The organism is Paenibacillus alba, from assembly GCF_013204855.1.
Taxonomy (GTDB): domain Bacteria; phylum Bacillota; class Bacilli; order Paenibacillales; family NBRC-103111; genus Paenibacillus_E; species Paenibacillus_E alba.
In genome coordinates this window covers 1-115,343 of the sequence record NZ_JABMKZ010000022.1, presented here as the reverse complement: position 1 = coordinate 115,343, position 115,343 = coordinate 1, and the positions used below count along the sequence as shown (strand labels likewise).

102 protein-coding genes, 1 other RNA gene, 1 pseudogene and 3 riboswitches (1 of these 107 running past the window's edge) are annotated in these 115,343 nt (G+C 47.8%); of the genes and pseudogenes, 67 read left to right on the top strand and 37 right to left on the bottom strand.

Annotated elements, in window-relative coordinates; translation table 11 throughout:
- Window positions 1-253, top strand: partial view of a M56 family metallopeptidase gene (locus HQN90_RS24220; protein WP_173223473.1) — the end only. Its footprint begins 590 nt before the window's first position; the window shows 253 of its 843 coding nt (coding positions 591-843); the start codon falls outside the window, past its left edge; its stop codon occupies window positions 251-253.
- Window positions 254-402: 149 nt separating this feature from the next.
- Window positions 403-930, top strand: a complete 528-nt coding sequence (locus tag HQN90_RS24215) for a DUF2231 domain-containing protein (RefSeq protein WP_173223471.1) — start codon at window positions 403-405, stop codon at window positions 928-930.
- Between the two features lie 549 nt (window positions 931-1,479).
- Here the strand turns inward: HQN90_RS24215 and HQN90_RS24210 are convergent.
- A complete protein-coding gene (locus HQN90_RS24210; RefSeq protein ID WP_173223469.1) occupies window positions 1,480-1,662 on the bottom strand; it encodes a hypothetical protein in 183 nt (60 codons plus the stop codon).
- 513 nt (window positions 1,663-2,175) lie between these two features.
- On the opposite strand from HQN90_RS24210, the gene HQN90_RS24205 reads away from it, so the two are divergent.
- The 3 genes from HQN90_RS24205 to HQN90_RS24195 all read left to right on the top strand — a co-directional run bounded on the left by HQN90_RS24205 (window position 2,176) and on the right by HQN90_RS24195 (window position 6,499).
- Window positions 2,176-3,921: an ABC transporter ATP-binding protein gene (locus HQN90_RS24205; RefSeq protein WP_173223467.1), complete on the top strand. Its 1,746-nt coding sequence runs from the start codon at window positions 2,176-2,178 to the stop codon at window positions 3,919-3,921.
- Window positions 3,922-3,960: 39 nt separating this feature from the next.
- On the top strand, window positions 3,961-6,015 hold the full coding sequence (locus tag HQN90_RS24200; protein ID WP_173223465.1) for an ABC transporter ATP-binding protein: 2,055 nt from the start codon (window positions 3,961-3,963) through the stop codon (window positions 6,013-6,015).
- A 172-nt stretch (window positions 6,016-6,187) separates the two neighbouring features.
- The gene (locus tag HQN90_RS24195; protein WP_173223463.1) at window positions 6,188-6,499 is read left to right on the top strand and encodes a hypothetical protein; all 312 of its coding nucleotides are present in this window, start codon (window positions 6,188-6,190) and stop codon (window positions 6,497-6,499) included.
- A gap of 96 nt (window positions 6,500-6,595) precedes the next feature.
- Here HQN90_RS24195 and HQN90_RS24190 read toward each other — a convergent pair whose 3' ends face one another.
- Both HQN90_RS24190 and HQN90_RS24185 read right to left on the bottom strand, forming a co-directional pair.
- Complete coding sequence (locus HQN90_RS24190; RefSeq protein WP_173223462.1) at window positions 6,596-7,216, bottom strand: NAD(P)-dependent oxidoreductase; 621 nt, start codon at window positions 7,214-7,216, stop codon at window positions 6,596-6,598.
- Between the two features lie 160 nt (window positions 7,217-7,376).
- Window positions 7,377-7,706: a hypothetical protein gene (locus HQN90_RS24185; RefSeq protein WP_173223460.1), complete on the bottom strand. Its 330-nt coding sequence runs from the start codon at window positions 7,704-7,706 to the stop codon at window positions 7,377-7,379.
- Between the two features lie 194 nt (window positions 7,707-7,900).
- Here HQN90_RS24185 and rluF point away from each other — a divergent pair, with 194 nt between their 5' ends.
- Window positions 7,901-8,614, top strand: coding sequence for a 23S rRNA pseudouridine(2604) synthase RluF (gene rluF / locus HQN90_RS24180; RefSeq protein ID WP_173223458.1), 714 nt, complete (start codon window positions 7,901-7,903; stop codon window positions 8,612-8,614).
- Between the two features lie 182 nt (window positions 8,615-8,796).
- A complete protein-coding gene (locus HQN90_RS24175) occupies window positions 8,797-11,157 on the top strand; it encodes an S-layer homology domain-containing protein (protein WP_173223456.1) in 2,361 nt (786 codons plus the stop codon).
- A 970-nt stretch (window positions 11,158-12,127) separates the two neighbouring features.
- On the opposite strand, the gene HQN90_RS24170 is transcribed toward HQN90_RS24175, so the two are convergent.
- On the bottom strand, window positions 12,128-12,289 hold the full coding sequence (locus tag HQN90_RS24170) for a hypothetical protein (protein WP_167388041.1): 162 nt from the start codon (window positions 12,287-12,289) through the stop codon (window positions 12,128-12,130).
- Between the two features lie 170 nt (window positions 12,290-12,459).
- Between HQN90_RS24170 and ilvA the strand changes: the two genes are divergently transcribed.
- The 7 genes from ilvA to HQN90_RS24135 all read left to right on the top strand — a co-directional run bounded on the left by ilvA (window position 12,460) and on the right by HQN90_RS24135 (window position 22,879).
- Window positions 12,460-13,716, top strand: a complete 1,257-nt coding sequence (gene ilvA, locus HQN90_RS24165; RefSeq protein WP_173223454.1) for a threonine ammonia-lyase IlvA — start codon at window positions 12,460-12,462, stop codon at window positions 13,714-13,716.
- A gap of 64 nt (window positions 13,717-13,780) precedes the next feature.
- Window positions 13,781-13,869, top strand: a riboswitch (cyclic di-GMP riboswitch).
- 200 nt (window positions 13,870-14,069) lie between these two features.
- Window positions 14,070-15,608: an EAL domain-containing protein gene (locus HQN90_RS24160; RefSeq protein WP_173223452.1), complete on the top strand. Its 1,539-nt coding sequence runs from the start codon at window positions 14,070-14,072 to the stop codon at window positions 15,606-15,608.
- A 258-nt stretch (window positions 15,609-15,866) separates the two neighbouring features.
- Window positions 15,867-16,943: a BMP family lipoprotein gene (locus HQN90_RS24155; protein ID WP_173223450.1), complete on the top strand. Its 1,077-nt coding sequence runs from the start codon at window positions 15,867-15,869 to the stop codon at window positions 16,941-16,943.
- Between the two features lie 133 nt (window positions 16,944-17,076).
- On the top strand, window positions 17,077-18,618 hold the full coding sequence (locus HQN90_RS24150; protein WP_173223448.1) for an ABC transporter ATP-binding protein: 1,542 nt from the start codon (window positions 17,077-17,079) through the stop codon (window positions 18,616-18,618).
- Complete coding sequence (locus tag HQN90_RS24145; protein WP_173223446.1) at window positions 18,611-19,690, top strand: ABC transporter permease; 1,080 nt, start codon at window positions 18,611-18,613, stop codon at window positions 19,688-19,690. Before HQN90_RS24150 ends, HQN90_RS24145 begins: the two co-directional genes overlap by 8 nt.
- A 1-nt stretch (window position 19,691) precedes the next feature.
- Window positions 19,692-20,675, top strand: coding sequence for an ABC transporter permease (locus tag HQN90_RS24140; RefSeq protein ID WP_173223443.1), 984 nt, complete (start codon window positions 19,692-19,694; stop codon window positions 20,673-20,675).
- Window positions 20,676-20,851: 176 nt separating this feature from the next.
- Entirely contained in the window at window positions 20,852-22,879 is a 2,028-nt protein-coding gene (locus HQN90_RS24135; RefSeq protein ID WP_173223441.1) for a methyl-accepting chemotaxis protein, read from the top strand.
- 133 nt (window positions 22,880-23,012) lie between these two features.
- On the opposite strand, the gene HQN90_RS24130 is transcribed toward HQN90_RS24135, so the two are convergent.
- Window positions 23,013-23,870, bottom strand: coding sequence for an AraC family transcriptional regulator (locus tag HQN90_RS24130; RefSeq protein WP_173223439.1), 858 nt, complete (start codon window positions 23,868-23,870; stop codon window positions 23,013-23,015).
- Between the two features lie 199 nt (window positions 23,871-24,069).
- On the opposite strand from HQN90_RS24130, the gene HQN90_RS24125 reads away from it, so the two are divergent.
- From HQN90_RS24125 to HQN90_RS24095, 7 genes are all read left to right on the top strand, one after another.
- Window positions 24,070-25,251 carry a galactokinase gene (locus HQN90_RS24125; RefSeq protein WP_173223437.1) on the top strand — a complete coding sequence of 394 codons (1,182 nt, stop codon included), beginning with the start codon at window positions 24,070-24,072 and terminating at the stop codon, window positions 25,249-25,251.
- A gap of 1 nt (window position 25,252) precedes the next feature.
- Window positions 25,253-26,239 carry a UDP-glucose 4-epimerase GalE gene (gene galE / locus HQN90_RS24120; protein WP_173223435.1) on the top strand — a complete coding sequence of 329 codons (987 nt, stop codon included), beginning with the start codon at window positions 25,253-25,255 and terminating at the stop codon, window positions 26,237-26,239.
- Between the two features lie 86 nt (window positions 26,240-26,325).
- Complete coding sequence (locus HQN90_RS24115; protein WP_173223433.1) at window positions 26,326-27,906, top strand: UDP-glucose--hexose-1-phosphate uridylyltransferase; 1,581 nt, start codon at window positions 26,326-26,328, stop codon at window positions 27,904-27,906.
- A 910-nt stretch (window positions 27,907-28,816) separates the two neighbouring features.
- Complete coding sequence (locus tag HQN90_RS24110; RefSeq protein ID WP_173223431.1) at window positions 28,817-29,806, top strand: acrylyl-CoA reductase family protein; 990 nt, start codon at window positions 28,817-28,819, stop codon at window positions 29,804-29,806.
- A gap of 31 nt (window positions 29,807-29,837) precedes the next feature.
- Entirely contained in the window at window positions 29,838-30,695 is an 858-nt protein-coding gene (locus tag HQN90_RS24105; protein WP_173223429.1) for a carbon-nitrogen hydrolase family protein, read from the top strand.
- Between the two features lie 30 nt (window positions 30,696-30,725).
- Window positions 30,726-31,475: a GNAT family N-acetyltransferase gene (locus tag HQN90_RS24100; RefSeq protein ID WP_173223427.1), complete on the top strand. Its 750-nt coding sequence runs from the start codon at window positions 30,726-30,728 to the stop codon at window positions 31,473-31,475.
- Window positions 31,447-32,118, top strand: coding sequence for a GNAT family N-acetyltransferase (locus HQN90_RS24095; protein WP_173223425.1), 672 nt, complete (start codon window positions 31,447-31,449; stop codon window positions 32,116-32,118). Before HQN90_RS24100 ends, HQN90_RS24095 begins: the two co-directional genes overlap by 29 nt.
- A gap of 49 nt (window positions 32,119-32,167) precedes the next feature.
- Here HQN90_RS24095 and HQN90_RS24090 read toward each other — a convergent pair whose 3' ends face one another.
- The 4 genes from HQN90_RS24090 to sigY all read right to left on the bottom strand — a co-directional run bounded on the left by HQN90_RS24090 (window position 32,168) and on the right by sigY (window position 33,807).
- Entirely contained in the window at window positions 32,168-32,563 is a 396-nt protein-coding gene (locus HQN90_RS24090) for a hypothetical protein (protein ID WP_173223423.1), read from the bottom strand.
- 124 nt (window positions 32,564-32,687) lie between these two features.
- Window positions 32,688-32,909, bottom strand: a complete 222-nt coding sequence (locus tag HQN90_RS24085) for a sigmaY antisigma factor component (RefSeq protein ID WP_173223421.1) — start codon at window positions 32,907-32,909, stop codon at window positions 32,688-32,690.
- The gene (locus HQN90_RS24080; protein ID WP_173223419.1) at window positions 32,896-33,288 is read right to left on the bottom strand and encodes a YxlC family protein; all 393 of its coding nucleotides are present in this window, start codon (window positions 33,286-33,288) and stop codon (window positions 32,896-32,898) included. Before HQN90_RS24080 ends, HQN90_RS24085 begins: the two co-directional genes overlap by 14 nt.
- Window positions 33,289-33,807 carry an RNA polymerase sigma factor SigY gene (gene sigY / locus HQN90_RS24075; RefSeq protein WP_246362807.1) on the bottom strand — a complete coding sequence of 173 codons (519 nt, stop codon included), beginning with the start codon at window positions 33,805-33,807 and terminating at the stop codon, window positions 33,289-33,291.
- A 127-nt stretch (window positions 33,808-33,934) separates the two neighbouring features.
- Here sigY and HQN90_RS24070 point away from each other — a divergent pair, with 127 nt between their 5' ends.
- Window positions 33,935-34,861, top strand: a complete 927-nt coding sequence (locus HQN90_RS24070; protein ID WP_173223414.1) for a GNAT family N-acetyltransferase — start codon at window positions 33,935-33,937, stop codon at window positions 34,859-34,861.
- 66 nt (window positions 34,862-34,927) lie between these two features.
- Here the strand turns inward: HQN90_RS24070 and HQN90_RS24065 are convergent, their stop codons facing one another.
- Entirely contained in the window at window positions 34,928-35,335 is a 408-nt protein-coding gene (locus tag HQN90_RS24065; protein WP_338042373.1) for a winged helix-turn-helix transcriptional regulator, read from the bottom strand.
- Between the two features lie 112 nt (window positions 35,336-35,447).
- On the opposite strand from HQN90_RS24065, the gene HQN90_RS24060 reads away from it, so the two are divergent.
- Complete coding sequence (locus HQN90_RS24060) at window positions 35,448-36,461, top strand: zinc-dependent alcohol dehydrogenase family protein (RefSeq protein WP_173223411.1); 1,014 nt, start codon at window positions 35,448-35,450, stop codon at window positions 36,459-36,461.
- Between the two features lie 72 nt (window positions 36,462-36,533).
- Here HQN90_RS24060 and pyrH read toward each other — a convergent pair whose 3' ends face one another.
- The 3 genes from pyrH to HQN90_RS24045 form a co-directional block, all read right to left on the bottom strand.
- Complete coding sequence (gene pyrH, locus HQN90_RS24055) at window positions 36,534-37,268, bottom strand: UMP kinase (protein WP_173223409.1); 735 nt, start codon at window positions 37,266-37,268, stop codon at window positions 36,534-36,536.
- Between the two features lie 216 nt (window positions 37,269-37,484).
- On the bottom strand, window positions 37,485-38,834 hold the full coding sequence (locus HQN90_RS24050) for an MFS transporter (RefSeq protein WP_173223407.1): 1,350 nt from the start codon (window positions 38,832-38,834) through the stop codon (window positions 37,485-37,487).
- A 105-nt stretch (window positions 38,835-38,939) separates the two neighbouring features.
- Window positions 38,940-41,798 carry an ATP-binding protein gene (locus tag HQN90_RS24045; RefSeq protein ID WP_246362806.1) on the bottom strand — a complete coding sequence of 953 codons (2,859 nt, stop codon included), beginning with the start codon at window positions 41,796-41,798 and terminating at the stop codon, window positions 38,940-38,942.
- 238 nt (window positions 41,799-42,036) lie between these two features.
- Here HQN90_RS24045 and HQN90_RS24040 point away from each other — a divergent pair, with 238 nt between their 5' ends.
- Window positions 42,037-43,224, top strand: a complete 1,188-nt coding sequence (locus tag HQN90_RS24040; RefSeq protein WP_173223403.1) for an EAL domain-containing protein — start codon at window positions 42,037-42,039, stop codon at window positions 43,222-43,224.
- Window positions 43,225-43,786: 562 nt separating this feature from the next.
- Here HQN90_RS24040 and HQN90_RS24035 read toward each other — a convergent pair.
- Both HQN90_RS24035 and HQN90_RS24030 read right to left on the bottom strand, forming a co-directional pair.
- A pseudogene (locus HQN90_RS24035) lies at window positions 43,787-43,969 on the bottom strand (aldo/keto reductase); the annotation flags it as partial.
- Between the two features lie 202 nt (window positions 43,970-44,171).
- On the bottom strand, window positions 44,172-45,068 hold the full coding sequence (locus HQN90_RS24030) for a chitosanase (RefSeq protein WP_173223399.1): 897 nt from the start codon (window positions 45,066-45,068) through the stop codon (window positions 44,172-44,174).
- Between the two features lie 1,005 nt (window positions 45,069-46,073).
- Between HQN90_RS24030 and HQN90_RS24025 the strand changes: the two genes are divergently transcribed.
- The gene (locus HQN90_RS24025) at window positions 46,074-46,478 is read left to right on the top strand and encodes a hypothetical protein (RefSeq protein ID WP_173223397.1); all 405 of its coding nucleotides are present in this window, start codon (window positions 46,074-46,076) and stop codon (window positions 46,476-46,478) included.
- Here the strand turns inward: HQN90_RS24025 and HQN90_RS24020 are convergent, their stop codons facing one another.
- Entirely contained in the window at window positions 46,479-49,352 is a 2,874-nt protein-coding gene (locus tag HQN90_RS24020; protein ID WP_173223395.1) for a DEAD/DEAH box helicase, read from the bottom strand. It abuts the gene before it with no gap.
- Window positions 49,340-50,932 carry an SWIM zinc finger family protein gene (locus HQN90_RS24015; protein ID WP_173223393.1) on the bottom strand — a complete coding sequence of 531 codons (1,593 nt, stop codon included), beginning with the start codon at window positions 50,930-50,932 and terminating at the stop codon, window positions 49,340-49,342. The genes HQN90_RS24020 and HQN90_RS24015 overlap by 13 nt, the downstream gene beginning before the upstream one ends.
- Before the next feature lie 192 nt (window positions 50,933-51,124).
- On the opposite strand from HQN90_RS24015, the gene HQN90_RS24010 reads away from it, so the two are divergent.
- Window positions 51,125-51,418, top strand: a complete 294-nt coding sequence (locus HQN90_RS24010) for a hypothetical protein (protein WP_173223391.1) — start codon at window positions 51,125-51,127, stop codon at window positions 51,416-51,418.
- 39 nt (window positions 51,419-51,457) lie between these two features.
- Window positions 51,458-53,269 carry a DNA helicase RecQ gene (gene recQ / locus HQN90_RS24005; protein ID WP_173223389.1) on the top strand — a complete coding sequence of 604 codons (1,812 nt, stop codon included), beginning with the start codon at window positions 51,458-51,460 and terminating at the stop codon, window positions 53,267-53,269.
- On the opposite strand, the gene HQN90_RS24000 is transcribed toward recQ, so the two are convergent.
- Window positions 53,260-53,787 (bottom strand): GNAT family N-acetyltransferase, encoded by a 528-nt coding sequence (locus tag HQN90_RS24000; protein WP_173223387.1) that lies wholly within the window; start codon window positions 53,785-53,787, stop codon window positions 53,260-53,262. The genes recQ and HQN90_RS24000 overlap by 10 nt on opposite strands.
- A 39-nt stretch (window positions 53,788-53,826) precedes the next feature.
- Here HQN90_RS24000 and HQN90_RS23995 point away from each other — a divergent pair, with 39 nt between their 5' ends.
- The 8 genes from HQN90_RS23995 to HQN90_RS23960 all read left to right on the top strand — a co-directional run bounded on the left by HQN90_RS23995 (window position 53,827) and on the right by HQN90_RS23960 (window position 62,113).
- Window positions 53,827-54,486 carry a hypothetical protein gene (locus tag HQN90_RS23995; RefSeq protein WP_173223385.1) on the top strand — a complete coding sequence of 220 codons (660 nt, stop codon included), beginning with the start codon at window positions 53,827-53,829 and terminating at the stop codon, window positions 54,484-54,486.
- 58 nt (window positions 54,487-54,544) lie between these two features.
- Window positions 54,545-55,018 (top strand): GNAT family N-acetyltransferase, encoded by a 474-nt coding sequence (locus HQN90_RS23990; RefSeq protein WP_173223383.1) that lies wholly within the window; start codon window positions 54,545-54,547, stop codon window positions 55,016-55,018.
- A 30-nt stretch (window positions 55,019-55,048) separates the two neighbouring features.
- On the top strand, window positions 55,049-55,888 hold the full coding sequence (locus tag HQN90_RS23985) for a rhodanese-like domain-containing protein (protein WP_173223381.1): 840 nt from the start codon (window positions 55,049-55,051) through the stop codon (window positions 55,886-55,888).
- 336 nt (window positions 55,889-56,224) lie between these two features.
- Window positions 56,225-57,817, top strand: coding sequence for a spore germination protein (locus HQN90_RS23980; RefSeq protein WP_173223379.1), 1,593 nt, complete (start codon window positions 56,225-56,227; stop codon window positions 57,815-57,817).
- An 18-nt stretch (window positions 57,818-57,835) separates the two neighbouring features.
- Window positions 57,836-59,035, top strand: coding sequence for a Ger(x)C family spore germination protein (locus HQN90_RS23975; protein WP_173223377.1), 1,200 nt, complete (start codon window positions 57,836-57,838; stop codon window positions 59,033-59,035).
- Between the two features lie 5 nt (window positions 59,036-59,040).
- Window positions 59,041-59,277: a hypothetical protein gene (locus tag HQN90_RS23970; protein WP_246362804.1), complete on the top strand. Its 237-nt coding sequence runs from the start codon at window positions 59,041-59,043 to the stop codon at window positions 59,275-59,277.
- Window positions 59,278-59,294: 17 nt separating this feature from the next.
- Entirely contained in the window at window positions 59,295-60,419 is a 1,125-nt protein-coding gene (locus tag HQN90_RS23965; protein WP_173223375.1) for an endospore germination permease, read from the top strand.
- Between the two features lie 122 nt (window positions 60,420-60,541).
- On the top strand, window positions 60,542-62,113 hold the full coding sequence (locus tag HQN90_RS23960) for an ABC-F family ATP-binding cassette domain-containing protein (protein WP_173223373.1): 1,572 nt from the start codon (window positions 60,542-60,544) through the stop codon (window positions 62,111-62,113).
- 305 nt (window positions 62,114-62,418) lie between these two features.
- Here the strand turns inward: HQN90_RS23960 and HQN90_RS23955 are convergent, their stop codons facing one another.
- Window positions 62,419-63,084, bottom strand: a complete 666-nt coding sequence (locus HQN90_RS23955; protein WP_173223371.1) for a hypothetical protein — start codon at window positions 63,082-63,084, stop codon at window positions 62,419-62,421.
- Window positions 63,085-63,506: 422 nt separating this feature from the next.
- On the opposite strand from HQN90_RS23955, the gene HQN90_RS23950 reads away from it, so the two are divergent.
- Window positions 63,507-64,241, top strand: a complete 735-nt coding sequence (locus HQN90_RS23950; RefSeq protein ID WP_173223369.1) for a class I SAM-dependent methyltransferase — start codon at window positions 63,507-63,509, stop codon at window positions 64,239-64,241.
- A gap of 83 nt (window positions 64,242-64,324) precedes the next feature.
- Here the strand turns inward: HQN90_RS23950 and HQN90_RS23945 are convergent, their stop codons facing one another.
- From HQN90_RS23945 to HQN90_RS23925, 5 genes are all read right to left on the bottom strand, one after another.
- Window positions 64,325-65,404, bottom strand: a complete 1,080-nt coding sequence (locus HQN90_RS23945) for a DUF418 domain-containing protein (RefSeq protein ID WP_173223367.1) — start codon at window positions 65,402-65,404, stop codon at window positions 64,325-64,327.
- The gene (locus tag HQN90_RS23940) at window positions 65,404-65,988 is read right to left on the bottom strand and encodes a TetR/AcrR family transcriptional regulator (RefSeq protein WP_173223365.1); all 585 of its coding nucleotides are present in this window, start codon (window positions 65,986-65,988) and stop codon (window positions 65,404-65,406) included. The genes HQN90_RS23945 and HQN90_RS23940 overlap by 1 nt, the downstream gene beginning before the upstream one ends.
- Before the next feature lie 212 nt (window positions 65,989-66,200).
- Window positions 66,201-66,863: a DUF2306 domain-containing protein gene (locus HQN90_RS23935; RefSeq protein ID WP_173223363.1), complete on the bottom strand. Its 663-nt coding sequence runs from the start codon at window positions 66,861-66,863 to the stop codon at window positions 66,201-66,203.
- Window positions 66,864-66,959: 96 nt separating this feature from the next.
- A complete protein-coding gene (locus HQN90_RS23930) occupies window positions 66,960-68,969 on the bottom strand; it encodes a putative bifunctional diguanylate cyclase/phosphodiesterase (RefSeq protein WP_173223361.1) in 2,010 nt (669 codons plus the stop codon).
- Between the two features lie 78 nt (window positions 68,970-69,047).
- Window positions 69,048-69,611 (bottom strand): HD-GYP domain-containing protein, encoded by a 564-nt coding sequence (locus tag HQN90_RS23925; RefSeq protein WP_173223496.1) that lies wholly within the window; start codon window positions 69,609-69,611, stop codon window positions 69,048-69,050.
- Window positions 69,612-69,854: 243 nt separating this feature from the next.
- Here HQN90_RS23925 and HQN90_RS23920 point away from each other — a divergent pair, with 243 nt between their 5' ends.
- Window positions 69,855-70,805 (top strand): tyrosine-type recombinase/integrase, encoded by a 951-nt coding sequence (locus HQN90_RS23920; protein ID WP_173223359.1) that lies wholly within the window; start codon window positions 69,855-69,857, stop codon window positions 70,803-70,805.
- Window positions 70,806-71,130: 325 nt separating this feature from the next.
- On the opposite strand, the gene HQN90_RS23915 is transcribed toward HQN90_RS23920, so the two are convergent.
- Window positions 71,131-71,979: a helix-turn-helix domain-containing protein gene (locus HQN90_RS23915; RefSeq protein WP_173223357.1), complete on the bottom strand. Its 849-nt coding sequence runs from the start codon at window positions 71,977-71,979 to the stop codon at window positions 71,131-71,133.
- A gap of 129 nt (window positions 71,980-72,108) precedes the next feature.
- Between HQN90_RS23915 and HQN90_RS23910 the strand changes: the two genes are divergently transcribed.
- The 3 genes from HQN90_RS23910 to HQN90_RS23900 all read left to right on the top strand — a co-directional run bounded on the left by HQN90_RS23910 (window position 72,109) and on the right by HQN90_RS23900 (window position 74,469).
- A complete protein-coding gene (locus HQN90_RS23910) occupies window positions 72,109-72,561 on the top strand; it encodes an SRPBCC family protein (RefSeq protein WP_173223355.1) in 453 nt (150 codons plus the stop codon).
- A gap of 216 nt (window positions 72,562-72,777) precedes the next feature.
- Window positions 72,778-73,332: a hypothetical protein gene (locus HQN90_RS23905; RefSeq protein WP_173223353.1), complete on the top strand. Its 555-nt coding sequence runs from the start codon at window positions 72,778-72,780 to the stop codon at window positions 73,330-73,332.
- A gap of 3 nt (window positions 73,333-73,335) precedes the next feature.
- Window positions 73,336-74,469: a hypothetical protein gene (locus HQN90_RS23900; RefSeq protein ID WP_216855438.1), complete on the top strand. Its 1,134-nt coding sequence runs from the start codon at window positions 73,336-73,338 to the stop codon at window positions 74,467-74,469.
- A gap of 108 nt (window positions 74,470-74,577) precedes the next feature.
- On the opposite strand, the gene HQN90_RS23895 is transcribed toward HQN90_RS23900, so the two are convergent.
- A complete protein-coding gene (locus HQN90_RS23895; RefSeq protein WP_173223351.1) occupies window positions 74,578-75,339 on the bottom strand; it encodes an exodeoxyribonuclease III in 762 nt (253 codons plus the stop codon).
- A 200-nt stretch (window positions 75,340-75,539) separates the two neighbouring features.
- On the opposite strand from HQN90_RS23895, the gene cysK reads away from it, so the two are divergent.
- Window positions 75,540-76,472, top strand: a complete 933-nt coding sequence (cysK, locus tag HQN90_RS23890) for a cysteine synthase A (protein ID WP_173223349.1) — start codon at window positions 75,540-75,542, stop codon at window positions 76,470-76,472.
- 75 nt (window positions 76,473-76,547) lie between these two features.
- On the opposite strand, the gene HQN90_RS23885 is transcribed toward cysK, so the two are convergent.
- Complete coding sequence (locus HQN90_RS23885) at window positions 76,548-78,077, bottom strand: MDR family MFS transporter (RefSeq protein WP_173223347.1); 1,530 nt, start codon at window positions 78,075-78,077, stop codon at window positions 76,548-76,550.
- A 159-nt stretch (window positions 78,078-78,236) separates the two neighbouring features.
- On the opposite strand from HQN90_RS23885, the gene HQN90_RS23880 reads away from it, so the two are divergent.
- Window positions 78,237-78,695, top strand: a complete 459-nt coding sequence (locus tag HQN90_RS23880; protein ID WP_173223345.1) for an SgcJ/EcaC family oxidoreductase — start codon at window positions 78,237-78,239, stop codon at window positions 78,693-78,695.
- A gap of 18 nt (window positions 78,696-78,713) precedes the next feature.
- Here the strand turns inward: HQN90_RS23880 and HQN90_RS23875 are convergent, their stop codons facing one another.
- The 3 genes from HQN90_RS23875 to HQN90_RS23865 all read right to left on the bottom strand — a co-directional run bounded on the left by HQN90_RS23875 (window position 78,714) and on the right by HQN90_RS23865 (window position 80,667).
- A complete protein-coding gene (locus tag HQN90_RS23875) occupies window positions 78,714-79,241 on the bottom strand; it encodes a hypothetical protein (RefSeq protein ID WP_173223337.1) in 528 nt (175 codons plus the stop codon).
- Window positions 79,242-79,243: 2 nt separating this feature from the next.
- The gene (locus HQN90_RS23870) at window positions 79,244-79,708 is read right to left on the bottom strand and encodes a hypothetical protein (RefSeq protein ID WP_173223335.1); all 465 of its coding nucleotides are present in this window, start codon (window positions 79,706-79,708) and stop codon (window positions 79,244-79,246) included.
- A 173-nt stretch (window positions 79,709-79,881) separates the two neighbouring features.
- Complete coding sequence (locus HQN90_RS23865) at window positions 79,882-80,667, bottom strand: lipase family protein (RefSeq protein ID WP_173223333.1); 786 nt, start codon at window positions 80,665-80,667, stop codon at window positions 79,882-79,884.
- A gap of 115 nt (window positions 80,668-80,782) precedes the next feature.
- On the opposite strand from HQN90_RS23865, the gene HQN90_RS23860 reads away from it, so the two are divergent.
- From HQN90_RS23860 to HQN90_RS23845, 4 genes are all read left to right on the top strand, one after another.
- Window positions 80,783-80,923 (top strand): hypothetical protein, encoded by a 141-nt coding sequence (locus tag HQN90_RS23860; RefSeq protein ID WP_173223331.1) that lies wholly within the window; start codon window positions 80,783-80,785, stop codon window positions 80,921-80,923.
- Window positions 80,924-80,980: 57 nt separating this feature from the next.
- Window positions 80,981-82,696, top strand: coding sequence for an ABC transporter ATP-binding protein (locus tag HQN90_RS23855; protein ID WP_173223329.1), 1,716 nt, complete (start codon window positions 80,981-80,983; stop codon window positions 82,694-82,696).
- A gap of 178 nt (window positions 82,697-82,874) precedes the next feature.
- Window positions 82,875-83,951, top strand: a complete 1,077-nt coding sequence (locus HQN90_RS23850; RefSeq protein WP_173223326.1) for an ABC transporter permease subunit — start codon at window positions 82,875-82,877, stop codon at window positions 83,949-83,951.
- Window positions 83,948-84,907 carry a hypothetical protein gene (locus HQN90_RS23845; protein ID WP_173223324.1) on the top strand — a complete coding sequence of 320 codons (960 nt, stop codon included), beginning with the start codon at window positions 83,948-83,950 and terminating at the stop codon, window positions 84,905-84,907. Before HQN90_RS23850 ends, HQN90_RS23845 begins: the two co-directional genes overlap by 4 nt.
- Before the next feature lie 736 nt (window positions 84,908-85,643).
- Here HQN90_RS23845 and sugE read toward each other — a convergent pair.
- The 5 genes from sugE to HQN90_RS23820 form a co-directional block, all read right to left on the bottom strand.
- Entirely contained in the window at window positions 85,644-85,964 is a 321-nt protein-coding gene (gene sugE / locus HQN90_RS23840) for a quaternary ammonium compound efflux SMR transporter SugE (protein ID WP_173223322.1), read from the bottom strand.
- 87 nt (window positions 85,965-86,051) lie between these two features.
- Window positions 86,052-86,155, bottom strand: a riboswitch (guanidine-I (ykkC/yxkD leader).
- A 72-nt stretch (window positions 86,156-86,227) separates the two neighbouring features.
- Window positions 86,228-87,622 (bottom strand): cryptochrome/photolyase family protein, encoded by a 1,395-nt coding sequence (locus tag HQN90_RS23835; RefSeq protein WP_173223320.1) that lies wholly within the window; start codon window positions 87,620-87,622, stop codon window positions 86,228-86,230.
- Window positions 87,623-87,716: 94 nt separating this feature from the next.
- Window positions 87,717-88,190: a C40 family peptidase gene (locus tag HQN90_RS23830; RefSeq protein WP_079418657.1), complete on the bottom strand. Its 474-nt coding sequence runs from the start codon at window positions 88,188-88,190 to the stop codon at window positions 87,717-87,719.
- Between the two features lie 3 nt (window positions 88,191-88,193).
- Window positions 88,194-88,335, bottom strand: a riboswitch (cyclic di-AMP (ydaO/yuaA leader).
- A gap of 167 nt (window positions 88,336-88,502) precedes the next feature.
- Window positions 88,503-89,321, bottom strand: coding sequence for a hypothetical protein (locus tag HQN90_RS23825; RefSeq protein ID WP_173223318.1), 819 nt, complete (start codon window positions 89,319-89,321; stop codon window positions 88,503-88,505).
- A gap of 30 nt (window positions 89,322-89,351) precedes the next feature.
- Window positions 89,352-91,352: a M1 family metallopeptidase gene (locus HQN90_RS23820; protein WP_173223316.1), complete on the bottom strand. Its 2,001-nt coding sequence runs from the start codon at window positions 91,350-91,352 to the stop codon at window positions 89,352-89,354.
- A gap of 212 nt (window positions 91,353-91,564) precedes the next feature.
- Here HQN90_RS23820 and HQN90_RS23815 point away from each other — a divergent pair, with 212 nt between their 5' ends.
- Entirely contained in the window at window positions 91,565-92,056 is a 492-nt protein-coding gene (locus tag HQN90_RS23815) for a YwhD family protein (RefSeq protein WP_173223314.1), read from the top strand.
- A 172-nt stretch (window positions 92,057-92,228) separates the two neighbouring features.
- Here the strand turns inward: HQN90_RS23815 and HQN90_RS23810 are convergent, their stop codons facing one another.
- Window positions 92,229-94,253, bottom strand: a complete 2,025-nt coding sequence (locus HQN90_RS23810) for a transglycosylase domain-containing protein (protein WP_420851078.1) — start codon at window positions 94,251-94,253, stop codon at window positions 92,229-92,231.
- A gap of 420 nt (window positions 94,254-94,673) precedes the next feature.
- On the opposite strand from HQN90_RS23810, the gene speE reads away from it, so the two are divergent.
- From speE to argS, 3 genes are all read left to right on the top strand, one after another.
- Window positions 94,674-95,501: a polyamine aminopropyltransferase gene (gene speE / locus HQN90_RS23805; RefSeq protein ID WP_173223312.1), complete on the top strand. Its 828-nt coding sequence runs from the start codon at window positions 94,674-94,676 to the stop codon at window positions 95,499-95,501.
- 179 nt (window positions 95,502-95,680) lie between these two features.
- Window positions 95,681-96,094: a YwiB family protein gene (locus HQN90_RS23800; RefSeq protein ID WP_173223310.1), complete on the top strand. Its 414-nt coding sequence runs from the start codon at window positions 95,681-95,683 to the stop codon at window positions 96,092-96,094.
- Window positions 96,095-96,099: 5 nt separating this feature from the next.
- On the top strand, window positions 96,100-97,773 hold the full coding sequence (gene argS / locus HQN90_RS23795) for an arginine--tRNA ligase (protein WP_173223307.1): 1,674 nt from the start codon (window positions 96,100-96,102) through the stop codon (window positions 97,771-97,773).
- 1,014 nt (window positions 97,774-98,787) lie between these two features.
- On the opposite strand, the gene HQN90_RS23790 is transcribed toward argS, so the two are convergent.
- Complete coding sequence (locus HQN90_RS23790; RefSeq protein ID WP_173223305.1) at window positions 98,788-99,948, bottom strand: S8 family peptidase; 1,161 nt, start codon at window positions 99,946-99,948, stop codon at window positions 98,788-98,790.
- A 422-nt stretch (window positions 99,949-100,370) separates the two neighbouring features.
- On the opposite strand from HQN90_RS23790, the gene rpoE reads away from it, so the two are divergent.
- The 17 genes from rpoE to HQN90_RS38355 form a co-directional block, all read left to right on the top strand.
- A complete protein-coding gene (rpoE, locus tag HQN90_RS23785) occupies window positions 100,371-100,946 on the top strand; it encodes a DNA-directed RNA polymerase subunit delta (protein WP_173223303.1) in 576 nt (191 codons plus the stop codon).
- A gap of 363 nt (window positions 100,947-101,309) precedes the next feature.
- Complete coding sequence (locus HQN90_RS23780) at window positions 101,310-102,911, top strand: CTP synthase (RefSeq protein WP_079418637.1); 1,602 nt, start codon at window positions 101,310-101,312, stop codon at window positions 102,909-102,911.
- Between the two features lie 161 nt (window positions 102,912-103,072).
- On the top strand, window positions 103,073-103,465 hold the full coding sequence (locus HQN90_RS23775) for a response regulator (protein WP_079418635.1): 393 nt from the start codon (window positions 103,073-103,075) through the stop codon (window positions 103,463-103,465).
- 129 nt (window positions 103,466-103,594) lie between these two features.
- Window positions 103,595-104,449, top strand: a complete 855-nt coding sequence (gene fba, locus HQN90_RS23770) for a class II fructose-1,6-bisphosphate aldolase (RefSeq protein WP_056831204.1) — start codon at window positions 103,595-103,597, stop codon at window positions 104,447-104,449.
- Window positions 104,450-104,698: 249 nt separating this feature from the next.
- Window positions 104,699-105,958: a UDP-N-acetylglucosamine 1-carboxyvinyltransferase gene (locus tag HQN90_RS23765; protein WP_173223492.1), complete on the top strand. Its 1,260-nt coding sequence runs from the start codon at window positions 104,699-104,701 to the stop codon at window positions 105,956-105,958.
- 62 nt (window positions 105,959-106,020) lie between these two features.
- Window positions 106,021-107,316 carry a transcription termination factor Rho gene (gene rho, locus HQN90_RS23760; RefSeq protein WP_173223301.1) on the top strand — a complete coding sequence of 432 codons (1,296 nt, stop codon included), beginning with the start codon at window positions 106,021-106,023 and terminating at the stop codon, window positions 107,314-107,316.
- A 133-nt stretch (window positions 107,317-107,449) separates the two neighbouring features.
- Window positions 107,450-108,724 (top strand): radical SAM family protein, encoded by a 1,275-nt coding sequence (locus HQN90_RS23755; RefSeq protein WP_173223299.1) that lies wholly within the window; start codon window positions 107,450-107,452, stop codon window positions 108,722-108,724.
- A gap of 119 nt (window positions 108,725-108,843) precedes the next feature.
- Window positions 108,844-109,041, top strand: coding sequence for a 50S ribosomal protein L31 (gene rpmE / locus HQN90_RS23750; RefSeq protein WP_056621960.1), 198 nt, complete (start codon window positions 108,844-108,846; stop codon window positions 109,039-109,041).
- Window positions 109,042-109,132: 91 nt separating this feature from the next.
- Window positions 109,133-109,546 carry a hypothetical protein gene (locus HQN90_RS23745; RefSeq protein WP_173223297.1) on the top strand — a complete coding sequence of 138 codons (414 nt, stop codon included), beginning with the start codon at window positions 109,133-109,135 and terminating at the stop codon, window positions 109,544-109,546.
- A gap of 57 nt (window positions 109,547-109,603) precedes the next feature.
- Window positions 109,604-109,867: signal recognition particle sRNA large type (gene ffs / locus HQN90_RS23740), an RNA gene on the top strand.
- 172 nt (window positions 109,868-110,039) lie between these two features.
- Window positions 110,040-111,476: an ATP-binding protein gene (locus HQN90_RS23735; protein WP_173223295.1), complete on the top strand. Its 1,437-nt coding sequence runs from the start codon at window positions 110,040-110,042 to the stop codon at window positions 111,474-111,476.
- A 78-nt stretch (window positions 111,477-111,554) separates the two neighbouring features.
- Complete coding sequence (dnaX, locus tag HQN90_RS23730; protein ID WP_173223293.1) at window positions 111,555-113,294, top strand: DNA polymerase III subunit gamma/tau; 1,740 nt, start codon at window positions 111,555-111,557, stop codon at window positions 113,292-113,294.
- A 25-nt stretch (window positions 113,295-113,319) separates the two neighbouring features.
- Window positions 113,320-113,631 (top strand): YbaB/EbfC family nucleoid-associated protein, encoded by a 312-nt coding sequence (locus tag HQN90_RS23725; RefSeq protein WP_079418621.1) that lies wholly within the window; start codon window positions 113,320-113,322, stop codon window positions 113,629-113,631.
- Window positions 113,632-113,671: 40 nt separating this feature from the next.
- Window positions 113,672-114,268, top strand: coding sequence for a recombination mediator RecR (recR, locus tag HQN90_RS23720; protein ID WP_079418619.1), 597 nt, complete (start codon window positions 113,672-113,674; stop codon window positions 114,266-114,268).
- A 145-nt stretch (window positions 114,269-114,413) separates the two neighbouring features.
- The gene (locus tag HQN90_RS23715; protein ID WP_326076649.1) at window positions 114,414-114,698 is read left to right on the top strand and encodes a DUF2508 family protein; all 285 of its coding nucleotides are present in this window, start codon (window positions 114,414-114,416) and stop codon (window positions 114,696-114,698) included.
- 3 nt (window positions 114,699-114,701) lie between these two features.
- On the top strand, window positions 114,702-114,971 hold the full coding sequence (locus tag HQN90_RS23710; RefSeq protein ID WP_338042372.1) for a pro-sigmaK processing inhibitor BofA family protein: 270 nt from the start codon (window positions 114,702-114,704) through the stop codon (window positions 114,969-114,971).
- Between the two features lie 190 nt (window positions 114,972-115,161).
- Window positions 115,162-115,343: hypothetical protein (locus HQN90_RS38355; protein ID WP_216855437.1), on the top strand; the 182-nt coding region annotated here is incomplete at its 3' end.

The following is a 115,343-nucleotide window of genomic DNA, read 5'->3' as shown; positions in this document are numbered from 1 at the left end:
GCTTAGAGCGGATAAGTATGCGATTAGCCAGATGAAGCAATCTTTAGATTTAGGCAGCGCCCTTCTCAAGCTGCTCAGACAGGCACCGACACCGCAGATCATCTCCCTATCCCACGCCTCGTTTGCCGAAACGTCTATGAATGTCAGAATTCAGCATATTTTGGACCCTCAAATGAAATTGTCGCTGCATTGGCCGCTTATACGGATGGCCAGCTCCCTGCTTATCGTAATCTTGCTTAATGGACTTATTTAAACAATTGGACCGTAGAACCTAGGGGTCGAAGCCATGTCAGCTAACTTGACGGACTTCGGCCCTATTTAGAGGTAAATATTGACTTCGCAGGCCCTTTACACTACACTATGTAGTGTAAAGGGAATAGATAGATAGAGGAGAGAAACGAAGTGGATTACATTTTGAATAATTTGCATTTCATCGTGACACATGTCCCTATCGCACTTCTTATTTTTAGTTTTGTTTTTGATTTGATCGCTTTGATTTTCAGAAAACGCGACTGGCATTCGGCAGGGATGCTGTGTCTGATCGTTGGCGCCTTAGGTGCCGTCGCGGCCGTTCTTACAGGCCCGTCGCCTTGGCGCAATCCGCTGGTTGTTCCGCATGAGCTGTATGCACGCCTTACCATGTTCCTCGCCGTTGTACTTGCCATCATTCGCGTAGGCTTATTGATTTGGAAAAAGCTCGAATTGGGCCGCAATCCCATTTATTTGATTGGCGCGCTGGCCGCGGTTATTCTCGTTAGCTACACAGGCCACCTTGGAGGTCAAATGGTTCATCGACCTATGACGGGCGCTCCAGGCAGCGGTCCAGGTGCTGGAACCGGTCCAGGACAAGGCGCAGGACAAGGCCCAGGCCCAGGTGCCTCTGGAGTGGGAGCGCCACTGGCAGCCAATGGACAAGCCTCTGCCAAGTAAAGAAAAGGGTGATCTGGAAGCTGAGCAGCTGGCAGATCACCCTTTTCAATAGATCATTTAAATGTTATGAGGAGAGCGAAGCTTGCTATTTGAGGTTGCCGAGGAGGTGAGCCAGCATGGGTTAGTTGAGGGTCTTGCGGCTGACATGATGCCCCGAAGGAAACTACGTTCCCTTATTCAGCGTCCAAACGGTCATTTGGCTGATCAAACGGAACTACGGTACGCTAATTAGTCTAAATTGCTGGAAATTCACCTTATAAAGGTGGAATAAGGGATCATATTTCCCTTTCAGCTGCGAATATCGGATTTTGAAGCAAATAGCGGATCATATTTCCTTTTCGTATAGGTTTTTCTGCAATTTTACAAAATCCTATTGGGACGAACGCGAGTCCGGCCTTATCTTGTATTTGCGAGGGAGAGTATTGCAATCCCAGCATCACGAGGTAGTTTACACCGCTAAAGGAGTAAAATTGCAGCTCTCCCCCTCTGTAGCGTTGAAAAAACGTACTTACAGCAGATTATTGTCATCTCACAACGCCGCAAAGAAGCTCAAACAGGCTCTCGCGGCTGCAACTCCAACTCCTCCAAAGTAAAGCGATGCCCCCATAGAAACTCCATATCGTACTTCGTCGAATCGCGGCTGACGAAGCGGGCGATAGCAGCAATAACGCCTCCAATCACAATTCCAAAGGCCGTAATCCATCCAAGCAAAGCAAATACTTTATCGACCATGGACATTCACTCCCCTATGCGCGATGAATCTATATGTTATGAATATGCCGGGAGATTTTGAAACATGTGTGACATTTTGGCTTTCAGCTAAAGGTGAGTAATACGATCCGAAATTCCTCATTCAGAGAGTTCCGTTATAGTCTTTCTCTCCGATTGACACAGACTTGAGAAGGATGTTAAGATCACCACTGTAAGCTTAAATATACAACTTTTGGGAAAAGGAGGGTTACAAGATGATTGATATGGTTACGAAGCGATTATTCCATCATGGCAAGCCGAATCTAGACCATACAATTTCATATGAAGTAGCCCGCTTATTAGCCTGAACGCACGCCTAATGTCTGTTCAGTCTCTGTTCTCCAACATAAACGCTAATCGAAAGCGCGGGTTACGAAGAAGTTCGTGACGAGCGCTTTTCTGTTTGATAGAAGGCATATCGCGGCGTGCGATGTGCCCTTTTTGCGTGGATAAGTAGGTATTCGTTTGCGCCATTTGAGAGGAGTGAAAAGATAGATGTTTACAGTATTAAAGAAATTAGCTTGGTTCTTTCGAATGAACTGGAAGCGTTACACGATTGCCATTGGGCTGCTGATTATCGTCGGGATTATTGACGTAATCCCTCCGAAGCTGATCGGCTATGCGATTGATGGCATACACATGGGAACTTTGACAGGGAGCAAGCTGGTGCAATTGCTCGCCTTCTGGGGCGCGTTAATCGTCGCGGGGTACGGACTATCTTATGTTTGGCTGTACCAGCTGTTTGGCGGTGCTTTCGTATTAGAGCGTATTCTCCGCTCCCGCTTAATAAGACAGCTGCTCCGCATGACACCAACGTTCTACGAACGAAACCGTACCGGAGATCTGATGGCTAGAGCCACCAATGATTTGCAGGCGGTATCGACGACGGCGGGCTTCGGCATTTTGACATTCGTCGACTCAACCTTGTTCATGCTAACTATTCTGGCGATGATGGGCTTCTTCATTAGCTGGAAGCTGACCTTGGCGGCTATTATTCCGCTGCCCTTCATGGCGATTGCGATTACCGTTTACGGCAGTCGTATTCATGAGAGATTCATACGGGCCCAAGATGCTTTTGGGCAAATGAATGACCGCGTGCTGGAAACGATCGCAGGCGTTCGAGTGATACGCGCTTTTGTGCAAGAGAAAGCGAGTGAACAAAGCTTCAAAACGATGACGGACGATGTATTCCGCAAAAATATCGCGGTTGCCATTATCGACGCTCTTTTTGAACCAACGGTCAAAATCCTGGTCGGTATTTCATATTTGATCGGATTATGCTACGGCGGCTATATGGTTTTCCATAGTGAACTGACGCTCGGCGAGTTGGTTTCCTTCAATACCTTCTTGGGTATGCTGATTTGGCCGATGTTCGCCATCGGTGAGCTGATGAACATCATGCAGCGCGGGAATGCTTCCCTTGATCGGGTAAACGAGACGCTTGGCTATAAGCCGGATGTGAAAGAAGATCCGCAAGCCAAGACGCTTTTGCTGCCGAATACGATCAGCTTCCAAAATGTCACCTTCCGTTATCCGTCCTCTTCGATTGATAATTTAGTTAATATTTCATTTCATTTGCAGCGTGGTCAAACGCTTGGCATTGTGGGCCGTACAGGAAGCGGCAAAACCACGCTGCTCAAGCAGCTTTTAAGAGAATACCCGCCGGGGCAAGGAGCCATCAAGCTGGCGGATACGCCTATTGAGCAGCTGAGCATTGATACGGTCCTCGGATGGATTGGTTATGTGCCGCAGGAGCCGATCCTTTTCTCCAAAACAGTCAGAGAGAACATTATGTTCGGCCAAAGCGGAGGATCGGAAGATCAGCTCCAGCAAGCACTTGAGCTTGCCGCTTTCCGCAAGGACGTTGAGTTTCTGCCGGAAGGTTTGCAGACGTTAGTCGGAGAAAGAGGCGTAGCCTTATCCGGCGGCCAGAAGCAGCGTGTTTCCATTGCGCGGGCGCTTTATGTAGATCCGGAAATCCTTATGCTGGACGACGCACTTTCGGCAGTAGACGCCAAAACAGAAGCAGAGATCATTCGCGGCATTCGCTCGGAACGTGCAGGCAAAACAACGCTCATCACTACACACCGCTTATCTGCTGTTCAGCATGCGGACTGGATTGTCGTATTGGATGAAGGCTATATCGTGGAAGAAGGCACGCATGAGCAGCTTATTGAGCTCGGCGGCTGGTACAAAGAGCAGTATGACCGTCAGCAGCTTGAGGAGAAAACGCAGGCGTAGCAGATGATAGATAAAGCTGAAAAGAAGGTGAGAAACCGAATGAAACAAACAGGTAAACGATTATTTCAATACGCAGCCCTATTCAAAAAGCCGCTGCTTATTGCGCTCCTTTTCTTATCTGTTGCCGTAGCGACCGAACTGGCAGGCCCTTTTATCGCGCGGCAGATGATTGATACGCATATTCTCGGTATCGAGAAGCCGTGGTATGAGACGCAGTCCGCGACGCAAGCCGGCAAGTCCGTTCCTAGAGGCGGCACGTTCTATATGCGTGGCGATAATTTTCCTGAAGGCGAGCCGAAGGGGAAAGAAGTTCGTATTTTGCAGGTGGGAAGCCAATTCGTATGGGTGGATCAGCCCATTGTTTTTGATGGCGTACGCAAGCTTTCAGATACTGGGAAGCTAACTATAACGCAAGGATCAGAGAAGGCAGAGTATGATGTTCAAAAGCTAGGCGTACAAGAACTTTACGCATTCTATAAGCCTGAATTTATTAGCTTAATGAAATTGGCAGGCCTCTATTTCCTATTGATTTTAGTTGGAGCTGCCTTTACTTACGGGCAACGATATTTACTTCAGTCCGCAGCCAATCGGATCATCCAGCGCATGCGAAGCGATGTGTTCGCGCAAATTCAGCGCCTGCCGATCAACTATTTCGATAATCAGCCAGCGGGTAAAATTGTATCCCGAATTACCAATGATACGGAATCTGTCAAAGACCTGTATATCCAGGTGTTGGCTAACTTTTTTACAGGCACGATTTATATCGTTGGCATTATCGCGGCATTATTCATTCTAGATTATAGACTCGCTTTGTTTACACTTCCGGTCATTCCTTTGCTCTATGTCTGGATTGTTGTTTATCGTAAATTTGCTTCTTACTTCAATCATGAGATTCGTGAGCGGATTGGGTCCATCAATGGGATCATTAATGAGTCGATTCAAGGGATGACCATCATTCAGGCTTTTCGCCGACAAAAGGAAACGATTGAGGAATTCGAACAATTGAACGATGAATACACGTCGTATCAAAACAAATTGCTCAGCCTGAACTCGCTAACTTCACATAATCTGATGAACGTAGTTCGGAATTTATTCTTCTTCGGTCTTATCTGGTATGTTGGCGGCAGCAGCTTGAATACGCTGATAACGGTGGGGGTGTTGTACGCTTTCGTTGACTATCTGAACCGGATGTTTCATCCGATGGTGGGCATCGTGAACCAGCTGCCGAACCTGGAGAGGGCGCTTGTTTCCGCGGATCGCGTGTTCGAGCTGCTGGATGAGCAGGGCATTGATGTCGCTGCGGAGAAATCTGATCGTTATAAGGGCAATGTTAAGTTTGAGCATGTGCGTTTCGCTTATAAAGAAGGCGAAGATGTGCTGAAGGATATTTCGTTTGAGGCCAAACAAGGGCAGACGGTCGCGCTGGTGGGGCATACCGGATCAGGCAAAAGCTCGATCTTGAATCTGCTCTTCCGCTTCTACGATGTGAACGATGGCCGGATCACGATCGACGGCCGCGAGGTGCGCGAGATGCCTAAGCAGCTGCTGCGCCAGCATATGGGCATCGTGCTGCAGGACCCGTTCCTGTTCACTGGGACGATTGCATCCAACGTTTCGTTGGATGATCCGTCCATCACCCGGGAACGGGTAGAAGCCGCGCTGCGTGAGGTTGGCGCAGCGGAGATGTTCAAGGGCTTGCCGCACGGCATCGACGAGCCTGTGGTCGAGAAGGGCAGCACGCTGTCAGCCGGGCAGCGGCAGCTGATTTCCTTCGCCCGGGCGCTGGCGTTCGACCCGGCGATCCTGATCCTCGATGAGGCGACGGCCTCCATCGACACGGAGACCGAGGCCGTCATTCAGGCCGCGCTTGAAGTGCTGTCGAAGGGGCGAACCACCTTCATCATTGCCCACCGCCTGTCGACGATCAAAAGCGCCGACCAAATTCTGGTGCTCGACCACGGCGAAATTGTCGAGCGAGGCAATCACGAGGAGCTGATGGGGCTCCTCGGTCGGTACTACCAGATGTACCAGCTGCAGCAGGGACATCCAGAAACAGCAGCGGCCGCTGAAGACGAAGTGCGCAGCGGGTTGTAAGAGAAGCCAACAGACGCGGGGAGTTTTCGCGTCTGTTGGCTTTTTGCGCGTGCGGGCTAACCCGCGGATAGGAAGTTCACAGTAAAGACAAACTAGCCAAAAGTCTGAGGACGGACGAATGAGGCTATGCTACAATATTAATTGGAACTTACGTGAAATGGAGGAACGAACTATGCGTTCTGAAACAGCGCGATTACTGAATTTATTGCAGCTTTTATCCGAGGTGGCCATTGCTGTTGGGTATTTGCTTGGACTTATTCCTTTTGTTTACTTATGGTCGTGTGCATGGGTGATTCCGCTTGTGTTCGTTAATTTAATTTTTGCTATCCTTACAAGCAATGGGACAACAATCAAAACGATTATCAACATTGCCATGTCGTTTCTGAGTTTTATTCCTCTCTTGGGCTATGTGTTCCGTGCTGTTGGTATTGTGATTTCATTGGTCAATATCGCGGCCTTGGCGAAAGAACGAAGCAGAGGCTAGGAAAAAGCTGCATACCGCACAAAAAGGATGGATGCCGTTATATCGGCTTCCATCCTTTTTGTCATGGCGCTATACGCTATCACTTCGCGCAGTCGCTCAATAGGCAAGCCCTACCCGGCATTCGCCATACTCATCCGCGCACGCGACTTGATAGGTGAACGCCGCGGTATCCCCCACAGTGATCGACTTGCCGCCTTCCGGCAAGTAGTCCCGCTCGGCGCGGAAGCTGCCTTGCGGCTCACCGTCCGGCAGGTACGTCGGACAGACAACCGTCCAGCGTAAGCCCGATGCAGCGAGCATTTCCCATGCCCTGCGGTGTTCCTCCGCAGCTCGGGTGGATGAGCGCCGGGTGTCCGGGGCTTCGTAGCGCAGCAAGCCGGTATGTTCCCGGCTTTGCAGGATGCCCGCTGTGCCGACGGTGACAACGCGGTTCACACCGTGAGCTTGCATCGCCCTGATCAGCAGGGGCGTGAATTCAGTCAACACGGTACCTCCATCGGTACCGAGGCAGCTTATGATGATATCTATGCCGCTGACAGCAGCATGGATGTCATCGGCATGACAAGCGTCTCCGCGTAATAAAGTGAGTTGATCGGACGAGAGAGTGACCTTGTCCGGATTGCGAACGAGGGCAGTGACCTCGTGCTTGTCCATCAAGGCTCGTTCCATAATTCGTTGGCCGACTCGGCCAGTGGCTCCCAAGAGCAGAATGCGCATAATGGTCCTCCTGATGCTGCGTATTTTCTCTTAGTATATCAAACATGGTTCAGATAGACAGAAAAGAGGCTTGCAGAACAAAAAACCTTCAAACCATGAAAAGTTGGCTTTGAAGGCTTTGCTGAGGCACTCAGGTTTCATTTGTTAGGCTGCTTCTCCCTTACTGCTTAGCAACAAATGTAAAGGAAATGGCACGAGTGAAAGCGGTAGGATTGAATACGGTTATCACGTAAACAAAATCAGTTTGGTTGTAGAAGCTGGTTGCGTAGGCAGGCAAAGAATTTTGATTAGCGATAAAGAATCCGCCACTAATCGGTTTTAAGCTTCCTCCATTGAAGGTAAAGGTGAAATACGTGTTAGGCGTGATGGTACGGTTAAAAAAGAAACGTTGAAATCCATTGCCTAAATCGGTTTTGCGGTTAGCTTGTTTAGCTGTGGCGACAACTTTTTTGTAAGTCACACGCGGTTTTTTAATAGGTTTCATACTCATTTAGCATCCCTCCTGTTCTAGAATTAGTAGATGCTAGATTCGGAGATTTTGTATGGATGAATCTACTAATTTATCTGCACTATTTTCGTAGAATACACTTCTCAGGCAGGGCTACTTGAACCCAATGCGCGAATCCAGCATAATAAGAGGTACTTGAGTGGTCTGATTACGGCATAGAAGGGAATTTCCCAGGTATGAGAATTAATAAATTTATTAGTGAAACTGGCGTTTGCTCCAGACGCGAAGCGGACAAGTGGGTGGAGGCGAAGCGTGTTACCATTAACGGCGAGCTCGCCGGATTGGGAAGCGTTGTGGGGCCTGACGATGAGGTTCGCATTGACGGACAGGTGATCGGGGAGAAGAAGGAGCATGTCTACATAGCGCTTAATAAGCCAGTAGGGATTACCAGCACGACCGAAGCCCATATCAAAGGCAACATCGTCGACTTCGTTGGGCATTCGGAGCGTATTTTCCCCATAGGCCGATTGGACAAAGATTCGGAAGGACTTATCCTTTTGACCAACAACGGGGATATTGTGAACCAGATTCTGCGAGCGGAAAATAATCACGACAAAGAGTACATTGTAACGGTTAATCGGCCGATAACGCCCATGTTTTTGCAAGGAATGGGAAGCGGCGTTCGTATTCTTGGAACAATGACGAAGCCCTGTGAGATTTATCAAGTTGGCGACCGTGTTTTCCGCATCATTTTGACCCAAGGGCTTAACCGGCAAATTCGCAGGATGTGCGAAGCGTTTGGTTACCGTGTGGTGCGACTTCAGCGCGTACGGATTATGCATATCCATCTAGGGACTCTGAAGGTGGGGAAATGGCGGAATTTGACGCAAGGCGAAATGCAGGACTTAATGCAGACGCTTAGTCAGGAAAGCTCCAAATCGAGTAAATAAGTGCACCTGCCTGAACGCCTTAAGGGTGGCTCGGGCATGTGCTTTTTTGTGTGCGATTGGATAAAAAAATAAATATAAGTCTGTCAGGCAACTTCCAAGCAACATTTTACCAATACGTTACGTTAGGAAATCGTAGATATCTTTTAGGTAAAAGCGTATAAACGCTAAGGAGGAAGATGACATTGAATATTGTCAAACAAGCTGGAACGTTGGTCCTCGCTTCCACATTGCTGCTAACCGCTGCTCCGGGTGTATGGGCGAACGAGGTCGTGGAGGGCAAAGCGATTTCTATGCCGTTAGCACCGGGGGATGGCAAGATGCAGGATGCCAAGATTACGAAAGAGCAAGCATTGGAGCGAGCTAAGACATACATAACGCTGCCGGAAGGATTTGCGTTGCAATCAATCAGCTTAAATGGGTATTACACCATGAATGGTCAGAATTTGCCGACTTGGAACATTTCGTATACACGCAAAGTGAAGGATCAGAACTATGGGTATCTGAGTGTGTCCATTAACGGTATGGACGGCACGCTGATGTCATTCTCGTTGAATGACAATGATCCTGCACATAAACCGAGCTATCCGCCAAAGGTAGATTTCAAAGCAGCCAAAGAGGTGGCTTCCACGTTCATTGCCAAAATCAATCCCGAGAAGCAGAAGGAACTTATCTATAATGATACGGAGGAGAAGGCATTTCGTACGCCTTTGAATGGCAATTATGTTTATAACCTTCGATATGATCGCTCGGTAGGCGGAGTTCCTTTTGGCATGAATGGGATTAATGTCAGCGTTAACGGGGATGGGCAAGTTACGAGCTACAACTACAATTGGCAGGATGATGTCACTTTCCCGGCTCAGATAACTCCGATATCCAAAGAGAAGGCGGCCCAATTGTTCCACGATAAAGCTGAGCTTTCTTTGCAGTATCAGATTCCGTACAGTGCTAGAGGCAAGAAACTTCCGATCATCTCGTATATGTTGAATCCATTTTCGCTGAATGCAGAGACCGGTGAGGTATGGAACCCGATTAAGGCAATGAATGGCCAGCAAGGGGTTAAGTCTTTGACTGATAAGCCTCTCGCAGCTGCGCAGCCGGCTAATTTGGATTTGACGAAGGAAGAGGCTGTGAAGAAAGTAGTCTCCGTATTTAATCTGCCAGCGGATTTCAAGCTCAGAGATGCTTCCTATAATGAAAGTACCGATCCAGAAACAGCAGAAACAAGCTCGAGCTGGAATTTGAGCTGGACGATAGAGGCTGAGAAGGATGCGGTGAGCAAGGTTCCAGGTAGAAGTGCGTGGGCCAATGTGAATAGCAAAACTGGAGAAATTATGAGCTTCAGCAGTTACATCCCTGCTGGTCCGGATGCTCCCAAAGATATTGAAGGCAAAATTGCCTACGCGGATGCGGTCACCAAAGCCGTTGATCTAGTAAAACAACAGCTTCCTGCCTACACAGATCAGTTAGTGCTTCGCGTACAGTCCGAGAAGGATTATACGGCAGAGCAACTGAAACAGCTGCGGAATTGGGATATTCATTTCAATCGCGTCATCGACGGGGTCAGTGCAAACAATGAGGAAGTGTCCGTCAGCATTGATCGGGTCACCGGTCAAATAACGAACTATAATTTCTCCATCAGTTCTTTGCCGTATCCGAAACAGAAGCCGGAAGTGCTGGCTATTAATAAAGCCAAAGATCTCTGGCTCGCACAGTTTGATATACAGCTCAATTATACGCTTGAGGATACTGGATACATTGGCGGCATACCGATTGAGAAGTATCGTGTGATGATTGCAGCCGGAGTAACTCCGCCTTCTTCTGCTTCGACTACGAGTGAGAAAAAGGTAGCTAAGCTTGTCTACTCGCTCATTCCCAAATACAACCGTGATGCTTATCTGTTGGACGCACAAACGGGTGTCTGGCGCAATAGCCAAACGGGCGAGACGATCTCCTTGGATAAAATCGTCGTCAGCGATATCGACAATCATTGGGCTAAGAATGAGCTGCAGCTTATGCTGGATTACCAAGCCTTGGATGTGAAGGACGGCAAGGTGAATCCGGATCAACTGATTAAGCGTGGCGAACTGGTCAAAATGCTCGTCATTGCCATGAATGGCGGAGGTGGCGGCATTTATTACGGAGCGGAACGGAAGGCTTCCTTTGCGGATGTGAGCAACTCTTCGCCGTATTTCGCATACGTCGAAAATGCGGTTGATCGCGGCTTGCTGGACGGCGGCACGGATTTCAACCCAGATGCTACCCTGGACCGCGAAGATATGGCGCAGCTGATTGTGAAGGCGCTGGGCTACAAGGCTTTAACGAAGTTTGATGGTGTCTTTAATCAACAGTTTGCCGATGCTGCCAAGCTCAAACAGGTAGGTGTCGCTGCCATTGTAGTGGGGCTGGATATTATGACGCTGACTAACGGGCAATTCTCACCGCAGCAGGAAGTAACGAAAGCACAAGCAGCTAGCGCGTTCTACCGCTTCCTGCAGAAGCGTTCCGAGCTTCAGGATCAGGATCAGCCGCGAATTTATTACTAAAGCAAGTTGGACATAGGGCTGTCCCTGAGTAGGAAATCTACTTGGGGGCGGCTTTATTTGGCGATACACCCTACCTCTAGCGCGGTCGCTCCTCTATGGCCTCGATAGAGGTTTTCTCATTTTGCGCTTTTGTGATGCCTGGGTGAGTTGGGGGAGCAGAGTGAGCTGAATGAGCAGAGTGAGCAGAGTGAGCTGGGTGGGCTGGAGTGAGTAGAGTGAGTTGGGTGAACTAGGGTGAGTTGGAGTGAACTGTGTGGGCTGGAGTGAGTAGAGTGAGTTGGGTGAACTAGGTGAGTTGAAGTGAGCAGAGTGAACTGGAGTGAGTTGGAGTGTGCTGGGTGGGCTGGAGTGAGTAGAGTAAGTTGGGTGAACTAGGGTGAGTTGAAGCGAGCAGAGTGAACTGGAGTGAGTAGAAGTGAGGTGGATTAGTCCTGCAAGCTGCCGTATGCGCGCCGCATTTCGTCAGAACCGCCTCAGTCGTGCATATTTCGCAGAATTCCTGCGATTATGCATCCTTTTTGCTCTTGGGATAGCCTAAATCAAGGAATTCCTGCAATTATGCATGCTTTTGAAGCCAAATCTGGTTGCGAGGATGAAAAAGTCTAAAAAGCCTGCACAATCGCAGGCTTTTCCGCTTTTCGCACGATTTTCTTGAAAAAGCCTGCACAATTGCAGGCTTTAGAATCCTCCTATGGCAGACGTTCAGAATTCTCCTCCCATCGCAGGCGTTCAGAATCAATGAACCAACTGCCCTGCTCGATGGAACCCAAGTTCCCGATAAACGCGGATGCAGAGAAGGGTGCAGAAGTTTTCGCCCTGCCACCAGCGGCGCCAACGTCTCCCAGCCTAGATTCTGCGAGAAATTCTCTTGATAATTCTGTTAACGATTCTGTTAACGGTTCTGTCAGAAATTTCGTCGGAGATCCAGGTTGTATTCCCGTTTAAGATACATTTGCCCAGACAGTCCTTTTTAGAACATCGGGAAGACATAACGAACCAAGAAGTACAGAATACCGAAAATAATCACAATATAAGCGGCGTATTTGATAAAGGTGGAAGCAACTAAACTTGAATCCGATTTCTTCTCCACATGGCGTTCTTCGATATCAATATTACGTGGTTGTGTTGACATGAGAATCACTCCTTTTTGAAGGTATCTTGCTTACTAATACCCTGTTCATCATGGCGTGAAACACCGTTATCCAAGCATTTCCAGCAACATTTCCTTACAGATGATAGGAGATATGCTACAATAAACTTTAAAACTTTATTCAAGATGTGATGGAAAGGGAGTAGAAGATAATGGTTGTTTCCGGAAAAGTAGGTTTGGAAGATATTATTAGGGCCAATCATGTGCTCAGCAAGGTGATCGAACCATCGCCATTGCAACGCAATGAGCTGCTCTCGAACTTGTATGAATGCAACGTTTATCTCAAACGTGAAGATATGCAAATCGTTCGCTCTTTCAAAATTCGTGGAGCTTACAATGTCATTCAAAGCTTAACGGCGGAGGAGCGCGAAGCTGGTGTTGTATGTGCGAGCGCCGGCAACCACGCGCAGGGTGTAGCTTATTCTTGCAAGCAGCTGGGCATTGAGGGCAAAATTTTTATGCCGACGACGACGCCTAGACAGAAAATTTCCCAAGTGAAGCTCTTCGGCGGTTCTTTTGTTGAGGTTATTCTCACTGGGGATTCTTTCGATGATTCTTCCGCTCAGGCCAAAGCCTATTGCGAACAAGAAAACAAAGTGTTCATCCACCCCTTCGATGATGTGCGGACGATTGCGGGACAAGGCACAGTGGGTCTGGAGATTATGAATCAAATGTCGGAGACCCCTGATTACATATTCGCAACAATCGGCGGCGGAGGTCTTGTAGCGGGCGTAGCTACGTATGTAGACAGCGTGTCGCCTCGCACACGAATCATCGGGGTTGAGCCAGAGGGCGCAGCCAGTATGACAGAATCCTTGCAGCAAGGTAAAGTTGTGACGTTGCCCACGATTGAGAAGTTTGTAGATGGCGCAGCTGTGAAGCAGGTAGGTGAACTTACGTTCGAGATTTGCAAAGATAAGCTGGAGGATATCGTCATTATTCCTTCCGGCAAAGAGTGTACAACCATACTAGAGTTATATAACAATAACGCGATCGTTATTGAGCCTGCTGGAGCACTTCCAGTCGCTGCGCTGGATGCGTATCGGGAGCAGATTCGCGGCAAGAATGTCGTCTGCATCATCAGCGGCGGCAACAATGATATTGACCGCATGCAGCAGATCAAAGAAAGATCTCTGATCTATGAGGGCTTGAAGCACTACTTTATTCTCAATTTCCCGCAGCGGGCGGGCGCATTGCGAGAATTTCTCGAGGAGGTCCTAGGACCGACCGATGATATCACGCGATTTGAATATACCAAAAAGAATAACCGCGACGATGCACCTGCACTCGTTGGCATTGAGCTCAAAAACAAGGATGATTACGAAGGATTAATAGAGCGCCTGTCCCAGAAGGATTATGGCTATATCGAAATCAATAAGGATCCCAAATTATTTAATTTGCTGATCTAAGTTCCATTAGCCAAATTCAGAGCGGATATGGTATAGTTATTTAGTCCCAGTAAAATTACTTATATCGTGTAAAAGGCAAACTTATCGAAAGGTAAGGACGCAAAGTTACAGATCTAATGTTGCTTATGCAATGATGATGGCTGTGCTGCCGACAGGTTGAAGCTTACCTAACAGGTATACCTACGGCTATTCCAATTTGGAATAGCCTTTTTTGACCCACAAATAGAAAGTGTGAGTTATCGGTTCCCGAAAATGTCTTTCTATTTGGCGATACAACCTACCTCTAAACGCGGTCGTTCCTTTTTGAATGGCCTCGATAGAGGTTTTCTCTTATTAGAACGGAGGATTGTTGAGTGAGAAGCTACTTGGACAAGTGGAAACGGCATATGAAAGCGCGCGCATTTGTTTATTTGGGTGTGCTTGGTTTTCTGTTGTTGACGGCTAATTTGCTAGCGGCGGCTTCCTTTGCTTTGGAACCTAGCGTCGTCCTTGGTTTAGTCATCCAAGCGGTTATCGTTTTCTTAATTGCCCTGAGTATCCGGCAGCTGCGGCTGACGAAACGAACGCAGGAGGCCAAGAGTGAACAATTAGAATTTCTGGCCTATCACGATACCTTAACCGGATTGCCCAATCGCCGATTATTCGATGATCGCTTGGAGCGGGCGCTTCTGCATGCACAGCGGAGTGAGCAGCTGACGGCTGTTATGTTCTTGGATATGGACAGGTTCAAGGACATCAACGATTCGCTAGGTCACGCATATGGAGATCGATTGATCCGGCTTGCGGCCCAGCGCTTGCTAGGCTGCTTGCGGGGGGCGGACACGGTGTATAGGCAAGGCGGCGACGAGTTTGCCATTCTACTGGAATCCTTTGCGAAGCCGGAGGATGTGAGAGTTGTCGCGGAGCGCATTCAGATGGCACTCGAAGAGTCTTTTATTTTGGAGGGGAAGCCGGTAACGATAACGGCAAGTATTGGTATTGCCTTATATCCGTTGGATGGATCAACGGCAGAGCAGCTGCTTGACCATGCGGACGAGGCTATGTATGCAGCCAAAAAGAGAGGCAGCAACCAGTTCCGATTCTATGCGCCGGACATTGATGCAATGGTGAAGAGCAAGGCTCTTATGGAATCTGAGCTTCGCCATGCCTTAGAGAATAAGCAATTCGAGCTGCTGTACCAACCGCAATACGAAATTGCAAGTCAGAAGTTAATTGGCATGGAGGCTATTCTGCACTGGAGCAAGGGAGAAACGCTCCTTCAGACGGACGGGGACTGGCGGAAAGCTGCGGAAGAGATGGGCTTCATGGTCCCTATCGGCAAGTGGGCAGTCCAAACAGCGTGCTGGCAGGTGAACAGTTGGCAGGAAGCAGGGTTTTCGGCATTAAGAATGACTATAACCGTTACCGCCTCGCAGTTTAGAGATGAGAGGTTTATTGAAGAAATCGCCCTTGCGCTGAAAGAATCAGCGATTGATCCGGGGCAGATTGAGCTCGATCTGACGGAAAGCATCACCTCTTCGAATGTGCAGGAGGCAAGCGAGAAGCTCATTCTTCTTAAGAAAATGGGTGTGCGTATTGCCTTGGATGACTTGTGTACAGGTTTGTTTACACGAAGCGGGCTCGAGGGCATGCCGCTGGATAGCGTGAAGCTGGACAGCACGCTGGTGCGAGATTTGGTGGATGATGACGAGAACCAGCTACTGGCCGCTGCCATTATTCGCATGGCTCACCGACTGGGCTTAAATCTCATTGCGAAGGGTGTCGATACGAAGGAACAGCTGGAATATTTGAGGTTTCTGCAGTGTACGGAAGTTCAAGGAAAGTTGTTCAGCAGCCCGCTGAATTCCGAGCAATTTCTAAGCCTTTTGAACGATAAAAATATAAATAGGTAATATGGATTTTATTGACCGGCGGTAGTATAATAAATAATTGGGGCTTGGAGCCTAGATTGTCCGTGGGTACAAAAAGGCTATGTCAACTTGTTTGACATCACGAATTATGTTAATTTACTCGTGTATTGCTTTTCAGTTTGTGATCAACATGATACACTCGAGAATAGCCAGTCTTACATAATTCAACTAGTTCTGGTCAACCTATTGGAATGGGATTCCAAGGTGGAAATTAAAATTAATTTTTTGGGGGTAACATTGATGAAAAAAGTACTATCTACAGCACTTATGGCTGTAACAGTTTCCGCGCTTGCTCTATCTGGTTGTGGTGCAAAAAAAGAAGAAACCAAACCAGCCGCATCAGGCACTCCGGCAGCTAGTGCAGCAGCAACAGCGTCCGCAGCACCAAGCAACAACAGTGGTAAAGATGTCAAAATCGGAATGGTTACAGATATTGGCGGCGTCAACGATAAATCATTTAACCAAAGCGCATGGGAAGGCTTGAAAGCTCTTGAGAAGCAAACCGGCGCTAAAGTGAAAAACCTGGAAAGTAAAAGCGATGCAGATTACACGCCTAACTTAAACCAATTCGTGAAAGACGGCTACAACCTGACTTGGGGTATTGGCTTCTTGATGGGCGATGCACTTAAAACGGTAGCTACTCAAAATCCGAATGCTAAATTAGCGATTATTGATAACGTAGTTGAAGCTCCAAACGTAGAATCGGTTACTTTCTCTGAACAAGAGGGATCTTACCTTGTTGGTGTGGTTGCAGGTCTTACAACTAAATCGAACAAAATCGGTTTCGTTGGCGGCGTTGACATCCCGGTTATCAAACGTTTTGAAGCCGGTTTCGTAGCTGGCGTTAAAGCAGTAAACCCGAACGCGACAATCAAAATTAACTATACAGGTGCATTTGATAAGCCTGACCTTGGTAAAGCAGCAGCAGCTACGATCTACAACGACGGCGCTGACATCATTTTCCACGCAGCTGGTTCCACAGGTAACGGTGTGTTCAACGAAGCGAAAGACCGCACGAAAAATGGTAAAAAAGTATGGGTTATCGGCGTAGATAAAGACCAATCCCTTGAGTTCGGCGATGAAGTGACATTGACTTCCATGTTGAAACGTGTTGATAACGCGGTATCCCGTGTTTCCAAAGACGTAATCGACAACAAATTCCAAGGCGGCAAGGTTGTTGTACTTGGTCTGAAAGACGATGGTGTAGGCCTTCCAGAAACATCCAAGAAAAACGTGTCTGCCGAAATCTTGAAAAAAGTAGACGAGTATAAAGCAAAAATCATCAGCGGCGAAATCAAAGTTCCTGAAAAACCTTAATAGGTCAAGAAAAAGTCATGGCATAGCGGTTTCGAGCGATAGATTTACTTTCTGTTCAAACAAGGCTAGTTATCTTAACTAGCCTTGTTCTTTAGTTTTAAGGAAATACAAAATTGATCATTAGGGTGATCTTATGAGTGAAGTAGTGCCTGTTGTTGAGTTAAGCAACATTACGAAGCGATTTCCAGGTATCGTGGCGAATGACGCCATAAGTTTGAAGCTCCAAAAGGGTGAGATTCATGCTCTCCTTGGTGAGAATGGCGCGGGGAAGTCCACGCTGATGAATATTTTGTTCGGTTTATATCAACCGGACGAGGGCTTTATTAAAGTGCAAGGCAAAGAAGTGTTTATTGATAGCCCGAATCGGGCGATTGAGCTGGGCATTGGTATGGTGCATCAGCATTTCAAGCTGGTTCAGCCTTTTACCGTGACGGAAAACATTATTTTGGGCATGGAGCCGAAAAAAGGGTCTGCGATTGACTACAAAACTGCGCAAGATAAAGTTCGCAAGTTATCGGAGCAATATGGTTTGCGTGTTGATCCAAAAGCAAGAATCGAGGATATTTCCGTCGGTATGCAGCAGCGCGTCGAAATATTGAAAACGCTGTATCGCGGTGCCGATATTCTAATTTTTGATGAACCAACAGCTGTACTAACGCCGCAAGAAATTAGTGAATTGATGGTCATTATGCGCAATTTGGTCAATGAGGGCAAATCCATCATTCTCATTACACATAAGCTGAAAGAAATTATGGAGATTGCCGATACCGTGACGATTATTCGCCGTGGGAAGGTCATTGATACCTTGGTCTGCGCACAGGCGAATCCGCAAATTTTGGCGGAGAAGATGGTCGGGCGCGATGTGACCTTCAAAGTGAACAAGGCAGAAGTGAAACTTGGACAGCCTGTTCTGCAGGTACAGGAGTTGGTTGCCCGCAGTCACCAAGGACTTCCCGCTTTGAAGGGACTCAATTTCGAGGTGAAGGCCGGAGAAATTCTGGGCATCGCCGGTGTAGATGGCAATGGACAAAGCGAACTGATCGAGGCTTTAACAGGGCTGCGCGCCGTGGATAGCGGACGTGTGCTGCTGATGGGAAGCGATATCACGAACCATACGCCGCGCGAAATTTCGGAAGCAGGACTATCCCATATTCCGGAAGATCGGCACAAGCACGGACTCGTCCTGGATTTCACAATGAGTGAAAACATGGTCTTGGAAACGTATTTCCACCCTGCTTATAATAAAGCGGGCTTCCTGAATTATGAGGCGATTGATAAACATGCGGAAGCGCTGATCAAGCAGTTCGACGTCAGAACGCCAAGCATCTACAACAAGGCGCGTTCCTTGTCCGGAGGCAATCAGCAGAAAGCGATTATTGCTCGGGAAATATACAAGAATCCGAATCTGTTGATCGCCGCTCAACCTACGAGAGGCTTGGACGTAGGCGCCATTGAATTCGTGCACCGCCAATTGATCGAGCAGCGGAACAAAGGCAAGGCCGTTTTGCTGATTTCTTTTGAACTGGATGAAATTATGAACGTCTCAGATCGGATTGCCGTTATCTACGAAGGACAGATTGTGGGAGAAGTGCTGCCGCAAGAAACGAACGATCAAGAGATTGGTCTGCTCATGGCCGGCAGCAAGCGCACAGAGAAAGGAGCTGCTCATGAATAAGGTTGCTCGCATTTTGACAAGTGAATCAGCGGTGAATCCAATCGTGGCGATTATACTGGGGCTGTTATTCGGAGCACTCGTTATGCTGGTTGGCGGCTACAATCCGATTGCTGCGTATGCCGCGCTATTTTCCCGTATTTTTGGAAACTCGTATGATATCGGTGAATCCATTCGTGCGATTACGCCTTTGATTTTAACGGGATTATCCGTTGCCTTTGCTTTCCGGACAGGCCTGTTTAATATTGGTGCCGAAGGGCAATTTATTATGGGGATGACGGGCGCTACCTTTATCGGGGTTAAAATACATGGACTGCCGTGGATCGTACACGCTCCTTTGGCCGTTATTGTCGGCGCGCTTGTCGGCGGACTCTGGGGAGCGATTGCTGGCTATTTGAAAGCCAAACGCGGAGTGAACGAAGTTATTACAACGATCATGCTGAACTGGATTGCGTTGTTCTTCTCGAACTATATCGTCAATCAATTTCTGCTTGAGCCTAAGCAGCAGCGTTCCTATATGATTCAGGACTCAGCTTCACTGAGCATCACATGGTTATCTGATCTGATGAATCATGCGCGAATTCACTGGGGGACCGTGATCGCGCTGCTTGCCGCAGTTGTGTTCTACATCATCCTCTGGAAAACGAAGCAGGGCTATGAGCTGCGCGCTGTCGGCCATAATTTGGATGCCGCCAAATACGCAGGAATGAATGTGAACCGCAATATTATCAAAGCCATGTTCATTTCCGGGATTTTCGCAGGACTTGGCGGTGTGTTTGAAGTGCTGGGTGTCTTCCACTATCAGGTCGTTGCCGCAGGATCGCCGGGCTATGGGTTTGACGGTATAGCGGTGTCTCTATTAGGGGCGAATAATCCAATCGGGATTGTCCTGGGGGCTGCTTTGTTTGGAGGATTATCCTACGGTTCAGCAGGGATGAGCTTCGGTGCCGATGTGCCGCCGGAAATTATCCGTATCGTCATCGGTTCGGTGATCTTCTTCGTAGCCACGCAAGGCATCGTTAAGTGGGTACTGATTCCATTCTATAGCAAACGCAAGAAAGAGAGGGCTTCGTAATATGGACCTGCTCACGATGCTTAACGCGTTTTTCTCAAAATTTAGTGAACTTATTAATACGACACTGGTCTACTCGACGGCACTTATCTTCGGAGCTTTGGGCGGTATTTTCTCAGAGCGTTCGGGGGTTGTCAATATTGGGATTGAAGGTCTCATGGTTTCCGGTGCTTTCGCTTCGGCCGTGGGCGCCTATTATGCGGAAGAGGCCAATATGGGAATTTGGTCCCCGTGGATTGGCTTGCTCACTGCTATGGTGTTTGCGCTAATTTTCGCGCTTATTCATGCGGTAGCGACGATTACCTTCAAAGCAAACCAAGTCATCAGCGGTGTCGTCATTAACTTTTTGGCTGCAGGTGTAACTTTGTATCTGGTCAAAGTATTGTTCAATGGCGCTGGTCAAACAGAAACATTAAACGATGTTTTTTCCAAATGGGAGATCCCGCTGCTATCTAAAATACCTTACATCGGCCCTGCGTTTTTCAATGCTTACCCGACGACGTATATTGCTTTAATTCTCGTTGCTGTTACCTACTACGTCTTGTTCAAAACCCCATTCGGACTGCGCCTTCGCTCTGTTGGCGAGCACCCAAGCGCCGCGGATACCGTTGGGATCAAAGTGAAACGAATCCGTTATATCGCGGTACTGATTAGCGGGATGCTGGGTGGTCTCGGCGGGGCAACGATTACGTTGACTACGACTAGCGCCTTCTCGCATAACACGATCTCAGGCCAAGGCTTCATCGCGATGGCGGCTATGATCTTCGGCAAGTGGCATCCGGTTGGTGCGCTGGGCGCGGCCGTCTTCTTCGGAATGGCGCAAGCGCTCAACAACTTCATGCGGTTGTTCGACTTCTCCAAAGACATTCCTCAGGAATTTCTCTACATGCTGCCTTACGTCTTGACGATTCTGGTCTTGGCGGGCGCGGTAGGACGGGCCAAAGCGCCTTCGGCGCTCGGTGAGCCTTACGATCCGGGTAAAAGATAATTAAGCTAAGAACACCTTCAAGGGAAGTGACCTTGGAGGTGTTTTTGTGTTTCAACATCGTCCATAGCGAACCTAGCTGCGGTCTTATTTGTTTATATCGTATTTTGCAGGAATTTGTCGAAATTAATAAGAATTTATGAGAGAAATGATTTCAAATTGAAGGGGAGGGAAAGTTAATGCGTTTACAGAAAACGGCTGTTGCAAGTGGTTGGGCAAGATCCGTTTCGTTGAAGTCTTTCAAAGCTAGAATGACAGTCATCTTTCTTATGATCGCGTTGGTTCCGATGTTATTTAGTACGATCTTTTCTTCCTATTATTTGAAAAATGTCGTGACAGATGAAGTTCACTCCAAGGAAGAGAGTGTTCTCAAAGCAGATGCAACGGCAATTGACTATTCAATCCAACGCCAAATTTCGATTCTGAATGAAATACTTAAATTTGATGAGATCAAAAGCGGAAATGAGCAAGAAATCATAAAGACGCTTAAAAAATTTGAACTAGCCAATAAGGACGTGGAGCAGTATATCTATGTCAACAAAGACGATATTGCCTTAACAACTGCAGGGCAAAAAATTCCTGTAGCCGACCGCGACTATATCAAGCAAGCGAGGCAAACCAAAAAACCGGTCAGCTCGGATTTGCTCGTTAGCAAATCAACCGGAAATCATATTGTCGTATTATTTGTCCCGCTGCTGGATGATAAGCAAAATTATATCGGCGGGTTATTCAGTCCAATTACAACGGATAATCTCGCGGTCTACACAAAGACGATTCAGATCGGCAAGTCTGGTTACGGCTATTTGATGTCGCCATCTGGAGCGCTCTTAACGCACCCAGACACAGATAAGATAGGGAAGAACATGGACAGCGTGTTTACGCCAAAGGAAGCTGCCCAATTCAAAGAGACCGTCTTGAAAGAAGAGCGTGGCAGATTTAACTTTACAGGCGAGGATGGGGTTGTCAAAGAGATCACCTTTGAAACAATTCCTTCGACTGGTTGGAAGTTGGTTGCAAATCTGGTCAATGCAGAAGTCTACAGCTCTGTGAAAACGGCGAATCAAGTATCCATATGGCTGGCAGTCCTTACTACTATTCTCGTAGCGGCTATCGCCTTAGCAGTCTCCAACTCTATCACAAAACCGATTCTTGCCATAACGGAAGCTGTTAAGAAGATGGCACAAGGAGACTTAACGCCAAGACTTGCCATCCAGCGAAGTGATGAACTAGGCGAGCTTGCCGGCAACATGAATCAGATGCTGGATTCTTTCGGAGATATTGTTGGCAAAGCCAGTTATACTGCGGAGCAGTTAGGGGCTTCATCGGAAGAGCTGACGGCTGTTGCTGCTGAATCAGTAGGGATCTCTAATCGTATTGCGGAGTCCATCCACGAAGTGTTCAACGCAACTAAAGGGCAGCTGCAAGGAGCGGAGCAAACGTCCACGGCGATGGGGGAAATGGCAATTGGCGTACAGCGTATTGCTGAATCCTCCTCTGTGGTGACGGAAGCCTCGCAGGCTTCTCTGCAAGAAGTACAACAAGGACGTGAGGCCATTCATCAGGCAATCCAACAGATGAAATTCATTCATGAATCGGTAGGGAAATCAGCAGCAGATATGAGGGATCTGGAGCAGTATTCGCATAAAATCGGAGAAATTGTCTCGGTGATCAGCGAAATCACCAGCCAAACGCAGCTCCTTTCACTGAATGCTTCGATCGAAGCAGCACGAGCGGGCGAACAAGGACGAGGGTTCGCGGTGGTGGCGAATGAGGTGAAGAAACTGGCAGAACAGTCCTCTTCCTCAGCTGCCCATATCTCTACGCTGATTCGTGAGGTACAGACATCGACGATGAGAGCCGTACAAGCGATGAACAAAGGTGTTATAGACGTAGGGAAAGGGTCAGAGCTGATTGATACTGCGGGGCAAGTTTTTAATCGCGTTACCGTGGCGTTTCAGGAGATTTCCAATCAAATTCAGGAAGTGTCGGCGGCTTCAGAGGAAATGTCAGCTGGAACGGAAGAGGTCACGGCATCCATGAACGAGATTGTTCATATGACCAAAGCCTCTCATGATCATGGACAGGGCATTTCGGAAGGATCGAAGAAACAGCTTTCTTCCATGGAAGAAATATCTGCTTCGGCGGAGGATTTAAGCACTATGGCACAAGAACTGCAAGAATCGCTGGCGAGATTCAGAACTCGCTAGGCGGGGCTAGGAAATAAGGTCAACCAGTGATGACTGGTTGGCCTTATTTTTGTTCTGTGTGAATGCTGCACTCAAGATCAGCAAAATAATATAAAGTGCCCAGAAGTCTGCGATGGGGCGATGAGCGAGCTTTTCATAATGACTTCATCTGATTGCGGTACTCGCTTGGCGAAACACCATACCAACGCCGGAATTGCTTGGAGAAATAGAGGGGATCATAGAAGCCAACCGAGGATGCAATTTGTTCGATGGTAAGTTCGAGCCGCTCCCGAAGAAGCAGTCGTGCCTTATCGACACGAAGCTGGAGCAGAAAGGTGACAGGCGTTACTTTGGTATGGCGCTTGAACATGCGAGATAAATAGGCGCGATTGTACCCCAAGCTTTCGGCCATCAGCTCAATGGTGATCGGCTCGGCGTATTGGGTGGATAAGTAATGAATCGCTTGCTGCACGATGCGGTCGCTTTCCGCTTCAGAGATAAACCCGACAGCCGTAGAAGCGGATAGGGATTCACAATATTCACCGAGCAAAAGGTGCAGATAGCCAATCGATTTCAGCTGCGCATTTGATTTTTTGGACCTCAGCGCTTGCTGGATCTGGCGAAATAGGACAGGAATATGCCGATTCCGTGTAGTGTGTATAATAGGTACTAGGGGATTTAAGCCTGTGGAGGAAAGGAATGCCGCAGCTTGCGCGCCTGTAAAAGCAATCCAGCAATAATGCCACGGATCGGATTCGTCTGATACATAGCTGATCAACTGCTCGGGCTCAATGACGAAGCTGTCCCCAGCGCTGAGCGCATACTCTTCGCCTTGCGAGGAGAACACGCCTTTCCCTGAAATCACATAGTGGATCAGAAAATAGTCATACACCTTGGGGCCTAATCGGTGCTCGGGCTTCGTTTGACTTTCCCCTGCGAACAGCACGGTTAATGAATGGGCTTCAGCAGGCAGAGGGTTTGAAACGACGTAATAGCTTTCCGGCTTGGTCATGGCGTCTGCACATCTCCGTTCAATGGTTTTCGTCTGATTTGACTTTACCATAAAAGGGGTCAAATAAGAAATTCAAAGATCACATTTTTCCATGTGAAAATAACATGCCTCCATAGCCAATATGAGGTTCTTCTCGTATACTGAGGTTACAAAGTTACTTCTCTTCTTCATTCCAAAAAATCTAAAGGCGGTGCCAATAATGGCAGATCTGCAAGCTTTAAAAGACACGTTTATTGAAATTTACGGGAATTCGGCAGCGGCAATTTCAGCTTTTCATGCTCCAGGACGGGTGAATTTGATCGGTGAGCATACGGATTATAATGGCGGCTATGTTTTTCCGGCAGCTTTAACCTTCGGAACAACGCTCATCATTCGTCCAAGACAAGATCGTGTTATTGGGTTTGCATCGACCAACTTGGCACTTCGCAAACAAATTTCCATAGATGACTTGTCTTACCAGGAAGAGGATGATTGGATCAACTATCCAAAAGGCATCTTCGTTCATTTGGCCAAAGAAGGTTTCCCAGTTACTCAAGGGTATGACCTACTATTCCACGGTGAAATTCCGAATGGCGCAGGGCTTTCCTCATCGGCTTCAATTGAAGTTGTCACAGCTTTCAGCTTGCTTACGCTTGAGAAATATCCCGTCGACACGGTGAAAATTGCCCTGCTCGCACAGAAAACAGAGAACCAGTTCGTTGGCGTTAACTGCGGCATCATGGACCAGTTCGCCGTAGCCAATGGTAAGAAGGATCATGCGATTCTGTTGATGTGTGACACACTCGAATATTGCCATGTTCCTTTCCAAAGCGGCAGCTATAAGCTGGTTATCGGGAATACGAACAAACGCAGGGGTCTCGTAGACTCCGCTTATAACGAGAGACGCAGCCAATGCGAGCAGGCCGTAACTTATCTTCAAAAGCAGTTCCCTTCCATCACGCTGCTGGGACAATTAAATCTAGCTCAATTCAACGAGTTCAAGCACTTGATTCCGGACGAAACGGTTCTTCGCAGAGCGCAGCATGTTGTTGAAGAAATTGACCGTGTTCTTAAATCGATCGAGGTGCTGGAAGCGAACGACCTTGAATCTTTTGGCAAGCTGATGATCGGTTCTCATGATTCCTTGCGTGACCTCTATGAAGTAACAGGCGTGGAGCTGGATACCATGGTAGCGGCGGCGCTCAAAGTTCCCGGTGTGCTTGGCGCACGGATGACAGGCGCTGGCTTCGGCGGATGTACAGTTTCCTTAGTTCATGAAGACAGTGTTCAAACCTTTATCGATCAAGTGGGTAAAGAATATACAGAAATAACAGGCCTGACACCTAGCTTCTACGTGTGCGATATCGGCAATGGTGTTGAGCAAGTCGGGGAGGCGTTGTAAGATGGCTATTCTAGTAACAGGTGGAGCCGGTTATATTGGATCTCATGCCGTGGCTGAACTTTTGGTCAAAGGGGAAGAGGTCGTTATCGTCGATAATTTGCAGCAAGGGCATAGAAATGCCGTGTTGGGTGGCAAACTGTACGTGGGTGATCTGCGTGACAGTGAATTTCTGGATACCGTATTTACAGAAAATAAGATTGATGCCATTATCCATTTTGCAGCGAATTCTTTAGTTGGCGAGAGCATGACGAATCCTGCCAAATATTATCATAATAACGTATATGGAACATTGTGTTTGCTTGAAAAAATGACGCAATACGGAGTGAAGAGAATCGTCTTCTCCTCTACAGCAGCTACGTATGGCGAGCCTGAAAATATTCCGATCCTAGAAAGCGATCGCACATTGCCAACGAATACGTACGGCGAAACGAAGCTCGCTATGGAAAAAATGATGAAATGGTTCGACGTGGCCCATGGCATCAAATATGTATCGCTTCGCTACTTCAATGCAGCTGGTGCACATGCTGGCGGCAAAATTGGAGAAGATCACAGCCCGGAGACACATCTGATTCCGATCATTCTGCAAGTAGCTCTTGGACAGAGAGCGCATATCTCCATCTTCGGGGAAGATTATGCTACGGCTGACGGCACGTGCGTGCGTGATTACATTCATGTAAGCGACTTGGCTAGCGCGCATGTGCTTGCTGTTGAGAAGCTGCGTGGCGGTGCGGAAAGCAACATTTATAACCTAGGAAATGGCACAGGCTTCTCAGTCAAAGAAGTGATCGACATTGCCCGCAAAGTAACGGGTCATGCGATTCCTGCAGTCATCGAGCCTCGCAGATCCGGTGATCCGGCAACGCTTATCGCTTCTTCAGACCGAGCGAGAGCTGAGCTTGGCTGGAAACCAATGCGTGATTCCTTGGAAGCAATTATTGAGAGCGCATGGAACTGGCACCAAAATAACCCGAACGGTTACGAAGCGTAGAATAGAGCAGAACGTATGCAGGCTAGAGCGGCAAGAACAGATAAAGTGGCTTGCTAAGCCTTGTTTTGCGGAGAGGAGTGTGGCACATGGAACGGACAGTTGAAGCTGTACAGCATACTGCATTAACCATAGAAAGACTTCTGCAGTTCGCCCAGCAAAATGGACTTGTTGAGCAGCTTGATGTCTATACATCACGCAATGCTTTACTCGATTTATTCGGGCTTGCTGAGCCTTATCAAGGAGAAGTGCCGACAGAGACATTGAGCAGTCCCGTTGCGCTGCTGGAAGAGCTGCTGGATGATGCCTTTGCAATCGGGCTTTTGGAAGAGAATACGACGACGTACCGTGATTTGTTGGATGCGCGCATTATGGGGCTGGTGATGCCTCGTCCATCCGAGGTCGTTCATCACTTCCGGTATACAGCTAAATCTGCCAGCATTGAAGCGGCAACGAACTATTTCTACAAGCAGTCCATTGATTCCAACTACATTCGGATGGATCGTATTCAAAAGAATGAGTATTGGCTGGCTGCAACGCCCTACGGCAATCTGGAAATTACGATCAACCTCTCCAAGCCGGAGAAAGACCCAAAGGAAATCGCGCTTCTCAAAACGCTGCCGCAAAGCAGCTACCCATTATGTCTTCTGTGCGTAGACAATTTAGGGTATGCAGGTCGTGTGAACCACCCGGCGCGTCAGAACTTACGCGTGATCCCGTTGGAGCTGGATGGGGAGAAATGGTATCTTCAGTACTCTCCTTATGTGTACTATAACGAGCACAGCATTATTTTCCATGAAAAGCACATTCCGATGAAAACAACAGCGAATACGTTCTACCGTTTGCTGGACTTCATCGAACAGTTCCCTCACTACTTCATCGGGTCCAATGCCGATCTGCCGATTGTAGGTGGTTCTATTCTGAACCACGATCATTTTCAAGGCGGGCGTCACCAGTTCCCGATGGAAAAAGCGCCGAGTGAGAAAGCCTTCTCACATGCGGATTTTGAAAGCGTGAAAGCAGCCATCGTCAAGTGGCCGATGTCCGTGCTCCGCCTCAGCAGCCACAGCAAGCAGCAGCTGTACAAGCTGGCCAGCAAGCTGCTCGAAGACTGGCGCGCCTACAGTGATGCGGAAGCGGACGTCCTCGCCTTCAGCGATAAGGACGGACAGCGGACCCCGCATAACACGATCACCCCGATCGCCCGCAACAATGCACGGGGCGAGTACGAGCTTGATCTGGTGCTGCGGAACAACCGTACCAGCCAGGAGCATCCGGATGGGATCTTCCATCCGCACCAGCACTTGCACCACATCAAGAAGGAGAACATCGGCTTGATTGAGGTTATGGGGCTGGCTGTGCTGCCAGGCCGCCTGCAAGAGGAGCTCGCGGATATCGCGAAGATTCTCACCGGCGAAGCCGAGTTCGGCCGCGAGATCCAGAGCGAAGCCAGCCACCCGCTGCATAAGCATGCGGGATGGATCGAAGCGATGCTGCTCGCGAAGCAAGGAGCTTCGCTGACGCAGGCCGAAGCGAATGCGCTGCTGCAGGCCGAGGTCGGCAGCAAGTTCATGGACGTCCTGCTGGATGCAGGCGTCTTCAAGCGAGATGAAGCCGGGCAAGCGGCTTTTGGACGGTTTTTGGCTGCGGTGGGCTTTGCGCAGCAGTAATAGTACTCCCCAGTGTATTGGCGACTGGGGAGTTTTTGTTTGGGCTTGGATGAGCGGGGCGAGTCCAAGGTTGCGTTCGTTCGTCGCGTAGACGGCGGCGCAGGGCTTTAAAGCGGCGCTGACGTCTACGCCGAACGGCCGTTCGTAACTGAAAGGCTGAGGATCAGCCTTTCAGGCGGGGGGGTGCCAGCGGGAGCTGAGCCTTGAATGGCAGCTGAAAGGCCGAAAAACAGCCTTACAGCTGGGGAGATGCCAGCGAGAGCGTCCCGCGCAGGTAGCTAGGGCTGTTTAACAGCCCTAAAGCCGCGGCCGAGCCGCGATTCGGCGTTGAAAGGCCGAAAAACAGCCTTATAGGCAGGCAATTGCGAGCGAGAGCGTCCCGCGCAGGTAGCTAGGGCCCTTTAACAGTCCTAAAGCCGCCGCCGAGCCCCGAATCGGCGCTGAAAGGCCGAAAAACAGCCTTATAGGCAGGCAATTGCGAGCGAGAGCGCCCCGCGCAGGTAGATAGGGCTGTTTTACAGCCCTAAAGCCGCGGCCGAGCCGCGAATCGGCGTTGAAAGGCCGAAAAACAGCCTTACAGGCAGGCAATTGCGAGCGAGAGCGTCTCACGCAGGTAGATAGGGCTGTTTTACAGCCCTAAAGCCGCGGCCGAGCCGTGAATCGGCGCTGAAAGGCTGAAAAACAGCCTTACAGGCAGGCAAGTGCGAGCGGCTGTCACTTTGGTAACTCGGATGTAATCTTAATCTGTACCTTCGCATACTCACACACCGCTTAATTTCCTACTCCAGCTATTCATATGCGCGCATTCTCCACCCTGGCAGTCGGCCTTGAATAAATGGAAACGGACAACAAAATCGAGTAAGATAAAAGCAGCAATGTGAAGTGAATGTTATGGACTTGGAGGCGCGATATGGATAGTTTTCAGGCATGGGTGGTAGACCGTTCGAAAGAGCAATTCTCCAGCGGTATGAAGGAACTGCATATGGAGGACTTACCGGCGGGAGAAGTTACGATTCGCGTTTCCTACTCCGGAATTAATTATAAAGATGCGCTGGCCTGCTCTCCGACGGGGCGCGTTGTGCGAGCTTATCCGATGGTACCTGGTATTGATTTGGCGGGGACGGTGGTCGCCTCGGCTGATGGTCGGTATCGGGAAGGTGACGAGGTGCTTGTGACCAGCTATGAGCTGGGAACGGGGCATTTAGGCGGGTTCAGTTCGTATGCACGGGTGCCGGCTGATTGGGTTGTGCCGCTGCCGAAGGGGCTTACCCATCGCGAGGCAATGATTCTCGGGACAGCCGGTTTTACTGCCGCCCTTTCCATCCTGCGGATGGAGGAGAATGGGCTAAGCCGTGCTAAAGGACCGGTGCTGGTTCGCGGCGCAACCGGCGGTGTGGGCAGCAACAGCGTAGCTATGCTGGCTGGGCTTGGTTATGAAGTTGAGGCGAGCACGGGGAAATCCGCTGATCATGCGTATTTGCTTGAGCTAGGCGCAAGGCGCGTGCTGTCTCGCGAGGAGCTCTCTCCGGCTGAGCAGAAGCCGCTGAATAAGGAGTATTGGGCCGGCGCTGTCGATCCTGTCGGAGGTGATTCGCTCTCCTATGTGCTAAGTCGAATGCAATACGGCGGTTCGGTCGCTCTTAGCGGCTTAACGGGTGGGGGCGAGTTCGCGGCGTCTGTATATCCTTTTATACTGCGAGGCGTGAATATAGTCGGTATTGACTCGGTATACTGTCCGATGCCAACTCGCAGACTGCTCTGGGAGCGCATCGCGGGGGAACTGAAACCGCAGCTGCTAGAGCGGACGGTATATAAAGAGGTGGGCCTGGCGGGCATTGGTGATGCTGCAGGTGAGGTTTTGAACGGAAAAGTCAGAGGAAGAGTACTCGTCCGTTTGTAGATGAATTTCATGGGATAGGGAGAGATTGTTGTTGAAAATGCGAGTTTCAGCGGTGCAGTATCATTTGCACACGATACATAGTTTCGATGAGTTTGCTGCGCAGGTAGAGCATTATGTGAAGATAGCTCAGGAGTTTGAGGCGGATTTTGTCCTGTTTCCGGAGTTGTTTACAACACAACTAATGTCGATTGGTGATGAGAATGGAAAGGCTTTGTCGATTGAGGTACTGCCTTCCTATACAGAGGCTTACCGTTCGCTTTTTCAAGGATTGGCTAAGCAAACGGGTATGCACTTGATCGGTGGCACCCATATTACCTCCGAGGAGGGCAAGCTGTATAATACCGCGCATTTGTTCTATCCGGACGGAAGGGTTGGAGAGCAGAAGAAGCTGCACATCACGCCGCCGGAGATCAAAGAATGGAATATGGGCGCAGGGGATTCCTTGCAGGTTTTTGATACGGATAAAGGCCGAATTGCCATTCTGGTCTGCTATGATGTAGAATTTCCCGAAATCGTGCGGATGGCAAGAGCCCGCGGAGCAGATGTTTTATTTGCCCCTTCATGTACAGATGATCGGCATGGATTCCATCGTGTACGGTATACCTGTCATGCGAGGACGATTGAGAACCAAATCTATGTGGTTACGACGGGGACGGTGGGTTCCTTGCCTACGGTTGATTTCATGAGAGGCAATTTCGGGCAAGCTGCGGTGATTACACCCAATGATGTGCCTTTTCCGCCCAAAGGCATTCTCGTTGAAGGCGAAATTAACGGGGACATGGTGGTCACAGCTGATCTGGATTTGGACCTTCTAACCCTTGTTCGGGAAAAAGGTTCCGTTACCACATGGCGCGATCGCCGAACGGACCTGTATACAGATTGGTCTTAAGGCGGCAAGCCTAGGAGGTAGCTTAGCGTAATGAGGGTAGCATCAGAGCGATTTTATATGAAAAAGATGTACGTGTTCGACGGAGACAAGCCGATGGAGGCTGTCATACGCACATATGGCAGAGAAGACTTTCAAGCGCTCATTCGTGTGCAGCAGGAAAGCTTCCCGCCTCCGTTTCCCTCGGAGCTTTGGTGGAACGAAGAACAGTTGGCTGAACATATCACCCGATTCCCTGAAGGAGCGCTTTGTGTAGAAGTAGCCGGTGAGATTGTTGGGTCCATCACGGGGCTTCGCGTTGATGAGGAAGAAGCCCATGCGGCTGATCATAGCTGGTCTGCCATAACGGACAATGGGTATATCCGTACGCATCGTCCTAATGGCGACACCCTCTACATTGTGGACATCTGTATTCACCCTGCATTCCGCAAGTTTGGGCTTGGCAAGTGGATGATGCAATCGATGTATGAAGTGGTTGTTCATCTTGGCCTTGGAAGGCTGCTCGGTGGCGGGCGGATGCCAGGTTATCATCGGCATTCTGATACGATGCTTGCGGAAGAGTATGTGAGTGCTGTGATGCAGGGTGCGTTGAAGGACCCGGTTATTACTTTTTTGCTGCGCTGCGGGCGGACTCCCGTACAGGTAGTGCCGAACTATTTAGAAGATGAGGAATCGCTGAACTATGCGCTTTTGATGGAATGGCGGAACCCGTTTCGGAGAAATGTTGATCAAATGGAAGGAGTGAACAAGATAAATGGAATACATACGCATAACAAGTATTGATAATCCTTTATTTCGAGCGATGCATGATTTGATGAAGGAGGTGTTTCCTTCGGAAGAGGTATTGGAGTACGCTCTATGGAAAGAGCCGTTGGAGGACCCGGGAATTCGTGTATTCGTAGCCGTGCACGAAGGAAAAGTAGTAGGTGCCACGGAGTATCGTTACTATGACGACCTTCAGGTAGCGATGACAGACTTCACGATTATTGGCCAAGCGGGACTTGGGATTGGCCGCTTCCTGGCACGGAAGCGGTGGGCGGATTTGGAGGCTTTGGCCGTCAAGTCGGGTAAGCCGATGATTGGAATGTTCGCCGAAATTTACGATCCGTATCGGATTGAGGGACATGCTTTTGGCGGTGTGAAGCCGATGGACCCCTATGTGCGACGTGAGGTACTGTCGCATTTGGGATATAAGCGAATTGATTTCCCTTATGTTCATCCGTCTTGGGAGAACAATGGCGAAGCTGTGGAGGAGCTGGATCTCTGCTTCCTGCCAACAGACGAGGATATGACAGCGCTCGACGCGGCAATCGTTGAGAAATTCCTGAAAGGCTACTATGCCATTCTAGCCAATAAGCCGCAGGCTTGGCATGACATGGTGGGAGGGCTGGGGCAGCAAACAGCCTTGGCGCTTTTACCGCTGTAGAAGTTTATCTTTGTCTCAAAAGTAACTATTGTTGAAATGCAAGTCAGTTTCAATCCATAGAAAACGGCATATTAAAAGGAGCTAAGCGGCTTGTACCGCTTAGCTCCTTTTTGGCATTCCACAATATAGGCTCCGATATTGGCGATATTCGACTTCGTAGAAACTCTTGGTTTTCTCCGTGGCTCACCGATTTTGAAATACCTGCATAAGTGCAGGCATTTTCGATCAAATCGTGTGAAAACATCAGAAATCCTGCGATTATGCAGGCTTTGCAAGCTTTTTCATCTTGGAATCGAAAAAAGGTCTCGAAAGGATGCATATTTGCAGGAATTTCACGATTTAGCTTATTTTCATGATGAAAAAGATGCAGAATCGCAGGAATTAGGCGATTTTTACGGACGGGCCTGAGAAAATCTATCAGCGTGAGCAAACTCAAGCGACTCAAGCCAATCCACCTTGAAAGTGTGTATAAACAGAAAGACATGTATAACCTTGCTGCCAACTGTCTTCCTTTGAATTTTTCACTGAGCATGAACATTGGAATCTCACTTAGAGATACGCCAAATGGATTAAGCCTTGCGCAACCAACGACGATGAATCTTGCGCACAGCAAACAGATAGATAATCAGCGGCGTAGGTGCTTGGATGATGCCCCAAATCCCCCAGAACCAGGGATAGCGGGCGCTGCGCTTGCGCGCATCAACGAACAGCCAAGTGCTTTGCACAAGCAGCAGGATGGCTATGCCAATCCAAGCCCATAGGGGCAATGCATCCCAATCAGGATTCTTCATGTAAATCCACCTGCTTTCGTAAAAGTAGCCAAGCTATAGGAACAATAACTGCTGCAGCTTGCAGGGAAAGAAAAGCCAACGGCTGAGAAGTTGCAATAGCATATAAAAGGTATAGAATGGTCAAAGCTCCTAACCATAATGTAAGTAAATCACGAAGCAGCCTTAAACGCTGTTTCTTGTGCGTTTCTGCAATTCGCTGCTCGAACCAAGCGGAACTAGGCGTAGATGGAGAGAATAAACGGTCCATGGTACGAAGACCCTCTTGCAGGGAGTGAATCGTTTGTTCATCATCTTGCTCCATGTGCAGCTTTCCCAGTTGCTCCTCATTCCGTCCTCGCTCCGGCTCACTCCGCCGCGGCGTCTTGTGATTCTCATCCATCTACGCCAGCTCCTTTCGTAAGTGTTTCAATGCATGATGCACCCTGGATTTGGCGGTACCCTCCGCTATGGAGAGGATTTGGCCGATTTCCTCATAGGTGTAGCCGTAATAATGCTTGAGAATGAGCGGGATGCGGCTGTCCTCAGTTAGTTCAGTCAAAGCATTCAGGACATCCGGCCAATCCTCGTGTTGATTTCCGGCCTGCCACTGCATGTGGCGCAAGTTTTGCTGCTGCTCCTGCCAGAGTTTCTCCCGTTTGCGACGCCGACCTTGATCAATGTACAGCCGGGTGGCGATGGTCATGAGCCAGGAAGAAAACTTGGAGGATTTCTCCTGATAAAGCTTTATTTTCTCTATACATTTCATCATGGTTTCCTGGGTGATGTCCTCAGCCATAACGGGATTGAGTGTAATCTTCAGCAAATATTTGTATACAAAGTCATAATGCTGCTGCAGCAGCTGAGACAGAGCAGCATGATCTCCCAGCATGGCCTGACGAATGAGTACGTGCTCTTCCAAGGGTTTGATCATCCTCTCTGTCTGAATTCCTAGATAATACGAATAGGTCTGGCTAATCGTTCACCATGGACGAAAATTTAGATTTAATTATTTATTAGCTTACCACTTTGGAAGGAAGGCATGTATAATGACAGCAGGAAGAACATTGAACAAGTGGAGGGGCAATCTATTGAAACAAGGTATTGTACCAAGAGCCGGTCTTTCGCCGCAGGAGTTGGAGGAAGTTCGGGAGCTTTGGGAGATTTGTAATCGTCAAGAAGGCATCGAGATTAAGCTGAATTGGGGCACATTAACGGATCGTCCAGCTGGCGTGACGAATGATTTTTTATTTTACCAGGATGACCGGATTGTTGGTTTCCTGGCTATATATAGCTTTCTATCGACCGAAGTAGAGCTTAGCGGGATGGTGCATCCAGATGCGCGGCGGCAGGGCATTTTCAGTCAGTTGGTTCAAACAGCGATAGACACGTGTCGACATCGACAGGTACCGAAGTTGATTTTCATCAATGAAAGAAGCTCTGAGAGCGGGAAAAGTTTCCTTGCGAAACTGGGTTCCCAGTATAGCTTCTCTGAATACGTGATGGAGCTCCGGGGCCATGCTGCTGCTGCTCTTCCGGCTTTGGATGAGCAAATTACGATTCGCTTGGCAGATAAGCAGGATGTAGAGCTGCTGGTAAAGCTCAATATGTCGGGGTTCAATATGACAGAGCAGGACACTAGAGATTACGTCAGTCAGACGATCGAAGGCCAGAAAGAACGGACATGGATCGCGGAGCTTGGTGAGCAGAAAGAACCTATTGGGAAGATAGGCGCGATGGTTGAGGCAGAGGGGACTGGATTCATTTATGGCTTTTGTGTAGTGCCGGAGTTTCGGGCTAAAGGCTACGGACGCCATATCCTCCGTCAAACGATTACGGAGCTCCAAAAGATGGATAAGGCGACGTACATTAAGCTGGAGGTATCCGTAGAGAACGAGAAGGCGCTGGGCTTATATGAATCATGTGGATTTACAACCAAGAATGCCAATGACTATTACGAACTGATACTCAATTAGGCTAAAAGCTTTTTCAATAAAAAAGGATAGAACAGCAGCGAATACTGCGTTCTATCCTTTTTGCTGTTACTCATTCTCAGCAAAATCATGAGCTGCAGCCGTTTGATCAAAGCGATCTCTTGCTTGCTCTACGATGGCAAAGTTATCAATCGCCCACTTTTTAAGCTCAAGCATCGGCTTTAACATGCTTTCGCCAAGCGGAGTCAGTGAATAGTCAACGCGAGGCGGAATGGTTGGCGTCAGATGGCGCATGACAAGTCCATCCCGTTCCAATTGACGCAAGGTTTGGGTTAGCATTTTTTTGGAAATGCCTTCAATGCGCCTCCCCATTTCACCGTACCGTGCACTGCCATTCTCCAAGGCATAGAAGACAAGCACGGTCCATTTGCTCGAAATAATCTCAAGCATTTTGCTATAGCCGCAGACTTTTAAGGATATGTCAGGTTGATTTCCTTTGTCGGTTAAGAACATCATTTACCTCCCTATGCACCTTTGGGTGCCCAGTGAACAAATAAGTGCCTACTTACTCAATTTTATGGGATGGACTATTATATGTCTATATTGAGTTATGGAGGAGAGATACAGAATGAAAGTTATACAAATCCAAGGTGGTTATGGTCTTGCACATGTGAAACAAGTAGAACGAGAAATGCCGATCCCAGGGCCAAATGAGGTGTTGATCAAGATTCGTGCCGTGGCTCTGAATTCCCGTGATCTGGGTGTTATTGCTGGCATCTATCAACCCGATCTATCAAACCCGCTGGTTCTGACCTCTGATGCTGTTGGCGAGGTGGTTGCGCTTGGTGCGCAGGCATCCAAATTCGGCGTGGGCGAGCGGGTCAGCGGCATTTTTACGCAAAGCTGGATTGCGGGAGAAGCTTCCCAGGCGAACTGGGGGAGCACGCTTGGCAGTCCGCTGGACGGAATGCTGGCAGAATACGTGGTTCTGCCTGAACAAGGGCTCGTGCAGGTGCCGGACTACCTGACAGATGCGGAGGCGGCGACACTACCGTGTGCGGGAGTAACGGCCTGGCATGCGATTGTCGAAGAAGGCGGCGTCAAAAGCGGGGATACGGTTGTGGTGCAGGGAACAGGCGGTGTTTCTTTATTTGCACTGCAATTCGCCAAGCTCCAAGGAGCGTCGGTTATCGCAACCTCCAGCAGTGATGAGAAGCTGGAGAAAGCGCGTCAGCTGGGTGCGGATTTCGGAATTAATTACAGGGCTCAGCCCGAGTGGGAGAATGAGGTATTGAAGCTGACGGGAGGCCGAGGTGCAGACCATATTGTTGATGTGGGCGGGGCTTCTACGCTTAATCATTCCATCTCAGCGCTTCGTGTAGGGGGTCGAATTAGCATCGTTGGACTTCTCTCCGGCGGCTCAGTGGAAGGCTTCCAGGTGGTGCCTGCCATTGTGCGCAAGGTGCGGCTTCAAGCAATTAATGTGGGGAGCAGAGCGATGTTTGAAGCTATGAATCGTGCGATTACGCAGCATACGCTTCATCCTGCCATTGATCGTGTTTTCTCATTTGAACAGGCAATCGAAGCTTTTGACTATTTGCAAAATGGTTCTTACTTCGGAAAGATTTGCATTACACTTTAACCCAGCGTAACCAATGGTAGGATTTCAGTTTATAAAACAGTAGGGGAAGCCTCGCTTACCCCTACCATGATTTTAATGATAAATAAGTTCAGAAGATCCGCTAATTATTGTACCCGTATTTTGTCCCATACAAATTTCTTTCATAGAGCCAGGCTTGTCGAAGTTGAAAACATGGATAGGAACATGGTAATCACGGGCCAAGATGAAGGCTGACTGATCCATGACCTTCAGATTGTTGTGGATGACATCATTGTAGTGAAGTGATTTGTACTGAACAGCTTCCTTATGGTGTTTGGGATCTTTATCGAACACGCCGTCAACACCTTGCTTCGCGACAAGAATCGCTTCACAGTTGACCTCGATGGCTCGTTGGACCGATGGATAATCGGTGGTGACGAAGGGCTGCCCATTGCCGCCTGCAAAAATAACGATATACCCTTTTTCCAGATGATGAATAGCTCTAAGCCGGATGAAGGGCTCCGCTACGGAAGCAATCGGAATGGCCGTCATAACGCGGACTTCCGCTTGGGTCTTCGCTTTCAGAACGCCGCGCAGCATGAGACTGTTGATGACGGTGGCCAAGGTGCCGATATTATCGGCTTCAGCCTTCTCGATGCCCCAGCTTTCTCCCATATTGCCACGGAAAATATTGCCCCCGCCGATCACGAGACATACCTCTACGCCTAATTGCACAACCGTCATAATCTCATTGGCAATGTGGTCCAGCTGCATCGGATCAAAGCCGAATTCGCTGTCTCCCGCGACAGCTCCGCCACTAAGCTTGATAAGGACTCGTTTATACCGCATATCCATCTCTCCTTCCAATGTGAAAAATTGTGTATCCTATGGTTTCCTGCCTGAAATCAGCTCCGCCCAGAGGGGCTAAAATCTGCGAAAAAAAACACTAAAGCAACGAATGCTTTAGTGTTCCATGGAATGAGAAATAGGAAGAAATCTATGCTCGACAGCAGTCTTCATACTCCTCACTCCTTCCGCTTATGATTAAAAGCTATTGTACCTGAATCAAGAGGAAGAATGCAATTTCTGCGGAACGCGCATGTGAACGAACAAGCCAATAATGACGAGCACTAAGAGGGAGCCTAACGCTGCGCGGCTAGCCAAATTTCCTGAAGAAGCGAGTGCCCACGTAATAGATCCATACAGCGCGGGTCCGACGATAGAGGACACTTTGCCGGAGAAAGCGAATAATCCGAAGAATTGGCCGCGTTTCTCTTCCGGCGTTAATTGTACAATGAGTGTTCGCGATGTTACCCACATAGCGCCCATTGAAACGCCGTACAGGCTGCCGGCTATCCAGAACAAGCTCTGGCTAGTTGCCAGAGAAGCGACCGCAATTGCGACAATGAGGATGAAGGCGACGATGGTCACGGCATGCTTGGGGCCAATACTCCTTGTGACATACCCGAAGAGAAACGAGCCAATGATGCTCGATACCGTCGAGACCAAGTAGAGCAGAATGAATTGCCCTGTGGTGAAGCCCATCACCGTGTTCGCATAAATGGCCATGACGGCAATCGCTGTGGCAATCGCATCATTGAAGAAGAAATAGGCGATCATGAACAGGAAAGCAGCTCGGTACTTCCTAGCTTCTTTGAATGTAGCCCAAATCTCGCGGTACCCGCTGAGCAGTGATTTTTTCTCCTTAACCGCCTGTATAGGCTTCTCTTTGTAGAAAAACATAATCGGCAAAGAGAAGAGCAGGAACATCAATGCACTGGGAATGAACGTATTTTCAAAGTGGTTTCCGTTAATCAGCGGATAGACGATGAGACCAACCAAAGTGCCCACATAGCCTACGGCAACGCCAACGCCGGAAATAATCGGAATTTCGCGCTCGCTGCCCAAATCCGAAATCATGGAATCATAGAAGATCAGGCTGGAATTGTAAAAGAATTTGGCAATCATAAAAAAGAAGATGACGCCAAGCACCGACGTATTGAGTCCGAGCCATTGCTGCTCTGTATCCCAGATGGCGGAAATACCCATGAGCAGTGTAGCAACAATAGCGATTAAGGTAAAAGGAATAAGGTAAGCCTTCTTTTTGCCTGTCCGATCGATCCAGACTCCGAATAGAGGCGATAGCAGCACGAGAAAGAAGCTGGACAAGGCATTGGAATAGGTGATAAAGGTGCTGGCGATTTGATTCAGCTCTTCGCTTTTCCCTAATGTTTCTTTGAGATAAAACGGATAAAAGACAGTTACGATATTGGAGGAGAAAATCGTATTCGCGAAATCGTACATCGCCCAAGCGAAGATGGGCAAGGAGAAGAACAGTGTCCAGACTCCACGTGCTTGTCTTGTGTTGGAAGCGTACTCAAGCTTTGCCAATTGGCTCACACCTTTCCTTCTCATCCCTGACTATTACTTTAGTATATTGGCTGCATAGCAGGGAAATCCCTTTCCCTTTACAATAAATAAAACTCTCCCCCGATGAGCCGGAAGGAGAGTTTGCGGTGACTAGGCGTCTGATTGTGGTTTTTTGATTTCGACCTCGATCATATCCATATTCGATTTCATTTCGATAATATCAATCCCTTTGCGCTGCAGGGTAGTGGAGAGGGAATCTTTGTCCTGCGTATGGAACACATAAGCATTACTTTGCTTCGTTTCGAGCAAATGCTTGGCTACCTGAACGAGACGCTCCATCGAAAACGGTTTTTTGAGATACTTCTGGATATCCTTCTCATGGTAATCGTGCGGCTGATCCAGCGCCGTTGATACGATGACAGGGGTTTGGTAATACACCGGATGATGAGAGAGATCAGCGATGAAATCCCAACCTGTCTTGGCTCCTTCGAGATGAATGTCAACGATGAACAAGACGGGCTCTCCGATGCAGCGGCTTAGCGCGATAATGCCCTCTTCCGCAGAACGAATCTGGATGGAAGGGAGGTTGAACTTGTTCAGAGCGACTTGAATCAGCTTGGCTAAGTCGTCGTCATCTTCGAAAATAACAATTTTATTATCCAACGTAGACAGTTGATATTGATCCAAAACAACGCGGAATGTGGTGCCTTTCCCCATCTCTGAGGTGTAGGAGATCTGTCCATGATGTCCTTCTACAATTTCTTTGACGATGGCCAGACCTAAGCCTGTACCGCCAATTTGCCGGCGGTCTGAATTATCGACCCGGAAGAATTTTGAGAACATCTGAGCATGCGCTTCCTCGGGGATGCCCAGCCCATAATCTTGAATAGTTACGATAATTTTACCTTGATCAGCGCTCAAATGGATATCAATGCGGTCCGAACCAGGTGAATACTTAATCGCATTGCTGATGAGGTTATGGAACACTTGACGCATCCGATCTGCATCCGCGCGTACCCAGAGCTCTTCATCCTGCTGATGGATGATAATGTGATGATTTTGTTTATCCTGCCACTGTTCAGCAATCTCTTGCGCTGTACTTATTAAATTGATCGGTGAGAAATGATACAGTTGGCGTCCTGACTCCATACGCTGTAAATCCAAGAAATCGTTGATTAGATTCGATAGGCGATGCGCTTCTTTATAGATGGTTTCCATGTATTTCTTCTGCTTGTCCTTCGAAAGCTCGCGATGCAGCAAAATCTCGATGAATCCCAGCACGCTGGCAAGCGGTGTCCGCAATTCATGGGAGACGATGCTGATGAATTCATTTTTCATTTCATCAACGCGTTCTTCCTCCGTTCGGTCACGGAATACGAATAAATAGCCCTTCTGTTCCGTATCTGCACTGACGACAGTTGCATATAATTCGGCATATTGCGGCTGATCCTCGAATACGAAGCTAAAGCGCTGCGTGAGATGAGAATTCGAACCTTCGATTAACGCTTCAATGGAGGTAGCTACACCGATAAAGCTGGCGGTTTCCGTAGAAATGTCGTGACAGCATGCGATTAAGTTCTCCCCTATCCGTTCATGCAGATTGAAGTAGCGGTTCATCCGATGATTGGAGAAGAGAATCGTACCGTGCGAATCACACATCATCATTCCTTCGTGAGCCGATTCCAAAATATTTTGGATCAAATCACGCTGGCCTTCAATAAGCTGCTTTTCAGCGATGAGCTGATCATTAAGCTTAGCGAGATTAGCCGCTTGGCGAAGCCTCTCGTCATTCATAACCTGAGAGTAGAACGCTAAACCGAACTGACGAACTAACCCTTTGGTTAACCGCTGATTAGTTTCATGAAGGAGAGAACTTTGATAGCTGGTTAGTAGCAAGAAGCCAATGACTTTCTGTTTATCATCGAATAGAGGGATATACTGATCGCAAGCCTGAAGCATGCCGCCATGAATCCCTTGTTCATGTCCGTGCACATCCCGCATGTGGTAGATCGGCGTCCCCTCATCGAAAACGCGTTTGGCAGGGCCAAACAGCTCTTGCTGATGTTGACTGATATGATTTTTGGGATATCCAATGGAATGTATAACATCATAAGATAAGTTGTTGCCATCCGCGGAAGAGGGGCGCTCTATGACAACTAGAGCAGCATCCTGGGCTAATGAGTTCAATAGGGCAGGCAGTGTATGCTTTAAGAAATCCTTTAATTCCACATACCCTGTCAGTTTCTCCTGATAGGAAGAGATAAGCTCCAAGTCCCGTTCCCGTTCGGACAGCTTGGCCAGAGTCACCTGCTGCTCTTCCTGCTGGGCAATGATTTCCTCGTTCTGTGTCTCTAGGCTTTCAGCCATATAGCGATAGGTTTCTTCGCTTTTGCGAAGTTCTTCCTCAGCTTGGTTCGCGCGGAGAGAAATGAAGATGGATAGACCGCCGGCGATTAAAGCGATAATGCCTCCAACCATCGTAATCATACGGGAGGTTTGACCAGCTTTGAGCGAAGCGGTGTAAGCATCTGCTGTAATTTGTTCGATGGCTTTTTCAATACTGGTGTGAATGATCCGATAACGGTCCATCATCGTTTTACCTGAGGCCAAGCGGGCTTTGGCTTCGTCCGTTTTCCCTGCCCTCACCAACTCTAATTGCGAATCATAGAATTTCTGTAAATTGGTAATGGCCGGTATGGCTTGTGTATCCATAATGAGCTGTAATGTCGGATACTTCTTGTCATACTTGCGAATCTTGTCCAAATCTTCCTCGAGCTGCTTTCGGCCAGCTGTATAGGGATCCAGATATTGCTCGATGGTGGTTAGCTCGAAGCCCCGAATGGCTGTTTCTTGATTAATTAAATCCGTTAGCAGGCTGTTCGTCGTTGTCGCAATGGGGATTGAGTCCTTCACAATCGCATTGCTTTCACTTTCCATATTCCTTGAAGCGATGTAGTTGGATACACTTACAAAAGCCAGTAAGACGACGATTAAAATAACGTATAGCATTGAGATCCGAGACCTCGTAAATGCCTTCATAGCGAACTGTCACCTAACTTCTAATTAGAATGTGAATGATATGCTAAAAATTCGACACCGACCAACAAATTCCTTTAAAAAATGATAATGTCATGTTTTCTTCCATCAATCCATTGCAAGAAAGGTCGATGTCGTTTACAATACTATTCATTAGACAACTAATGTTATATTTAAGTACATTGATTACAGCTTGAGGAGGGCGCACACCGTGCAGGTTAATGACAGCAGGATTCCGCCGAAGCAGGAAGTACGTCCATTTTTCCAACCCATTCTGTCTCTGCAAAGCCAAGAGATCATCGGTTACGAAACCTTGGGCAGAAGGGTGCGGCAAGGCCATGTTGAGAGTCTGGGACCTTTTTTCAAGGATCCTGACATTTCTGAAGAGGATCATTTGTCGATTGATCGTTATTTAAGAGAACTGGCTATTGAACGGATTACAACTGTAGAAGACGAGAGTGCATTGTTCATTAATTTAAAGCCATCCTGGATCTATCAAACATATAAGCGGACGGGCATGCTGCCTACCATTGAGTTGTTGAGAAAATACCAGATCAATCCAGCGCGTATCGTTATTGAAGTGACCGAGGAGGAATTTACGGGAAAGCTTCAGGAGCTGACGCGCATTGTAGAAATCTATCGAGAGTTCGGTTGTACGATTGCGATTGATGATGTGGGCAGCGGCTTCAGCAATTTCGACCGGATCGCCAGTCTCCAACCGAAAATTTTGAAAATTGACCTGAATCTTCTGAAAAAAAGCGTCATCCACGCGGGCTACAAGGCCTTGATGCAGTCGTTCTCCATTTTAGCTGCTCAAATGGGTGCTTCCCTGCTGGTCGAAGGCGTGGAAACGAAGCAAGAACTCCACAGCGCGCTGCAAGTTGGGGCCAGGTATGTTCAGGGCTATCTCTTCTCCAAAGCGGAGCCTGAGCTCCAGAAGAAGGACGCTTTCAAAGCGATGCTGAAAGAAGAAATGAACATCTTCGGTCAAAGTGAATTTCAACGCTACAGCCGAATCCTCACCATACATCAAAGCCTCGATTCTCTGCTTCGCGGTTCGGTCCGAATATCCACATCCGATAATGCGGATTCCATGATCGAGAATATGCTGAACAGCGTTTCCGATAATTGCATGCGGATCTACATCTGTCTTGGAGATGGCTATCAAATCTCATCCAACTACTCGCGCAAAGACGAAGCCTGGAGCAAAGATGACAGCTATCGCGGAGCGAACTGGACATGGAGGCCCTATTTTATCTCGAACATTCTCATGATGAATCTGCAGGACCAAGGTATTCTTTCCCAGGCTTATACGGACTTGGATACGTCCCATCAGATCCAAACCTACTCCTGCGCGTTGGGAGAAGGGTATTATCTATTTTTGGATTTAGTGATTTGATCAATAGGTACATAGAGTCTTTCTATGGCTCATTTTGCGCGGCAGTGGAACTGCTTTATGTTAACTTGCTTCATTCGCATATCCCGTATGCGGACATGGGGGATGGATGGACTTCAAAATGCCTTGTTCCACACTTGAGGAGTGGCTTTGAGGCGTTGTTCCTGTTATTTGGGCCCCGTTCCGTTCATACACGCCCTTTGTGGGACGGCCCTCATCATCCTGAAATTGATGAAATTCATTTTCTTCGCCTATTCCTGCGAATATGCATCCTTTTCCTCAGGGAAAGGCGCAAAAAGGTAAAAAGCCTGCAATTATGCATCCTTTGGAGGCCTTTTTTCGATTCCAGGAGGGAAAAGCTAAGAAAGCCTGCATAATCGCAGGCTTTCTCATTTTTCACACGATTTTAGCGAAAAAGCCTGCACAATTTGCAGGCTTTTCAAAATCGGGGAGCCACGGACCTGGCTCAGCCCATTCAATTCGAAGCCTTGCTTTTTTCGCAAATAGAAGTCTCTTCCCCAAAAGGGAGATGAATCTTCAGGACAACCACTTTTTTGGTATATCTTTACTCAGCTTTCAAGATTTCATCAATGAGCTTCAATTCGCTCTCAGTAAACGCCAAGTTATTGAGCGCCGCAACGTTGTCCACAATCTGGCTAACTCGGCTAGCGCCAACAAGTGCTGACGTAACATGATTGCCACGGAGTACCCATGCGATGGCCATTTGAGCCGAAGATTGCTCTCTGGCCCGCTTATTCGCCAGGATTGGTTGGATAAATTGGGCTTGCCGCTTCCGGAAACGATTGGTGATTGGCATAATGTGCTCAAAGCGTTTGCATTAAGGAGATAAAGCTTTAACCGATCGACCTATGTGGATGAAATGCTTAGCTAGTTTGTGGCTGGTCAAGAGCCGCTTAGCAAATTTCAAAAGGACCAAATCAAGATGCGCCTTACTTCATTTCCCAGTTTGTCACTTGAACAATGGCGGCATCCGCGTTCTTCAGATCGGTTTCTCCATTTTTCAGAAGCGTGCTCCACTGCTTCACACGGTTCTTGCCGTTGGGCGGCTGGTTATAGTCGTTGGTATCAACGATTAAGGTGCGCTTCGCGTAGAAACTAGTCATGAATGTCTTCTCATCTTTGCTCGTGCCAGATCGTGAGAGAACCCCCTCAAGACTGCCTGAATCGCCAGTGGAGCCTTGATTCAGTGCCGTATCCACAAAAGAGCCGATGGTTAAGGCCGAACTGAAACCGCGCTGACGTGCTTGCTGTACACTATATTTGATATATACATCGTAGAAAGTGCTCCAGATGGCATCTCTCCATTTGCTATTGTTCTGCAAGGCGTTAATTTTGCCGCAGAAAACACTCCCGCTATCCGTAATTTCCAGAATGGAGCCTTTCATAGTCCCATGGACGCCAATACGTGCCAGTCCGCCTTGAATCGAAGGGTTGCTGGCTCCGCTAACCTCGTCATATTTCTTGAATAAAGTGGGACCATCAGGATTGGGGTCATTGGCACCGCCTGTCGTAGCGCCGAAAATGCCCATCGTGTATCCGCGTTTATCGGGAAGCTTTTCACAATAGCCATAAAACTTCGTCCAATCGAGCGAATCTTGCTCAGGTTTGTTGACGAGTTTCATAATATTATCCCATTGCTCACCATCGAGGCCTGTATTTGTCTTCAGGAACTGCAGCGTTGCTGGTGAGAAATTAGCGTCAGGGTTGCCTGCAGCGTGCGATTGTTGAGCGGGAGCGGCAACGAGCAGAGTCGCTGCAATTGCGGAGCTAAGCAGAATGGAAAAAAGTGATTTTCTTTTAATTTTGGAATTTGTAGTTGTTGTCATGTAACATCCTCCTAAAATTATAAAATAATTAAAGTTTAAGCGCTTTCTTTTTGGGTGAATAAAATGCCTCCTTGCTTGAGAAAAACCAAGTTATCCAATCAACTGCCTTACTCCTTTCTGCGTTATATGTTTAAACGCTTAAACTTTCAGGTTAAAAGAAATGTGATCTATGTAAAAAATGACCCGTGCCGCAAGCGACATTGCAATCACTTTTAACCCCTGACCATTGGAAGATTCTTATGTACACCCTTAATTTACCATAAGTGTTTCCGCGTGGGAAGTGTTATTTTAACTTGGCAAAGAAAGAAACCGAACGCCAGACAAATGGCTGCCCATCTGTCTGGTGTTTGCGTGATAAATAAGGCTTAATGCATGGTCCAGTTCGTCACTTGAATAAGGGCATCGTCCGCATTTTTCAAGCTGAATACTCCGTCGTTCATCACTAGCTCACTTCTTTCACTAAAGTTTAAACGGTTAAACTTTAAGGTGAAAAAGAGAAGCCATTTTCTAGAGAATGACGCATTCACCAAGTACACGGAAGTACTTGTGTACTCTCCAACTATGGATGACTAATGGAACAACCTTAATCTACCATATAAGTTCATCTGTGGGAAGAGGGATTTTATTTAGATAAAAAGGTTGAAATGCCCGGAGTAAATTGAACAATTTTGTCGATAAATGAATAACGATCCGGAGGATTTAATTGGTGGGGGAAGTAATAGTATGGTTTTGCAGGTCTGTGGCTTACTGATTTTGAAAAGCCTGCTAAAGTGCAGGCTTTATCGATCAAATCGTGTGAAAAATAGCAAAAACCTGCGATTATGCAGGCTTTCTGAGCTTTTGCACCCTAGAATTGAAAAAAAGCTTCAAAAGGATGCATAATAGCAGGCTTTTTACAATTTTGCTTATTCTCAGAAGGAAAAGGATGCATTTTCGCAGGAATATGGAAATATACGAAAAACGCCTAGTTTCAGAATGAAGAGAGGCTGTTCCACGAAGGTTCCCATGTATGAACGAGTCCCAAGTAACAGGAAAAAACCACCCAAACCATCCAAATCACTCAAAGTACTCAAAGTACTCAAAGTACTCAAAGCACTCAAAGTACTCAAAGTACTCAAAGCACTCAAAGTACTCAAAGTACTCAAAGTACCCAAAGCACCCAAAGCAGCCAAAGCACTCAAAGCACTCAAAGTACTCAAAGTACTCAAAGTATTCAAAGTACTCAAAGCACTCAAAGTACTCAAAGTACTCAAAGTACTCAAAGTACTCAAAGTACTCAAAAGTACCCAAAGCACCCAAAGCATCAAAACCACCCAAACAACCAAAATTACCCAAATAGCCAAAACCATCAAAACCATCAAAAAACCTCCACATCCACTGTTCAAGTGGGTGTGGAGGCTTTCTGTATAACTAATCTTCAACCCACTCGCGGCGCAGCGAGAACAGGTCGCGCAGCTCATCGGTCGACAGCTCGGTGATCCAGTTCTCGCCGGAGCCGACGATCTGCTGGCTCAGGCCGAGCTTACGCTCGATCATCTCGTCGATGCGCTCTTCGAGGGTGCCAAGCGTGACGAACTTGTGCACCTGCACATGCCGTGTTTGCCCGATCCGGAAGGCACGGTCCGTCGCTTGGTTCTCGACGGCGGGGTTCCACCAGCGATCGTAGTGGAACACATGATTCGCCGCCGTCAGGTTGAGCCCGATGCCGCCGGCCTTCAGCGAAAGAATGAACACATTGCGCTGCTCTTCAGCCGGCAGGCTGGCGTCCTGGAAGTGCGCGATCATGGCATCGCGCCCCGCTTTGGGTGTTCCGCCGTGGAGGAACAGCACATTCTCGCCAAGCTCCTGCTGCAGCACATGCTGAAGCAGGTTGCCAGTCTCCACAAACTGCGTGAAAATCAAGCATTTGTCGCCTTCCTGGCGCAGCTCATGTACCATCTCGAGCAGGCGCTCGAGCTTGTTAGAGCGTCCGCTCCAAGGGGCGCCCAGCCCTTCCTTGAGCAGCAAAGCAGGGTGGTTGCATACCTGCTTGAGCTTCGTGAGCGCGGCGAGAATAAGGCCGCGCCGCTCCATGGCTGAGAGCTTATCCAGCCTATCGAACATGTCTTGGATGTAGTTCTCGTACAGCGAGCCCTGCTCGGCTGTTAGCGAGATGAACGTTTTGGACTCGTTCTTTTCCGGCAAATCCAGCTGAATGGCAGGATCTTTCTTCTCGCGGCGGAGCAGAAACGGGCGGATCAGCTTCTGCACCTTGCCGATCGTCTCACTATCGCGCGTCTTCTCGATCGCGTTCACATAGCGGTGCGTGAATTCACGTACCGTGCCGAGATAGCCAGGGTTCGCGAAATCGAAGATCGACCACAGCTCGGTAAGCCGATTCTCGATCGGCGTTCCCGTTAGAGCAATGCGGTGAAAGCCGTCCAAACGGCGGATAGCCGAGGCTTGCTTTGTATAAGCATTCTTGATATTTTGAGCTTCGTCCAAACAGATGGAGTTCCAGGCAACAGAGCCCAGTTCACTTTCATCGAGATGGGAAAGCGTATAGGAAGTCAGAACCAAATCAACTTTGCCCACGATCTGCCCCTGAAAGTCAGGTCCCTTCAAACGCTGGGGACCATAATGCAAATGAACCTTCAGCGAGGGTGCAAAGCGTTTAAGCTCCATTTGCCAGTTGCCCAGAACCGAGGTCGGGCAAATTAACAAAGATGGCGTATCTGGCTGTTCCGTTTCTTTCACTGTGAGCAAATAGGTAATCCATTGGATCGTTTTCCCAAGACCCATGTCATCGGCCAAACAGCCGCCGAGGCCAAAACGGCGCAGGAACAACAGCCAAGAGATGCCATCCACCTGATAGTGACGCAGCGAGCCTTGAAAGCTCGGCGGCGGTTGAATTGTCGGAATAGCTGACGTCTGTGTCAGCTGATCGACCATATGGCGCAGCTGCTCGTTCAGCTCGACCTCCATGTCGATGTAGCGCATCTCATCGGGATCGTCCTCAGCAGGCAGCAGTCCTGCGGCATCTCCGGCGAAGTGCAGTTCAAGCACATCGCGGAAGGAAAGGCCCTGCTTCTTCTGCACCTGCTTCATAATCTGCTCGACCTGCGCCATGAACAGCGGATCGAGCTGTATCCAGTTGCCGCGAATCTGGATCAGCTTGCGCTTCTCTTCGAGAAGCTGACGGAATTCTTCCTCCGTCAGCTCCAGATCCCCGACAGCCAGCTTCCAGTCGAACTGCATCAGCTGGCTGAGCCCGAACATCGTCTCCCGGCCGGAGCCGACGGAAGACTTGATCTTCGCGCGCAGCTTCGGCTTCAGCTTGCGGATGCGTTCCCACCAGGCCGGGAGGAATACACTCGTCCCGGCTTCTACAAGCCGCACGCTTCCCTCTGCGAGGAAGCGCCAAGCCTCTTCCTCCGTCAACGTTTGACGGAGCTCGCCTTCGCCCGCATCCAGCCAGGGCAGGATGCGAACCCATTTGGCCGCGTCACGTGCAACGCGGCCAAGTTCGGGCAGCCACGCCTCGGGCAGCGGCTGTTCGCCAAGCGCCGGCTCGCCGCCGGGCGTCACGGCGCGCAGCACCTCCGGCGCAAGCCGGTCCTGCAGCAGCACGCGCAGCTGCCAGCCCGGGCCATGCGCCAGGTCCGGCTCCATGAGCTGCAAGCAAGTACGCATCGGTGTCCGATCCTGACGCCAGCCAATGGCGACGAGCCAATCTTCCTCGTCGAGCCACAGGTCTGCGCCAATCTCTCCGCGGCGCATCAACGGATACGCCGCTTCAAGCTTGCGCAGATTGTCTTTCATAATGCCGTCGGCGTCCACCCACTCGGGGATCAGGGCATGAATCCAGCGCGTGACCGCCTGCGATTCCAAGGCCTGAAGCTCCTCAGGCAGCTGGAGCTTCCAGCCGATTTCACCGGCTTTCCATTTCTCATAATCCGGCATGAAGCTGCCGGATGCCAGCGCCTCTCGAACAGCCGGCGCCAAGCGAATCAAATCCGCACAGTCTTGCTGCCAGCTTAAGCGCAGATGCTGCACAGGCTGCGGATCGCTGAAATAATCGAGCGCCTCCAGCGGACCCAGCTCAATGCCTTCACGATTCTGCCACTCGCTGGGCTCCATGAACGTGCCGAAAAAGGAGGCGCGATGCCAGGCAAACAGCATATTTTTCAAATCAAGAGCATCCCAAATGCCGCCGTTCTCACGGGTACCCCATAGAAATAAAGAACCGTTAGGTAGGGAGCTAACGTGAACAGTTAGCGCGCTGGTTTCGATCATCGAATCCATTTTCCTTTCTTGAGCTCTTCTTGGAAAGCACGCAAGCGCGAGAATTTATCCGCTAAGCGATACACATAGTGCTCCCAGCGATCATCCTGGCCTAATTGTTTATAAATACCGTGAAGCTTCTTCAGAAGGCGTACAGCCGTCTTATAGGAAGCTCTGTTTTTCTCCAAAACTGCCCGTTCAGCCGCTTGATGATAAAGCGGGAGCAGCAGCGCGGAATCATGCTCTTCAATCGCTTTAAGCTCCATGCCATATAGACTAAGCGGCGAAATTCGGTTCGCTAGCTGCAAGTCGACCCATTGCCGATACCGCTTCGTTTGCAATAAATAAGCCGTGTAATAATAGTAGGAGCGAGGCAGAAGGGACTCCATCACTTGAACCCATTCGCTGTCAGATTCCAAATGCTTGGTCGTATCGAGCCAGAATTGGCAGAAGGTGCGGAAGTCATCGTGATGAGCATTCGCAATGGATTTGAACAGCCAACGCAGCCAGATGACCATAAGGTTCCACTGCTTTTCGTTGTAATAATGGTTCAGATAGAGAAAATAGTCTTTGGCATTTGGCTGAGCCAGCTGTGCCAGACGTTCGAAGGCGCTGTCTGTATCCTCTTGGATAATATCGAAATGAGCTCTGGCCGCAATCAGGGTATCCTTCTTCCGAGCAAGAAGCTCCTTCTTCGCAAGAAGCACCTCGAGTCGCTGGATTTCCTCTTTCTGTGCCTGCGTTTGGTCAGCTAGCTTCCACCAGATGAAACGGTATACGAACAGCCAATCAATCGGGCTATCCTTGCCTTGCAGGGCGAATTCTCCGAGCATTTTGAGCGTGGCTAGCCAGAGTTTGGGTTCCGCTTTGAAAGAGGCATTGATTTGTATCCGCTCCACAAACTCCACCAGCTTATCCTCACAATTTTTGGCGGCAATTTTGCATCCATTTTCGTGATAATAGGATAAGTAGGAGCTTTTGGTTTCTTGATAAAACTGCTCGATCTTCCGCATCATGAAAAGCACGATATGACACAGGTAAATCTCGCGGGTGGTGCTTTTCCAATTCGCAGCGAATGGCGGCAAAGACTCCAGCGCAGAATCATAGAACGTCTCAATGGAATGTTGATGGGAAATGGAGAACCCATGAAACTTCCCTTCAAAGAAACGATGCCAGTCGATAGGCATAGCTTCTTCCATAGGCACGTTGGCCTGCGCGGCAGCTTTCCGTTCCTGAGCCAGCGCCGCTCCGCGAATTGGCTTCTTGCGCGTATGTATTTGTTGTTTTAACTGTTGAAGCACCAATTCCGGACGGCCATAAGGGGCATAAAGACTAAAAAACGTCGCTCCTATATGCTTGCAAAAGCCATCATAAGAACAACTGCATTCGCTAGTCGAGAAGTTTTCTAAATTCAACGTCGTGGTATTGACCTTTTTGCCAGCTACCGTTGCCTGAATGCTAGTGCCCTTCAGGTCTACTTCGGTCACACGACCTTTATGATAATACTCCCAGCCCTGCTCCAGAACGACAGCGTCGAAATGCAGCGGGATTTGCTTGATTAGGTAGTTCATTCGATTTTTGGGAATCTGCAGTTTCAGCATGTGTGCTTTCCTACCCTCCGAGCGGTACATTCCTTCTTCCATAGTAACAGATTTTTTCCGAAATTGCCCATTTCCATAGTTTATGCCAAAGGGTAATTTTTTAATCAGGGCAAAAGGGGTTAACCCTGCATTTGGACCTATAATATGATAAAGTAAAGGGATAAGGAAAGTTGCTGAAGGGAGACTGTGCGCATGGGTGTTAAGTTTGGCAGAGAGTATAAGGACATTGTCACAGATTTCGTACGTGGGATTGAGATGGTGAACGGATTTTATGAATTTCTGGAAATGGATGCGGACGATTGGCAAGCTCTTGATAAGGATGAACAAGAAGAATGCCTGCGCACGCTGGCTGACGATATCTTCTATGCCTTAGGCAGCACTCCGGTTATACAGGTGGGAGCGGGCTCTGTGCGCCATGATGCCAGCAATCACGTACTCAAGGTGCATGACGGTGAGAAGCTGGTTTCCGTTATTTATTTGGTCTAAAACACGCAGAAGTGTGATATAGAAAGGTGTAAAGAAGCTATGCTGGATGGAGCAAGAAAGGTATTACAGCAGGTCTATGGGTATCCGGAATTTCGGGAAGGTCAGAAAAATATCATTACCAACTTGCTGGGCGGCCAAGATACATTAGGCATCATGCCGACCGGTGGCGGTAAATCAATCTGTTACCAGGTTCCTGCCATGCTGATGGAAGGCGTGACGTTGGTCATTTCGCCGCTCATTTCCTTGATGAAGGATCAGGTTGATGCGCTGAATGTGCTTGGCGTTCCTGCGACTTTCATCAACAGCACACTGGAAGCCAGAGAAGTTGAACAACGGATGCAGGGTGCGATGCAGGGCAAATACAAGCTGCTGTATATTGCACCTGAGCGGCTCGAATCGGAGCGTTTCCGGGCGCGGATGGCGGCGCTTAATTTGCCGCTTGTTGCGATTGATGAGGCACACTGTGTCTCTCAGTGGGGGCATGATTTCCGCCCGAGCTATGTGAGCATTGCTCCGTTTATCAGAGAGCTGCCGAATCGTCCGATCGTGGCGGCATTTACGGCAACGGCTACGGCCGAGGTTACGGCTGATATTGCGAGGCTGCTCGATCTGAATGAAGCGGGCATTTTTATCAATGGTTTTTCTCGGGATAATCTGGAGCTGACGATTCTTCGCGGGGAAAATAAGCGGGATTACATTCAGAACTATGTGAAGGAACATACGCATCAACCCGGTATTATTTATGCCGCAACCCGCAAGGATGTAGAAGAACTTTATGAGCTGTTACGCAAAAAAGGCTACGCCGCAGGCAAGTATCACGCCGGTCTTACCGATGATGAGCGCTCCTATATGCAGGAGGCGTTCCTCTATGATGATATTCGTGTGATGATTGCGACGAACGCATTCGGAATGGGCATCGACAAGTCCAATGTCCGCTATGTCATTCATTACAATATGCCAAAAAATATGGAAGCTTATTACCAGGAAGCTGGTCGTGCCGGTCGTGACGGGGAACCGAGTGAATGCATTCTGCTGTTCAGCGCGCAGGATATTATGACGCAGAAGTTCCTGATCGAGCAGAACCAACTCTCGCCTGAGCGCAAAGCGAACGAATACAAGAAGCTGCAGACGATGATCGACTATTGCTATTCGCCGCGCTGCTTGCGTAATGTTATTCTGCACTATTTTGATGAGACGAATATCAAGGATACCTGCGGCAATTGCAGCTCTTGCAAAGATGATCGCGATACGGTGGACATTACAGTGGAAGCGCAGAAAATTTTCTCCTGCATTCGCCGCATGGGAGAGCGTTTCGGGATCTCGATGGTCGCTTCTGTGCTCAAAGGCTCCAAAGCGAAAAAGATTCTCGACTATCGCTTCGATCGTTTGCCGACCCACGGCATTATGCGGGATCTCGCTGAGAAGGAAATCTCGGATCTGATCAATGTATTGATCTCTGAGGGATTCATGCAGCTGTCCGATGGGCAGTATCCGGTTGTGAAGCTGATGCAGCCGGCAGCCGAAGTGCTGCAAGGGAAGCTGCAAGTCAACCAGAAGGTGCGCAGGCAGCCAGTTCGCGCTGCTGCGGCTATCGACAATACGCTATTCGAACAGCTTCGCCTTCTGCGCCGGGAAATGGCTGCACGCGAGAAAGTGCCGCCTTATATTATTTTCTCCGACAGCACCCTGCGTGAGATGAGTGAAATTTGCCCCACAACCGAGACGGCTATGCTGCGCATTAAAGGTGTCGGTGAAGTGAAATACCGAAACTACGGGAAGCCGTTCCTGGACCTCCTTCGAACGTATGCAGGAGAGAGTGATGTCGGCGCTGTTGCTTATGATTATGAATAAGCTTGATTTCCAGACCTATACACCATGCAGTGAAAGGCAGATACCCCTGTCGGTGTCCACTTGTCATACGTATCTGTCAGCATAAATCCGGCACGCTGATAGGTCTGGATAGCGCGTTCGTTCCAGACGAGCACCTCCAGATCGATTTCCTGCTTTGGCGCACGACGCTGCGCTTCTTGAATCAGCAGTTGTACAAACTGGGTGCCTAGGCCAGCTCCTTTGCCGCAAAGATCAGGGCGAAGGCCTAAACCTATTCTTGTGACACCAACAATAGGGAAGAACTGGGCAAAGCCTGTTAAGGTACCCTCTTCATCAATAACGCCTCGGTATTGCTCGGCTCGAATCAGCAGATCAGCAAACTCCGATTGTTCCTGCTGCATGGTGTCCCAGGATGGCCAATTGTAGAGTTCGTAGGGAGCGGGATATTGCCAAGTACATAGCTCTTTGCAGTGGTCATCTGTTAAGGGTACGATGCTCCAGGGTAAGCGGTTTATGCTTGCAGGTGTAGGACTCCCCATTTTTACTATCACCCTTTCTATCGTTGGTCGGAGGTCTAGATGGTGTGGCATTATTATGTTCTCATTGGTACCTATACGTTATTTTCCATGATGTTCTTAGGATTGTCTTTATTTCGAGTTTCCATGAAATTGAAATGGGCGCAAGTACTGCTAATTTCACTGTTTGTTTCTAGTTTATTTAGTATGATTACCATGCTATTCCAAACAGAACAATGGAATACGCTGCTTATTATTTTAACGGAAGCGGGCTTGATTCACTATCTATTTCGCTTAAGGAAGCTCCATTCGCTTCTAATCGTATTTTTAGGCTCGCTTGGTTACACGATTTACTTGGCTGTTGTTGTATTCTTCGCGTGGAGTATTACATTTGTGCCTGTTGATGTTTATTTTGAAGGCATGGATACGACTTATTGTTACTTTAAACTAGCAGCTGCCACATTAGCATGTCTAACAGCCGGGCTGTTGATTAAGAGAAGATTAGGATTTACCGTTCGTTTGGAAATGCATTTCTCGAAGTTCACGCGCCCTCAGAATCCTATGCTTTTCCACGTGTTTCTATTTGCATTTATTTTATTCTCGACGGCCTATTATACGATTCATTTAAAATTCACAACTGTTTTCTATTTTGTAACCTGTTTCTGTATTTTGCTGGGCTGGATCCTCTATCTTTTGTATCGAAAGGAAATGGAGGACATTTAGTTAGCCGGATCTGGGGTACAATGAATACATACACAATGAGGAAGCGGAGGCCAACGTTATGACCCAAGTAACAATTCGTGAAGCAGTGATGCAAGACATTCCGCAGTTAAAAGCGTTAATGCTTGCTTATATTGTAGATTTCTATCAGTATCGCCAACCCGAAGATGACAAGCTGAACGGTTTAATCCATACGCTGCTTGAGCAGAAGGAAGGCATTCAATTCGTAGCCGAGACGGAAGATGGCACTGTGGTCGGCTTTGCGACGCTATATTTCACATTCAGTACCTTGCGTGCTTCCAAAATTGCCGTGATGAATGATCTTTATGTTGTGGAGGCTGAGCGCGGACAAGGCGCGGCGGCGAAGCTGTTTGCAGCTTGCAAAGGATATGCGGCAAGGAATGGCTATGCGAATTTAACATGGACAACAGCCAAGGATAACTTCCGTGCGCAAGGCTTTTACGATAAAATAGGTGGAGATCGGAGCGACTGGCTCACGTATTCCGTTAATCCGACAAGTGGGATAGGCGATTAATCGAGGGACGAAGAAAGGTGGCATGTACCAGTGGAAAATATCGTAAGTCAGGCTTGGCTGCTTGGACAGCTAGGCGAAGCAAATATCGTAATCGCGGATTGCCGCTTTGCGCTAGGACAACCAGATTCAGGCAGACAGCTTTATGAGAAAGAGCATATAGCAGGCGCTGTGTATGTAGATTTGGAAAAAGATCTATCCGGTGCCAAAATGGCGCACGGCGGCCGTCATCCGCTCCCGGATCTGGGTGCGTTCTCGATCCTCGTGGGCAACCTCGGTATCGACGGTACGAAGACGGTCGTTGCTTACGATGATCAAGGCGGCGCCATGGCTTCACGACTCTGGTGGATGCTGAAATTTCTCGGCCATTCCGAGGTCTATGTGCTGGATCAAGGGTACACCGCTTGGAAAACGGCTGGTTATCCAGTGACGGACGAAGAGCCCGCAGTGTTCCCGCGAACCTTTTCACCTAAGGTGCAGCGTTCTATGCTCGCCAGCATGGATGAGGTCAAAGACAAGCTCGGCCGCCCTGGCACCGTGCTTGTTGACTCGCGTGAAGAGCGCCGCTACCTCGGCTTGGAAGAGCCGATCGATGCGGTGGCTGGACACATCCCCGGAGCTCGCAACTATTTCTGGAAAGGCGTACTCGGTGAGAACGGCGCTTGGTTATCCGCCGCGGAGCAGGAGCAGCACTTTGCGGCTTTGCGCGATGCTGAAGACATCATCGTTTACTGCGGCTCGGGCGTGACGGCTTGCCCGAATGTGCTGGGACTTAGCGAAGCGGGCTTTGATAATGTGAAGCTGTATAGTGGAAGCTGGAGCGACTGGATCTCGTATGAGGATAATCCGATTGCGACAGGAAAAGACGAATAATACCCCAAACCGCCTCCTCCGGGAGCTTGGCGTACAGAGTTCTTGCCTCTGTACGCCGTTTTTACGATGGTTCCATTTCGAGGTCGTCCTCACGCTTTGGCTCTACCTCACTCAAATTCAGATATTCAATTTAAGCGCCCTTCAGCCATTGGCTGAAGGTTTTTTTTGCGCGACAAGGGGAGATCTCCACGTAAACTCTATGACTCTGCGGTATGGTTCTATCAAACTATGGAAATACTAAATCTAATAGGTTTGTATAATTGCTATTCGTCCGTCGATTCTACGATAAATTGAGAGGCAAGGAATGACATTCGGATACAGAAAGGGGGAGACGAAGTGAACTTCTTCAAAAAGCTATTGTCGCAACGCCGTTGGGATAGCGCGGAAGCCGATGTAAGCGGCCAGCAGAAGGTCAGGGAGCCTTTGACAACTAATTTGCAGCTTAATTTGAATAAAATTAGGGGGATTATTGGAAATAGCGGTGATCTGGCGATTAAACAATTTCGAATTGGGGATGGTTCCATTCATATGGCGGTTGTCTACGCAGATGGCTTGGCGGACAAGAAACTGCTGGATAGCTTTGTTCTAGACCCGTTGATGACGGAAATCAAGCATTCTGCCGAACTCAGCACAAAGCTGTTGACCCATCCTGATCCGATGAGCTTGCTGAAGGAAACGGTACTTACGATCGAGGACCTTGTCGATGTCACGGATTTCGAGACCTTGCTATTGGCCGTGCTGTCCGGGGATAGTGTGATCTTAATGGAAAACAGTGATCGAGCCATGGTTGCTGGCACCAGAGGCTGGGAGCACCGGAATGTGGAGGAGCCATCTGCGCAATCGCTCATCCGAGGCCCGCGCGAGGGTTTCACGGAATCGCTGCGAATTAATACAGCCATGATCAGGCGTAAGATCAAAGATCCTAGGCTATGGCTGGAATCTAGAGAGATCGGTAGGGTAACAAGAACTGGGGTAGCGGTTATGTACCTCAAAGGAATAGCGGATGACAGCGTCGTTGAAGAAATAAGACAGCGATTAGATCGGATTGAGATCGACGGCATACTGGAAAGCGGTTATATCGAGGAATACATTCAAGATGAAACATGGTCCCCTTTCCCGACATTGGCAAACACAGAACGCCCTGATGTAATTGCGGCAGGCCTCTTGGAGGGACGCGTAGCGATTCTGGTCGACGGGACCCCATTCGTTCTGATAGCACCAGCGCTGTTTGTTCAATACTTTCAATCGGCTGAGGATTACTACCAACGCTGGGACATTAGCACAATGATTCGTATGATTCGATATTTATGTTTCTTTATCGCATTGAGCGCTCCTTCCCTGTATGTTGCGATTACAACGTTCCATCAAGAGATGCTGCCGACCAACTTGCTGATTAGTTTGGTAGCCCAGCGGGAAGGCGTACCGTTTCCGGCCTTTCTAGAGGCATTAATGATGGAAGTTACCTTCGAAATCTTGCGGGAGGCTGGTGTTCGAATGCCCAGAGCTGTAGGCTCTGCTATTTCTATCGTCGGTACGCTGGTAATCGGACAAGCGGCGGTTGAGGCGGGCATTGTTTCTGCAGCCATGGTTATTGTCGTATCCATAACAGCAATGGCGAGTTTTGTACTGCCTGCGTACAATATGTCCATCTCCATTCGCATGCTGCGTTTTCCTTTGATGGCGCTTGGGGCGTCGTTCGGATTATTCGGTATTATCATCGGACTGATTGCGATCGTACTTCATTTGTGCAGTATAAGGTCATTCGGTGTTCCCTATATGAGTTCCATTGCTCCCTTTCATCTTTCGGAGCAGAAAGATACGTTATTTAGGCTTCCGCGCTGGGTAATGACTTCTCGGCCGTATTCGGTGAACCGTAAACGCAGCATGGCCGAACAACAAGATTCACAGACAATGAAAAACCTTCATTAGAGAAGGGAGAATTCCAGCTTGAACAGAAAGTTGTTAGGCTTACTGCTGCCTATCCTGCTGCCTATCCTATTAACCGGTTGCTGGAATAGCCGGGAATTAAACAGTCTTGCCATTGCGGTCGGCTTAGGCATTGATAAAGTAGGAGATCAATACTTGGTGTCTGCACAAGTTGTTGTTCCGAACAATGTGGCGAGCAATAAAAAGGCAGATGGCGGCGTTGCCGTCACGCTGTACAAATCAGAGGGGAAGACGGTATTTGAGGCGCTCCGGCGAATGACGACAGCTTCCCCGCGTAAAATATATTTGGCCCATTTGCGCGTGCTGGTATTGGGAGAGGAATTGGCGAAAGAGGGAATCGCCAACCCCCTCGAATTCCTTTCCAGGGATCATGAGCCCCGGACCGATTTCTTTATCGTAGTTGCCAAGCATTTACCGGCGGAGAATGTGTTGAAGGTCATGACCCCGCTCGAAAAAATTCCGGCAAACAGAATGTTTACTTCCTTGTTTACTTCCGAGCGTGTGTGGGCGCCAACCAATGTAGTGACTTTGGATGAGGTGATTCAAGATCTGGTTACGGAAGGGAAAAGTCCTATATTATCCGCAATCGAAGTGACCGGACCGGAAGAGATCGTTGAGAATAAAGCGAACACCGAGTACATTGATCCGCCTTCAAAATTAAAGTACACGGGCTTGGCTTATTTCCGTAAAGATAAATTGCTCGGTTGGTTGAACGAGGAAGATAGCAAAGTGTACAACTACATGATTAATAACGTAAGAAACACAGTTGGCGTTATAGGCTGCTCTGGAGGGGGACAGCTATCGCTGGAAGTTATCCGGACCAAAACGGAGCTGCATGGGAAAGTCATTCATGGAAAACCGCAAGTCAATGCGGAGATCCATACCGAAGCGATGGTTGGAGCAGTAGAGTGTGATGTTGATCTATTGAACCCTGCAACGATAGACAAGTTTGAAAAGGCAGCGGACGAGCAATTGGAAGATTTGATTATGAATTCGATTCACAAGGCGCAGAAGCAAATCAAGTTTGACTTATACGGGTTTGGCGATCTGATTCACCGAGATGATCCGACGGGCTGGAAAGAGATAAAAGATGATTGGGAAACTTATTTTGTAGATCTCGATGTGAACGTAAAGGCCGATATTAAAATTAGGCGCTTTGGCACAACAGGTAATGCTTTCCTAGAAGATATTAAGGAGTAATGGGTATGTGGTGGGGAGCATTAGCTGTATTTGTCGTATCGATATGTATATTTATATTGGAATTCCGGCCGCTATGGCGGAAACGGATACGGAAGGAGATCTGGAGCTTCAGTATCTTGCTTTTCCTTGGAGCGGGACTGAATATCGCGCATATCCTACGCATTGAAATTCCTAATCCGCTGCAAGTCATGGTTGTCATCTACAAGCCTATTAGCGACGCCATGGTCAGTTTCTTGAAATAAAGAGGGAGGGGACGACAGTGCCACAGTTGGATAAAGGAATTATCGGCATTCGCCAATTCACAGTTATCGTTATTCTTCTTACGCTTGGCGATTCCATCCTGATTTTACCTTCCGGCATTGCTGGAAGCAGTCATCAAGATGCTTGGATAGCAGGAATTTTGGGACTCGTGTTTGGCCTGGTGGCTGTATGGATTTTTTCTGTGATGGGAGGATTCTATCCTGGATTATCTCTCATTCAGTATACGCCGCTTATTGCGGGAAAATGGCTTGGCATAGTTCTTAATCTATCCTTTCTGATCTATTTCGGGTTTATCGTTGTGTCTGTCTCTTGGGAAATAGGCGATTTCATAACAAGCGTTGTCATGCCGGAAACTCCGATTGAGGTGATCGAATTGCTTTTCTACGGGATGATGGTTTTTGCTGCAAGGCTTGGCATTGGGCCAATCATCCGGGCTTCGGAAATTTTTTTTCCTTGGGTTATGTTAACGTTGTTCGTGTTGATTGTTATGCTTATTCCTCAGATGCAACTGAATCAGATTCAGCCGATATTGGAAAAAGGAATAAAACCCATTCTGCTAGGAACGCTGCATGCAGGCAGCTTCCCGTACATGGAAATTTTCGCTGTGCTTATTATTCTGCCTCATATTAAGCAGAGTCAGGAAATAAGAAAAAACTTCCTGATAGGAGCTCTACTTGGAGGCATTGCCTTAAATATGGTCTTGGCGCAAAGTATTTTTGTACTTGGTGAATATTTGACAGCACACAGGTTTTATTCAAGCTTTGCCTTAGCTCAAAGAATAAATATTGCAAATTTTTTTCAACGATTAGAAACTATTATTGCTTTTTTGTGGATTATCACCACGTACGTCAAGACAACTCTTTACTTTTATGTATTGAATGTAGGACTGGCCCAGTTTTTGAAATTGAAGGAATATAAAATGCTGACGGTTCCCACTTCTATGATTTGTTATGCCCTTATTTTCATTTCAATTCCCAATGCGTCCTTTTTTAATGCTGTTCTTGCAAAAGTGTGGGCTTTTTATAATATAACGATCTGTATGATCATTCCTTTGTTATTAGTAGGAATCTATTTCATTCGCAATAACAAATTGAAACGTAGTGGCGGTAAGACTCAGGGATGATGGCAATGCTCTAATTCTGAAGATTGCGGAATGTATCAACCAATTGATGAACAAGCAACTTCCTTCGTACAAGTGTTATAATCAGGGGTAGACTGATGCAGTTAGAAGGGTGATAGATAGTTATGAGTGTAATTCGGTTGGAGAACGTTACTAAGAAATATGAAGACTCCATGATCTTTCGCGATATTTATTTTCGTGTAACGCAAGGCGAGCGGATTGGCCTCATCGGGCGGAACGGTGCCGGCAAGTCGACGGTTTTCAAGTTGATTATGGGAAAAGAAGAGCCAACGTCCGGCAAGGTGGAAATTGATCCCCAGGTGAATATAGGATATTTCTCGCAATTCTCAGAACTGCACGGAAGCTTGTCTGTTCAACAGGAGCTGGAAATGTGTTTCCAGCAGGTTGCTCTTATTGAGCGAGAGCTGCAAGAGGTTGGAGAGAAGCTGGGTTTGATCACGGATGATGATGAAATGGATCGCCTGCTGACGCGGCAAGCGGAGCTATTCGAACAAATGGAACATTTGGATGGCTGGAATGTACCTGTTGAGATCAACACGGTTCTTACGAAGCTGGGGTTCAACGAGGTGATGCGCAATCAACCCGTTGATGAGTTGTCCGGAGGCTGGAGGAACCGTGCTGCACTTGCCAAGATGCTTATTGAGCTGCCGGATGTCGTTCTGCTGGATGAGCCGACGAATTACTTGGATATGGAAGGAATCGCGTGGCTGGAGCAGTGGCTGCATCGGTTTAATGGCGCTATGATCCTCGTATCCCATGACCGGCAATTTATCGACAAAGTGGTTACGCGTACGATTGAGATCGAGAACTATCATTTTCAGGAATACGATGGGAATTACACGGACTACATCCGCAAAAAGAAGATGCGCAAGAAGGAGCTGGACCGTCAATTCGAGTGGGAGGAAGAGCTTCTTCTTATGGAATCGGAAGCCATTGACAGCCGTGCCAGCAGGAAATCCTCTAAGGACCGTTTATCCCGCCAATTGGCAGATAACAAAAAGCGGATAGAACCACACCCCGTCAATGTGCTAATCACGGATATTTACGAGAGACTGCGATTCCCAGACAAGCTGTGTGAGGTTAAGAAAATCGGTCAGACCTACGATGGTCGGCCAATTTTTCAGGACGTGAGCTTCGATATTCAGAAGGAAGATCGCTTAGTCATCGTAGGCCCTAATGGAAGCGGGAAGTCTACGCTCATTAAGGCACTGACGGGGCAGGAGAAGCCTGAGTCCGGCGAGGTGATCTGGGAGAAAGGCGTCAGCTATGCGTATTTTAACCGGATGTGGGAAGAGCTTAATCCGAAGGATACCGTTAGTCACGCCGTGAATACCTACGGATTGGGACTGGACGCTCCTAGGAAAAAGGTGAACAAATTTCTAGCCATGCTGCAATTCTCCGAGATGGATTTGAGCAAGTTCATTGGCAACTTATCAGGCGGACAGAAGGCTCGCGTAGCGCTAGCAAAATGCCTGCTATCCGGTGCAGCGGTTATCATTTTGGATGAGCCAACCAACCATTTGGATTTAACGAGCATTCAGGTCATGGAGCAGGCGTTGATCCATTTTCCTGGTGCCGTCATCACAGTGAGCCATGATCGGTTCTTTATTGATAAAATCGGGACCAAGATGCTGGTCTTTGATCCTGTTTTGGGCATAAGTGAGCAGGCCCTCTAGACATTGTTTGAGTGTTGGGTTGGGGCAGGTTAGGGTACGTTAACTGACCTGCCTCAACCCTATTTACGTTCCTTTGATAAAACAAGTTGAAGGGATGCTCCATTGGAAAATGTACAGTAGAATTCCCCCATTAGCCCAATAACGCTGCTTTACATTGGAAAACATCCAGTCAAATAGCCACCTGAACGGAACAATATCCGTTTTAAGAAGATTTCACTGTAGAAATTCCAGTGCAGCCGCTCCGCTTTACTCATACCTCATGTTTCACTGTACCAAATCCATTGGGCGCACGCAGGCTGCCACACTTACATGATGTGCTCCAGTGTTCCTTCCTTCAACTTGTAATAGCGGACGTCATCGCCTTTGGCGATAGGCTCCAGCCATCCCTTTTCGACTAAGGTACGCAGCCATTTGCGAGCCGTTCGGAAGTCGACCTCCAGATGGTCAGACACGTCCTTCGGTCGTATCCATCTTCCGAGGCTCCAAGCTAAACGAAGCACTTCTTTCTCCACCAATACAGCAGGGCGAATAGATTGGTTTCGAATCAGATAAGGACTCATAACCAGTTGTAGAAGCATTCGACAAACCTCTGGGCGATTCTGCACATCATCATATGAAAAATGGATCATTTTCCACCCGATTCCCGGTAGAAAGGTATCTCGATTCAAGGCGTAGCTGAATTTCTCGCGATCCATATCTTTCACATGGCTTTGGAAGCCATCGCACTCAATCCCGAAACGACCATATGGAGGAAGGAAAGCGAAGTCGAGAAATTGGGATTTGCGATTCCAGTCGTAGACTTCATATTCGGGATGCAAATGTTCCAGTGACCCAAACAAGGGCCACCATACATGTTGAAGCAGCAGTTTCTCGGCATGCCGATGCCCTCTGAGCAATCGTCCTTTTCTTTCTCCGATTCTGTGAGACAAATGATGCTCCATAAATTCCTTGTGCACTTTTTCAAATTCCACGGGCCGTGTTCCTCCTCCACAAATGAAAAAAAGAACGTCCTTATTGCCGGAAGCGGCTGAAGGACGTTCTTCGTCTAGAGATTATTATACCATTTAGATCGCTCCCGATCCAACGGCAATAAAAGTGAAATTTGCGGAAGGGAGCCGACAGTTGACTCGTGCGGACCATAGCTGGGGGTTCTCTCAAACCGACCACCCTTTCTATTTGGTTGATGGTGATATGTTCCCATCTTAACGGTTAAGGGAAGTACCGCCTACTTGTATAAACAATGAAATCTGATACAAATCAATGAAACGCATAATTGATTAAAATCAAATTATCATTAGATACTAATCATGGTTTAGAGGTAAAGTATAGATGGGTACGAATGGCATCATGCACATTGTGAAAGACGAGATTTAAACTAGGAGGCTTCTAGGAAATGAAACAGAACAAATATGATGAATCAGGGTTCTTCGCGAATTATAGCCAAATGCCTCGTTCAATCGGCGGATTGGATGCGGCCGGGGAGTGGACGGCTTTTCGAGCCTTGCTTCCGGAACTGAAAGATAAAAGGGTGCTTGATCTTGGCTGCGGTTTTGGCTGGCATTGCCGTTATGCGCGTGAGAAGCAGGCGCGCTCTGTGGTAGGGGTAGACCTGTCGGAGAATATGCTGGAGCGGGCCAGAGCTATGACCAACGATCTACAGATTGAATATCGACGTCTGGCGATTGAAGATATCGACTTTACGGAAGGGGAATTCGACGTAGTAATAAGCTCTCTTGCACTCCACTATGTGGAGCATTTCGATAGTATCTGCCGTCAAATCTACGGCTATCTTGCACCTGGCGGCACCTTCGTACTGTCCGTTGAACATCCGATCTTTACCGCGCTTGCGGCACAAGACTGGCATTACGATTCGCAAGGGGCCAAGCTGCATTGGCCTGTCGACAACTACCATCTTGAAGGCCCTCGTCAGGCAAGATTTCTGGACAATGATGTCATCAAATACCATCGGAATGTTTCGAGCTATGTGAATGCATTAATTGAATCCGGTTTTAGCCTAACGAAAATGTCCGAACTTCAACCGACAGATGATATGCTGGCAAGCAATCCAGCTTGGGAAGAAGAAACGCGCCGCCCGATGTTCTTGCTGCTTGCAGCGGTTAAACAGTAGCTGCATATTGCCTATATGACAACCGTCTAAGCCCAGACAAAGCGGGTTTAGACGGTTGTTTGCGTTTGATGAAAGGCTGCTCATCAAGTGATCTTTCTCATGAGCAGCTCGACGGGTCCCCGTTGCATCCATGTTCTCCAAACATAAGAGAAGAGGATTGCGGCTGCGAAATAAACACAGGCATAGGTGACTGCAAATGCGAGATTGCCATTTTCCAAAAAGCCCAGTGCCTCAAGAAATCCCAGGCCGATGATAACATGTCCGATATAATGTGATAAAGACAGCTGTCCGGTTCGGATAATCGCCTTGGTTAGGAGGGAATCCCTGAATGTATGGACCACCAATAGACTGATGGCAATGATGGATAACGATGAGCAGGTGCTGGAGAGGACGTATAATAAGGTCGGCGGCATGGGCTTCGTCGAAAATAGAAAACTTGCGGAGTCTTTGTCGAGCACAGCTGAGGTTAAATGGATCAATAAGTAGGACAGCACCTCCAAGATCACCGTTCCTGATAGGGCGTAGAGCAGCAGCTTTGACTGGTTTTCTCTGTTCATCCAACGCTTCCGACCTATCCACATCCCGATGAGGAAGAAGCATGCCCAAGGAAAGATAGGATGGAATCCATTTAAAGTAAGATTTCGAATGAAGCCATGGATCGTCCAAAAGTCCAGATACGTATGGAAACTCGAATCCCAGCCTTTGCTGTAATCAAAGACAAGCAGAAATATCTGTGATAGGAGCAGAGTGCCTGCGCATAGACCAAGTATTTTGTTATCAGATACGGTAATCAGCGCCGAAGCGATCAGCATGAACACCGCGTAATAGTGTAAAATATCAGCAGTCCATCCCAGCAGCAGCAAAAGCAGGCCGGTTGCCAGCAGGAAAGCAGAACGACGAAGCAGGCTGTTGCGATTGCGACGAATAAGTTCCTTGTCCATCGAAGTTCTTGCTTTGGCGCACATAAGGGACACGCCGATACCTGCCAGTATGACAAATAGAGCAGAAGCCCGTCCTTCAAACAGGCCTGCGATTGCTCTCAACCAAGCTGCCCCATCGTTCTCTGCCTGCATCGCAAGTTTATAGTTAACGATCATCATCCCGAAAATCGCCCAGGCTCTGGCGTAATCAAGAGCAGTTATTCGCTCAGTCGATTGACTCATTAGGCGGACTCTCCCTTGATAAGGGACTTAACAGCTGTAGTCCATATGTTTTCATAGCTATACGTTAAGCCGTAGCTCATGAAATTATCCATACTGTCAATAATCATGGTTAGCATTTGCGCCTTAGTAAGCACATCTAGAGCCGCGATAGCCCCGATGGAAACTCCATGAGCCAACAACTCAGCAAAGCCTGCTGTAAATCCTTCTAAGATTTGAACTAGCTTTAGGGAATACGCTGGATCTCGATAACCTAGTGCTTGATACTGATTTAAAATACGTGAATAATACATGTCGGTCTGCTGCTTATGAATGATTTGGAGTCCATCAGCAATGAATGTTTCTTCAAAATTATCTTTGGTATATGCCTCAATACGAAAAAAGCTGCTAAACCCGATGCTCTTGCATAGCTCCTCAAAGAGCGTCGTAATAATGGCTTCCTTGGACAAAAAGTGATAGTACAATGCGGGCTTGGACAGCCCAACCTCTTTGGCGATCATGGTCATGCTTGTTTTGTCAAAGCCGTGCTCAGCAAATAAGCGATAACTGGTTTCAAGTATTGTCGAATAGGTGGAAATTGCATTCATGACTTCACATCCTTTTCCATATATTTTACTTACCGTTCGGTAAGTAAAATATATAAGGCTTTTAGTACGATGTCAAGTATGAGAATATGAATGTATATCCGCAGAGCTGCAGATTTCCTTGGAAGCAGGGGCGGGAACCGTCATCTTTCCGTCCGTCCCCCGCCAGCTGATTCCGCTATAGCAAGATCTTGTCCCTTATGCCAAACGGCTGTCTATAACTGTCTGCGAACTGTTGATTTATAAAGGTTGCGCGATTTCTTTAGATTAATGAGTCGCTGAGCAAACAGAAGATTGGGGATCCATGCCAGCCAAGCAATCACGATGAAGGAATCGTTCGTACCCAGCCCGAAGAGTACGGCTGCCAACGGGGTATAGATACGGAGGGTAATCGCCGCGCAGGTGAGGGCGTAGTTGCGCAGCATCCATTGCCCATGCTCGGTGGGATTACGGTCGACGATGATGCTCCTGAGACTGCGATAGAGAGTGAACAGCCACATTAGCGAGAGTGTGCCAAAGCCGATTCGGCCGAACCATCCCCCAGAGGCATAGAAAGCGAGATATAAGCCTGTGACGCCTGCAACTGCAATCATAATGGCATATAAATAGCCGATGGTGCGGTGAACATTGGGCATACTTCGGCGAAGCAGCTGGATGAACTGGATCCATCCGATCGCGAGCGCGATTCCGGCGGATACGGCATGCGCCCATAATACGCTGTACCATAGTTCGGGAAGTGTGCCTTTACTCGTTACGAACATTTGCTTTCGAAGCCCCTCAGGAAGCCCGTATAACGCTAAGGCATAAATCCCGATGGCGACTGCCAAGAAAGCTAAAATACCAAAAGACCACTTTTGCGCCGCGCTTCTGTCCTTCATGATCGATCCTCCCTCAAGTGGCAAATCTTTGTAATATCAAGCTTAACATTACCAAGATTTCTCTTAAACCGACCTTTGATGGGGGATGACTCCGACTTAAGACTGAGATAGCGAAGTTTGGTATTGCAAGGAAAGCAATTGCAGCATTTCGCCTGGAGGGACAGGTTTGCTAAAATAATAGCCCTGATAAAAGTCGCATTTTAATTCCTTAATGATATCCAGCTGCTCCTTTTGCTCCACACCTTCAATGACGATAGCAATGCCCAATGTTTTCGCCATGGTGACGATAGAATGCAGAATAATGCGATTTTTCATGTCATAGGTAAGACTCTCCGTGAAGGTTTTATCGAGCTTCACTTCATCCACATTTAACCGCGAAAAGTAGTGAATAGATGAATAACCTACGCCGAAATCATCCAGTGAAAAAGAGAATCCTTGATCTTTCAGGAGTTGAATCGTTTCATTAACGCGTTCGATATGGCTGATGAATGTCGATTCGGTAATCTCAAACGTGATAGAAGAAGGATGGATATCATAGTGCCTAGTAATCTTCAGAACGTTATCTACAAAATCAGGCTCCATCAGCTGAGAAGGCGACAAATTAATCGAGATGACCAAGGATCTGCTCTCTGTTAACTGAACCTGCTTAAGGAAAGAAAAAGCCGTTCTAATGACGTGATAGCCTATCTCTTGGATAAGCCCCATCTGTTCCGCCATGGGTATGAAGACTTCCGGGGAAATATAAGTGCCGTGGCGGTTCCAACGCAACAGGGCTTCAGCTCCCACAATCCTATCGTTGCCTAAGGAGAGTTTAGGCTGATAAACAACCTCCCATGCGTGCACTTCGGAAGCCGTGCGCAAATCTTGTTCCATCGACAGCTGCTGCACAAGCACTTGGAACATTTCATCACAGTAATAACAAAAAAACTTCTTTTCAATAAAGGCTGTTTGGGAAGCTAATTCCATTTCCTTAATGAGCATATCTAACGTTTTCGGGGAGGTGGAGCCTTCTGTTGCTCCGAGATAGGCCTCGAAGTTTCGCCCGTAAAAAAGGCTGTCCCTAAACATATCCTGAATGTTAGAGATTAATTGCTGGCACGTCTCCCGATCGCCAAAGTGTACAAGGATGAACTGATCGTAGTTGAATCTGAAAATTTCATCTTGGTCTTTGCATAAGTTCTGAAGTCGAAAGGCAATTTCAAATAAGGTCGTATTCCCCTTTTTATACCCGACCCAGTTGCTGAAATTTTTAAAGTTGTGTACATTAATTAAAATAAATTGGATCTGCTGAGAGGGGCTTGCAAGCCGCCTGGAATGAAATAAAGGAAGATCCTCTTGGAGTTGATAAACATTTTTGAGCTTCGTGATGGGATCAGAGTAGGCCAATTGTTTGATTCGTTGTTCTGCTTCCAATAATCGTTCGTTTTTTTGTTGGATGTTTCGTATATGATCCAGAATATTTATGGAATAGAGTTCACAGTAATGAATAAAGAAACCGATCATTAACAGCATAGAAAAGGCAAGATCTAACGTAAGCATGAGATGAAAGCTCAGTCTGACATGTGCGTTATTTATAACAATAATGATGATGCTCCCACTGAATAAGTACAGGAGTCCTACGCGAGCGACATACTTATTCTTTTGAAAAGCGGCGATACCAAACAGAAGGGACATGATCGATAATAATCCCGAGGATAGATTAAGCAACGTATGAAACGATAGTTGAAACCAATAACAGAAGATAACGGCTAAAGTCAGAATCGTGCTCACGGTAAAAAGGGGGCGAAACTGAATCCTTTTCTTGTGGAATAAATCGAGGGCACCCCACACGACAATGAAGGCAACGGTTGCTGCTATCATCATGATTTCCAACAAAGCATTACTGCGCTCTGCTTGATTGTAGTATAGGAAGGAAAGCACGATCACGATGCATTCAATAATCCAAAGCATGGAAAAAGCAATAATGTTATCAATGAAATTCTTTTGTTCTTTGTGTTGCTCATACTTAATTTCATAAAAAGCGAAAAATACGTACATAGCGAGCGATGTAAGAATTAATATAACAATAAGTGTTTCAATGTGATCGAAGGTTTCTGACATAGACATGATAGCTAGCCTCACAAATTCATAATGTTACAAATAATTCTGCAAACTAATTTCGATGCTATTTCATTTAACGCCATCTTATTCGTGAAGCTCCTGCGAGAGAGGGTTCACACCTACCGTATGGAACAAGTTTAGAAATAAGTCAACATAATAAGAGTCAAATTGCGTGCCGCTATGGCGTAAAAGCTCCTGCTCCGCCTCTTCGAAGGATAAGCCTCTGCGATACGGACGATCTGAAACCATTGAATCGTAGGTATCGATAATCGCACAAATTCGCGCGAATACCGGAATTTCATATCCTTTTAAGCCGTGGGGGTAGCCCTCACCATTCCAACGCTCATGATGAAATTGAATGATTTCAATAATTTCTTTATCCACATCTCCGTGCTCCAGCATGATCGTGGTACCCACTTCGGGATGTTGTCGAATGAAAGCCCAATCCCGGGGAGTCAGAGGTGAGGTTTTATTTAGGATGCCGTCGGGGATACCTACTTTTCCAATATCATGAAGGCACCCTCCTTGCACCAATTGGCTGGTTTGCTGTTCATCCAAATGCAAATAAGCGGCCATTCGTTTGCAGAGTCCTCCAACCCTTAAGCTATGCTGGTATGTGGGCAAATCCTTTTCTGCTAACAGACGCATTTTCCCCAAAAACAATAGGTTATCTACGGTAAGCACCTCTTTTGATCCTATACAGCTTGAATAGGAATGCTTTTGAACTATACAATTAACTGTGGGATGATTACTTTTAGCTAATTTCTAAGGACATAACAGAAGGAGATCATCGATGAACAAGCCCGATAATTACCCCTTCTTTTGTTTCCCACACATAGGCTTCGCACAATAATAGTTGTTCGAATGAGAAAAGGAGGAAAAAAAGTACTTATGGCAACACCATCTGGTTTATTTCAAGTCGCTGTCCTGACAGAAAATAATCAAGTGTATTCTGACGATCAAATCGTAAAACTGTTTTTTGCCACTTGTCAGTGGTCTAAATACACGGTAAGAAATTATCGAAGTGCAATTAATAAATTTCGGGATTTTTTAGGGGATAAATCATTAAAAGAGGTTACGTGGAAAGAGATTGAAGTATACAGGATTTGCCTAGTAGAAGGCCTTTTCTCAGAGCAAGATAAACCCAAGGCACCTGCTACGATTGCTATTCACTTAGCACCGCTTCGTTTTCTTTACAAATGGGGAAGCGACCCGAACATTAATATTTTCAAAAATAATCCTACGACACGCATGAAAGCTCCAAAAATTCCAATTAATAGTAAAAATAACTATCTAACAAAAAGGGAGGTGGCTTGTCTTTTAGCACAACTTAAACGTCAAGGCCCTCGAGATTATTTGATTGGGGCAACGCTTGTTCTGCTTGGTTTGCGGGTGTCTGAGCTTGTTTCAATTGAGAAGGGGAATTTCCATACCGATCCTGAGGAAACCTCTATTTGGCTGACGATTAACGGAAAAGGGGGAAAAGAACGCGAGGTGAAGATTCCACAAACGCTGTGGAATTTATTTAATGAGTATTTTGCTTATCTTTCGGATACCAGTATGCTTTCAAGCCAAAAAGTATTTCCTATATCAGTTAGACTTGTGGAAAGAATCATAAAAACAGCCCGTGAACACAGCAATTTAGGGAAGAAAGTAACGCCACATTGGCTTCGACATACGAACGCTACTTTAGCCTTGCTTCGCGGAGCTACCCTGCAACAAGTGCAGGAATCACTGGGGCATACGCACATTAATACGACTCAACGTTATCTGCACACCGTGCAGCAAATATCTAAAGCAGCTCCAGACTTCGTAGCAGACTTCCTAAACGACAGTCTATAGGAAAATTCTCCTAGGACTCTTGTATTATTAAGCGCTATTTACTATAATACTCGAGAATACATATATTGTAGAAATAATAGAATTAAAGTAAGAATTAGACGAATCTTGTCGAACAACTATTATTGTGCGAAACCTATGTTTTGCGGATTCTATCAGCAACGATGAGAATAGTATTTCCCAAACTATGTTATTTTAACATTTTTCTTAGATGAATAACTAACACCTTCTGTATAAATGTCATCCTTGAGATATAATGAAAAAAGCAGCCCTGGCACGCGTTGGAGGGGGCTGCTTTTCTATGTGTATGGGATCATTTAAGCTATAATCAAGGTTCATTGTTGTTGCGCTTTGCACTGGAATTCTCGATGCTTTTCACATATTCCTCGGGGGATTTGCCAATCATGGCTTTGAAGGTTTTGATGAAGTGGGCTTGGTCGTAATAACCCAAATCTTGAGATAATTTAGACCAGTTCGGTAGACCGCCTTTCTCAATCAGCTCGGCAGCCTCTTGAAGCCGGTATCGCCCTATGACCCATTTCGGACTAACGCCAACATAACGGTTGAAGAGCCGTTGCAGCGTTCGTTTATTCATAGAGAATTCTTGCACGATGTCCTCTACCTGCAGGATCTCCCGGTTGTTGATGGCGGATTGTACGATTCGATTGATTCGGGCAACCTGTTCATCGGGCTCTGGAAGGAGATTTCGCAAAAATTGTTCCACGAGCGGGACCATTATTTCGCCATGTTCCAACTGGAGCATGGTCTTCGCCATATCTGTCACCTCAATGCCAAAAGCATCATGGATGCTTAGCGTTTGACCAGTAAGAAGAGATACAGGCTTGTTCCAAAATGGGTAGAAGCCAGCGGGGAGAAATTTGACCCCAAAGACGATGCCTTCGTCTTGCAAAAGGCGAGTGTACGTTGTTTTGGGAACGCCGTAAACACCGGCAAAGAGGCCGCTGCTTTCTCGTTCAAAGGCTATATTCACATTGGGATAGGAAAGGATAACCTGGCGGAATGGAGCCTGTCCCCTTAAATCCCACCGGACCACCCAGTACTGCTCGATAAATAAGGCCAAATCTTCAGAAGGCTGGTAGCGCATAAGTGAAAATTTCTGTCTCCCGGCCTCCGCATGCAGAATGCCTTTATCGGTTTGCTGTACGTTGGATTTCATCTATTTCCTCCCCAGACGGATTGCGCTTGTCGCGTTTTTACAATACATGAAAGCGGGAATACTCTACTATTGAGACTAGCAGTTTAGCATGATGAAAGCAATGAAAGACACATGAATGGAGGCAGGAATATGTTAGATCTTAAATATGAATTCTATATCAATGCAAAGCCAGAGCAGGTTTGGGAGGTGTTCATTTCGCCGGAAGGGACGAAGGCTATATTTTTTGGTTGTGTACTGAACTCAACCTTTGAAATAGGTTCGCCTTATGCTTATGTGGGGCCCGGCAGTGAAGGCGATGAAACCGTTCACGTTTATGGCGAAGTGCTGGAATTTGAGCCGAATGTTAAGATGAGCTACACCGAGCATCCAGGGCCCTCCTTTCGGGAGAATCATGCAGAATTAGAGACGAGGGTTACCCTTACACTGGATGTCGTTGGCAATTGCACGAAACTGACATTGGTTAATGATCAATGGCCGGAGAATCACCCTTCCTATGAGTCCACCCAATCCAGTTGGCCGATGATCTTAAGCAATATCAAGAGTTATGTAGAGACAGGAAAAACACTGGATTTCGGCTGGTAAGAGATAGGCAATGGCCCGCGATCTACGAAGGATTAGAATCAGGTTGTAACAGCTTGCCTTTTGGGGCAGGCTGTTGCAGCCCTTTTTGACGTTCCTTTGCCTATCAGTTGCACTTGGTTTACTGCAAAAATTTTGTGGAATTTTGATCTTTCCTGTTGAGGAATATGCTAGAATAAGACACATTAGTGGAAATTATAGACAGAGGTGTGTCGTATCATGCGGAATAAGAACAGCATTTTTGTTATCGGTTGTTTAGGTTTTATTGGCGTAATTCTCGTTATAGCGATTATTAGCGCGGCTATGTTGTGGGGTCATCGCAATACAGCGATTGCTTTGGATGAGAAAATTAAAGCACAGCATGTCTCCAACAAATCCAATTACGATAATATGTGGAAACGATTTAAAGAAATGGCGCAAGTGACGGATATGCAAGCAGATGATATCAAAAAAGTGTATACCGATCTGATTGCCGGTCGCTACAACGATACAGGGGCTCTTTTCAAAATCGTCCAAGAGCAGAATCCTCAAATGAATAAGGATTTGTATGCGAAGCTCCAGAATGAAATCTCCGCCGGGCGCACGGAGTTTGACCGTAATCAGAAGAAAATTGCCGATCTGGTGCGGGAATATAATACGCATATTCGCAAGCATGTCTTGATGAATAGCATTTTCCATTTTGAAACGATGGACGCGAATAAGTTTATCATTACGTCGGATCGCACGAGCGATGCGTATCAAACGGGCAAAGATAATGAAGTGAAGCTGAGGTAGCAGATGGCATATTGGGCAGCGTTTTTTCTTGTTCTGATTGTCGGGTTTGCGATTGAGCTTTTTCTGGGCAGAAGATGGTGGCGCTTCATGTGGGTCACCGTGCTGTCTGCGATCCTCTTTGGCGGTGTCATTGCAGCAGACTACTACTGGCGAACGTTAGATAAAGAGGTCTGGTCAGGATCGATTTCGGCTTGGGAACATCAAGAGGAATGGGATGAATGGATTCCCGGCAAAGAAGAATGCGAGACGGACAGCCATGGCCGTAAAAGCTGTACCAAAGACCGGGGACATTGGGAGCATCACGAGGCCAAGAACAAAATTAAAACGACGGATAACGGCTGGATGACGGTGAAGGAATCCTTGGACGGGAAAACGGACTTCAATGATCGGTATCCGAATTCGACTGCGGAGCTTGCCAAATTTTTCCCGCTGGGGATGCCGTCAGCTTCTAAGCATACGTACACTAATAAGGTGAAAGGCTCTTATAGCCTTTTTAGGCATGGGGAGCTCGATCCTAAAGATTATCCTGGTCTACCCTCATATCCTGATTATGTCAGGGACTTGATCAAAGTGGATCGGATTGTGGGTGATGTCCCAGGCAAAGCCAAGGCATTAGATAGGCTGGGTGCCTGGAATACGAAGCTGAATCAAGAGATACCGGATCCGGACAAACCAGGAAAAACGAGGTCATGGAAGCAGGTTAATGTGATCTTCGTTAACGTCGGGGACGACAAGCCCAGAGAGTATGGGTATGCGCTGCAAGACCGATGGCAGAACGGCAACAAAAATGACTTCATTGTTAGCTTCAGCCCCGCGCCAGATGGAACGATGAAATGGGTGTATGCTTTCTCCTGGAGTGAGGTTGATATTCTGAAGCTTGAAGTTCAGGATTATATGAGCGAGCAGGGCTTTGGGAAGGACTTTTCTCCGATTGTCGATCATGTCGCACAGATGGTGGCCGATAAATTCGAGAGAAAGCAGTTCGCTGAATTCAACTATTTGCAAATCGAACCGAGCGATATTTCGACTATGATCATATGGGGACTCGAACTTACGCTGCTAGGCTTCTATGGCTATAAAGCGGTTAGAGGGTATTTGCGGCGCCGGACTTCGTACGGTAGAGGTTTTGAATATTAGGAACGGAGACATCTGAGTCTCCTGAACCCACAAGAACCCCCTCTCACAATTGTGACAGGGGGTTCTGCTATTTAGGGCTGATTAGGCGATAATCCTGCCATAATCATGTTATTGTGCGAAATCCAGCTCCAGCACAACAGGGCAATGGTCGCTGCCCAGAATGTCGCAATCAATGGAGGCATCTATGACGAAGGAGCGCAATCGCTCGGAAGCAAGGAAATAGTCGATGCGCCATCCTACATTTCGGGCCCGAACGCCAGGCATGTTGGACCACCACGAATACATGTCGGTTCGATCTGGGTACAGCTCACGAAACGTATCGATGAAGCCGGCTTCTAAGAGCTCCGTCATTTTTCCGCGTTCTTCTAAAGTAAAGCCCGAATTATTATGATTTCCCTTCGCATTCTTCAGATCAATCTCGTTATGCGCCACGTTAAGATCTCCACAGACCACAACAGGCTTAAGCGTATCCAATTGCAAAAGGTAGGTGCGAAAACGATCTTCCCACTCGATTCGATAGTCTAGCCTAGATAGATCACGTTTAGCATTGGGCGTATACACCGTCACCAAATAGAATTGTTCAAATTCCAGCGTGATAATCCGCCCTTCAGGCTCTTCGTCAAGCTCGATACCGTAACGAACGGAGAGCGGCTTTTCTTTGGTAAAAACAGCTGTGCCGGAATACCCTTTCTTAATCGCGTAATTCCAATATTGCTGATAGGACTCACCGAGCTCCAGGTTAATCTGTCCTTCTTGCAATTTAGTCTCCTGCAGACAGATGATATCGGCATCTTTCTGCTGGACATAATCCATGAACCCCTTATTCACACAGGCTCTCAAACCATTTACATTCCACGATACTAGCTTCATATTCATAGATTCCCCTTGCGGCTCTCGATAGTTTCTTATCCCAGTGTACCATAAGTAGGTACGATTAAAACAAACACCTATATATAAGAAAATAGCGTACACTTTCATCAACATTTCTGATTTATTTTATGAAGGGCATACATGTTATACTGGTCTTATCCGACTAAGTTCATGGGTTTAATATCCGAGGAGGTACATGTATGACCAACATTTATAATAACTTAACGGAGCTAATCGGCAATACGCCGCTGCTTGAGCTCTGGAACTATAACCATAAGCATCGTCTCGAGGCAAAGATCCTCGCCAAATTAGAATATTTCAACCCGGCAGGCAGTGTCAAAGACCGAATCGGTTTTGCCATGATCAAAGAAGCAGAAGCCTCGGGCAAATTGAATAAAGAGACCGTCATTATTGAGCCGACCAGCGGGAATACAGGAATCGGTCTGGCTTTTGCCGCCGCAGCGCTGGGATATCGGTTGATCATCATTTTGCCGGATTCTTTCAGCGTGGAACGAAGGAAATTGTTGAAGGCACTTGGTGCCGAGCTTGTGTTGACACCCGCATCCGAAGGCATGCTTGGCGCGATAAGGAAGGCGGAGGAGCTGTCGTCAGAGATGCCGAACTCCTTCATTCCGCAGCAATTCAGCAACCCGGCGAATCCCGAGATTCACAGGAAGACGACAGCTGAAGAAATTTGGCGGGATACGGAGGGGAACGTTGATATTTTCGTTGCCGGAGTGGGCTCAGGCGGAACGATTACAGGTGTAGGTGAGCTGCTGAAAGCGAGAAACCCGTCTGCTCAGATTATTGCTGTGGAGCCGGAAGACTCACCCGTTCTATCTGGAGGCAAGCGGGGCGTGCATCAGATTCAAGGAATTGGCGCCGGGTTCGTGCCGGATAACTTCCGTAGAGAAGTCGTAGACGAGATTGTTACGGTGAGCAATGAGGATGCCATACAAACGGCCCGCGAATTGGCCAAATCCGAAGGATTGCTTGTTGGGATCTCATCCGGTGCTGCGGCTTTCGCAGCGACGGAAGTCGCCAAGCGTCCCGAGAATAAAGGGAAGACCATCGTCGTTGTGCTGCCGGATACGGGTGAGCGGTATTTGTCTACAGCGCTTTTTGAAGAGTGAGAGGCGCGGTCGCCTGAGCTCTAGTATAGAAAAAAGACCAGAACCCTTGATGAGGGGTGCTGGTCTTATCTCATTTTAATGAGAAGCAGCGAACTTCTCTGTCTCCGCTTCCAGAACAAAGCGTTCTTTGCTCATCGCAAAAGCAGCGGCCAAAGCAAGTGCGGCAGGGATGATTCCCCAGGCAAAAGTAAGTACGATGGACGAGGACAGTCCTTCTGAAATTTGAGCTAAAATTTTCTCCGGAATTTGGGAGCGGGTTGCCGGGTCTAAGAGCGCATGTGGATCTTTGAAGTCTAGGCCTTGCGGCAGCCCTGTTGGTCCATTCCCCGAGAAAGCATCCGACAAATGCCGGGTAAGCGAATGGCTTTGGATAATGCCGAAGATCGTGATGCCGATCGTCATGCCAAGGGAGCGAAGGAAATTCAGCGTTGAGCTTGCAGCACCGCGTTGGCTGACGGCTACTGAATGAATAGCGGCATTACTCAGCACGGAGAAGGAAGCGCCGATGCCTAAACCAATCAGGATCATATAGAGTGTGATAACCAGACGTGAAGATTGTGGTGTTAACGTCATGAGAAGTGCCATGCCAGCGACCAGTAGAAGCAATGTCGAAATCAGAATGGCACGATAAGAAAACTTGCTGGTCAGCATGCCGCCGGCCGTTGCGGTCACAACCGTTCCCAGCATCATCGGCAGCAGCACTAAACCGGAATTCGTTGCGCTGCCGCCGAGAACACCTTGGATGAAGATGGGAATATATACGGAAGCCGTAATGAAGGCCGCGCCGCTTAACATAGCGATGGCATTGCTGGCGGAGTAGAGGCGGTCTTTGAACATTTTAAAAGAGATAATCGGTTCTTCGGCTTTCGTCTCAGCGTAGAGGAAACAGCCGGTAAGGACCGCGAATCCAGTAAATAATCCGAGGATTTGGGCAGAATTCCATGCGAATTGTTTACCGCCCAGCTCCAAAGCGAACATGAGGCACACAATTGCGCCAACAAGCGTTAAAGCACCGGTCCAATCAATACGTTGCTTAGCATGCTGAAGAGATTCTTTATAGAAGAAAGCCACCAATCCGAAAGCAAGAAGTCCAAGCGGAAGATTAATGTAGAATATCCATTCCCACTTGATATAGTCGGTCATATAGGCCCCAAGCAAGGGGCCGAAGATGCTGGACATGCCGAACACCGCTCCGAACAGACCCATTAGCTTCCCGCGATTCTCAGGTTTGACGGTGTCGAACATAATGGTGAAGGTAATCGGTACCAAAGCCCCGCCGCCGATGCCTTGAATGGCGCGATATAAGCTCAGCTGAACGATGGAAGTGGCTGTACCGCATAAAGCAGATCCAAGCATAAAGACGAGGATGCCGAAGATGAAGAAACGCTTGCGCCCATACATATCCGATAGCTTGCCGAAGATGGGCATGCCTGCCATTTCAGCAACCATGTAGGCGGATGTGACCCACACGAATTTATCGAGTCCTCCGAGATCGGCGATAATCGAGCCCATGGCTGTGGCAACGATGGTATTATCCATCGAAGCCATAAGAATGGCTAGTAGCAGTCCGGCTAATACAAAGCCTGTTTTATTTTTTACTTTCATGTTTGATCAAATCCCTTCATTCATCGTATTTATATACTTGATTATAAACACACAACCCTGACAACTTATTGTCAGGGTTGTAGGAGGGATTTTAAGAAATATAAGATTTTTTTTCTAACATGATATACTAATCTCACTACTGCATAAGGAGGAATTAGGATGAGCACACCAACAGTATCCACGGAAGAAGCATCTGTTCAAGCCCTATATCAACGCCTTTTAACGACGTGGAATGAACGTAAAGCTGCGGATATGGCGGCTGTTTTTGCAGAGGAAGGGGAATTGATCGGATTTGACGGCAGTGTGGTCCAAGGGCGGGCGCTAATTCTAGAACACTTGGCTCCTATATTTGCGAATCATCCGACGCCGCCTTATTACGGAAAAGTGAAATCTGTTTACTTTCTGGCTGAGGGAGTTGCTGTCCTGCGAGCCATTGCGGGAATGGTCCCTCAAGGGAAGTCCGATTTGGCTCCGGAGCTTCATACGCATCACACGATGATTGCGGTAAGGAAGGACCAGATCTGGCAAATTGTACTTCACCAGAATACACCAGCGCAATTCCACGGCAGGCCAGAGCTAGTAGAAGCCATGACGAAGGAACTGAAAGAGCTGCTTTAGAGAAATGAATGCCAATGACTAGATTGGCTTTTTGACTGTTTTTTTAATCGTAGGTGACTCAGGGAAAAGTACGGAATAGATGAGTAAGTGAACTGATTGCAAAAACAAATAGATAGGTATCGAGAAATAGAGCCGATAGCCATGCTTGTAATGAAAAACGCCAACAAGAACTCCTAACCACTCGATACCTATGCTTAAGACGGTCCAAGCTAATATATAGGGGATCGTGTAGAAGCCATGCACGCCTAATCTTTTATAAAAGTAGATATATAGATAGCCAAATGGCGCATACATGCCGTAAGAGAGGAAATCCCAAACTTCATACGAGGAATTGTCACCGATATCATAGAGATCAAATGGTGGAATGGCAATCGTGTGATCGAACATGAGACCAAAAACAATGCCAATTAACAAGGTATACAAGGTCTGTGTGAATGTGAATATGTTGGGCAATACCCAAATGAGGAGAAAAGCCGTCACGATGATGGCTATCACATACCATTCATTTCCGTTAAAACCTTGATCATAAACAACGACCTCTTCCATACCTACACCTCCTTCTGTTTGATAGCAAGCAGCCACCGTCCCATCCCATAAACCAAAACATGCAGGAGAAGAATCAGAAGACACTCATAGAAAATATTCCATTTCACATAAGTAATAGCGCCTGTCCACCGAAGCCATTGACCACTCCCCACAAGAAAGGCATAGCTGTAAAGCGAAATCCCTATTTTGGTTAGGCTTTTGGGTGTTGTGAGATAAACATTCGCGAAGGTCAGCAGGGTCAGAGAAAAAGTGAGATCCCGGTGCACGATAACGGATAGAAACTTTGGGATTTGTGTGCTTAGTTGAAAAAAGTGAAGGACATGACTCAACAGGGTTAATTTATTGATGTCTACAATGGCTAAGATCATATAAAGCAGAACATTGGTAGTAATCGACAGTTTGTTCGGCAGAGCGGCGAAGACAAAGATGCTAAACCAGGCAAAAATCAAACAAAGAACGAGACTCAAGTTGGCAATTCTCCTTTATGCAGAGAAATAAGGATCAGTTCCTATCCTTGCCTTTATGTAGGGGTTTAAATCATTGGCACATAAAAAATGCCCCCTTTCCGGTCTTCGGTTCCGGTGGATGGCAGTTTCATAACGACACAGGCACGGCAGGCCGCGGTCTCTTCTTCATCTGACTAGACATCCGGGCAAAATCCCGGATTCTGCTTATTTAACCGCTGTGCATAACGAGGATCCAGCTTGGAGAGCTCTTTAAAATAATTGTCCATAGCATGATTAGCCGAAACAGAGCCTGCTTGAAAGGTAAGCTCTATGCCCCTTTTTACATGAAGGTAGTGGTAGACCAGATTGGTTCGGGGGGACTTATAAAGGAAAGGCGGCAATTCAGGGACGATATCATTCTTATTATAAATGCGGTAGTGAGGTCCGGTTCGTTGGTTAAAAAGGCTGGCGAATTCCGGATTCCCAACGCGCGGTGAGGCATAGGTATACACAGAAGGCATCTTAAACCGAGTGTTGGTCGCTAAATCAGCGGCACATAAGACGGCGAGAGAACCGCCAAGACTGTGTCCTGTGATGTACAGCGTTTTGCGGGCTGAAAGCTTGCGAAGCGAGGCCAATATTTGCTTGCGGGCAGAGTTGTAGATATCAATGAAGCCTTTGTGCACGAGTCCCTCCTCTGAGGTATAAGGGAAAGCCGTCTGTCTGGCAATGATATCGGAGATCCAATCCGATGTCGTGGAGGTGCCTCGAAATACGATGACGATCTGTCCGTCCGATTCCGCGATAAAGCCGAACGGTTCTCTTACGCCGAAGATAGAAGTCGCTGTAAAGGGAGACACCATGCGATAAGATTGCGGCAAAATAACGCTATCGGGACCATTTGCAAGCTGCTGATAGCTTTGATTGCACATGGCTGCAAGAAAAATAGCCGTTCGCGTGTCTAACGAATTGCTTAGCATAGGTGAATTCCTCCACACACAGGATGCCGTTCACCTATATATATGAAAATAGTGGACATATGTCCTCCGACAAAGGCCTATTTACTTAGAGACTTTCGGCCTACCCATGTGTAAGATGGAAAGAAAAGCGTCGGAAGGCAGCGCATTCCGCAGCCATGAACAAGCGTCAGCTACGAATCAGATGGCGGCTGCCACCAGCCTGATGACAGAGCTGGCTGCAAGACTTTCAGATATTGCTGCTTCCATGAAGTCCTAAATAGGGCTTCTTTTCATTTTTTTATAAGGTATAATAAGCGATGGGAGGTGGGGACACGTGTTAAAACGCTTTTTTTCCTATTATAGACCCTACAAACACTTATTTATTTTGGATTTTACCTGCGCGGTTGTAGCTGGGCTGCTCGAGCTCGGGTTCCCGCTTGCTGTGAATCAAGTTGTGGATAAACTGCTTCCTGCGGGCAATTGGACTTGGATTCTATGGGCTTGCGTAGGCTTGCTTGCTGTCTATGGACTCAACACCGTGCTGAATTTCATCGTTACGTACTGGGGACATAAGCTGGGGATTAATATTGAGACGGATATGCGCAAAAAGATGTTCGATCATCTGCAGAAGCTCTCCTTCCGGTTTTATGACAATAATAAGACAGGCCAATTGATGTCGCGAATGTCCAATGACCTGCTGGAGATTGGGGAAGTCGCGCATCATGGTCCAGAGGATCTGTTCATCGCGGTGATGACCTTGATCGGTGCGCTGCTGCTTATGCTCAGCATTAATGTGAAGCTGGCGTTGTTAACGTTCGTTATTGTGCCGTTCCTGCTGTGGATTGCGGTCTACTTTAATCAGAAAATGACGAAAACCTTCCGCCGCATGATGGGAGACCTCGCGGATATTAACGCAAGAGTCGAGGACAATATCGGAGGGATTCGCGTAGTTCAAGCGTTTGCGAATGAGTCCTACGAGAAGAAGCTGTTCGAGGATAACAATGGACGTTTCCGATTGACCAAGCTGCTGTCCTATAAAATCATGGCGTGGAATGTATCGCTTAGTTACATATTAATGCGGATGGTGACGGTGTTCGTCTTGATTTGCGGTACGTGGTTCGTTATTGACAAGCAAATCAGCTATGGTGAGTTTATTGCTTTCGTGCTTTTGACGAACGTCTTTCTTGGGCCGATCCAGAAGATTAACAACGTGATTGAAAGCTATCCGAAAGGGATTGCCGGTTTCAAACGATACGTCGAAGTGATTGATACCGAGCCGGAGGTAGCCAATTCTCCGAATGCCGTCAAGGTTGAGCATCTGGACGGACAAATCACATTCGATTCGGTGTCGTTTGGCTACGGAGACGAAGCGCGGGTTTTGAATGATATCAGCTTAACCATTCGTGCGGGAGAAACCGTCGCTTTCGTTGGCCCGTCCGGCGCCGGAAAGACGACGATCTGCAGCTTGCTGCCTCGATTCTACGATGTCAGCGAGGGCAGCATTTCCATCGATGACCGCGATATTCGCAGCATCGAGCTGGAGTCGCTGCGCCGCCAAATCGGCATCGTGCAGCAGGACGTGTTCCTGTTCTCCGGCACATTGCGGGAGAACATTGCCTACGGCAAGCTGGGCGCGACGGATGCCGAGATCTGGGAAGCTGCGCGTCGCGCGCAGCTGGAAGGCTACATCCACTCCCAGCCGAAGGGGCTGGATACGATCGTAGGCGAGCGCGGCGTCAAGCTGTCGGGCGGACAGAAGCAGCGGCTCGCCATCGCTCGGATGTTCTTGAAGAATCCGCCGATTCTCATCCTCGATGAGGCGACATCGGCGCTCGACACGGAAACCGAGGCGGCGATTCAGCAGTCGCTCGCCGAGCTGTCGCAAGGGCGCACGACGTTAGTCATCGCCCACCGACTGGCGACAATCAAGAATGCGGATCGCATCGTCGTCGTGACGGAGCATGGCATTACCGAGCAAGGCGGGCACGAGGAGCTTATCGCAGTAGGCGGTGTCTACAGCCGCTTGCATCAGGCGCAGTTTAGCTCATAATACAGGCTGTAGTAAGTTGGCTTAGGCTGGCTTGCTGCAGCTTTTTTTGGCATGGTTGGGCACATCGTCTTATGCGCTATACAAATTCCAAAAAGTGGATAGAACTCCTAAATAATTCGTGGTACACTATGAAAATAGTTATCTACCACTGGTGAATTATAGGACGGGGTGACGATGGTTGAAGTCAACTTTGCGGTGGGTATTGCTTGGATTGTTGACGCTCGTGTGCATCTTCTTTCTGAGCAATATCCGCAATGCGTTCATATCTACACAACCGGATCAGATTAAGATCATGGTCGGTTCAGGTGCCACCTTGCAAACAATAAGTGAAAAGCTGCCCGGCAGCCAGGTCTTGGATGAGAAAGCTGGGCTGCTCACCGTTCCCTATGGAAAGGTATGGGATTATTTGGGGGAAATCATGTCGATAAAAGGTGTTTTCCGTGCCGCGGCCGTTCCTCTAGATCATCCGACCATATCATGGCGTTACTATGGCTATTCGATCAAAGAACAGCTTCAAGGCTTTCTGCATGGCGATTTCGGGAAATTCCGCAGCCCTTTTAATCGCACAGAGGTGAGTGTCGTTCAAGAGCTGCCGACAATGCTGCTGCGAACATGCACATACTTCATTCCTGGGTTGTTGATGGCTGTTGGTGTCAGCCTGCTCATGGCGATGCTCGCAGCAAAGTGGCGGCGAATCGGTGTTTTCATGGATGGCGTTCATGCTTTGCTCGTTGGATTGCCTGATTTCTTCTTGATTGTGCTTATTCAATTAGGAGCGATTTATGCAACGAAATTTCTTGGGCATTATGTGCTTCTGATTGTGCAAGTGGGGAATAAGACACCGTTCCTCATTCCGTTTCTGACGATTGCGCTCATTCCTTCGGTGACCATATATGGCACGATGCGCGTTGCTATCTCGCGTGAGCTGGGTCAGGACTACGTGGTTACCGCACAAGCCAAGGGGCTAACCCGCAGCGAAGTGCTCATTTCCCATGTGCTGCGCAACGTCATGCAGGATTTGCTAGCCATCTTGCCCAAAGCGACTACATTGGCGCTGGCCAGTATGGCTGTCGCTGAAGCAATCTGCGGGATATTCGGCCTTGGCGGCTTCATCACCTCGCCGACAGTTCAAAGCGTCTCATCGATGTCCGTCATTTGCATGACGCTCGCATTAGTCGCCATGGCCTTTCATGTGCTGTACGCTCTGCTGCGCAGAAGGTTCGTCATCCGCACAGGGGAGGCAGTCTCCCAATGAAGATGACACGCTCATCCACAGCTTACTACTGCTCGATTGCTCTTGTTGTTGTAATTTTGCTGGTCATGATTTTCGGCACGTGGCTTAAGCCGCATGGCATCACGCCAACGGATAAAATTAATATGATTCAGTATCAAGAAGATGGCAAAACCAGATACAGCATCCCACCATACGCGCCGAACAGCACGTTCCTGCTCGGTACGGATCATCGGGGCTTTGACATCCTCAGCTTATTGCTAAATGGCTTGAAATACACGCTGGGCACCGCGTTGATCCTGACTTTATCCCGCTTTCTGTTCGCACTGCCCTGGGGGTTGTGGAGCGGAACTACCGGCAAAGGATGGGGAATACTTAAAGCGATGCAGTGGGTAGTGGCATCTGTCCCCGCATTTATATTTTTATTTCCGCCTCTGGCCGGCATGTATTTTGGCTTAAGGCTGGATCAATGGACAAAGGCCGATCCACATTATCAGATTCTTTTTTCCGCTACGTTTGTTATTTTGGTCACGTTTATTGGTGTATTTCCGCTGGCACATCAGGTGGCTGAACGAACACGCTATTATAATGATAAATTATTTATTGAAGCCTCACGTCTGATGGGGGGCTCCGTCATTCATCGGACCCTTCGGCACTTGGTTCCTTGTATGCGCAATGAAATACTGTTCATTTTCCTCAGTGAATTTATGCAGGTACTTTTCCTGCTTGGGCAGCTCGCTGTCTTCAACATCGTGCTTGGCGGGACAGAGGCCATCGGCGACGCAGATGCCGGCTACTCGATCACCATCACGACATCTGGAGAGTGGCTGTCCATGATCGCGTACGGTTCAAGGTACATCAGGCTGCATCCTTGGATCATTTTGAGCGTCGGTACGAGTTTCGCTATCTTGTTCTTGTCCTTGCAGTTCTTCTTGAGCCAGCTCAAACGCCGCTATGGCACTGATCGTCAATTGATGTGAAACAGTCGGGAAACGCCATCTCATGGATGGCATCCCGACTTTTTTTAAATTTGGCCATGTGAGGCGGTATGAGAGGGAGGGAGTATAGACCGGCGATGGTCTCTTTTTTCGGCGTTTTGAGCTGCTGCAAAGGCTGGCAGTAGAGCTGAAAAACAGCCTTAACGAGCTAAAGTTGGCTCCGAGCGAGCTAGTTTGTTGGCGATAGGGCTGTTTTTCGGCGTCTCAAGTGTGAGTTTGCTGCAAAGGCCTGCTGTAAGGCTGAAAAACAGCCTTAACGAGCCGAAGTTGGTTCCGAGAGAGCTAGTTTGTTGGCGATAGGGCTGTTTTTCGGCGTCTCAAGTGTGAATTTGCTGCAAAGGCCTGCTGTAAGGCTGAAAAACAGCCTTAACGAGCCGAAGTTGGCTCCGAGAGAGCTAGTTTGTTAGCGATAAGGCTGTTTTTCGGCGTCTCAAGTGTGAATTCGCTGAAGAGCCCTGCTGTAAGGCTGAAAAACAGCCTTAACGAGCTAGAGTCGGCTCAGAGAGAGCTAGTTTGTTAGCGATAAGGCTGTTTTTCGGCGTCTCAGATGTGAATTTGCTGCAAAGGTCTGCTGTAAGGCTGAAAAACAGCCTTAACGAGCTAGAGTAGGCTCAGAGAGAGCTAGTTTGTTGGCGATAGGGCTGTTTTTCGGCGTCTCAAGTGTCGAGTTGCTGCTGTAAGGCTAGCATGTTAGCTGCACAATCGATTTAGAAGTCGATTAATGTCCAGAAGTAAATTTAAGTCCAAGGACGCCTACTAAGATTAGGACCATAAACAAGATCCGCGTCACACTGATAGGTTCGTCGAGAAAAAGTGTGCCGATAATTATGGCGCCAACAGCGCCAATTCCGGTCCAAGCCGCGTAGGCGGTGCCAATCGGAAGAGTTTTCGTTGCGACCGCTAGGAAATAGAAGCTAACCGCCATCCCTGCGAAGGTAATGGCAGAAGGAACCAGTCGTGTGAAACCATTGGAAAACTTCAAGGAGATGGCCCAAACCACCTCGAAAACACCTGCAATAACGAGATACAACCATGCCATGATGAATCACTCCTTTTATTAGTGCTGTAGACGCCTTTTTGGCCGCGGCAAAACAGAAAAAGCCCGGAAGTCATCGCTTAGCGATTAGACTCCCGGGCTTTTCCCCCTCCGTGACCACAGCGTATTCGCTGTGTGTTTTCTCTTGGACCAGACCGGCAGTCGAACGCCGCGGAACCCTAGAAAACGACATGCCGCTATTATAGAACGGCTTACATGCGATGTCAAGTTACAGCTTTTGGCTGCTGCTGAGGAAGGTATGTGTTCTATGATTCATTTCTTTGCAGCGAGCCATCAGGCCCATCGATCTGTTTGCTTCTTATGATATGCTTATAAACCTCAATAGCAGCAGCTCTGGATGCTTTGATATCCACAATCGCGTGCGCTTGCGGCAAGTGAATCAGCTTGTCGCTTTGATCCATCAGCTGTGGCAGCCATCTGCGCAGATATTGCCCGCTTGGATCATGCGTGATCGACTGGGTCACCGGGTTCATAATGCGGAAATAGGGAGAAGCGTCGAAACCAAGTGACGCGCTCCACAGCCAACCGCCGCGATTCAGGATGTTATCGTAATCATGGAGCTTATCGCGGAAATACTGTTCACCTAAGGGAAAAGGACAAAGCAAGTTTTTCGTGAGAAACATGGCCGTAATCATACGCAGCCGGTTGGGCATTCTCCCTGTTTCATTCAGCTCTGTCATAGCCGCATCAATAATCGGCACGCCTGTCTGGCCGCTGCACCACCGCTCGAAGTGCCGGTCGCTCAGAGCAGATAAATCAAAGGATTTCTCATAGCTGAAAAAGTTGTCGTCATAGATGGCTTGGTACATATAGAAATCCCGCCATATCAATTGTCGCACCCATGCGGCAGCCTGTTCCTGATCCATCACAGCTTCATAAACCTTGCGGATCGAAATCGCGCCTGCATTTATAGCTGCACTCAACGAGCTGGTGCCGTCATAAGCGTAATGATCGCGCCGCTCGGTATAAGAAGGGAGATGATCCTCCAAGAAATCATCCAACTGCTCCGCAGGATCTTCAGCTTGAGGGGAATCCTCCAAGGAAAAAGGCGGAGCAAAGCTCTGCAGGAGCTCTAATAAGCGATGCCCGCCTTCCCAATGAGCGAGATTTACGGTTGATAAATCGCTCAAATGAATCGGTGACGAAGGACGATAAAATGTTTGCAAATAGGTGTTTAACTTTCTATAGAAGGGGGTAAATACTTTGTAAGGGCCGCTTTTGCCTGACGTATTCTGAAAATCGGCCAAATCCGCAAGGGTATGATCGATGAATGCCGTGAACGATACACCTAGTTCGCGGGCGACATCCCGCAGCTTATGATCACGTGATTTCGCATAAGGCGTGAAATCGCTATGCAGGACAACCTCATCAATAGGGGTATTTTGCAGCAACAGTTCAAGGACCACTTCGGGCTCTCCATACACCACATATAAGTTTGTACCATATCGCTGATAAAGGTTCATTAATCTTTTCACATATCGCAGAAATTGTTTGCCGCTATGAGCCTCATGCCTGGAGTGACCCAGCAGAGAGGGATCTAGAATGAGCATATGCAAACTAGGCGCACCGCTTTCCAATAAATAATTGAAGGCAGCTAGATCTTCTACCCTCAAATCCTTCCGATGTATAAACACTTTCATCCTATTCAATAGGCCTCCCAAAAGAATAAAAGCCCAGAAAGCTGCTCTTGAGAGCTAGGCTTGTCCAGGCTTTATTCATGGTATTGCAGGAAAATTACTTGGATTCAGCAGTTAGCTGATTGTAGATATCATCCCACAGAACACGTCTGGCGGATACATACCTCTTGGCATAGTACGATTCGCTTAGCTTGTTTTTCACGATACCTTCATCGGACGCGGAATGAATAAATTCACCGTTACCCAAGTAGATACCAACGTGAGAAATGCCTTTGCCGCCTGTGTTGAAGAACACAAGATCGCCTTTGCGAAGATCACTTTTGTCAACCCAGAAGCCCTCTTTATCTTGAGCAGATGAACTATGAGGAAGGTCAATACCGAACTGGTCGAAAACGTATCTGGTAAATCCAGAGCAATCAAAGCCCTTTGTTGTCGTTCCCGCATCTTTGTACGGAATTCCGAGCAATCCATCAACCGTTTCATCCAACTTAGCTTGTGACGCAGACACACTTCCTAAAGCCACACTCAAAAACAAAACAAGACTAAAAACAAGAGCAACAATCTTTTTCAACTGCTTGTCTCCTTCCGGTGCCTACGAGGTTAGCTGGAGGGTTCGGTTGAAGGTTCCCTATGATCCCTGTCTTGCAAGATCAATTCACCCGGGTAGTGGTTCCCCCGTTTCCCCAAAGAAATGAGGAATTCGGCATGAAATATTTGGTTTTTTGATGCTAGTCTTTGTAATTCGTCATAAAGATTGAAATTCCTCCTTTTCCAAGCGCTTCCTTCTATAAAAAAGTGAAAAATATCGCAAATCGGACGAAAAAATGCCCCATTCACAAGTGAATGAGGCATTTTAAGTCAATTTAAGCTGTTTTCATTGATTTTAACCATTCAATTTGGCAGAGAGCAGTTTGAATTGTGACGTGATCGCCCAAATTTGCAGGAATATGTGGAATAGTGGGAAGAGCTGATAAATGATTAGCGCTACCAGACCTGCCCATAAGTAGGTCGCTGTGAAGGTAATCCCTGCCAATAGTCCCGAGCTGCATAGGAGAATAAGTGCTATACCCATGATGGGAAGCGAGAAGCGAATGAATGTGATGACTGTTGATAGGACACCAAGGTTCCCAGCAAGCGCAAACTGTATGTACATGAATATGAGGTGCAAGAGAAAGCCATATACCAGCATGCCTGCAAGCCAAGGCAGCAATTGGAGCGCGGCCTCCTCGAACGATGTGCTGTGCGTAAACAAAGATTGCGCTTTGGGCAGCAGCCAAATGAGCGGCACCGCGGTGAGTGCGATCCGGGTTATATAAGCAAGGAGAAAGGGCAGCATAAGCTCCTTGATTCCGCGGAAGAAGCGATAACCTGCATTTTGCTCAGAATGGGTAAGCGAGTAATAAACACCGCTGTTCAGCAAAGGCGTTAGCAGCATGCGGAGCATGAGCAGCGCAGCTAGCCACCAGAGATAGGGATAGATAAGATCGGTTTTCATAATTTGAAACTGGCTTTCAGCCAGAAACAGCTGTAGGGCCTCCTTCGGCTGGTCGGCGCCGGGAAAGCGGTGCATGAGAGGGACGAGCACCCCCTGGACCAGCTTATACAGCAGGATGCCCCAGCCCATTTGGTACACGAACAGAATTATCGTGGCAAAAGGCTGCGCTAAAGCTGCCAGGAAGCCGGATTTAATATAGGATGTCATGAAAGTCCCTCCTTCGAGTTTTGCTTAACCCTACCAGGAAACCCAGCCGAATATCGTTTGCAGGAATTGAATAATACCGAGATTCCAGCGAATTTTCCACTTCGTGCTCACTTCGGTTTGCATATAATTGTTAATGTGTTTGTTTTCCAAGATGAGCGAGTAATTGGGATCAATGCGAACCCAGTCTATCGGTGTCGTGTGGGTGAATTTAAATTCGATCCGGCTTTCTTTGCCGTCCCATGTTTTATCCAGTGCTGTGCCGTCTGCGAAATGGAAATGAATCGGCACCTCCGGCGAATTGCCGCCTTTTTTGGAGATGAGGACGGTGCTCTCATAGGAAACGGCTTCTTTCGTACCTACCGATTTCACGCGGATGCCCTCGACGGTGTAATCCATCATCATGGCGCCGTAGACATATTCGTTGAAGAAATCATCCCACTTCGCCTTGGTTATTTCTTCCACGACATTCTGAAAGTCCTTCGTCGCAGGGTGCTTGAATTCCCATTTCTGGAAGTAGGCTCGCATGATGCGATCCATCGTTTTGGCGCCGACTTGCTTCTCGATGGCTTTGAGCACAAGTTTGGCTCGTGTATAGACATTCTCCGCATATTGGTCATGTCCGGTATAATCCCACGCGTTCTGTTTCAGTGCATTAGGCGATGTAATATAGCTGGATTCCACTGGCAAGTTGGGAGACACGCCATAATCAGCTTCCATGACTTTATCTTCGATATAAGAAGTGAAGCCTTCGTCCAGCCATGCCTCTTCGAACTCGTTGCTGGCGACGAGACCATAGAAGAATTGGTGTCCAATTTCATGGACAACGACGCGTTCCAGCTCCAGATCCGGCGTTTTGTCAGCAGCTCCCCATGCGGTAACCAAAGTCGGGTATTCCATGCCGCCGGCGCCGTTGCCGCCCGGAGGCGGGACAACAATAGACAAAGTGGAGTAAGGATACGATCCATACCACTGGCTGTAGCGGGACAGGGCTTTTTTGGCAGCGGCCATATAACGATCTTTCAAATCTTGATGGTTAGGATCGAGATAGAGTTTAATCTTCACTCCCGGGATCTGCGGGGTAGAGAAAGGCTCTTCGACATACACGAAGTGAGGCGAAGCCGACCAAGCGAAATCATGGACATCATCCGCATAGAACTGATACGTCTTGATGCCGTTATCCGTCACGGCTGGTTTAACGGGGAAACCGGTTGCTGCCACCGTGTAGTTCGAAGGGACTTGGATTTTCACGTCATACATGCCAAAATCCGCATAAAATTCGGAGTTTCCATGATATTGGTGGAGATTCCACCCAGGCTCTGTGCGTCCCCTCGTGCCTGCCCGCTCATACGCCGCTACTTTAGGGAACCATTGCCCAGCCATGACGAAGTCATCTACGTACCCCATTCTCGCGAAAGCGGCAGGCAGCTTGACCAGAAATTCTGTCTTGATCGTGACTTGCTCACCGGCTCCCACAGGCTTAGGCAGCGGAATTTTCAGCAAGGTATGATCATCCTTGTTGCCGTCATCTGGCTGCACAAACGTCATTCGAGTGCTGAGGTCCTCACCGTCAATTGTTTTCACAGATAGCAAGTCCATACTGCCGGTACTGCCTATCCGGGCTTCATCTTGACGCAGCTTCCCGCCGGATTCGCGCATAAACGTCGTTTTTTTGGACGCGAAAGCATTCGGATAGAGATGAAGGTAAAGCTCTTGTACAGGAACGGATCCCGGATTTTCCCACGTCACGGTTTGCTGCCCTTGAAGCTGCTGCGTCTCAGGTGTATAGGCAACGTTCATGTGATACTCGGCAATGCGATAGCTTAGCGGTGCCTGTGTTTGCTTATCCGGCGCTTTGCCGTTGTCTGCAGGCTGCATGTCCGGCGCCGGAGCAGACGATTCATCCTTAGAGACGACCGGAATCGTCAGTCTATTTGCGGATGGGAGCAAAGCTTCAGACAGCAAGACCGTGCCTGCTGCAAGGAGCATGACAACGAACCATTGTACCTTGCGGTTTTTGAATACAACACTCATGAAATTCACCCCGCCTAACAAGCATCTACAGCATGTATATGTAGACAACCTAGGGAATATTTCTGCGAGTGGAAAAGAATTGCAGGACAGGGTATCGAAAGGAGCAATTCAAGTGATGCTTTCGATCCTGCCCTTGTTCTGGAGGTGGACTTTCGCTACAATAACAATAACGAAGAAGTGTCATTTTATTACGAAGAGTGGAAGGTGCCCTTATGGAAGCGGATAAAAAGAAGCTGGCCTTAAATATAGTAAGCTCCAAAGTGAATCATAAAGGCTTTGGTGCCGGAGCGATCGATCTGAGCAATGTGTCGGGTGTCATTATTGATGGGGACGAGGCTTACTTGGATGAAGGTACCCTTCATGCGAAGAGCAAAATCGAAAAAGGGATCAAGTTCTCGACGAACAAGGAAGATGTACCGAATGGCCGTAAGGCCTGGATCGTGTGGGTTGCGGTGGATCGCACAGAAGAAGGAGCCTACTATGCGGGAATGGCTGCTTGCGAGATGTTGGTGGATACAGAAGCACGCCGCGGCTGGAAAATCCTAGCCGATCATGTGAACAAAATGGACGGTGCCATGAAACGCAAATTCATTCTTGACGGTCTGGCTGACGGGGAGAAGGCAGCACTGAAAAAACAACTCATCGCCCACAATGAAGAATGGTGGAATCGCTCGGACCAGTCCCTGAAAGACAGCCTTTCTTGATCACACAAAAGCCTTATTTGAGAATATGAACATTATGTGTCATCCATTGTTACGCAATGGTGAACCGAGTATACTAGACCCTAGTGTATGTTACCTCATATACTAGGACAGCAAAAAGGCAGACTAAGACGCGCTTAGTTCTGCCTTTTTGTGTTTAATTCGAGTCGGCGGATCAGTCGTTCCACCATCGTTTGAGATCATTCCACCAGGAGCTGTTTTGGCCTTTTGGCGTATTTTTATTGTCATTTTTGGACGCTGGCTTTGCAGGCTTTCCAGTACAATAGGTAGTTGGCTCAGTACCGGCAAGGAAAGCTTCCAGATGAGAATTGGGGCAATCTTCATTCGACAGCTTGCCGCTCACTGGATCAATATAGACGCTATTCACGCCTTCTGGGACAGGGAACAGCTTCGGTGGAATTGCGTCCAATGTTTGTTCCGTGAATTCAGCGAAAATCGGAGAGGCGAGATGGGATTCCACAGTAGAGATATCCCGGTCCTTGTCATAACCGACCCACACCGCCGTCGTAAGCTCTGGCGTGAAGCCGACCAGCCAAGCATCCGTGTCGGTCGTGCCGGTTTTGCCGGCAATCGGCCGCTTAATCGTACTGGCAACCCGATTCCCTGTTCCGCCCTCCTCGAATACGCTCTCCATTAAATTCGTCATCACATACGCGACAGCAGGGTCCAGCACATGCTCGGCTTGCGGCTTCGCTTCATATAAGACCTTCCCGTTCGCATCCTCAATTCGTACGATGGCTGTTGCCTCTTGATGTACGCCCTGATTCGCAATGGTACTGAAGGCGGACGCCATTTCCAGCGGGCTTACGGGGAACGAGCCCAGCGCCAGCGAAGGCAATGGCTTCATCGGAGAAGCAATCCCTAATTTGCGGGCTAGGTCGATGACCTTCGCTGGTCCAACATCCAATATCGTATGCACCGCATAGATGTTGTCTGATTTGGAAATCGCCTGACGCATATCAATATTCGCGTTAACGTACTGATCATTGAAGTTCCTTGGCGTATACTTCTGGCGGCCTTCATCATAGGTGAACACAGTTGGCTCACTTTTGACCTGTGTGACAGGCGTATAGCCGTTTTGGAGTGCAACCATGTAGACGATAGGTTTAAAAGCGGAACCTGGCTGTCTTGTATTCGAGAGGGCCCGATTGAACTGATTCTCCGAATAGTCGCGACCCCCGACCATGGCCTTTATTTCCCCGGATCGCGGATCAATGGCGACGAGCGCAGCTTGCAGATCCGGCTTATCAGCGAGCTGCTTGGTGACGGTACTCTCGGCAATCGCTTGCGCTTTTTTATCCAATGTTGTGTAAATGCGAATGCCGCCCTCGTCAAATTGTTCTTCCGATATGCCCAATTTCTCTGTGGCCAGAGACCGCACATAATCACGGAAATAAGGTGCCGCAGCGGGCTTCTTTTTCGTAAGCGGTTGAATGTTCAGCTTTTCCTTGCCTGCGGCGTCGGCTGCTGCTTGCGTGATGAACCCGCTGCGCACCATCGTTTGCAGCACAATTTTTTGGCGATCCATCGCATTTTTCAAATCATAATAGGGGGAATAATAGCGAGGACCTTTCGGAACCCCGGCGATCATGGCGCTTTCGGCCAAGGTCAATTCACTGGCATGTTTGCCGAAAAAGAGCTCTGAAGCTGTTTCAATCCCGTAGGTAGAATGACCGTAATAGATCTGATTTAAATAATTGGCGAGAATTTCATCCTTGCTTAACTGCATTTCCATATGAACCGCGTAGACGGTTTCTTTGATTTTGCGGGACCACGTTCGATCATGATTTAAATATAAATTCCGTGCCAATTGCTGAGTAATCGTGCCTGCCCCCTGGACTTTCGCCATCGCTTGGACATTGACAACAGCTGCACGGGCGACCGCTTTCACATCCACGCCGAAGTGTTCGTAGAAATGCTGATCCTCCACAGCAAGTGTCGCGTTAATGAGATAGGGAGAAATTTCTTTGAGAGAAACGACCTGCCGATTTTGCCCGGAATAGAAGGTGTCAATCAGCTCGCCATGGGTATCATACATTTGGGAGGTTTGCAGCATTTTGGTAACAGGCAGCGTCTGGGTGCGTAAATAAACGAAGAAGCCGGCCGCTAGGATGAGCATAATAATGCAGGAAGTAAAGAAGAAGGAAAACAGCTTCTTGATACGCCGCATCCAGCGCATCGACGCAGGAATCTCTTTATTTTTAGGTTTTTGTGGCGTGCCTGAAGAAGGCGGATGATTGTTTTCGTTTTCGGACATCATGCTTACCCCCTTTCTGCGTGCCCAAAGGCTTTACTATCCAGTATGGAAAAGCATGGCAGTCCGTATTCAACAAATTGTAAATATTTTTTATGAAATGTGTAAAAAGCCTAGGAAAATATTGCATTTTGGGGGTAATGAACTATAATACAATTTGTGCGTTGAAGAACCTTGATAAACGTACTCGTCCAAATGGGCGGTGTAAGTCGTTATCCTTGGTACAAAGGGACAGGAAATGTTAGCTCCCATCGCATGACTTTTCCAACTGGTGGCACACTGTTAGAGATAACGAATATCAGTATTTATTCATCCCAATATAGCCTCGCGAAAGAAGGTATGAACATGGATTTGTGGTACACAGAGAAACAAACGGATAGCTTCGGCATCACGGCAAAAGTAAAAGAAACGTATGTAAGAGAACAAACAGATTTCCAAGATCTTTCAATGATCGAAACCGAAGAATGGGGAACAATGCTGACCCTGGACGGCATGGTCATGACAACGGTAAGAGACGAATTCGTTTATCATGAAATGGTTGCCCACCCTGCGCTTGTGACTCACCCGAACCCAGAGTCCGTACTTGTTGTTGGCGGCGGTGACGGTGGTGTTATCCGTGAAATCATGAAGCACCCGAAAGTGAAAAAGGCTGTTCTGGTTGATATTGACGGTAAAGTTATCGAGTATTCCAAAAAGTATTTGCCAACAATTGCCGGCGAATTGGACAACCCTCGCGTAGAAGTTATCGTTAACGACGGCTACATGCACATTCACGATCACAAAAACACATACGACGTTATCATGGTCGATTCCACTGAGCCGGTAGGTCCTGCTGTCGAACTATTCTCCAAAGGCTTCTACCAAGGCATCTATGAAGCGTTAAAAGAAGACGGGATCTTCGTTGCCCAAACGGACAACCCTTGGTTCAAAGCTGACTTGATCCAAACAGTAAACCGTGATGTGAAAGAAATCTTCCCGATCGTGCGCGTGTACAGTGCGAACATCCCTACATACCCAAGCGGTCTTTGGACGTTCACAATGGGCAGCAAAAAACACGATCCACTTCAAGTCGAAGAATCAGCGATTCCGGAATTCCCCACGAAGTACTATACACCACGTCTACACAAAGCGGCATTCGTATTGCCGAAATTTGTTGAAGATTTGATTAAGTAACAAAAGAGGATAGAGCCGCCAGCCCATCTGTGTTTGCCACGGAATGCGCTGGCGGCTTTTTGCTTATCTCTTCTTGCCATCATTGAATTCATCGACCTTATCATATAAACTAATACCTAACTTGCCTTATCTTGACATAAGGTGCAAAGAGGATCTGCAGAAGAGGAGAATGACGGACCATGACGGCTAAAGCGCGTGTGCGCATTCGAATTGAGAGTCGGAGCGGGAGTGAGACAACGGTGCAGAAAGCCCGAGGGGATCTCTACCGCAAAGGCAATCACACGTATATCCGCTATGAAGAAGAGCCGAACGAGCTTGGAAGAACGGTGACACTGATCAAGCTGGAAGAGAATCTGATACGCATCGTTCGCCAAGGAGATGTACAAGCCGAGCAAACGTTTGTGGCTGGTGAGAAGCGGATCGGCTATTATCAAACCCCACAAGGACGTTTGGAACTCGAAATTGAGACACATGAGCTGAAATCGGACGAAGCTGAGCAAGGCATCGGCATCACGAGATGGAGCTATGATTTATATGCATCAGGCGCTCATGCGGGGGCATACAGGATTAAGTTGTTAATTCAGGAGGAGTAAGACGAATGGATGTACTAAACGAAGTTAAGGCTATCGTAAAAGAAGCGATTGTAGAAGCTATTCTAGCAGCAGGTATCGTAGAAGCAGATCAACTGCCGGAAATCATTCTTGAAGTACCGAAAGAAAAAACGCACGGTGATTTTGCTACGAATGTTGCCATGCAGTTGACGCGTATTGCCAAACAAAACCCGAGACAGATTGCTGAGAAGATCATCGCGGGCCTGCAAAAGGACAAAGCGAATATTGCAGAAGCCGAAATTGCCGGACCTGGTTTTATTAATTTTAAAATGAACAAAGTGTACTTGTACCCGGTTATCGCGAATGTTCTTGAGATGGGAGAGCGCTACGGGGCATCGAACGTTGGTCAAGGACTGAAAGTGCAGGTCGAATTCGTGAGTGCGAATCCAACGGGTTCCTTGCATCTAGGACATGCGCGTGGCGCCGCTGTTGGCGATGTGCTCTGCAATGTGCTTGATCTGGCTGGATACGAGGTTTCCCGCGAGTATTATATCAACGATGCGGGCAACCAAGTCGTGAACTTGGCGAAATCGATTGAAGCGCGTTATTTGCAGGCGCTTGGACAAGAAGCGGAGATGCCGGAAGATGGTTACTTCGGAGAAGACATCAAAGGCTTTGCCGCTGATCTTGCTGCTGAAGAAGGGGATCGCCTTCTTAGCTTGCCGGACGATGAGCGTCGCGCGTACTTCCGTACCTATGGCTTGAACAAAGAACTCGACAAAATCAAACGCGACTTGGGCCGGTTCGGTGTACATTTCGACAACTGGTTCTCCGAGACGTCGATTTATGAAGATAATCTCATTCCTCCTGTGCTCCAAGAGCTGCGGGATAATGGACACATCTATGAAGAAGAAGGCGCAACTTGGCTGAACACCACACCGCTTGGTGATGACAAGAATCGCGTGTTAATTAAAAATGACGGCTCCTTCACCTATCTCACTCCGGATATCGCCTACCACCGCAACAAATTTGGTCGCGGCTTCGAGCGCTTAATTAATATTTGGGGCGCAGATCACCATGGCTACATCCCGCGGATGAAGGCAGCCATGACAGCGCTTGGCTTTGAATCTGATCGTCTGGTTGTGCTGATTGCGCAAATGGTGAGCTTGTTCCAGAATGGGGAAAAGGTGAAAATGTCCAAGCGTACCGGCAAAGCGGTTACGATGGAAGACCTCATGGACGAAGTTGGCGTGGATCCGATTCGTTATTTCTTCGCGATGCGCAGCATGGATTCGCATTTGGATTTTGACATGGACTTAGCAGTTGCTCAGTCCAATGAGAACCCTGTCTTCTATGTGCAGTATGCCCATGCACGGATTTGCAGCATCTTCCGCCAAGCGGAAGAACAGAACATTCAGGTGCTGCCTCTGGAGCAAGTAGATCTTACCCAGCTCACATCGGAAGCTGAGTTCGACTTGCTGCGCAAGATTGGCGAGCTTCCGGAAGAAATCGCCATCGCAGCGGAACAGTATGCGCCGCACCGGCTCATTCGTTATGTCTATGAACTGGCGAGCCAGTTCCATAGCTACTACAGAGGCCACTACGTCATCAGCGATGATGTGGCCTTGACGCAAGCGCGCTTCGCGCTGCTCGGCGCGCTGCGCACGACTTTGGCTAACACGCTTCGCGTGGTGGGCGTGTCGGCTCCGGAGCGGATGTAGCTCCCTGTTCTTAGAAAAACACCTCCAAACACTGGAAATAGTGTTTGGAGGTGTTTTTTGTTGTCCGCGGTATATGTCAGGACGTATATGCCACTTACTTCCAGCGCCTCCATTGTCGAACTTATGCGGGATAAGTGACTTTGTGGCAGAGGAAAACCTGCAATTGTGCATCCTTTTGCGCATGAAATGCCCTTTTGTTGGCAAATTCCTGTGATTATGCAGGTATTTGCGCTGCTTTTTTGATTGTTGGGTAAAAAAGCGGATAAAGCCTGCATAATCGCAGGCTTTACCTTTAAGGAAGCCGCTAGTACTGGCTGACCCGTACACAGCTCCCGAAGGGGTGTTTCAAAAGCTGCCCCCCGAAAGGGATGTCTGAGGAATAAAAGAACCTCCTCCCCCGCGATGAACGCGGAGCAGGAGGTGATGATAGCCTAATTCACGGCTGAAGGGGAAAGCAGTAGCGAAGTTAACTCTGTTTCCAATGTTTGGAGGTGTTTTTTGTCTGCGGCATATGTCAGGACATATATGCCACTTACTTCCAGCGCGTCCATTGTCGAACTATGCGGGTTAAGTGACTTTGGGGCAGAGGAAAACCTGCAATTGTGCATCCTTTTGCTCCTGAAATGCCCTTTTGTTGGCAAATTCTTGCGATTGTGCAGGCATTTGCGCTGCTTTTTTGATTGTTGGGTAAAAAAGCGGATAAAGCCTGCATAATCGCAGGTTTTACCTTTATTTACATGATTTTGTTTGAAAAAGCCTGCATTTTTGCAGGCTTTAGGGAAGCCGCAAGTACTGGCCGACCCGTACACAGCTCCCGAAGGGGGGTCTCAAAAGCTGGACCCCCGAAGGGGAAAGGCTTGTAGCGGTGGCTAACCGGCGTGGCGTGCAGAGACTTCGCTGACGCTCGGCTCTGCGCGCCAAGGGTTGCCGCGCGCTCTGGCCTTCTCCCACGCCCACGCCCGCGCCCCGCGCACACGCCCGCGCCCCACGCTCACGCCCGCGCCCGCGCCCCGCCTAGCTCTGCCGCGCCGCCCGAATCGCCCGGCGGGCGTTCAAATGCCCAGGCTGCCAGCGCGTGCTTTCGCGCTTGCTCAAGCCGACCGAGCAGCGGCGCAGCGCGTTCTTGATCTGCAGCGGCGACATCGGCTTGATGGAGAGCATCAACGCGACAACGCCGCTGACATGAGCGGTAGCCATCGAAGTGCCGCTGAGCTCATTGTATTTGCCGTGTAGCCACGACGAATAGACGCGTTCGCCCGGTGCGTAAATATCGATTTGCTTCCCGCGGTTGCTGAAGGGAGCAATTCGGCCTAATCGCGTGGTCGCGCCAACGGAGACAACCTGCGGGAAACGGGCAGGGTAATCGACCGTTTTCTTTTTGCCGTCATTGCCTGATGAGGCGATGATGATTTTCCCTCTGTAGTAGGCGTTCATCACGGCTTGCTCGAGAGAACGATTGTATGACTTCATGCCGAAACTCATGTTGATGATGTCGAGATCGTTATGAACACACCAATCAATACCTGCAATGATGTCCGAGACATAAGCGCTTCCACTGTGGTCAAAAGATTTTACAGGATGGATAATCGCTCGGGGAGCGACGCCGATAATGCCGGAAAGGCGGCCAGTTGCCGCGATCGTTCCGGCGATATGCGTGCCATGCCCATTATCGTCAAAGGGAAGCATGCTGCGGTTTAACAAATTAATACCGCGTGAAATGGAATGGCGCAAGTCAGGGTGATTGTAGTCAATGCCCGTATCAATGACGCCAATACGAATATTCTGGCCCGTCGATTTGCTCCACACTTCAGGTGCGCCAACTTGATCGACGCCCCATGGAATCGTTTGGGAGCCAGCTAAGGTACTTGCACGTTTTGTAACAATCTTGTTGCTCACCATTTGATGAACCGTAATTTTCGTGTCTTCCTCAATGATGGGAGCACCCGTTAAGCCTCTAAGCTTGGAGTCAGGACGGAGCATGCAGGAGAAAGCGTGAATGATGTCTAAATGGCGGACTTTGGTGAGGTTGTGGAGCTTAGACTTCATTCGTTTCAGCTCAGCTTTGCAGGCGTAGTAGTCCTTAGCTGACGAGAAATGGATAATATGTTTTTTGCCGGAACGTTTGGTGAGGCCGATTTCCTCGTGAAGCAAATGAAGAAAGGTGGCTATATCCATCGTGCCATCCCCCCATGACAGCTTAGAATCGAATCTCCCCTATCCTATGTACAGGTCACCCCTTCTGACCGTGTCATCGCCTTTGTTGAAATAAATGGGTGCGAAGCCGTGTCAGATGCGTAGATTTTACATAGGATAGATAGAGAGGCGCGAGCAGGAGTGTCTCTTTCTCAGGTACTGGAAACGGCTGTGACTCGTTCGCAGACGCTTTCCTTAGGATACAGTCGCAAGCGGAGGGGGACCTTCGCTTGTATTCATTTTAGGGGTTCGCTTTCTTTGCTCGGAAGGCTTGAATCGTCTAAGGTTTTTGTGGATTCTAAGGGGTAGTTGCATTTTTAGAAAAAATAGGTTTTACTTAATGAAGATATTGGATAAGGTAGATAGAAGAAGCGAAGAAGACGATCGAAAGGGATGTGCCTTAGATGAGTAGCGAATACACACTCAAAATCACCACAGAGCAAGCACGCGAAATGCCCATGGTGGATTTGGCGTTTGAATTACTGAAGTCGGCGAATACGCCGTTTTATTACCGTGACCTGATGGCGGAAATTGCAAAAATAAAAGGGTTGTCTGAGCAGAATGTCATGCAAGTGATTGCCCAACTATATACGGAGATCAACATCGATGGACGTTTTGCTTGCGTAGGTACGAACCTATGGGGCCTAAAACGTTGGTATCCTGTCGAGAAATCAGATGATGCGGTTGGTAACGCGAAGCGTCCTAGAATCATCAACGATGAAGACGACGATCTCGATGAAGACATCTACGCGGAAGAAGAAGATACATACGCAGAGGAAGACGAATACGATACATTTGGTACCGAAACCGAAGAGGAAGAAGCGGAAGAGGATACTGAATTCTTCGAAGACGAAGAAATCGAAGAGGATCTTGGCGAAGCGGGTATCGAAGAGACCGATGAGGATGACGATTTGGATGAGGATTCCGAAGGTGAAGATGAGGACGAAGAACTGGACGACGAGGATGACGACGACAAATAACTTGTCTTGACAGCCCCTAGCTGTTCAGAGTAAACTATTGCATGGGCTTTAAAAGAATCTTAACAATTTGCGCTAGCATTCAAAAAGTGCCCCGTCACTACGGGTGTCACTTTTTTTGTTTTTTTTGGTGTTTTTTCACCACATTTTCATGAAAACCATCATTTAGTAGACACTAAATAAGGGTTGAAACAACGAGAGCGAAAGCTTACGCCGTAAGCTATTTGCATACAAAAGGGAATTCATTTTTACAAATTGTGGTGTAAGGTAAGCTACATGCTTGCGAGGCAATTTTTTTTATACCAAAAAACCAAGTGATGCTCACGATGCCAGTTTTCTGGCTAAAACTTTAAGGAGGCGTACATAGTGACAAAATACATTTTCGTTACGGGAGGCGTAGTTTCTTCCCTTGGCAAAGGAATTACAGCAGCTTCCTTGGGAAGATTGCTTAAGAACAGAGGTCTAAAAGTTACGATTCAGAAGTTCGACCCTTACATCAACATTGACCCGGGAACCATGAGTCCTTACCAGCATGGCGAAGTATTCGTAACCGACGATGGGGCAGAAACGGATTTGGATTTAGGTCATTATGAGCGTTTTATTGATATTAATCTTTCCAAAAGCTCCAACGTAACTTCCGGTAAAGTGTACTCTTCCGTTATTACCAAAGAGCGTAGAGGCGAATACTTGGGCGGTACGGTACAAGTGATCCCTCATATTACGAACGAAATCAAAGATCGCGTTATTCGTGCTGGCCGTGAAGCTGGGTCCGATGTTGTTATTACGGAAATTGGCGGTACGGTAGGCGATATCGAGAGCTTGCCGTTCTTAGAAGCAATTCGTCAAATGAAAAATGATATCGGCCGCGAGAATGTCATGTATATTCACGTTACGCTGATTCCTTATATTAAAGCGGCTGGTGAAGTGAAAACCAAACCAACCCAGCATAGTGTCAAAGAACTGCGCGGATTAGGCATTCAACCACACGTGATTGTTTGTCGTACCGAGCATCCTTTAACGGAAGACATGAAGCGTAAATTAGCTTTGTTCTGTGATATTGATCCAACGGCAGTTATCGAGTGTAGAGATGCTGAAACGCTGTATGAAGTACCGATGATGCTTCGTGAGCAAGGCATGGACGACTATGTCGTTAATCACCTGAAGCTCAAAACGAACGAGCCGAACATGACAGAGTGGGAAAGTTTGGTTCGCAAAGTCAAATCATTAACTAAAAAGACAGAAATTGCTATCGTTGGGAAATACGTTGCGCTGCATGACGCTTACCTCAGTATTGTGGAAGCTCTAGGCCATGCAGGCATTGACAACGATTCCGAAATTGATATCCGTTGGGTAAACGCTGAGGATATTTTTGATCATAACGTACATTCCCTGCTTTCCGGCGTACAAGGCATTCTTGTACCGGGTGGATTCGGTGATCGCGGTATTGAAGGCAAAGTTTCCGCTATTCGTTATGCCCGTGAGAAAGAAATTCCATTCTTTGGTATTTGCTTGGGCATGCAGGTGGCTGTTATTGAATATGCACGTTCTGTTTCAGGTTTGGACGGTGCGAATAGCTCTGAGATTAACCCGACAACGGCTTATCCTGTTATTGATTTGCTGCCGGAGCAGAAGGATATTGAGAATTTAGGCGGTACGATGCGTCTGGGTCTATACCCGTGCAAGATTGTTCCGGGCTCCCTTGCTGAGCAATGCTACAACGATGAGCTTGTGTACGAGAGACATCGTCACCGGTATGAATTTAACAATGAATACCGCGAAATGATCGAATCCGCAGGCTTGCGTATTTCTGGTACATCCCCAGATGGCCGATTGGTGGAGATGGTGGAGCTTCCGGGTCACCCGTGGTTCCTGGCGGTGCAATTCCATCCGGAATTCACTTCGCGTCCGAACCGTCCGCAGCCGCTTTTCCGCGAATTCGTGAAAGCTGCTCAATTGATTTCCCGATAATTCGGCTGATTGCGCCGTACCTCCTGTAAAACAACTTTTTTGTAAAAGTTTTCAATTAACCCTCTTTCTCAGAAGGAAAACGAAAATGAATAGCGAATACCTTACGTTACAATCGGTAGATGTTGGGAATCGTTATTCGTTTTCGGGAGGGAATTAGGCTTATGAAGAAAAAAGTATTGATTGTCGATGATCAAAATGGAATTCGCGTATTGCTCATGGAAGTATTCAGCAACGAAGGATACGACACCTATCAAGCCTCGAACGGTAAACTGGCTCTGGAAATCGTCAAAAACTCTTCGCCTGATCTGTTGCTATTGGATATGAAAATTCCTGGCATGGACGGTTTGGATATTCTGAAACACGTGAAAGCCATCGATGCTTCGATCAAAGTCATCATGATGACAGCTTATGGTGAACTTGATATGATCAAGGAAGCAACTGATCTGGGCGCCATCATGCATTTCACGAAGCCATTTGATATTGATGAATTGCGAATGGCGGTTAATATGCAGCTTAATAATGAATCAAGCAGCGGTTTTGCCGTAGGATCCTAGTCATAGGGTCTTTTTTTGTGCGTGAAATCGGGGGCTTGGTTATCATTTGAAAATTTATGTGCTATAATAACTCAGGTATGACAAAGAGCGGTATACGCAACTACTACAGGTTCTAGGAGGAAGAGAAACATGGCATTGGTTTCAATGAATGAGTTTTTACCTAAAGCAAAAGCGAACAAATTCGCGGTGGGTCAATTTAACATGAACAACCTTGAATTTGCTCAAGCGATTGTGGAAGCAGCAATCGAACTTAAGTCCCCGTTCATTTATGGTGTTAGCGAAGGCGCACTGAAATATATGGGTATCGAATTTACAGTAGCTATTGCGGAAGCAGCAGCGAAAAAATCCGGTTTGCCGATTGCTTTGCACTTAGATCATGGTAGTTCCTTTGAAGTAGCAATGAAATGTATCCGTGCAGGATTCAGCTCCGTTATGTTTGACGGTTCCCACTATTCTTTCGAAGAAAACATTCGTTTGACGAAAGAAGTTGTTAAAGCTGCTCGTGCAATGGGCGTATCCGTTGAGGGTGAGCTTGGAACAATCGGTGGTGTTGAGGATGACATCTCGGTAGACGAAGAGCACGCTAACCTTGCAAAACCAGAAGAAGCAATCCGTTTCTACGAAGAAACAGGTGTTGACTGTCTGGCTATCGCTGTAGGTACTGCACATGGCATGTACGCAGGCGAGCCTAACATCCACTTTGACATTATCGAAGCTGTTTCCAAAGCGATTCCAGTTCCGGTTGTATTGCATGGCGGATCCGGCGTACCTGACGAAATGATTCGTAAATCCATCGCAGCTGGCGTTGGCAAAATCAATGTAAACACAGAGAACCAAGTGGCATGTACAGAAAACATCCGCGCAGCTCTGAACAAAGATGCTAAAATTTATGATCCTCGTAAATATCTCACCCCAGCTCGCAATGCTATGATCGAAGTCGTAAAATCCAAAATTCAATTGTTCGGAAGCAGCAACCAAGCTTAATTCCAATTGTATAGATAGGATAGGAAATGCAGTGAGACGCATACGGAAGACAGGTTAATAAATGTCGAACGTATGCGTTCTTACGAGCGTTTCCTTCTTCTATTTTTGTCTTATGTTCTCTCTTAGAATTTAGTAGTTTATTTGTCATGGCACTTTTTATTTTTTTGGTAAATTTGGCTTGGGAATTTCAGGCGTTTGGGACATTTGGTTGGCTTTGGTTAGGCACCTGGATTTAGGGGGAGAAACATGTTGGAGAAATTAATGGTGGTCGGGGGACGTCCACTACGGGGAACCGTTCAAATTAGCGGAGCGAAGAATAGTGCAGTTGCGCTCATTCCAGCGGCCATTCTTGCAGAAACATCAGTAACTTTGGATAATCTGCCTCATCTGAGCGATGTGGCTATATATACAGAAATTTTAACGGATTTAGGCGCTACCATTGACTGGAACGAAGATCGCATGACCATTGATCCGAGTCGGATGAAATCACTGCCGATGCCCAATGGCAAGGTGAAGAAGCTTAGAGCCTCCTATTATTTGATGGGAGCACTGCTTGGTAGATTCGGAGAGGCGACGATTGGTTTGCCAGGCGGCTGCAACTTTGAACCTCGTCCGATTGATCTGCATATTAAAGGTTTCGAAGCTTTGGGAGCCGAGGTTAGCAATGAGAACGGCGCACTAAAGATACGGGCCAAGGAACTCCGCGGCGCGAAGATTTACTTGGACATGGCAAGTGTTGGAGCAACCATCAACATTATGCTGGCAGCCTCACGAGCTAAGGGTGTTACCACTATTGAAAATGCGGCGAAAGAGCCTGAAATCATAGATGTTGCTACGCTTTTGAACTCCATGGGCGCGAAAATTAAGGGCGCTGGGACAGAGACCATTCGAATCGAAGGGGTAACCGAGATGCATGGCTGCCGCCACTCGATTATTCCAGATCGCATCCAAGCAGGTACCTACATGATTGCTGCTGCAGCAACGCGCGGGGATGTTACCGTGGATAATGTGATTCCGAAACATATGGAGGCCTTGACGGCTAAGCTGCAGGAAATGGGTGTACATATCTACGAAATGGATGAATCCATTCGTGTTGTGGGTCAGCCTGAATACGAAAGCGTTGATGTGAAAGCGTTGATTTACCCTGGCTTTGCGACAGATTTGCAATCTCCGATGGCAAGCCTTCTTTGTCAGGCCAGAGGCGTGAGCATACTGACGGATCATGTGTACAGCAACCGGTTTAAGCACATCCCTGAGCTGGTGCGCATGGGCGCCAAGATGAAAGTAGAAGGACGTTCCGCTATTATCGAAGGTTCACAGCTTAGTTCAGCTAAAGTAAGAGCTACGGATTTACGGGCTGGAGCCTCTCTTGTGCTTGCAGGCCTGAGTGTTAGAACAGGTGGTATTACCGAGGTGTCTGGCGTCGAATTTATTGACCGCGGGTATGAGAACTTAGTTTTCAATCTATCCTCTCTGGGCGCTGAGGTTTGGCGCGAGAGCGAGGAATAAAGTTCCAAACAACAGGCAATGCTAGAATCCAATTGAAAATTTAATAGTTTGGTGGTTGAAATATGAGCATGCAGCTTGCTGAGCTTGAAGTACTCAAGCTTACTGAATTATATAAACTAGCTAAGAAACATCAGATCCCATATTACGGTACGCTTAAGAAAAAAGAACTCATTTTTGCAATTTTACGTGCACAAGCTGCTGAAAGTGGTCTAATGTTCATGCAAGGTGTCCTCGAAATCCTTCAAGAGGGCTTCGGCTTCTTGCGTCCAATTAATTACCTTCCAAGCTCTGAGGATATTTATATCTCGGCTTCCCAAATCCGCAAATTTGATTTGCGTTCCGGAGATATCGTTTCAGGCAAATGCCGTCCTCCTAAGGAGAACGAGCGTTATTTCGGACTTCTTCAGGTCGAAGCGGTGAATGGCGAGAAACCGGAGACAGCTGCAGAGCGGCTTCATTTCCCGGCATTGACGCCTCTTTATCCAGACACGCGGGTCACACTCGAAACAGAGCCTAACAAGATTTCCATGCGGATTATGGACTTGCTTGCCCCTGTTGGATTAGGTCAACGCGGCTTGATTGTAGCTCCGCCCAAAGCTGGGAAAACGTTGCTGCTAAAAGAAATCGCGAATAGCATTTCTACGAATTATCCCGAAATCGAACTCTTCGTTCTGCTCATTGATGAGCGTCCGGAGGAAGTGACAGATATGCAGCGTTCCGTCAAAGGGGAAGTTGTTGCTTCTACCTTCGATGAGCTTCCTGAGAATCATATCAAGGTGGCTGAACTCGTACTCGAACGCGCTATGCGTTTAGTTGAACATAAGAAAGATGTTGTCATTCTGCTGGACAGTATTACTCGTCTGGCTAGGGCTTACAACCTCGTGGTTCCTCCGACTGGCCGGACTTTATCTGGTGGTATTGATCCAGCAGCATTTCATCGTCCGAAGCGTTTCTTCGGTGCAGCCCGTAACATTGAAGAGGGCGGCAGTTTAACCATCCTCGCTACGGCGCTTGTAGAAACAGGCTCCCGAATGGATGATGTGATCTACGAGGAGTTCAAGGGTACAGGAAATCTGGAGCTTCATCTGGATCGTAAAATGGCTGAGCGCCGCATCTTCCCTGCGATCGACATTCGCAGATCCGGCACGCGCCGCGAAGAGGCCTTGCTGGGCAAGGACGAGCTCGAGAAGGTATGGGCGCTTCGCAAAGGCATGAACGATTCGCATGAATATACAGAACAATTCATCAAAAAGCTCGCTGACACGAAAACCAATCAGGAATTCTTGGATTCCCTGGCATCCCCTTCAGCTGGCAACACGGCGAATAACAAAAGTAAAGTAAAGAACTCTGCATCCTAAGCTTTCAAAATATACCTAGCTGACAGAACCTAAACGTTCTGCCACACAACTTGCATCAACTTTGACAAACGCAGTCGTCCTTCCTGGACGACTTAAGTCGTTTATCCTTGATGCACAAAGAGGAGTACCTGTTATGAATTTAGTTTATTCCGACTCACAAGGAAACGTCTTCGACCATCCCGACTTCTTGGCGCTTGGCCGAAACGCGGAAATGATCACTGAAATCTTAGATGACGAGTTGATTCCTCTTCCAGAGGGTTCGACGCTCGTCAGCCTTCCTTTTACGCGGCCAGTCGGTATCGACGCGGCGACTGGCGACATGAAGCTGGTCGAAGGCGATTATCATGCCGTTGGGGCTTTGCTTCCGCAAGGCTTTACTCGGCTGCTGCTTCCCGGTTATGTCAAATCAGACAAAACCAAGGCACTGCCCTTGTTCGGTTATACGGCAGTCGTGTGGAAAGAAGATGGCTTCTATGTCGCTGCTCGTTTAACGGATAACCCGTATTATTGGAATCCGGTTCACTGTGACCCGACGGAGCTTGAAGTCGAGGTTAAACGGCTGGTCGCCAAGTACCCAGAGAACCGCTTATATGCACATTTGTCCAACTGTGCGCTTGGCTATGAGTGCCTAACCGCTTCAAATACGTTCCTCCAGCGCTGGGAGGGGGCTGTTCCGGTCTCCTATTCCTGCAATGCAGGCTGTTTCGGCTGTATTTCCGAACAACCGGATGAAAGTGGGTTCGTGGCCCCGCAGACGCGTATGAACTTCAAGCCTAAGGTGGAAGAGATCACGCAGATTATGCTGGAACATCTTCGTACGCCGGAGAGTATCATTTCTTTCGGTCAGGGCTGTGAAGGCGAGCCTAGCACACAAGCTGTGATTATCATTGAAGCTATCAAGCAAGTGCGTGAGCAAACGAAGATGGGCTATATCAATATTAATACCAATGCAGGACTCACGGACCATATCCGCGGTATTGTAGACGCCGGACTTGATCTTATGCGGGTCAGCACGATTAGCGCGTTAGATGACCATTACAACGCGTATTATAAGCCGCGAGCTTATACGCTCAAAAATGTTGAGAAGTCTCTTCGCTACGCCACGGATAAAGGGGTCATCACCTCGATTAACTATCTCGTATTCCCAGGGGTAACCGATCGGGAAGAAGAGATCGAGGCAATGATCGAATTCGTGCGAAGAACGGGATTGAAATTGATTCAATTGCGCAACCTGAATATTGACCCCGAAAGCTATCTTGGGATTATTCCCAAGGCACGAGGCGAGCTGCTGGGAATGAAGCAAATGATCGAAATTTTCCAAGAGGAATTGCCTGATGTTATCTTGGGCTCTTACTCCCATACACCGAAGTTTTATACGAGTGACCGGACGGCTTCAATGGTGCTATAAGGAAGAGATTTTCTTTCGTCTTCTCATTGCATTTATGCCTCTGATTATGCTAAAATGCAAAGGTACGTCCATTAACTCTGTTTCAGCAAATGATTCAGGGCGGAAAGAGGTGACCCAACATGAAAGCAGGTATTCATCCTACTTATCATGCAACCACAGTGACTTGCGCTTGTGGTAATGTGTTCGAAACGGGATCAATCAAGCCAAATCTGCGTGTTGAGATTTGCTCCAATTGCCATCCTTTCTACACTGGTAAACAAAAGTTTATCGATGTAGGCGGCCGTGTCGACAAGTTCAAAAAGAAATACGGAATCTAATTGGCATCAATTGCTTTGCTGCCAATCAGCATAAGACAACCTCCCTTGGTCATCCTAAGCTTAGGCTTAGAGTCCAATGGGAGGTGTTTTTATGTTTAGGGATATGCTTAGGTGTGCGGGAGCGATCCTGCTCATGATGAGCTTAGCTGGCTGCGGGATTAGCTCGGGCAACAAGAATCCCCCGCAGACTGACGATGCACAGTATAAAGCGCAGCATTACAAGCAGGACGGCATGCTGGGGATAACGAGCGTCAATCCCAATGATCCGCTCAATCCGACCTATCATCACTATGAGGATGATACCAATTTAATGAAAGCGGTGCTTGCTCAGCTGCAAGGCATTGAGAAGTCCAATATTTCGATTAATGGGCCGAAAGCCAAGGTGAAAATTACGCCAAAAGCTTCTTTGACGCCTGCCCAAGTGGATGAACTTCGTTCACAGGCCCAAATGGCCTTGAATACGAACATGCCGCGCTACAAAGTTACCGTGAAAATGACTCGTTAAAAGACAGATTTTACCCTCTGTTGCTATTTGCATTTGAATCGGCTATACTTATTTTTACCGTGCTAGATGGGGAGGTAGCGGTGCCCTGTAACTCGCAATCCGCTGTAGCGAGGTTGAATTCCTGTTAGCGGTACTGTGATGTGAGGTCTGGCTTTTACACGTGGTGTTGAGAGTCGGGTCCTTCGCAATGGATGCTCATGAACCCGGTCAGGTCTGGAAGGAAGCAGCCGTAAGTGAGATGTTTCATGTGCCGAAGGGTTGCCTAATTTGAGCTAACGATAAGAGTACGCTTGTATCCCTTTATCAATAACAGGTGCACGGTTTTATACCTAACTTCATGAATGAACGAAACAAACGCCCTTGAACGGGGCGTTTTTCTTTTGGTTCAAGAAGGAAAAAATTTGCTTTGCAGAGAATTTATATACCATCGGATTGTTCATGTAAACGGGATACCTTGTCGCCATTGAATAGAGAAAGTGAAGGAGCTGCTGATATGTCCATTCATGATCCTCAAGATTACTCGGTTTCCATCGAAGAAATGCGCAAGATTTTCAACCTGAATGTTCATGTAGGTATGCTCATTGTTGATGAGGATGAGAACATTACGTTAGCAACCGATCAAATTTTGAAAAACTCCGGCTATTCAGCAGAAGAAATAACCCAAACCACGTTCCCTCAACTTTTTAAAGTGAGGGCTAATTTGCGTGAATTATATGAATTTTATTTTGGCAGCGAGATGAGCTTAATGGAATGGCCTCACGGTATTCTCATCAGCAAATGCGGAGAGACCTACTTTTTTCAATTTTCAATAGCGAAGCTTAAGTATGGCCCGAAGGTGATGTATCTGCTGACGATGCGGGATCGTGAGGATGGGCCCCAGTTAAATTTGCTGCAGCGGTTTTCGGACGCATTTTTGAAGGATATCAATTTAGGCGTTTTGTTGATCAGTATGGATTTTACGCTGGCAGATGTCAGTGATCGGGCAACGCAGATTCTAGGCATGGATCGTGAGCATATCTTGAATAAATCGCTGGATGAGATTTTTGCAACCGTGCCGAGCCAGCACAAGCTTGTGCAAAGAACGGTTCTCCACGGCGCTGTTGTGCGCAACCATGCGGTCTCCTGGACCAATAATATGGAGCGATTTGAACTATTGCTGGATTCCAACGTGTTGAAAGATAGTCAAGGCAACATTGTCGGTGCCTATGTTATTTTCAAAGATGTCACCAATATGCGGTCATTGGAAGAAATGGTACAAAGAAGCGATAGATTGGCTATGATCGGACAAATTGCTGCCGGCACGGCACATGAGATTCGCAACCCGCTGACGTCCATCAAAGGCTTTCTGCAAGTGCTGCGCCGCACCTTCGAAGTGCAAGGGATGAATAAAGAGCAGAGCTATACTGAAGTTATGTTGGAAGAAATCAACCGAATTAATGAGCTCGTCAATGAATTCCTGCTGCTCAGCAAGCCGAAACATGTCTCTTATGAGCGCATAGATGTGACGGAAGTACTCCGAGGGATTTTGCCGATCATCAATAATGAGGCCATTCTCTACAACGTTCATCTCCAGTATGAGGCGTCCTATCATCTGCCCGAAGTGATTGCCGATCGAGAGCTTCTTAAGCAAGTATTTTTGAACATTTGTAAAAATGGGATAGAAGCCATGTCGGATGGAGGGATGCTAACTATTACGGAGAAGGTAGAAACCGTGGACCGGAACGTCTGTATTGATATCCATGACACAGGCTCAGGCATCCCGATGTTCGTCATTGATAAAATTTTCGATCCCTTCTTCACAACCAAGGATACCGGTACAGGGTTAGGCCTTTCCGTCTGCCAACGAATTATTCATGATATGGGCGGGACGATCCGGGTATCCTCCAAAGGCTTCGGAACGACGTTTACGATATCCATCCCCTATGCTTGATCCTCTATTTCATCCCTAGGTGGGTTATAGTATAATGGATTCAGTCATTCCATACAGGGATTATTGGAGAGGAACACTATGGCACATATTGCTCTGTATCGAACGTGGAGGTCTCAGACGTTTCGTGATGTTGTCGGTCAGAAGCATATCACGCAGACGCTGCAGAATTCTTTGCGAGAGAATCGTCTTACCCACGCTTATTTGTTTAATGGTCCTCGGGGAACGGGGAAAACCAGTACAGCCAAAATTTTGGCCAAAGCAGTGAACTGCTTGCATGGCCCTGCCGAAGAACCGTGCAATGCCTGCTCGGCCTGTGAAAGAATCACCGAAGGCGCCGTGATGGACGTTGTCGAAATCGATGCGGCCTCGAATCGCGGTGTGGAAGAAATCAGGGATATTCGGGATAAAGTGAAGTATGCCCCAACAGAAGTTAGACAAAAGGTCTATATCATAGATGAAGTACACATGCTCACGACCGAAGCGTTTAATGCCCTGCTCAAGACGTTGGAAGAGCCTCCGGCTCATGTTATGTTCATCTTGGCGACCACGGAACCGCATAAGATTCCTGCTACGATTATTTCGCGGTGTCAGCGTTTTGACTTTCGCCGTGTTTCGATGGATGATCAAGTAATGCGGCTCAAGTATATTTGTGAGCAAGAGCAGATAGCGATTAACGAAGAAGCTCTCCACTATATCGCGAGATTATCCGATGGTGGGATGCGGGATGCCCTCAGCCTTTTGGATCAAGCGACCTCATTTGCCACAGGCGAAGTGCAGCTCGCGGATATTCTGTCCATTACTGGCGGTGTGGCTTCGGATCAGTTCAAGAAACTCGTGCTTTTCATCAAAGAGAAGAACCTTGGCGCCGCGCTGGAGCTGATCGATACTTTCATGCAAGAAGGCAAGAGTGCTGACAAATGTATTGAAAATTTGATCAACTACTTCCGCGATTTGCTTATGGTTCGCATGGTGCCGAATTCGCCCGTGATTACGGAACGCGTTTTTGATATGGGCGAGCTGCGAGACATTGCCAGTCACTTCTCAGCCGGTGAAATGATGGCCATGATCGAGACGCTGAATCATTATCAAAGCGAAATGAAGTACTCGGTACAGCCGCAGACCTTGCTTGAAATTTCGATTATGAAAATGTGCGGCGGTCATAGCGGAGCCGAAAGCGGCACATCAGCAGGTCTTGCTGAAGTCGGAAGTCGCGCGCCGCAAGGTGATCTTTTGGCGCAAATGACCAAAAAGCTGCAACAACTTGAAGATCAGGTAGCTGGACTGGTAAAATCGGGAGTAGCGGGTGCCTCTGCGGATGCACAAGCGAAACCGGCGGCCAAGGTGCCAGTGGCCTCAGCGCCATCGAAGAAATCCGGCATCAAGCTGGATGGCTACTTGAAAGCTGCAGAGGGCGCGGAGACTAAGTCTGCTTTGATGAAGTGGAGCCAAGTGTTAGGTGATGTCAAAGAAAAGAAAATTACGGTTCACGCTTGGTTCGTAAATGGTGACCTCGTATCCATGCTGGATGATGTCGTTCTGGTCGCTTTCAAAAATGACATGCACCGCAACACTACCGAGAAACCCGAAAACAAAGTCATCATTGAGCAGGTTCTGGCTGCCGTACTCGGCAAGCCGATGCGCTTGCTCACCATCATGCGCAAAGAGTGGGACGATGCGCGAAATGACGCCGTCAGCTCAGCTCCGGAAGTGATGGAGTTAGAATCGCAAGACGTGAATGGCGCACCAGTGAAGGAAGAATGGATTTCAGAAGCAATCCAGTTGTTTGGCGAGAATCTAGTGACGATTAAAGAAGACTAGACTAAATATAAGGGAGCTACCTGCGATGAATAACATGAACCAAATGATGAAGCAAGTGAAGAAAATGCAAGAACAAATGATGAAAGCACAAGAAGAGCTAGGCACAAAAATGATCGAAGGTACAGCAGGCGGCGGTGTCGTCACGGTGATGATCAACGGTCACAAGAAAGTTCAAAGTATTATCATCAAGCCAGAGGCAGTAGACCCGGAAGATGTTGAAATGCTGCAAGATCTAGTCCTTACAGCTGTAAACGACGCAATGACCAAAGCCGAAGAGATCGCAAACAAAGATATGGGCAAATTTACAGGTGGCATGAACATCCCTGGTTTGTTCTAACATCAAGAGCAACGATTCTGATCAATGAAGGAGAACTCCTTTGTATTACCCCGAACCGATATCCAAGTTAATTGATGCTTTCTCCCGCCTGCCGGGAGTTGGCCCTAAGACTGCGGGGCGCCTTGCGTTTCATGTTCTTCGTATGAAAGAAGAAGACGTGATTGATTTCGCGAAGGCCCTCGTCAATGTCAAAAGGAACCTTCACTATTGTTCAGTCTGCTGCAACATCACAGACGTTGATCCATGCCGCATCTGTCAAGACAAAAGCAGGGATGGATCGGTCATTTGTGTGGTGCAGGAGCCTAAGGACTTGGTCGCATTGGAACGGACCAAAGAATTCGAAGGATACTATCACGTGCTTCATGGTGCAATCTCGCCAATGGAGGGAATCGGACCGGATCAGATTCATATTGCCGAATTGCTCAAGCGATTGGGTGATGAAACGGTGCAAGAATTGATTTTGGCTACGAATCCTAATATTGAGGGTGAAGCGACAGCCATGTATTTGTCCAGATTGATCAAGCCTTTCGGGCTCAAAGTGACGCGTATTGCGCATGGATTGCCTGTAGGCGGAGATTTGGAATATGCGGATGAAGTGACGCTGACCAAAGCCATGGAAGGCCGCCGAGAAATATAAGCAAGTCAACTGTACGAGAAGAGGGAGCTGCCGAGCTCTCTTTTTTTTATGCCATAAACGAAGATTGCATGGTTCTAAAGGCTCCATTCCCTCCATATGGATAAGGATAGATCACCCCGCTATGGGAGGAATGGAGGTTTTGCAGGTGAGACCAGCCTTATTAGGGAAGTATGGTTTGAAGAGTCCTCAGGCGAAGCAGTTAAAAGAAGAACAAATAAAGGACAAGCAGATGCTGATTCTAGAGATTCGGGATGCTCATCAGACATGGGTTGCCGCACAAGCTCACTTTGAATTTGCTCTGGACAAGGATCAGATCGACTATGCCATCTATGCAATGGAAGCTGCTGAGAAAAGATTTGAAATGCTCATCAAGCAAGCCAAAAAGCTAGGCGTCAGTCTGATCGACAGTGATCGCTTAATGGAGGTGTAGAACGTGTATCTCAAATATGTGGTGTGGGGGCTGCTTCTCTTCTCATCATTGATGCTGGTGTTGGTTGTATTTCGCAATCGCAGCGTAGGCAGAGTTCTGTCAGCTCTTGGTTTGAATATTGTAGTGGCTGCGTTCCTCTTATATGCGCTTAATTTACTTAGTGCTTATACACAGTTTGAAATTCCCATTAATACAGCAACCTTAGGGACGGTTACGGTTCTTGGCATACCAGGGGTATTGCTGCTTGCTGGACTGAAATTGACTTTGCTCTAGTGGAATTAAAAACGTGTGAATTCGTTGTTGACTCGCTTAACCTATCTGTGGTATCTTATAAAAGTTGCCGCTGAGACATGCGGGGATAAAGAAGCAGCTTAAGAAAAACAAGTTGCATTCGAATAATTAGTATGGTATATTGATCTTCCGGCTTTCGAAAGAGAGCGGGTTGAGCAAGAAACATTGATCTTTGAAAACTGAACAACGAGTGAGTAAGCACGAACGAGCAATCGTTCAAAAAAAGAGATTGCAAAATCTCGCTAGCAAGTCAATTGAGCATTTCAGCTTTCAAATATACGGACAAGTAATTGTTCGGTACAATGGAGAGTTTGATCCTGGCTCAGGACGAACGCTGGCGGCGTGCCTAATACA

Coding starts and splice junctions, on each gene's coding strand:
- HQN90_RS24210 (WP_173223469.1), bottom strand. CDS start 1,662: ATGGTCGATAAAGTATTTGCTTTGCTTGGATGGATTACGGCCTTTGGA.
- HQN90_RS24205 (WP_173223467.1), top strand. CDS start 2,176: ATGTTTACAGTATTAAAGAAATTAGCTTGGTTCTTTCGAATGAACTGG.
- HQN90_RS24200 (WP_173223465.1), top strand. CDS start 3,961: ATGAAACAAACAGGTAAACGATTATTTCAATACGCAGCCCTATTCAAA.
- HQN90_RS24195 (WP_173223463.1), top strand. CDS start 6,188: ATGCGTTCTGAAACAGCGCGATTACTGAATTTATTGCAGCTTTTATCC.
- HQN90_RS24190 (WP_173223462.1), bottom strand. CDS start 7,216: ATGCGCATTCTGCTCTTGGGAGCCACTGGCCGAGTCGGCCAACGAATT.
- HQN90_RS24185 (WP_173223460.1), bottom strand. CDS start 7,706: ATGAGTATGAAACCTATTAAAAAACCGCGTGTGACTTACAAAAAAGTT.
- rluF (WP_173223458.1), top strand. CDS start 7,901: ATGAGAATTAATAAATTTATTAGTGAAACTGGCGTTTGCTCCAGACGC.
- HQN90_RS24170 (WP_167388041.1), bottom strand. CDS start 12,289: ATGTCAACACAACCACGTAATATTGATATCGAAGAACGCCATGTGGAG.
- ilvA (WP_173223454.1), top strand. CDS start 12,460: ATGGTTGTTTCCGGAAAAGTAGGTTTGGAAGATATTATTAGGGCCAAT.
- HQN90_RS24155 (WP_173223450.1), top strand. CDS start 15,867: ATGAAAAAAGTACTATCTACAGCACTTATGGCTGTAACAGTTTCCGCG.
- HQN90_RS24150 (WP_173223448.1), top strand. CDS start 17,077: ATGAGTGAAGTAGTGCCTGTTGTTGAGTTAAGCAACATTACGAAGCGA.
- HQN90_RS24145 (WP_173223446.1), top strand. CDS start 18,611: ATGAATAAGGTTGCTCGCATTTTGACAAGTGAATCAGCGGTGAATCCA.
- HQN90_RS24140 (WP_173223443.1), top strand. CDS start 19,692: ATGGACCTGCTCACGATGCTTAACGCGTTTTTCTCAAAATTTAGTGAA.
- HQN90_RS24135 (WP_173223441.1), top strand. CDS start 20,852: ATGCGTTTACAGAAAACGGCTGTTGCAAGTGGTTGGGCAAGATCCGTT.
- HQN90_RS24130 (WP_173223439.1), bottom strand. CDS start 23,870: ATGACCAAGCCGGAAAGCTATTACGTCGTTTCAAACCCTCTGCCTGCT.
- HQN90_RS24125 (WP_173223437.1), top strand. CDS start 24,070: ATGGCAGATCTGCAAGCTTTAAAAGACACGTTTATTGAAATTTACGGG.
- galE (WP_173223435.1), top strand. CDS start 25,253: ATGGCTATTCTAGTAACAGGTGGAGCCGGTTATATTGGATCTCATGCC.
- HQN90_RS24115 (WP_173223433.1), top strand. CDS start 26,326: ATGGAACGGACAGTTGAAGCTGTACAGCATACTGCATTAACCATAGAA.
- HQN90_RS24110 (WP_173223431.1), top strand. CDS start 28,817: ATGGATAGTTTTCAGGCATGGGTGGTAGACCGTTCGAAAGAGCAATTC.
- HQN90_RS24100 (WP_173223427.1), top strand. CDS start 30,726: ATGAGGGTAGCATCAGAGCGATTTTATATGAAAAAGATGTACGTGTTC.
- HQN90_RS24095 (WP_173223425.1), top strand. CDS start 31,447: ATGGAATACATACGCATAACAAGTATTGATAATCCTTTATTTCGAGCG.
- HQN90_RS24085 (WP_173223421.1), bottom strand. CDS start 32,909: ATGAAGAATCCTGATTGGGATGCATTGCCCCTATGGGCTTGGATTGGC.
- HQN90_RS24080 (WP_173223419.1), bottom strand. CDS start 33,288: ATGGATGAGAATCACAAGACGCCGCGGCGGAGTGAGCCGGAGCGAGGA.
- HQN90_RS24070 (WP_173223414.1), top strand. CDS start 33,935: ATGACAGCAGGAAGAACATTGAACAAGTGGAGGGGCAATCTATTGAAA.
- HQN90_RS24065 (WP_338042373.1), bottom strand. CDS start 35,335: ATGATGTTCTTAACCGACAAAGGAAATCAACCTGACATATCCTTAAAA.
- HQN90_RS24060 (WP_173223411.1), top strand. CDS start 35,448: ATGAAAGTTATACAAATCCAAGGTGGTTATGGTCTTGCACATGTGAAA.
- pyrH (WP_173223409.1), bottom strand. CDS start 37,268: ATGCGGTATAAACGAGTCCTTATCAAGCTTAGTGGCGGAGCTGTCGCG.
- HQN90_RS24050 (WP_173223407.1), bottom strand. CDS start 38,834: ATGAGAAGGAAAGGTGTGAGCCAATTGGCAAAGCTTGAGTACGCTTCC.
- HQN90_RS24045 (WP_246362806.1), bottom strand. CDS start 41,798: ATGCTATACGTTATTTTAATCGTCGTCTTACTGGCTTTTGTAAGTGTA.
- HQN90_RS24030 (WP_173223399.1), bottom strand. CDS start 45,068: ATGACAACAACTACAAATTCCAAAATTAAAAGAAAATCACTTTTTTCC.
- HQN90_RS24025 (WP_173223397.1), top strand. CDS start 46,074: ATGTATGAACGAGTCCCAAGTAACAGGAAAAAACCACCCAAACCATCC.
- HQN90_RS24020 (WP_173223395.1), bottom strand. CDS start 49,352: ATGGATTCGATGATCGAAACCAGCGCGCTAACTGTTCACGTTAGCTCC.
- HQN90_RS24015 (WP_173223393.1), bottom strand. CDS start 50,932: ATGCTGAAACTGCAGATTCCCAAAAATCGAATGAACTACCTAATCAAG.
- HQN90_RS24010 (WP_173223391.1), top strand. CDS start 51,125: ATGGGTGTTAAGTTTGGCAGAGAGTATAAGGACATTGTCACAGATTTC.
- recQ (WP_173223389.1), top strand. CDS start 51,458: ATGCTGGATGGAGCAAGAAAGGTATTACAGCAGGTCTATGGGTATCCG.
- HQN90_RS24000 (WP_173223387.1), bottom strand. CDS start 53,787: ATGGGGAGTCCTACACCTGCAAGCATAAACCGCTTACCCTGGAGCATC.
- HQN90_RS23995 (WP_173223385.1), top strand. CDS start 53,827: ATGGTGTGGCATTATTATGTTCTCATTGGTACCTATACGTTATTTTCC.
- HQN90_RS23990 (WP_173223383.1), top strand. CDS start 54,545: ATGACCCAAGTAACAATTCGTGAAGCAGTGATGCAAGACATTCCGCAG.
- HQN90_RS23970 (WP_246362804.1), top strand. CDS start 59,041: ATGTGGTGGGGAGCATTAGCTGTATTTGTCGTATCGATATGTATATTT.
- HQN90_RS23960 (WP_173223373.1), top strand. CDS start 60,542: ATGAGTGTAATTCGGTTGGAGAACGTTACTAAGAAATATGAAGACTCC.
- HQN90_RS23950 (WP_173223369.1), top strand. CDS start 63,507: ATGAAACAGAACAAATATGATGAATCAGGGTTCTTCGCGAATTATAGC.
- HQN90_RS23945 (WP_173223367.1), bottom strand. CDS start 65,404: ATGAGTCAATCGACTGAGCGAATAACTGCTCTTGATTACGCCAGAGCC.
- HQN90_RS23940 (WP_173223365.1), bottom strand. CDS start 65,988: ATGAATGCAATTTCCACCTATTCGACAATACTTGAAACCAGTTATCGC.
- HQN90_RS23935 (WP_173223363.1), bottom strand. CDS start 66,863: ATGAAGGACAGAAGCGCGGCGCAAAAGTGGTCTTTTGGTATTTTAGCT.
- HQN90_RS23930 (WP_173223361.1), bottom strand. CDS start 68,969: ATGTCTATGTCAGAAACCTTCGATCACATTGAAACACTTATTGTTATA.
- HQN90_RS23925 (WP_173223496.1), bottom strand. CDS start 69,611: ATGCGTCTGTTAGCAGAAAAGGATTTGCCCACATACCAGCATAGCTTA.
- HQN90_RS23920 (WP_173223359.1), top strand. CDS start 69,855: ATGGCAACACCATCTGGTTTATTTCAAGTCGCTGTCCTGACAGAAAAT.
- HQN90_RS23915 (WP_173223357.1), bottom strand. CDS start 71,979: ATGAAATCCAACGTACAGCAAACCGATAAAGGCATTCTGCATGCGGAG.
- HQN90_RS23910 (WP_173223355.1), top strand. CDS start 72,109: ATGTTAGATCTTAAATATGAATTCTATATCAATGCAAAGCCAGAGCAG.
- HQN90_RS23905 (WP_173223353.1), top strand. CDS start 72,778: ATGCGGAATAAGAACAGCATTTTTGTTATCGGTTGTTTAGGTTTTATT.
- HQN90_RS23900 (WP_216855438.1), top strand. CDS start 73,336: ATGGCATATTGGGCAGCGTTTTTTCTTGTTCTGATTGTCGGGTTTGCG.
- HQN90_RS23895 (WP_173223351.1), bottom strand. CDS start 75,339: ATGAAGCTAGTATCGTGGAATGTAAATGGTTTGAGAGCCTGTGTGAAT.
- cysK (WP_173223349.1), top strand. CDS start 75,540: ATGACCAACATTTATAATAACTTAACGGAGCTAATCGGCAATACGCCG.
- HQN90_RS23885 (WP_173223347.1), bottom strand. CDS start 78,077: ATGAAAGTAAAAAATAAAACAGGCTTTGTATTAGCCGGACTGCTACTA.
- HQN90_RS23880 (WP_173223345.1), top strand. CDS start 78,237: ATGAGCACACCAACAGTATCCACGGAAGAAGCATCTGTTCAAGCCCTA.
- HQN90_RS23875 (WP_173223337.1), bottom strand. CDS start 79,241: ATGGAAGAGGTCGTTGTTTATGATCAAGGTTTTAACGGAAATGAATGG.
- HQN90_RS23865 (WP_173223333.1), bottom strand. CDS start 80,667: ATGCTAAGCAATTCGTTAGACACGCGAACGGCTATTTTTCTTGCAGCC.
- HQN90_RS23860 (WP_173223331.1), top strand. CDS start 80,783: ATGGAAAGAAAAGCGTCGGAAGGCAGCGCATTCCGCAGCCATGAACAA.
- HQN90_RS23845 (WP_173223324.1), top strand. CDS start 83,948: ATGAAGATGACACGCTCATCCACAGCTTACTACTGCTCGATTGCTCTT.
- sugE (WP_173223322.1), bottom strand. CDS start 85,964: ATGGCATGGTTGTATCTCGTTATTGCAGGTGTTTTCGAGGTGGTTTGG.
- HQN90_RS23835 (WP_173223320.1), bottom strand. CDS start 87,622: ATGAAAGTGTTTATACATCGGAAGGATTTGAGGGTAGAAGATCTAGCT.
- HQN90_RS23825 (WP_173223318.1), bottom strand. CDS start 89,321: ATGACATCCTATATTAAATCCGGCTTCCTGGCAGCTTTAGCGCAGCCT.
- HQN90_RS23820 (WP_173223316.1), bottom strand. CDS start 91,352: ATGAGTGTTGTATTCAAAAACCGCAAGGTACAATGGTTCGTTGTCATG.
- HQN90_RS23815 (WP_173223314.1), top strand. CDS start 91,565: ATGGAAGCGGATAAAAAGAAGCTGGCCTTAAATATAGTAAGCTCCAAA.
- HQN90_RS23810 (WP_420851078.1), bottom strand. CDS start 94,253: ATGCGCTGGATGCGGCGTATCAAGAAGCTGTTTTCCTTCTTCTTTACT.
- speE (WP_173223312.1), top strand. CDS start 94,674: ATGGATTTGTGGTACACAGAGAAACAAACGGATAGCTTCGGCATCACG.
- HQN90_RS23800 (WP_173223310.1), top strand. CDS start 95,681: ATGACGGCTAAAGCGCGTGTGCGCATTCGAATTGAGAGTCGGAGCGGG.
- argS (WP_173223307.1), top strand. CDS start 96,100: ATGGATGTACTAAACGAAGTTAAGGCTATCGTAAAAGAAGCGATTGTA.
- HQN90_RS23790 (WP_173223305.1), bottom strand. CDS start 99,948: ATGGATATAGCCACCTTTCTTCATTTGCTTCACGAGGAAATCGGCCTC.
- rpoE (WP_173223303.1), top strand. CDS start 100,371: ATGAGTAGCGAATACACACTCAAAATCACCACAGAGCAAGCACGCGAA.
- HQN90_RS23775 (WP_079418635.1), top strand. CDS start 103,073: ATGAAGAAAAAAGTATTGATTGTCGATGATCAAAATGGAATTCGCGTA.
- fba (WP_056831204.1), top strand. CDS start 103,595: ATGGCATTGGTTTCAATGAATGAGTTTTTACCTAAAGCAAAAGCGAAC.
- rho (WP_173223301.1), top strand. CDS start 106,021: ATGAGCATGCAGCTTGCTGAGCTTGAAGTACTCAAGCTTACTGAATTA.
- HQN90_RS23755 (WP_173223299.1), top strand. CDS start 107,450: ATGAATTTAGTTTATTCCGACTCACAAGGAAACGTCTTCGACCATCCC.
- rpmE (WP_056621960.1), top strand. CDS start 108,844: ATGAAAGCAGGTATTCATCCTACTTATCATGCAACCACAGTGACTTGC.
- HQN90_RS23745 (WP_173223297.1), top strand. CDS start 109,133: ATGTTTAGGGATATGCTTAGGTGTGCGGGAGCGATCCTGCTCATGATG.
- HQN90_RS23735 (WP_173223295.1), top strand. CDS start 110,040: ATGTCCATTCATGATCCTCAAGATTACTCGGTTTCCATCGAAGAAATG.
- dnaX (WP_173223293.1), top strand. CDS start 111,555: ATGGCACATATTGCTCTGTATCGAACGTGGAGGTCTCAGACGTTTCGT.
- HQN90_RS23725 (WP_079418621.1), top strand. CDS start 113,320: ATGAATAACATGAACCAAATGATGAAGCAAGTGAAGAAAATGCAAGAA.